Below are 115,343 nucleotides of genomic sequence, written 5' to 3' on the forward strand. Positions count from 1 at the left end.
GTGTAGAGCACATCGGCCAGGTCGCTGAGCTGGTTGATGGCGGTCAGAAATTGCGGGTTGAAGCGCAGCCCTTGGCTGTGGCGCGGATCGACGACCCAACGGCTGCCCTCCTTGCGCAATACGCCGCTCAATTGCCGCTGCAAAAATTGCTCGATGCGGCCGGAGTCTGCGCGGATCATCTGGCCCAGCATCGGTAAGGACGCATCGCTGGCAGTGGCTGTAAACGGGTAGCGGCTGGCGAAAGCGTCGTCCCAATGGCTGACGATCGAGCGTTGCCACTGGCTGTTGATCCCTGCCGCCGACGGTTGCAAAACGCGTTGCCAGGCGTGTTCCAGCGGCTGCACGAACAGCGTTTGCGCCGCCCCGCCCCACTCGGCCCCCAGGCTGGCGGCCATCAGGCTGCCGTAGGATTGAGTGTCGGTCAGGTCAATGCTTTTACCTTGAAACACGGTTTGCGCCAGTGCCTGGGTCATTTCCAGGGGATCGGACGCCGTGCTGACTTGCTGCAACTTGAGGCGTACCCGTGTTACCCGTGTGAGGAAGGCCTGAAGGCTCAAGCTATCAGGGCTGTTCTTGCCCTCCGGGCCTTTGCCCAGCAGAGCCAGCAACGGGCCAAAGGTTGCGTCCAATGGACTGCTGGGTAGGTGGGCCAGTTGGTCGATCAGCGGCGCCTTGTCCTGCCCGATCAGTTTTTGCGCGGACTTCATGAGCGAGTCGGCCAACGCCTGAGTTCGGGTGCCCGCCTGACCGTGATAGGCCACGGTGTTCATCAACGCAATCAGTGGGGATTGGCGTACGTCACTCATCAGCGTCAACTGGTCAATCACTTCGGCGAGGCTCTCGGCCTGCTGCCAGCGCAGGCTATTGAGCAGATCCAGCCAGGCACTGGCGTAGTCCTGGAAGTACCGTTCGGTGAGCCGCTCGCGGAGCTGGTCCGGGCTCAAGCGGGTGTCGATGTCGGCGGGCTTGTCGCTGAGCACCCAGTCGATTTCCTCGCGGCGGGCTTCGGCGATCTCGTCAATGGCTTGGCGCACCTGGCCCTCCCAGGCCTGGCGGGTGAATACGCCCGGCACGCTGGCCTCGGTGGAGAACAGGGCCAGGGCATCGGTGTCACCCACCAGTTGGTGAAGGCCCAGCTCCGGGTAGTGATTGGCGGCGTCATCGAGCAGTTGTTGGTACAGGCTGGCCTCGGCATTGCGTTGACCCAACTGGCCGAGCAGTACCTGCCGGACTTGCGCCACCAACCTGGGGTCGGCCTGGATGCGCCAGCCGGGATTCGCGGTCAGATGTTCGCCATAGAACCGCCACAGGTTGGGCGCCAAGCTTTGCCATAGCCCAGGTGATACGCCTATGCGTGTAGGCTCAACGTCGCTCAGGGTTGTGACCAAGAGACTGGCATCGGCTTTTTCCGGGCGCGCCATCATCAAATAGGCTTTGAGCTGGGCGTAGGCATCGCGGGCACGTTCAGCACGCTCGGGGCTGTCCGGGGCCAGCCTGACCAGCGCGTTGAGCTGTTGGCGCAACGTAGCGGCGGCCGGGTCGCGGATCAGGCGGTTGTTGGCCTCGACATAACGTGGCCACAGCGTTTCAAGCAGTGCTTGATTTTGGTTCAAGCCAAAGCGTTGATACCACGGAGCGCCGCCCTGGACGCGATCATCCAGGCGCGCCAGCTCGCGGACCAATTCATTGAGGGCCTGGAGTTGTTCGTCACCTTGCGAAGAGTGTTGCAGGGCTGCAAGTGAGGTATGTATCTGGGCGATCTGCGCGCGGTTGCTGACGAAAGACAGCAACAGTCCTACTCCCCAGAGCATGACCAATCCCAAGGCCAGCGCATAGGTGATTCGGTGTGCGCCCCAGCCCAATCGACGGCCACTGGCCGCTTTATCGTTGAGAACGCCTTGCCAGGCCGTATTCACCGGCCAAAAGTGTTCAAGCGTGCTCTCAACAGGCGGCACCGGCAAACTGAACCACAGGCCGCGTAACGGTACACCGCGGGAAAACTCGCCCAATAGCGGCGTCAATACCTGGCGCCAGCGGGCAATGCCCTCGGCCTGCAAATCGCGGGACAGCCGCAGGAGGAAGTCATGGGTCACGGCATCATGCATTTGCGCCAGGCCTGCGCGGCGCAAGGGGTCGAGCAAGCTATCCAGACTGTTTTCTAGAGCCAAGGGGGTCACACGTGATGGCAGCAGGCAGCCCACGGGTTGGCTATCACGATCGTCCTGAGACCATGCGCTGTCGCCCACCTGCCATAGGTGCAGCGGCAGTTGCCAACGCAACGCACGGGCCAGGTTTTGCAAGCGACGGGCACCGGCACTCATGGCGGCGGCATCGGTGCATTGGTCTTTGCTCAATGCCCAAACCACCCCATTGAGCGCACGCCTGCGGCACAGACCACGCCACTGCAAAAGCAACGACTCTTGCGGTTCACCTTGGACGCTGCCGGCCCACAGCAGCACGGTGCTCTGTCCTTCCAGCCAACGCTGCTCGCTCAACCCTGGGGCAATCGCCTCGATCTGCTCAGGCTCACCGGCCACCAACAAGAGTCGAATTCTTCGCCGCCAAAAGAAGCCATGGTGTTCGCGCAGATCCGTGAGCAGCTTTTCCCATGGAAGGACGTTTCCCTTCGAAGGCGTTAAAGCAGGAGTGTTCAGATCGTCGCCAATGGCTTGCTGATACGACGAGCCAACAACCCTGCGTACCAGCAATTGAAAACCACCTAGTATTGCCAGTAATAAAAGAGTCACCCCTACGGTTACTGACCACCAAGTAGTTTGCTCATCTCGCCCAAGACGCATACCTAACAGTTCGGGCGACCACCACACTAGCAGGCATACAGATATAGCTACCACCAACACCAAACCAACAAGACCCCACCACCATCTCGAACGACGACTGTTCATCAGATTTCCCTAGCTCATAGAGGGTGGCATGACCACCGAGCACCAAAGCCGCGATCCGGCGGTGCTATCTCCGCTGAAGATGAAGTGCGGCTTGTCTTCTCCGCGAATTAATTCCACCGCAGCAGCTATCGCTACCCAGGGCGCCGCACACTGCGGATTACCCAAGCAGGCATCCAGGTCATGTAAGCCTTGTTTGTGTTCTGCGAGCAAAGGCGCTGCACCAATTGCCATCGTGATCGCCGCCCTGCGAGCAGGAGCGGCTCCCACAACCCAAGCATGCCCAATCGACAATGCCTGAACCGGAACCCAATCAAGAGCTTGGCTGGTTGCGTAGAGCAAACTCTCAGAGGTTGGTTCACGCTCCTGTTCAGGACGATGCAGATAAGCCATCGGCTCCAGCAGGGTTTGAGTTCTACGATTACCAAGTAACAACCCCACCACTGCTTCAGCAGTACCTTGCGCTACAGCAGGAGCAACCTGAAACGCCACCACCAGCAATAACGCCTGATCATTAACGCGTGCATCCAGCCAAGCATCGACTACTGATAAACCGGTGCCCTCAAGTCGAGTGACTGCCTGGCGAATGCCAGACTCAGACCAGGCCTCCTGCCACAGCTCGCTCAAATTTCTTTCGGGAATACTGCTGTTCATATCCAACAACAACGCCAGCGGCTTATCCTCTGGCAGTTGCTTCAACACCTTGGCGATATCAATCAGCACCTGCTGCAAGACTCGACGCAGTAGTATTTCAGGTGACTCACCTTGCTCAGGTGGCAGGCGACTGTGGCGAATTCTTTCTTTACTGACCAGCCAATCAGGCTGGACATTCAACACCTTCGTACCCTTGTGCAACCCATCCCGCTGCACCTCGCGGCTTTCTGCTCCCTGCTCACGCAGTGCGGTATACAGGCTAACCGCCAACACTTGTTGCGATCGGCGTCCCCTACACACTTTCTGCTTATGATCCGTTTCGCGCTCGTCATTCCAAGCATCAACCACAGAACACTTACCGAGATATAGCGCAGCACGTACTACGCTCAACACACACCAAATTCCAAACGGCACACCCAGTGCTATCAACCAAAATCCATTTGGCTGATGAGTAAAAATGTCACCTGCCAACCACACTGTCAGCGCCAGTCCCAATAGCAACAATAGGCCCAGCAAAAGCAGCCAACGCCACACACGCGGCGCTGCGGGTGCGAACATAATAGGAGGGATTTTATCCAGTTTGACCGGCACGATTCAGCTCGCTGCCGCATTGGGCAAAGACGACATTAAGGCGCAGCCACAGACACATAAATGCCCGTGAAAAGCTACCGAGACACCGTTATCCCGAAAGGTCGGATGCCCCTCGGCAACCACTGTGCGACCGTGACCAGGTACTGGACAACTCACCGGATCACCAACCCGTGCGACACCGATACCGCCAAATCTCATCCCTGAGGAACCGGATAGCACCGTACCACCGCCGGTGTTTGTATCGCCGATCCTGATAACTCCCTTCATTGGTGAAACTCCATGCACGACCCACCATCGGTCCGTGAAATCAGTGTCCACGTCACTAACTGTTCGTCCTTGTGTGGCAGATGTTGACCTTGTTGCAGATCGATATATTCAAACCCTTGGCGGCCGAACATTGACCATTTACCCGTGTATGGCGCAGGTTCACCTGACAGCCTGGTGATAAAAGCGCCATCCCGGCAAATAAACTGCGCTTCGCGCTCGGGCCAGGAATACAACTCCTCCGGTTCCCCGCGAGTAAAGAAGCCTCGCTCTGGCACTTCGATAAATTCACCTTCCACACGGCGGATAAGCGTCCAGCCGGTTTCGACCCAACGAGTTTCCTTCCAATCATAGGCACGTTTGCCTGTATCACTCACAAAATCGCTGCGCCTAACGCCTTGCCTCGCTTCAATACCGCCTTCGAAACTGTTTGGGTACAACAGACAAGCTGCCGCAAACTCCACATCGGGCAAATAAATACCTATTTGCGCTGCAGGTTGATCTATTTCTAAGCGAACGCTTGGGTCAAGTTCGTAACGAGGAATGCGGCGCGGTAACTCCTCAACCTGATACAGGCAACCTTGACCGTTATACGTTAATGCACCTTCACTCCAATCTCCCCTGGCAGTGGACCCAAGTCGCTCATCAAGTTTGGTCGCCCTCTTTTCCGTCAGTGAAATGATCCTTTCCTCCTCCTGGGTCATCCAGTCGGACCAGCATTCACGAATGCCTCGAATATTGGACCTCATTGCACGCCCGGCATTGAAGGCCAAGGGGTCGTTATGGGTGCGCTGGATATAGGCATTGATATAAAAGTCACGATCAGGACGGATGTTAGGCAGCACACGGCTACCCCAGACCACATCACCTTGTTGCCATTGCGGCTTGCTACGCTGGCGGGGGTCAAGGTTGCTTTGTAAACGAGCATAGGCAGCTTCGTGCGCATCAATCCATTCGATGATTGCGTCACGGGTAGCTGCGAAGTGTTCGGCAGAGCTGAAGGTTTCCAGCAGGTAGCATTCGAGGGGGTGTAGAACGGCCATTTCAAGATCTCCGCTTGGGTTCAATGCACGAACCACCATCGGCCCTTGAAATCAGGGTCCACTTCACAGGCTGTTCGTCTATGTGTGGCAAGCGTTGACCTTGTTGCAGCTCGATATATTCAAACCCTTGGCGGCCGAACATTGACCATTTACCCGTGTATGGCGCAGGTTCACCTGACAACCTGGTGATAAAAGCACCATCCCGGCAAATAAACTGGGCTTCGCGCTCGGGCCAGGAATACAACTCCTCCGGTTCCCCGCGAGGAAAAAAGCCTCGCTCTGGCACTTCGATAAATTCACCTTCCACACGGCGGATAAGCGTCCAGCCGGTTTCGACTCGTTCATCCTCTTTCCAATCGTAATCACGCTTACCCGTATCAGGGTTAACCCAAGTACCACGCGTGACTCCACGTCGCACTTGTTCGCCGCCCTCAACCCACTCAGAAGGGTATAGAAGGTGTGCCGGTGCAAAATCTACATCGGGCAAATAGATACCGATCTGTTTAGGACGCTCATCTTTTTCTATACGTACATTTGGATCTAAAACGTAGCGTGGAATACGCCTTGGCAACTCGGCGACTCGGTACACCCTATCTTGTCCGTTATAAGTTAGATCCCCTTCTTCCCAACTTCCTCCAGTTGTATTTCCCAGCCGACCATCCAGCAGTGTCGCCCGCTCTCGCGATCGTGATATAAGCCGCTGCTCTTGCTCCAGCATCCAGCCATCCCAGAACTCGTCAACCCCACGATTCCAGTTATTCAATGTATTCCCCACCCCTTGAAAGGCTAGCGGGTCGTTATGCGTTCGCAATATATAGGCCTTGATGTAACGATCCCGAGCTGGCCGAATATTGACCAAGACCCGTGTGCCCCAGATCATATCGCCCTGCTGCCATAACGGCTTGTTGCGATTACGCGGATCAAGCTCTCCCTGAAGCCGAGCATAAGCCGCCTCATGGGCGTCGATCAGTTCTATTACAGCATCACGGGTCGAGGCTATATACTCAGCGGAACTGAAGCTCTCCAGCAGATAGCATTCCAACGGGTGCAGTACAGCCATAGTCAAGCTCCTCCTATTCAAACCAGTTATGAGTCAGATCAGGCAAGCCCAAAAATGGCTTGACCGGATCAAGGTCAGGATGGTCTGAACCGTCGTCGTATCCCCAACCTGTTTTCTGTCTAGGGCTGGCAAACTCTGGCTTAAGATCATTCGGATTCAGTACAATCTGTTCCCGACCTCCTTCTAACTTATATGCTCCATCTGACTCAAATTTTTGCGTAGCCGCACGCCCCTCCCATACTTTGAGCGGTTGCCCCGGGGGCACTGTGTAAGCCAAGAACTCTCCGTTCTCATTCCAACTTTTCCAAACCGCAAAATTTCGTCGCCATTCGCTCTTTGATGTAATTTTTTCGAATTCAACCTCACGCATCCAAAAACAGCCATTGTCGTAAGATTCAGAGCCGGGTTCCAATACTCGATATAATCGCTCACCAGGAGCGATGCTAACCGCTCGAAGTGAATTATCGAAGGTTTTAAACGCACCGTTGAGGGGTCTAATATTAGATTCAACGCTAATATCCGGCCAACCATCGGCGATATCAGCCAAAGAATTGTCTGACAACTTATTTAGTCCGGGATATTTAGTAGCTTCAACTTTATCCACCCAATCCGGCTGTTCCCGCCTCATCAGCTCAAGCTCAGCATTCGCACGATCCCCCAACACATGTGCATTGTTTCCAGTTCGGGCGCGATAGACGTTATCGCCTTCTACGCGTAAACGGTTGATGATCTGATCCACATAATTCTGCGCTGGCTTTAATGCCTTTGTTATACCATCAGAGGCCTTCCCCCGAACGTCAACGAGCATTGCCCACATTCTTTCTACTGACACCTTTAACGAGTCTGGCCCCCACTTCACAACTGAATCAAACATTTCGCGTGTGACTCGCATGATTTCATCCAATCGCACCAGCAGCTCTTCCACTGTCAGACTGGCCTTAACCTCATCCAGCTTTCCAGCCAAATAGTGATAAGGATTATTAATCTTCATCCACGCTAGAGTTTTCCGAACTACAGGACTGCCCAAATGCTGCCTCAGCAATACCATCGCCTGGTCGAGCACAACATCCAGGCGCCCTCCCGGTTTTGGTTTTATCTTTATTTTTAAAAGATACTTGCGCAGGTACAGAAATAGAACCTTAAAGCACCCTTTCAGCAAAGAGCCCAATGACGGAATCAAACCAATCAGCGTAAGTACCAAAGCCACCCATGCCCAAGTATCATCACTTTCCTTGCTTACCTTTCGACAATTCGCAATCAAATCACGTACGTCACCTATCTGATCCACGAATGGAATCATAAAAATCAAGGTACCAGTAACCACCTGTGCAGTACTTGGGTCCTCGTGAAAATCGCCTTGCAAGGTCTCCCAAAACCAGAGCCACATTCCTTTAAGCCCAGAAGGCGCATCCTGCGGAGGAGCCTGATAGAACGCCAAGGCATTTTGCATATCTTGATTCATGCACTTACCACTATCACAATAAACATAGAACACACTGACGTCACCATTCACTTTGAGTGACGTCAAATTAATGTACATCAGGCTCGTTTCCACAAACTCCAGGCTTTAAGCACTTCAGACCCAACCACAAAAGCAACTACCAACAGGCTGGGCAAGTAGCCTGCCACCACTAATAACAACGAAACTGACGGATAGAGAAAGAGAACGCGAAACGGAATTTGTGCAAATCCGAGATATCGTGCAGGCCTATAGCCGCAGACAAATAACACCCCGCTTAGTGCAATTGATATTTGCAGCCCCCAAGAAAGAAGCCCCATCCCCACCAGAAAACTACCAAGTTGATCACCCAGCCCCATTACACTAGATAGATCTGCCAGATACGGGACACGCCCTTCTTTCCAACTACTCAAGCTGTACCAGAGCACATAGAAAATGTCCAAACCACCCCATACCCGCAATACATTTGCTCGCGAGACACTCACAATTGATCTCCATTTTTCTCGTATACCGTATCAGCTGTCGGTGGCTGCCAATACCAAGACTTACCTGATACCTGCCAACTGTCATTACCTTCCAGATATGTTTGTTCGATGCGACGCTGATCCCCGTACTGGCGTATCGCAGACGTCTCGGCAAGGTGCTGTTCTTCTTCTCCCAGTGGCTGCCAGGCTTGAATCATAGTGCGCTTAGTGCGCTCATAGTCCTTACCGTCCGAACCAAATACCCGGCCTGAATCCCCCATAGAGGTCAAGCGATTAAGGAACATCTGCCCGACATTACGCCCACCGTGATAATCGACTTCTTGAGTCACCCATTTGCCTGCCCCACGTGGGCTTACATTTGTGCCTTCCGGCACTAGTGCCGCCTGAAGCAACGTATAGGAAGGCCAAGGCTGATCGGGCTGGGGCTCAGGAAACTGGTATTGCACGCTCGCTGGACTATCCGGTACAGGACTGTGTATCGCATGACCTTGCTCATCCAACTTTCCTTGCAAGACCTGGCCATTCTCGAAAGTCACAATGTAAGGCACGCCTGCTATCGGTTTTGCCACTGTATCGTACAAGTTTAAAATCAGCGTGTTCGGCTCATCACCTAAAGGTCCAGCCAGAAAAGGGAGCGCCGCATCCAACTGCCCTACTGTTTGGATGTAGTCAAAGTTAGGAGACTTGATCTCAACTTCACCAGGCGAGCCTATTTCAATACGATACGGGTCGATGGTGATGTAGTTACCACCCGAGCTAATAGTTATTTTCTTTTTAGCAGTAATTCTTATTTCGTCTTCGGTGCTGCTGATGTTCAGCCCTTGGCGAGACAACAGCTCCATTCGATCATTCTGCGCCTGGATTGAAACAGCCCCCTGGTTAGCAACGAAATTCAGCCCCAGCTTTTTGGCGAATAAGCCAATAGCTTGGCCTGCTGTTATCGTAAAACGTTTAACCACACTAAAGTCGGTGTTGTTATTCACTGCACTAAAGGTCTGTCCCGCAGCCAACTGCAAATGTTCTGGAGTCACCAAGGCTATGCCAGCAGGAGCGGAGACGAGAAGCCCGGACTCCTTCAGTTGCCCTAATACATCCTTGAGTTGCTCCGGCACCATACCGTCAGCCTCGAGAGCTCCGGCAGCTGCGGCATTGCTCGCCAATCCCCGCACGCGCTGGAGTGCCTCCTCCAATTGCGCCAAGGCCTCACGCATACTGAGCATTTCCCCCTGTGCCTTCGACTGCTTATCAGCACTTATGAAAATTCCTTTCCCTGCACGAATGGCCGCATGCCCATCGGTGCGTAGTTCCGCACCCTCGCCGCGAGGCTGGCGCTCAGCATCGACCAGATGGCCGAGGTTGAGTTGGCTCTTGCCGCTGTGTTCGGTGCTGAGCTTGAGGTGTTCCTGCCCGCGGGTGTCGTCCATGCGCAGTTTGTTGTTGGCCGGGGTGCGCAGCACGTTGCGCTTGTCGTTGCGTAGAGTAACGTGGTCGATGTGCCGGCTGTCGTGAAGGGCATGGGCGATGTAGGGGCGATCCGGGTCGCCCTGTTCGAAGGCGATGGCTACTTCGGTGCCGGCAATCAGCGGTAAATGCAGGCCATGGGTGTCGCCGGCGTAGGGCCGGGCCAGGCGGAGCCAGACGCTTTCTTCACCGGCCTTCCAGCTGTCGCGATCGAACAGGAAGTTCACCCGGTAGCGCCCTTCCAGGTCGATATGGGCGTAGGGGTCGTTGGCCTGTGGACTGGTGACACGGGCTGGGACGGTGCCGGCGATTTGCGGTTTGCCCTTCAGTTCTGGACGGAAACATACGGTTTCTGAATAGGGCATGGCCTGGAAGGTCGCCTCGAAACTTTGGTCACGGGCGGCCGTGGTGGTCAGGCCGGTGATTACCGCGCCCGGCGTAAAGGCCTGGGGGGCACCGCCGGAGACCTTGAGCACCTGGCCCGGCGCCAGGGTGGCGCTGCTGCTGATGCCGCTGAGCTGGGTCTGCCCATTCAGGTAGCGTTCGTGGCGCAGGCGGGCGTAGAAGTAGCCGCTTTCGCTTTGCAGATCCTCGTCTTGATCCAGCCTATCGCCGAGGGCCGTGTAAGGTTCGGCGTAGTGATAGGCCTCGCCGTAGGTGGTGGTCGCGCCCCGACTCTGGTCGATTTCACCGCTCAGGTGGGCGCTGGCATCGCGATGGTGGTAGGCACGGATATGCACCTGCTGTTCGACCACGGCGTGGCTCGATTGCAGTTGCCACACCGCATCCTGGCCACTGCTGCCCAGCCCGGATTGCGGGCGAAGGGGTAGTTCGATGTCGAATTGGTAGAGGCGTTGATCGTCGCAAAACTCCACCACATCAATGCCCAGGCGTTCGTCGCTGGTGAAGCGGTACCAGATGCCGACTTCGGCCAGCAGACGGGCAATAAAGGCCAGGTCGCTTTCGCCGTATTGCATGACCTGTTCGCGCTTGGGATAGTCGCGTTTGAGGCTGAACAGAAAATCCTGGCCTTCCAGGCCGTGGCGACCGCGCAGGATGCTTTCGACGATCTCCGGCACTGATTGGTGCTGGTAGATGCGAAACTGCTGGCCGCGACCGAACAGGGCCAGGCGCGGCTGCAGGGTGATCGCATAGGTGGCCTGGTCGTTGGAGCCGGACTGGCGTTTGAAGCCGGTGACCACGCCATGCAGGGTGCGCAGCGGTTTGACCTCCGGTGCGCTGAGCCCGGTGACCGGCAGCTTTTGCGGCGCGGCGTGCAGGCTGAAGCTGGCGTCCTGGCCGAGCATACTTTCCGCAGCCAGATCACGCTCGGTGCTGGTGAATTCCACGCGATAGCTGAAGGGTTGGCTCAGGTGTTCTTGGCCTTCAAAGGCCAGAACATCGAGCCGGGCCTCGACATCGCGCACACTCAAGGTATGCCGGCTGTGGTCGAAGAAGTTTTGCAATTCGCTGGACATGCTCACACCTCCAGGGCGACGGGCTGAGCCGTGTCTTGAACACCGGTGAAATGCAGGCTGATGCCTTCATCGTCGCTGTAGCCGAGCCTCACGCCGTGGGTACGTTGCTGCGCCGCGCGGCGCTCCAACAGTTGCTGACTGAGTACGGGCAGGATCTGCTCGTTGAGCAGGCTGTCGATATTGCGTGCGCCTGAATCGGGCAGCAGGCAGGCGGCAACCAGCGCGTCATTCAGGGCATCGTCAATTTGGCACTCCAGGCCGTAATGACGTTGCAGGCGCTTGGCGACCTGGGCCAGCTTGATCGCCACGATGCGCTTGAGTGCATCGGCTTGCAGCGGGCGATAGATCAGGGTCTGAAAACGTGCAAGCAATGCGGGCTGGAAGTGCTCGCGCAGGATGGGACGCAGCAGTTCATGCAGCACGCTGTCCGGTGCATCCGGTTGTTCCTGCATGCAGGTTTGCAGCAGGTCGCTGCCGAGGTTGGAGGTCATGAGAATGACGGTGTTGCGAAAGTCGATCTCGCGCCCTTCGCCATCGCGCATAAAACCGCGATCGAAGACCTGGTAGAACACATTCAGTACGTCGCGATGGGCCTTTTCCACCTCGTCGAGCAGCACAACGCTGTAGGGCCGTTTGCGCACGGCTTCGGTGAGCACACCGCCCTGGCCGTAACCGACATAGCCGGGTGGTGAGCCTTTGAGTTGGCTGACGGTGTGGGCTTCCTGGTACTCGGAAAAGTTGAGGGTGATCAGCGATTTTTCGCCGCCGAACAGGCTGTCGGCCAGGGCCAGGGCGGTTTCGGTTTTGCCCACGCCGCTGGTGCCGACCAGCAGGAACACGCCCAGCGGCGCCTTGTCATCGGTGAGGCCGGTTTTGGCCGCCCGCAGGCGCTGGGCCATGGCGCTCAGGGCCGGCGCCTGCCCGATGACACGCTCGCCCAATTGCTGCTCCAGCATCAGCAAGCTGGCCTGTTCGTCCTTGAGCAAACTGCTCAGTGGCACCCCGGTCCAATCGGCAATGACTTCGGCCACGCTACGCGCGTCGACATCCAGCGACAGCAGCGGCTGGTTGCCTTGGACATTGCTCAACTGCCGCTGTAACTGCGCGCAGGTCTCACGCTGCGGCGGCTGCGCCTGACGCGCGTCAATCAGTTGCTGGGTCAGGTCAAGCTCTTGCCGGTATTGACGCTCCAGATCGACGTATTGACGTTGCAGCTCGGCGTGTTGTGCGGCAATCACCGTTAGGCGCTCATCGGCACCATGCCCGCCAAGGCGCTGATCCTGCTCCAGTGCTTGGCCTTCCAGCTCCAGGGCCACTTGTCGGGCACTCAGGCGGATCAACGCCTGCGGCTCGCAGTCCAGGCTCATGCGCACGCGGGCGCTGGCGGTGTCCAGCAGGTCGACTGCTTTGTCCGGCAGCTGCCGACCGGTCAGGTAGCGCCGCGACAGGCTGACTGCTGCCTGCACGGCCGCATCCTGAATGTGCACGCCGTGATGGGTGGCGTAGCGTCCTTTGAGGCCGCGCAACATCAGGCTGGCATTGGCATCATCCGGCTCATCGACCTTGACCATCTGAAAGCGCCGTTCCAAGGCCGCGTCGCGCTCAAAATACTGCTTGTACTCGCTCCAGGTGGTCGCGGCGATGGTGCGCAACTCGCCACGGGCCAAGGCGGGCTTGAGCAAGTTGGCCGCGTCGGCACCACCAGCCTGGTTGCCGGCGCCGATCAGGGTGTGGGCTTCGTCAATGAACAACAGCACCGGCTGTTCGGACTGTTGCACGGCGTCGATCACATTTTTCAGTCGTTGCTCGAACTCGCCTTTGATGCCCGCACCTGCTTGCAGCAACCCCAGATCAAGAGTGCGTACACTGACCGATTTGAGACTGTCCGGCACCGTGCCGTGGGCGATGCTCAGCGCCAAGCCTTCAACCAATGCCGTTTTGCCAACGCCCGGCTCGCCCACCAGGAGTGGATTGTTCTTGCGCCGACGACTGAGGATATCAACGACCTGGCGAATTTCGTCGTCACGACCAAACACCGGGTCGATCTGCCCTTGTGCTGCTTTGGCAGTGAGGTCGTGGGTGAACCTGTCCAGCACCGCCTGCAACGCCTCAACTTTTTTCGTCGCGCTGGGTGGGAGTATGACGGGTTCACCTGAAGGCGCTGCAGGGCTGTCCGACGCGGCTGAAGCCTGCACCTCGGGGCGCTCCTCGGACGATTGATCCAACAACACCAAGAGGCGCTGCAACTGAGCCTCACTGAGGCTGAGCAAAGGCCATGCGGCTTCACACACCAGCAAGCTGGGCGTTTCCATCAACGCGCTCAGCAGGTGGACAGAGCGCAGGCTGTCGTTGTTATCGTCCAGCGAGGCCTTCAACCAGGCGTTCTTGATCAGTTGCTGCAATGGCTCCGACAGCTGCGGCTTGCTCTGTACGCTGCGTGGCAGACCATCGATATGCTCCAGCAGCCCGTACCACAGCGTCTCCATATCCCACTCGTAACGACGTGCGATTACGGTCAAATCACCGTCTCCCTGCCCCAGCAACTTGAGCAGCCAGTGCTCAATGGTGATTTGCGCGTGCGCACGGTTCTGGCACAGCGAGGCCGCCGCACTCAACGCCTGGGCGCAGTAAGGGTTGAGACGGCGAAGCAAGCGGGTGGAATTCGGTGCCATACGGTTACATCCTTGTTCGGGGATCTGGGTGTGTCGTCAATAAGACCGGCCGTGGAATTGCAATTCGATGTGTTTGGCTGAACGCCCGCGAACGGACGCTCAACCCAGCACACCGGGAGCCGAAGGCAAGAGACCACCTGCGGCTCCACACGCATCAGGCGCTCTGACGTTCATTCCACGAGTCGGAGTGGATGATGTTGCCGTCCTTGTAGGTCCAGGTGACCTTCTCGTAGCGCAACTCAATCTGCTCAAGGTGGTTGTGCTTCTCTTTGCCTGGGTCTTTGACGTCGTGCATTTTCGGCGCGACTTTCACCACCTTGACGTTTTCCAGCTTGGTGACGAAGTACTCGACTTCCTGCCCGGCGTCGTCGATGCGGTACCACTTGAATTCAGCACTTTTGAGGGTTTGCCCGGTGGTCACGGCCTTGTAAAGGTAAGGGCTGGACGCATCGATTTCCTTGGAAAACAGAAACGGCGTGTGTACGCGAGTACCGGTCAACTTGCCGGTGTTGTTGTCGGTGGGGATGTACAGGCTGTGGTCCTGGGCCACCACTTCGATGCTGCCTTCGCGCTTTTGCACATCCACCGAACCCTTGATGTTTGCGCCGCCGTCGTCTTGCAGCCAGAGGTAAACGGGAATTGCCATGTGAAGCTCCTTTTCTCGGAAATTTAACTGTCGCGGGATGCGACTGGGGGTTGCCTGTCCGGCCCGGCGGTAGAGAGCGCGCACGCCCCTGCCTCTGGTACCAGACGGATATCGACGCGGCGATTGGCTGCACGCCCCGCCTCGGTGTCGTTACGGGCGATCGGTTGGCTCGCGCCGAAGCCCTGCACGGCAAAACAGCTGTCGGGGATACCGCCCATCTGCTGCATCCAGGCATGCACTGCAGCGGCGCGGGCGTGGGATAGGCGAAGGTTGTTCTGCGGATCGCCGGTGGCGTCGGTATGCCCGGCGATCACAATCAGCCAGCCGGGCTGTGCCTTGATGTCGACCAGCGCATTGATCAGGATTTTTGTCGAACCCGGCTTGAGTTGGGCGCTGCCGGTGGCGAACAGCGACAGACTGTCCAGCCGCACCGGCTTGGCAATTCGTACAGGGGCCGCAGTCGGTGCAGGTTCAACATGAGCGGCCAGTACTGCCAGCAGCGGCGCGCGCAGGCGTTCGCCACGGTACAGGCCCAGGCCGAATGCCAAGGGCACACCGTGGCGGTAGTAGGCGTCCAGGCGTTGAGCGTCCTGGCGAAGAACAGTCACGGCGTCTTCACGCCAAAGGAATTCGCGCTGCTCACGCTGGGTCGGCTGTGGAATGGCCGTATAGCGCCGTAGATCGTCACTGACCTGGCGCACTAATAAGGTGTTTTGCCACGCCGAGCTGGCGAGTGCGATGACACTTGCGACGGCGAATAACCACAATGCTGCGATGCTTGCGCGGTGTACCGGGGAACGCGACGAGCCGCACGGGAGCAGGCTGAGCAAAGCGTCCGGGAACGGTAAGACCGCATCCGTCACTGCCGACCTGTTGTCAGCCAGAGCCACTCTGCTGCGCAACCATTGCTGCCACAGATTGCCCTCCGCTGCGGCGGGCAAAGCCGGTACCAACCTGACCGCACAAACCGTCGCCAACCCTGGGGAGCGGCGCGTGGCAAGGTACGGCAGCACCGCGTCTTGCAACCACGCAACGACACTGTTCAGTTGTACACCGGCATGCGTCCGCGCCGATTGTACGGACGAGTCGGCGGTATGCTGTTGCCACTCATCCAACCTGACGCAAGCACCCGCATCACGCACGAGGGCGTCGGCTTGATCATTGTCCCAACTGAACCAAGGCTCCTCGCCGTGCAACGTTTGCAGGTAGCTCACCAGCAATAACGGCAGGGCAATGCCGCGTTTACGTACCAGAGACAATTGGTGGCTGAAGGTCCGCACCTGACCGGCGAGTACAGCACCATCACTGTGCACACCGGGATTAACGGTGAACATCACACTAAGTTGCCCGCGCCAGCTTGGGCGTAGTACCAGGATCCCATCAGTGACAGCCACCAGCTGTTCCAGGCTTGGAACACGGACATAGCAACCATGTTCGGTTATGCGCAGGCCCATCTGTTCGGCGGGAACCCGGCCGAACAAGCCATCCAGACCGTCACCGCAGACCAGAACGACAGGATGACGAAATGCTGCCGCAGGCAGGAGTCTGTTATCAGCCAATGAAACCAATCCATGGTGTTGAACTGCACAACGCCCCAACAGCACCCAGGCCCACGCTACACAACCCACTGTGATCAATACACCCAATGCTCGCGCCCACAGGCCGAGAGGAATGATGACCAGCAGAGCGAAGGTCAGAGCGCCCGCCCATAGGCAAAGGACTCGATGCAGGTTCAAGGTCATCTAGCCCTCACCTCTGATCCGGCAGGAGCGAGGCCACAGCGTCGCTCAACAGATGATCCAATCCCCACCATGTGGCGGTAAGCACCATCCCCACGGCCACTACATGGACCAGAGGTGATCGCAGCCAAGCAAAACCTGCGATCAGCTCACTGCCGCCCGCCTGCGTTATCAGGCTTTGGCTGAGCCGAAGTGGCGTGATCCGTGCACTGAGGTCAACCAGTAACTGCTCCCGCTCGGGATCACTCAGATCACGGTAGCGCCCACGAAAACCCAACATCAGTACCCGTTGAAAAGCCGTCAGCACATGCCGATCGGGCGCAGGCTCGCGTAAGACTTCACGCATGTCCTCGTACAGAAACTCACCCGCCTGATGGCGATTGAAAAATCTGGTCTGCAACGGTTCGCTGGCCCAAGAGGCGTGCGCGTCACCTTCGGCGCAAGTGAGTACGGTTTCATCGAGCAACGCGCATTGCGCATGACTGATGTGATCGATGCTGCGCTGGCTCAGGCCCACGAGTTTGAGTCGCTGACGCACCTGTTCGACTTGTGCTACGCAAAGCTGCGACAACGCATCTCCACTCGGCACGGCTGCCCCCTGGCGTAACTCGACCACCAGCAGGTAGGTATCCTGCAGCAGCGCATCGATGTCCACTGCCGCTGCTGTGTGTTCTTTGGAAGCAGCCAGGTTCATGAGCGCAGCACCGCAAACAGTTCAAGCTTCACGTCGACCAAGGTGCTTGGCACATAGAACGCACAGACCCCTTCGTCCAGCACCGCCTGCCCCTTGGAATGATCCAGGTCCAGCGCGAAATACTGGTTTTCCAGACGCAATGGAATCGCCGCCGGCACATGGCTGAGAGATTGCAGTGGAACGCCGTCGAGTGCGGCGTTGACCAGGTAATTGACCTCGTCGGGCGTGCCGATCTTGCACAGGCGTGGGAACTGGTCCTGCAACTGCGCGGCGGGCAACCGGCAACGCACCGACAGATAGAAATCAGCACCGTCCCGCTCGCGCAGACGCGGGTCATTCAGCGTGACCTGCCAGCGATTGGCGCCCTGTTCTTCCAGCTCCAAGGCAATCACCCGCGACGGCAGACTGGCTTCCAGCAACAGGGAAATGGTGTGCATCAATGGTGGGAACACCGCCTCCAAAGATTCGTGCCGGTAGGCTGGAATCTTGTCGATATCGTGTTCCAATGAGAACGTCAGCAGGCTGCCGGCCAGCTTTATCAACTGCTGGTAGACCTGCTCGGGGTGCCGTGCAGGAAACGCCTGAAGGTCCGCCAATACCGGCTGATAGGTGTTCAAGGCATTGAGCAACCAGAACAGCGATACATCGGCCACGGCAAAATCCGCCATGCGCTGATTGCTTTCGCGGCGCATGCCCATCAGCCGTTGCCGCTTGGCCGATAATTGCGTCAACAGGTTGTCCAACTGGCTCACCAACCCCGCATGCGCAGCGAAGCTCAGAAGCGGAGGTACATAGGCCGGGTCGAGGCTCCAGGCGCCCTGCCCGTCACGCACCAGACGCGCAATCGGGCAGGTCAGGTAATCGGCATTGTCATCGCGATGCAGGCGCAGGCTCAGTGCGTGCTCCATCACACCGATTGACTGAACCTCATCCGCATAGATGTCTTGAACCTCGCGCCACGCCTGGCGATAGCGCATCGGTCGATCAGCCCTGCCCCCTTCAAACAGACAGTTGTTGCCGTTGGCCTGCTCCAGCGGCAAGGCCAAGTGCAGCAACACTTGCTGATCGTCGTCAGCCAACAACTGCGCCAGCTCCAAGGCGGGAGGCAGGCGGTCCACCTGCTCGGTGTCGATCCACGTGCCATCCGGCATTCGCGCACGCAGTTGGGTTGCCTTGAGTTTGCCCAGTCGCAAAGCCTCCAGGTCAAAGCCTACGGCCTGAACCCCCCAAGGGTGGGCCAAGGTCAGACGGGCGAGCTGCTCGTTGGCCCAGGCCTCCCAGCGGGCCTGCTGTTGGAATTGCTGCGGGCACAGCAACGCCCCTGCAGCCCATAGAGGACGATCGATCTTCATGGCATCGTTTCCCTACGACTGAGTCAGGCTTTGGCCTTGGGCATCTGCGAAACCAGCGACAGGTTCACGTCCATACCCTCGACCTGGAAGTGCGGCACGGCGTACAACTTGATGCGGAAGAAGCCGGGGTTGTCCTCGATATCTTCAACCGTCACCTTCGCATCGCGCAGCGGATGTGACGCCTGTAGGTCATCGCCAGGGTCAGTCATTTCGGTCACCAGCCCGCCAATCCACTTGTTGAGTTCCAACTCCAGCAAACGGCGATCCTTGGTGGTGCCGATGTTTTCGCGCTGGATCACCTTCAAATAATGGGCGATACGCGACAGCAGAAAAATGTATGGCAAGCGCGCGTTGATGCGGCTGTTGGCGGTGGCGTCAGCGGTGTCATACAACGCAGGTTTCTGGACCGAATTGGCCGAGAAGAAGCACGCGTAGTCACGGTTCTTGTAGTACGAAAGCGGAATGAAGCCGTGGTTGGCGAATTCGAACTCGCGAGTTTCCGGAATCATCACCTCGGATGGAATCTTGACCTGATTACCGGTGCCCAGATCGTACAAATGAATCGGCAGGTCCGTCACCGCGCCACCGGACTGAGGTCCGCGAATCTGTACACACCAACCATTGGCGATAAAGCTCTTGACCATATTTGCAGCAAAGGAGAAGGCTGCGCTGACCCACAGGTACTTTTCATGGTCAGGCCCTTTAACACTCTCAACATGGTTGAAAATGCGCACTGGAGCAGTGTCCGGCCCGTAAGGCAAACGGCCCAGCACCCGTGGCGTAAGCAGGCCGAGATAGCGCGCATCATCGCTCGCGGTCAAGCTGTGCCACTTGATATATTCGGCACGATCCAGGTAGTTTCCGATGTCTTTGATGGCGGCAACTTCCTCCATGGTTTTCTTGCCGAAAAATGCCGGCCCGACGGAACCAATGAACGGCATATGCGCAGCGGCGGCCACCTTGGAAATATTGCGCAACAGGGTGATGTCCTGCGGCTGGTTATCGAACTCGTAGTTGGAGATGGCCGCGGCAATGGGTTCACCACCGGGCGTGTCGTATTCCTGGGTGTACGTATGCGCATAGAGACCGCTCTGGGCAATCTCCGGCGCATCGTCGAAGTCCTGCACCAAGTGATCTTTACTGACGTCCAACAACTCAATCTTCACGTTCTGGCGAAAATCCGTCTGATCAACCAGCGACTTTGTGCCACGCCAGATCGACTCAACGCGTTGAAAGTCAGGGTGATGCATCACCGCATCCAGTTGGCGACTAATTTGTGCATCCAAGGATGCAATGTGCTCATCCAGTAGCGTCTTGTCCAAACGCTCAACCTTTTGCGACGACTCTTTGAGCACTTTCAAGAACACACTGACTGCAGCAGTGACCCGCTCATCGGCAGAAGCCTCCGACAACGCTTCCGCACACTGAAACATGTCAATATCCCCCAATTCTGAAACCGGGCTCAAGTTGATCTTACTGAACAGTGAACTGTAGACACCGCAACGTTCTTCAGACAACACAACAGCGTCGCGCGATTGCACGTTAGAGCTTTCAACAGACATGTGATAACTTCCTTATTAAGCGAACCGAGTTAGATTAACGATCGTGGCTCGGAGCGAGCGCAGCCAGTTCAGCGCGCAGCTCATCGCTCAATGCGTCATCCTTCAAAATGCTCTCCAACTCGTGACGGAAGGTTGCGTTATCCAGCAGGTTGGACTTGAGATCGCGCAGCAGGTTGCGCATGGCCAACAGGGCACGCAACTGCGGGATCTGCCGCACTACTTGCTCCGGCTCGAAATCCTTCATGCGCTGAAACTTCAGCTCGACAGAGGCTTCTGAATCGTCATTGGCCAGCGTATTCGCCACCGCAAACTTCAGGCCAGGAGAGAACTCAGCCATGACACTGTCGAAGTTGTTTTTATTGATATTAACCTTGTTTCTTTCGGACAGCGAGCGTTGTTCTTTGCCGTTGCTGTAATCACCCAGCACCATCAGCTTAAGTGGCAGCTCAACCTTTCTTTGCGCCCCACCCGTGTGCAGATCAAGTTTGATGTTGACCCGTGCTTTAGGCACTTCATTTTGAAAGCTATTTGAAGCCATGACCCCACCCCTCCAGTTGCTGCTGCAAATAAAGCAAGACTGGAACCAGTACCTAACCGGCTCGCTAGCAAAGCCACCGGCCACAGTACATAAATTCCATTTCATGAGGTCAAAGTGCTACGTGCCGCGCACTTATTTCCTTCTCCACTACAATGAAGTATCTCAATCAATCTTGACCAGCCCCCAAAGCACGAGAGGGAGTTTTCGACAACGCATTAGAGAGATTTCCTACATATGCCCCGGATTCGCTTGATTCCGCCTATCATCTCAATGAGCATGCCGTTGATCATTCCCGGCTGCGCCCCGCTGCCAGCCAGCTGGCATTGACGCTCAACAGCCATGCAAGCTGGCGGTCTCAAGAAGCAAGCGCAACACGTGATCTGAATTCGGCGATCTCTTTGTCCATCACTTCTGCGGGCGTTTTCCAGCCCAGCGTCTGACGCGGGCGTGTGTTCATGAGCATCGCAACGTGATTGAGATACTCCTGGCTCGCGCTCGACAGATCAACTCCCTTGGGCAGGAACTGCCGAAGCAATCCGTTGGTGTTTTCGTTGCTGCCGCGGTGCCACGGCGCGTGTGGATCAGCAAACCACACGTCGATAGCCAGGCGGTCCATCAGCTCTGGGTAGCACGTCAGCTCCGTGCCTCGGTCGTAGGTCAAACTGGTGCGCATGGATTCGGGCAGCTTCTTCAGTTGGCGACTGAAACCCTCCAGTGCCGCTTCAGCTGTGCAGCCGTCCATCTTGCAGAGGATCACAAAGCGCGTCTTTCGTTCGACCAGCGTCCCTACGCAGGAGCGGTTGAAAGCACCCTTGATCAGCCGGCGGTGCCGAACGGAGCGTAGTCGGCGGGCACGATAGTTTTTGCCGGCCTCGGTGGCGCTGTACGCTCCAGCGCCTTGCCGGGCCACCTTGCGGCTCAGGGTCGAAGGGCTGCGCCCCAACCGCCTGGCGATGGATCGCATGCTCTTACCATCCTGGATCTCGATCTGGACAACGGCGCGTTCTTCAGCGCTCAAATGGTTGTAATGCCTGGGCATGCTGACACCCTACTGGCTAGAGGGTGTTGCACTTGGAGATTGAGTCTAAGGCTCCTTCGTTCGCGGCTGTGGGCTGACATTCAAAAACCCTCGCAGTTCATTGCCGTGATCTTGTATGTCAGTCACGTGCGCAGACACACACCGAAATATCCCCCCTGACAGCTCGAATGGAGCTTGACCGCCGTCCTACACGCGGCTCGCGCCTTCCCACCGTCAATCTAAAGATGAAGGTCAGATTGGCCGAACCTTGAAAGATTGCTTCTCACATCTCTGCCGACCATGTCCGACAGCCACTTCCGAAAAACCTCCCAGTCACGAAAAAGTACGAGCCTATTTCGACATTAAACGCTATGTATGAAGTTGTTTAAGGGCCAGACGCCCATGCCAAGTTATAAAGGACTAGGATCATGTCAAACACCGCGTTTTCTCCCCCGCTGCGCAGCGCCCCGGATGCCTCCCTGCGGTCCCGCCAGCTCGACCGAGAGGAAGAGCGATTGGTCCGCTACTACCGTTCATTGGCGGACCAGGATCGCGAAGCGATACGCTGCCTGCTCTATGCGCTCAAGGCGACCAGCGGCCTGGACACAGGTCCCGCCAGGAAATGACGAAGCTGTCTATGCAGCCGAGCGTGATTGTGACCACCGCCTCGTCACCGGAATGATCTCCCTTGCTAGAGTACGAAGCCCCATCGCCGTGGAGGATCTGCGTCTCCCTATGCCCGCCTTCGCTCCCCTCCAGCCACGGTTCCCCTGCGGCGGCCTGACCATTTCCAGCCGTGTCGACGCCCTGATCCGCCAGGACCTACTCGACCCGCTGCCCTATGTGGGCCGACACCTCTGCGGCGACTGGGGCGATGTGCGCGAAGCGCATCGGCACTACAACGATGTGGCCGTAGAACGCGGCGGCTATCTGCTGTCGTCCTACGCCATCAGTGACAGCTCGGCCCTGTGCATCTTCACCGAAGCAGACCGACGCCTGACCGCGGTGTTCCTGTCTGATGAGGACTGACTAGCCAATGTCAGCGATGGCGCCCATGGATAAACCAGCCCGCCAGGGTTTCAATCGGTCCCGAGCGGAACCGCCGCAACCACAGGTGACTGAACGCCCACTGCAAGGCAAGCGTGAACACCACGACGATCGGCACTTGGCTGTAGGCCAGCGGCGCCAGGCCCAGGCACAGGATCACCAACAGACCTAAGCTGTCCTGGCTGAGGTAGGTAGTCAGCGACATCCGCCCAAGTGTCGTCAGCCCCTGGCCGATGCGGCTGTCACGTATCGCCATCGTCAGCCTCACCACGCACAGGCCGTAACACAGTGCCAGTGGATAGCTGGTGAGGCGCAGATAGCGTTCAATCGCAACCGCATCCGGCAGCATCAACACCAACCAGACATAGCCAGCCATCAACAGCGCTATCGTCCCGATCACAATGAAAAAACGCCCCGCAAGGTCGGACGTGTGCCCCTCCCCCATCAGCCTGCCAGCGCCGGCCATATAGATACCGCACACAAAGGGCAACAACCGAAAACACAGGCCGGCCGGGAACGACAACACCGACCCTTCAGGCAGCAGCGGCGCGCACAGGGCGCCTGAAAAAGTCAGGACCAGCACCCAGCGTTGCCAACGGCTGGACAGGGCAAGCAGAGGCAGCAGCACCACCGCAAAGCCCGCGTATGCACGCAGGATGTCGCTGGGCCATACCCAACTGTGCAGCACACCCAGGGCATACAGAGCCGCTGCCCGGCGCAGATGGCGGCCAATCCAAGGCGCTTGCCGCGCCCGGGACCGCATCACGCACAGTTGCAGGCTGGCACCGAACAGAAATGAGAAGATCGCCACAAATTTGCCGGCGAACAGCACCTGCCAGAGGTGGTAGCTCCACGCCTCCAACCCAGCCACCTCGCCGGAAACGACAACCGGCCCCTGCGTGTCGTCCGCGAAATAGGTAGCGTTGATAAACAACATGCCGCACAGGGCGACTCCACGCAGTTGGTCGAGCACCGCAATGCGCTCATTGCCGTCGGACATGTACCGCTCCCGTTGTTTGATAACCCGGCGCTGAGGCCAGCGGTACGTCCACCTTCAGGCTACGTCGTGACCGAGGGTGATTGATCCACGGGGACGCTGTCTTCGATATGCCTCAACGCTCTATGGCCTATGCGCAGTAGCGCACAACAGACTAAAAGACTGTCAGGTATCACAGTAGACGCCTCCGACTCCCGGCCAAAAAATGAGCGCTACGCGGCGAGAATCACTGGCATCTCTACTGGGCCAGCCCGTTTGCCGCCAGCAATCGATGAGGGACTCAGTCATGGAAATCACTGAATGCCGCGCCGCCGACAAAGTCATCTTGACGCTAAAGCAGCCGATGAAAGCGCGACGCACGCGCCTACTTTGCGGCCAGCTGCGCCAGATCAATCCGCCTGCCGAGTATTTGATCCTGATCGAGGAGTGGACGTCGCAAGCGCATTACGTACGATTCGAGCAGATTGCAGGTTGCGAGCGCATGACGAAAAATCTGCGAGTACACCCTGCCTGAGGGAATCCTCACCGTTGCGTGACGCTGTCAGAGGCTGTTGGGCCACAATCGGTTCAGCGTTTGACACAACGCTCAAGAAAACCAATCGCAATACAAAGATAACCCTTGGGTCAATGTCATGCCCCTTATCGTTGCTGGATTAACCACCCAAGTGGCGACCAGCCCGGTAGCCCGCATCGGTACGAGTACATAGCATGGACAGCGACGATCTCCCCTATTTTTTTACCGAGATCCTTCCCGAACGCAGCGAACAGACAGAACGACAAAAGTCCCGAAACTTCACACTTACGGATCTGGACTGGTTGGAGGCCATTCACCTGGACACCGCCACGCAACGCGCCGCACATGAACCGGCGATGTATGTCGACACGTTGATGGTGACGCCCTCTACGCAGTCGGCGTTCGAGCTAGCGGGGGCGTTCATGATGAGCGGCGCTCAGGATCAACCGGCCTTTCTCTATACGCCCAGCCATGGCCTGGAAAAATTCAACGATGTTCAAACGCTCACGGCTGCACTGACCACAAGGCTCAACGCCCCCGAACAGCGCAAAGCGCTGCTATCGCTGGTCGGCATCGCACAGCGCGCTGCGCTGGCTGATTCAACCCCGTTGTCGATCAGCACACGCCCGATTCCCGGCAAGGTATTCGAGGCGCAACAACACACGCTGTCGAGCAACCTCGCTGACAACGCGCAACTGATGCTGGACGAACTTCTGCGCCTTGGCAGTTTTACCGATATCGTCGATGCCTACATCGCCGCAACGCTCGCTGCGCAGTTCCCTGGGCTGGATCAGCGTAAAACCCGCGTGGACAGCTTCGCAGAGGGGGGCGCCAACGCCTTGCCGGTAAAATCCCGCTCGCTCAGCGCCACGGTTGTGCACTATCTCATCGACAACGCATGGCCTGCCGGGGAAGTCAGGCGTTACCATCACCCCGACCGGACAAGTGATACCACAGCCCAGGATCATCTGCTCTGGGAGCGTGCCGTGCAAACCCTGGCGCAAGGTCTATTAGCCCATGTAAAACAGCAACTCAGCGAATTCTGGTCTGGCGCCAGCACCCTTGGCACTACGCGCTTCGCCTTGTTTGCCTTGGCCATGCACGACCGGTTCTGCGCCCACCTGTTTGATCAACAACAGCGAAAGCGGCTGGCTCCGGTACAACGCTTACAACTGTTGGCATTGCCTCTGCTCCATGGAACTTCATCACCCGATTCTTCCCACCCTATGCTGGAAACAGCGCAGATAGGCCCAGCGACGCCGCCGATCGAGCTAGGCAGCATGCTTGTCATCAGTCAAACCCCCAACGCTGCAGTCACGCAGGTACTGCTTTATTCTGTGCAGAAAGGCTTGGAGTTGTTTTTCGACAAATCCGCACTTGAGGCTCACTTGCTGCACCTGTTTAACTCGCCGCAGACACGCGAAAGCTGGAAGCACCATCTGTCTCGCCCCGGCTACTACAAAAGAACCGGACTGACAAATGCCCAGATAACCACCCGACCTGTGTCCGGCATCATTTTCAACCAGTTATTGCAAGGCATCCTGAACGTACAGGAACAGAACCTGGAGTATGCCTTTGACCTCTATCGCCAAAGCCAAGGCGGGTTGAACATCGAGGCGGCAATTGACCACTTGCTGGATATCCGCGGCATGCTTGATCCTCACTTGTCGAGGCTTGAAACTCATGGTCGCTGGAGTACGCAACTGGCCCCCTCTTGGCACGCCTCGCCTAAGCCCGCAACGCCAGGTAACCAGACCGTTCTGAACGCCGCTCGCGAACAGTTGAAAACGCTGGAACAAACCCGTGACGATATTGAAAAAGACTTGGCGGCGCGCCCTACTTTATCGAGTTCGGCGGCCACATTACTCAACAACACATTAGCGACCGCTGACCATAAGGTAGATGTACGCGATGTGTGGGTTAATCAGTACCCAACGCCCCCCACTCTCACGGAAAAGCGCCAACCGACTTCATCGCTCAGCATGGTCGAGCACTTCCTACGACGTTTCTGCGCACAAACGCAACCACTGGCCAGCACCTCCAACGTCGGCTTGTTCTTCGCCCCCGTGGCCCAGACTTCGACTCAACTCACCAGCATGACCGTTACGCAGGTCGATGCGAGCATTGATACGGCCATTAAAACCTTCTCGACTTTTTTGCATCAAACCATCGCTTTTACACCATCGCCCGCACTGTTAGCCGGCGCCATGGAAACCGCCTTGAAGAGCGAGGTTCAACTCAGGGCGTTGAACCAATCACTGGACCTTGACGATCAAGCCATCGTCTTGACGGTGCTGGACAGTTATCAACGCATGACTCGACGCTACCTCAATGGTTTTCGACCTGACGCCTTTTCAGTGGTACTCAAGGTGGTGGGGCACAGTATCGACCTCACACTTAACAGTGTTTTTATCCTTACAGAACGAGGAGGACTTGACTCCCGCCGCTCTGGGCGGGCACTGCTCTGGACTCCGGCGCTGGGCCTTGAGGCATTCAGCTCATTGGGCGAATTGCGCACTGAATTGAATGAGCGGCTACTTGATCCCCATGAACGCCTCACGCTGCTGGACAATCTGCTACCCGACAACCGCTACCCACATCACAGCTTCGAGCTGAGTGAACTCCGGCTCATCAATGACAACCTGACCAATCATCTGCAACAGGCCTATACACAACGCCAACACGAAGAACGCTCCAGGATTCTAGCGCCAAGGCCGTCCGTGGAACGCCTGCAGTCGCGGTGGCAGAATCAGATCATTCAGCACGTTGCACCCACTAATCTGGCGCGAGCCATTGCTCTCGCCCGCAACCAGATCCTTCAACATTCGCTTCCGGCCTGGCTGGGCATGGCGTCGCCCCAGGACCAGCACTTACATGCGGAGATTGTGGAGCAGTATCGGCACAATGCCTCCGACAGCCAAGACTACCTGCACGGACTCAAATCCCTCCCGGAATTTGCCAAGAGTCAGTTATCGGCGCTTTTACAGGACCTGGATAAGCAGAACACAGTGGCGTGCGACGACATTCAAGTCACCTTGTCAACGGTGCCTGCGCGCGCACAGTCTTTGGTTCAGTACGCGTTGAATCACCAGGATCAACGTTCGGCAACCGATCAATTCGCCTCCACGACGGCCGTGCCACTGTCCTCCCGGCTGAATAATCAAACGCTGCAGAGCCGAATTCAAACACTGAACCTCGGCACCGATTACCATCAGTACCTGGTTACCCAGTTGACAGTCGGCAAACCTGAGGCACTGGAACGTCAGCAACGTTTTGGCAAACAGCTACGCTGGCAGTTGATGCAGTATGCCCACGCCAAAACCCTGCAAAAACTATTATCCCCAACCGCATTTGGTTATTTGCAGCAAATCCTCGACATGCCTGACGCTCTCGCCCGAGCCACGGTGTTAAATGCCAAAGCCATGGTCCGCCCGCTGGCATTGCTTATGCCGAACACTACCATCGCCGTTAACGTACAAGGCATGTACCTGATCAACTCGAGTGAACGTCAGCTGGGGCCATACGTGCTGTACGCACCGTATAGTCCGACCCACGATCTGAAGGAATACCGTGATGAAGCGAGTTTGATCAGCGACCTGGCGTCCTCTACCGCATTGCAGGATTGGGTACTCGAACTGGCACCCACAATAAAACGAACCGACCTCACAGAGTCGGCACGCCCGAGCTTAGCGTCCACAGCCATCGAAGAGCAGCTGTTCAAACGGTTTTTCATCGACAACACCTACTTGCTGGGCAAACTTCTGGATAGCCAACTCGTTGAAAAAGCGCAGGCCATCTGGGATCTGACCAAAAGGCTCTTTATCGCTGAGATACCGCAAGTCTTACAATTTCTCGCCGGTAAACTGGCCTATCCATGGATCGTTTGGCAAAGCTACAAGCTATTCAAGGCCTCTGCCGACAACCTGCAAAGCCACCACTGGGGCGCAGCACTGGAAGATTTCGCCAAAGGTGTCGCTGAAATGGCTTTATTGCGCGAATCGATGCCAAGCGTGACCGCCCCAGGCAATTCCACCACAGCAGCACCTGCCACCACACCGCCTGCCCAGGCTGAAATCGCCTGGCCAAGTATTGATGTCACTGCACCGGAACGCACTCAACTGCAGCACTATGAAGTCGACCAACCGGCCCTCAAAGAGCTGGTCAAAGACAGTGAACGAGCCCTCTATCGTTCTGTCGAAAAACACCATTACGCCGCAGTCGAAGGCAAGGTGATGCGGGTGATCGAGCGTGGTACGCACTGGCGAATCATCCATAAAAACGCGGGCCCCTTCATTCAGCAAAATTCGCGTCTGCAATGGATGCTGACCGCCAAGAGCCCGTTACTGGCCGGGCGTCGAGCCCTTTCCCGGGCGGTCAATAATTTCTACTCCGATCCGTTAGCACGCCAGGCCATGAACATTCAGGCCATAGGGATGCGCGCCATACAAACGCTTTACCCCGAAAGGCATTTGATGATCAACGAAGCACTGACACTGGCGACCCGTTACGCGCAAAATGCCCAGGCCAATCTCCTGCTACTGGGCGCAACCAAACAAGCCGCCACTCGCTCGGCAGCCTTGATCAAAGCATTCTTTGGCCTGCAGACGCTGGAGCCGGAACAGCTCAAATCGATACAGTTCAGCGTCGACACAATTCTCGACGCACTGCTCAAACCGTCGTTGAACTCAGCAAGCTCGGAACGCTTTGTGGTGGGTTCCTCACATACCGTTTTTGGCGCGGGCATTAAAGAGCTCATGGCTTTCACTGTCGTGCCGGATCCAAAGCAGCTGTTGTACCTGAACAAACGTTTCTTCCAGCGTGATACGGAGTACGACGGTAACCTGAACAAAGTATTCGACACCGGAGCTCATGCCCGTGCAGTCACGCTGATACATGAGATTTCGCATCATGTTTATGACACAGAAAATTTTGCCTACGTGGATGCATCCCACCCCTTTCCCGACTTGATTGACAACACGACATTCAAAGGGAGTGAGCTCTGGGCCCAGCTCTTGAGCAACCAAAAAACCAAGCTGTCGCTGACCACGCCATTATCACAACTGTTTCGGGTCTTCGACGGGGTGACCGGCCAGGACACTGACCCCATGATAGGGACGAATACCGAAGCGATTTTGTACAGGCTTCAAGCGCTGACGGGAGGGCTGACACTCGATGATGCACGCCGTATATTTCAGACCACCCCCACCAAACGCGTAGCCTGCATGCTGAAAAATGCCGATTCGCTCGCCTTGCTGATCAGCCAACTGGGGCGCGAGCTCGACTCACTGGAACGGGCAGGCCCCTGACCGTTTCGGGCCAAGGCCCGGCCGAGGGCCTTACTGAACGGTCGCCCTGCGTGGCGCCTGAAAATAAAAACCAACGGTATCCGCAATCGTCAACAGTTGCCGACATCCCGGCGTGTTTCCCAGCACCTGGCGCAACCGCTGCACCGGTCCGAGGGGTTGGTGCAGACGGTGCAGCAGTTGGGTGGTTGCGAGACCGGCCTCACCGCCGTCGGGGCGAGCATAACGAAAGCCCATGGATGGCGGCGTTGCGGGCGAAGGTGACGCCGATGCTTGGTACGTGTTGGAAGAAGTTGAAATTTGAGGTGCAGGCGGTGAGTTATTGAACGCCGCCAGCGCCGCGAAGGCCCCCAACAGCGCGACCAGAACGATATTCATCGATGCCGGGCCGAGGCGCTCTGCTCAACAACAAAAAAGACGCCAAAGCGTTTATTCCCCAAATCACAGGCAAAAAAAAGCCACTCGATTGAGTGGCTTTTTCTTAATGCTTGGAGCGGGAAACGAGACTCGAACTCGCGACCCCGACCTTGGCAAGGTCGTGCTCTACCAACTGAGCTATTCCCGCTTGGTGATGCGCATTCTATAGAATCCTCAGCACCCGTCAACCCCTTGATTCAAAAAAGTTTTATTTCTTTTCAACGGTGGTTCGCAGATGGGGCCAGGCCGCACGCAGATATTGCAGCATGGACCACAGAGTCAGGCCGGCGGCGATGAGCAGCAAGGCGTAGCCCGTGAGGACCCAGAACGAGAAGTCCGACGGGTTGGCCAGCAGGATGACCAGTGCAAGCATCTGCGCGGCGGTTTTCCATTTGCCCATGTTCGATACGGCAACGTGGGCACGGGCGCCGATTTCGGCCATCCATTCGCGCAAGGCCGAGACGACGATCTCGCGGCCGATGATGACGGCGGCCGGCAGGGTCAGCCACAGGTTGCCGTGTTCCTGCACCAGCAGCACCAGGGCGACGGCCACCATGAGTTTGTCGGCCACCGGGTCAAGAAACGCGCCGAAGGGCGTGCTCTGCTCCAGGCGACGCGCCAGGTAGCCGTCGAGCCAGTCGGTGGCGGCTGCGAAGGCAAATACCGAACTGGACGCGACGTAGCTCCATTCATACGGCAAATAGAACAACAAAATGAAAATCGGGATAAGCAGGACGCGTAGTACGGTGATCAGATTAGGGATATTCATCGGCACAACTGGCTACGAGGTGAGAAGGCATTCTACTCGCTGTGCAGGTTTGCATAAATCAGCTCAGCGAGCTTTTTACTGATACCGGGTGCTTTGGCTATCTCGTCAATGCTGGCACGGGACAGCTCCTGCAAGCCACCAAAATGTTTAAGCAAGTCGCGACGTCGCGTCGGGCCTACCCCCGCTACCCCTTCCAGGGTTGAGGTTCGCCGGGTTTTGCCACGGCGGGCGCGGTGGCCGGTAATAGCGAAACGGTGCGCTTCGTCGCGGATTTGTTGAATCAGGTGCAGTGCGGGTGAGTCGCCCTTCAAAGTGAACTCATGGGCGGCATCATTCAAGTACAACGTCTCGAAACCGGCCTTGCGCGTGGTGCCCTTGGCCACACCGAGCAGAATCAGGTCGGGCACCGCCAGTTCGTTGAGCACGTCACGGGCCATTGACAACTGGCCCTTGCCGCCGTCTACCAGCAGGATATCGGGCAACTTGCCCTCCCCGTCCTTCAACTTGCTGAAACGCCGCGTGAGCGCCTGGTGCATGGCGGCGTAGTCATCGCCTGCGGTAACGCCTTCGATGTTGTAGCGCCGATAGTCGGCCTTGATCGGCCCTTCCGGCCCGAACACTACGCAGGAGGCCACCGTGGCCTCACCGCTGGAGTGGCTGATGTCGTAGCACTCCAGGCGCTGGGGCGGCTCGTCCAGGTTGAGGACCTCAGCCAGGGCGTCGAAACGGGCAGCGACGTGCTGTCGGTTCGCCAGCCGCGCGCCCAGGGCCTGTTCGGCGTTGGTCACGGCCAGTTGCTGCCAGCGAGCACGGGTGCCGCGTACGCGGTGGCTGATGTCCAGCTCGCGGCCGCGCAGCTCGTGGATCGCTTCGATCAAGGTGGGGAAGTCTTCATGCACCACGTTGACGATCAGCTCCGACGGCAGGTCCCGCTCGGGGCTGCTGACGTAGTAGTGACCAAGAAACGCAGCCATGACCTCTGCCACGTCTTCGTCGATACCGGTCTGCGGGAAGAAGTTCTTGCTGCCCAGCACCCGCCCGCCACGCACGCTGATCAGGTGCACACAGGCGCCACCCGGGTTGACGAACGCGGCGATCACGTCGACGTCACCGGTGCCACCTTCCATGCTTTGCTGGTCCTGAACACGGCGCAGCAGGGAGATCTGGTCGCGCAGTTCGGCAGCCTTTTCGAAATCCAGGGTGCTGGCGGCCTGCTCCATGGCTCCGGACAGCTCATCGGTGAGTGCGTTGCTGCGCCCTTCGAGGAACATCACCGAATGGCGCACATCCTCGGCGTACTCCGAAGGTTCCACCAGGCCCACGCAGGGCGCCTTGCAGCGCTTGATCTGGTATTGCAGGCACGGCCGGGTGCGGTTCTTGTAGAAGCTGTCTTCGCACTGACGCACAAAAAAGGTTTTTTGCAGCAGGCTCAGGCTTTCACGAATCGCTCCGGCGCTGGGGTAAGGCCCGAAATATTTGCCCTTTTGCTTTTTTGCCCCGCGGTGAATGCTCAGGCGGGGAAAGTTGCCGTCCGATAAAAACACGTAAGGGTAGGATTTATCATCACGCAGCAGGATGTTGTAAGGCGGCCGCCATTCCTTGATCAGCGTCTGCTCAAGCAGCAGCGCCTCGGTTTCATTGGCGGTGATGGTGGTTTCGACCTGGGCGATACGCGCTACCAGGGCGGCGGTTTTCGGCGCAAGGCCGGTCTTGCGAAAGTAGCTCGCCAGACGGTTCTTCAAGTTCTTGGCTTTGCCCACGTACAGCAGGCGCGCCTCGCTGTCGAACATGCGGTACACGCCGGGGCGGCCACTGCAGGTGGAGAGAAAGGCACTCGGATCAAACGGTGTGGTCATGTCAGGCGCTGGCGTCCACCATGCCGTGGCGCACCGCGAGCAGGGTCAATTCAACATCACTGCTGATGGCAAGCTTCTCGAAGATACGATAACGGTAGGTATTGACGGTCTTGGGCGACAGGCACAGCTTGTCGGAGATGGTCTGCACCTTCTGGCAACCGACGATCATCAGGGCGATCTGGATTTCCCGCTCCGACAACGCATCAAACGGCGAATCGCTGGTGGGTTGGAACGATTTGATCGCCAATTGCTGGGCAATCTGCGGGCTGATGTAACGCTGGCCGGCAAATACCAGGCGAATGGCTTGCACCATCTCGGCCAGGCCCGCGCCCTTGGTGAGGTAGCCGGCGGCACCGGCTTGCAGCAAACGGGTAGGGAACGGGTCTTCCTCGCACACCGTGACCACCACGACCTTGATGTCCGGGTGGCTGCGCAATAGCTTGGTCGTGGCACCAAGACCGCCAATCCCAGGCATCTTGACGTCCATCAGTACCACATCGGGCTTCAACTCCCGGGCCTTGATCAGGGATTCCTCCCCCAACTCCGCCTGGCCGACTACTTGCAGGCCGTCGATGTCAGCCAGCATTCGTGTAATGCCTGTACGAACGAGATCATGGTCATCGACTACTAGCACCCTAATCAAGCAGACACCTCGCGATATGGTCTTATAGGTTGCTGAACACCTTAGCAAAAAACCAAGGCGCAGACCTAGTTGCACGTGTCATATATATAGAGATTCAACGCGCTGTGGCTGTTTGCGGGTTGGCCAACAGCGCTGTTTCCTGGGCTAAAGGTCAGGAATCCTGGGGGTGCGGCTTGGCTTTTCCGTTCACGACGGATGAATGCTCAGCCAAGGTACTGGTCAGGCGACGGATTGCGTCCTGGTCTTCCTTGAACATCGCTCGATAATTGCCCAGCACTTTTTCTTCGATCTTGCTCAGGTTGTCCAGCTGGATCGGCGTTGGACTGCCGGTCAGCACGTAGAGGATATCCACACCTCGTTCGGCGACGCGGGACAGGTAGTCGGCCTTGGGTGCACGACCACCGCTTTCATATTTGCCTTGAGCGTTCGCTTCAACGCCTCCAATTTCACCAAAAACTTTCTGCGACAGGCCAAGCCGCTCTCTTTCTTGCCTTAAGCGCGAACCGATTCCACTCATTTGGATGTATGATCCTAAATTGGAACACCCCAAGAGGTGTCTCACCATCACTTCGTTAAACAAACTTGAACGGTTTTGAACTATGCCCGGAATCCGTACTGCTGCACAAGCCAAGGCCTGGCTGGAACATCAAGGCAAGTCAGTTCAAGCGTTCGCCCGGGAGCATGGCGTAGACCCGGCAACCACCTATCAAGTGCTCGCAGGGCGAAAAAAAGGACGACGTGGAGAAGCCCATAAAGTGGCGGTATTGTTGGGCATGAAAGAGGGCGTTATCGTGGATGAGCCTGACGCTCAAGCCCACGATGAACAAAGCACTGACTGATAGCAGTATGCGCTTATTTGTAGGACGTGCCTGTTTTAGTCCGAGGTGAGTGCATGACACTCACGCTCCATGCGCCAGAAGCAATCCTCTTCACCGACGATGCTCAAACCCTGGCGCTGATACAGCCTTCTTGCCGGATTGGTCTTGAACACCGTCAAACGTAGAAAACTCAGGCCCTCGGCGTGTGCCTTGAGCGCCATCTGCTCTAGCACCCAACTGCCCGCGCCCTGTTTGCGACTGCGCTCCAGCAGGTGCAGCTCGCGGATATACAGGGCCTTGCCATCGCGGCTCAGGCTGATAAACCCCATTACCCCGTCATCGTTGCAGATCAGCCAGTTCTCGCGGCCCGCCCAGGCGGAGTCGAAGCCGTCGTTGGACCACAACAGACCGTTCTGAAGGTAGTAGTGGTTCATGGCTTCATAGGTCAGGGTGCGGGCAAAGGGCAGGTCCTGCTCGGTCGCCCGGCGCAAATAAAAGGTCATTCAGAGGGCTACCACGTGGCCAGCCCACTGCCCGTTCTCGCGACGGGCGATCACCAACGCGTCGCCGACACCGGGGGCGGCAACCAGCAAGCTGCCATCGGCGGTCCAGATCGCACTGCGACCGGCACAAGCCCAGCCTCCAGACGGGCCACCATGGTTAGCCATCAGTACCAACAGGCCATGCTCGGCCGCATAGCCTTCAAGCAAAGCACTGTCCGCCGCGTAGCCTCCCTCGCTGATCAGCACGCCGGCGGCGTATACCGTGGCGCCCGCTGCAGCCGCTTGACGTGGATGACTGGCCTGGGAAAAGTCCGCACACACCGCCAACGCGATGCGGTCGTCTGCGAATTCCAGAGGCTCACCGCCCTGCCCCGCGGCAAATGCCAGCTCTTCGCCGGGGTGCAGATGCTGCTTGGTGTAGACGCCTACTGAACCGTCCGCCCCAAGCACCAGCGCGCCGATCAGCACACCTGTTTGTGGCGCCATACGCACCGGCATGCCCACCACAGCCGTCAACCGCAGCTTCCGTGCCAGCTCACGCAGGGGCGCCAACACGGCGTCTTGCGGGTCGATGGCCAAGTCGGCCGCCAGGAACGGCTCGTAGCCCGTCAGTGACAGTTCTGGAAACACCACGCATTGCACGCCCTGTTCAGCCGCGGCCCGCATCAACGCCAGGTGCAGCTGGATATTGGCAGCGATATCGCCCGGGATGGAAACGATTTGCGCCGCAGCAAGGGTCAAGGCAGTCATGGTCGCGTCCTGGCAATCATTGTTTGAGAGTCGTCAGCATATCCACACTTACCCCATAGCGGTAAGTACTGCCACGCAATAGAAATTACTGATTGAATCCACCCGCACGCCTCTAGTAAGCTCCCCCCATCATTTGGAGAGCCCCATGTTGCCACTCACCCACACTCAGGTTTGCCCTGCTGCCAGCGCCTTGCGCTCGGTGTCGGCTACCCGTGTGAACGGTTCGAGCACAATGGCCGGCTTTTATTTTGGGTATTGGTTTAGCCACTGGCGCGCCTGATACCTGAAATCGGCGCCCACTACTCAAGGGGTCGCCTACCAGAGAAATCTAAACCCCCGGTCGGCTCCCCGACCGGGGGTTTTGTTTTTTCAGCGCCTGATTACTTGTTTGTTCACGATCACTTATAGGAATCACACCATGAACTACGCCACCTATTACCGCTACGACACTTGCACTGCATGGCGATTTAGCCAGCTCCGTTCGGGACAGCCTGCCGCCTCCGACCGGTCACCCCGTGGTGGCAAGCCAACACACGTAGCCGATACGGCCAATTGTCGAACACCCCAGTAGGCCAAGCGTGCGGGAATCGCCCGCCGCTTGCCCAGGAAACCTTGAATATGAACTCCTCCGTCGCCGCTTTGCCCGTCTCTACCCTCAACAGTGCCAATGAAGCCCTGACCCAGCGTTTGCCCAGCGCTCTTGAACTCAAGCACCAACTCCCGCTCAGCCCGTTCCTCAACGAACAAGTCCACGCCCATCGCCAAGCCGTGCGCGCCATCCTCAATGGCGAAGATTCACGCTTGCTGGTGATTGTCGGCCCGTGCTCGATCCACGACCCGGAATCGGCCATGGAATACGCGCGCAATCTGAAGAAGCTCGCGCTTGAAGTCAGCGACCAGATGCTGCTGGTGATCCGTGCCTACGTCGAGAAACCGCGCACCACTGTGGGTTGGAAAGGCCTGGCCTACGATCCGCATTTGGACGGCAGCGATGACATGGCCGCCGGCCTGACCCTGTCGCGCGAACTGATGCGTGAAATGCTGCGCCTGGGCCTGCCGGTCGCCACCGAGTTGCTGCAACCCATGGCTGCCGGCTACTTCGATGACCTGCTCAGTTGGGTCGCCATTGGCGCACGCACTACCGAATCGCAGATTCACCGCGAAATGGCCAGCGGCCTGGGCATGCCCGTGGGCTTCAAGAACGGCACCGACGGTAGCGTTGCCATTGCCTGCGATGCGATGCGTTCAGCGTCTCACCCGCATCGTCATTTCGGCGTGGACAGCCAGGGCCACCCGGCGATCATCCAGACTCCGGGCAACCCCGACACCCACCTGGTGTTGCGCGGCGGCCACCGTGGGCCGAACTACGATGCGCAAAGCGTGGCCGACGTAAAGCATGATCTGGCCAAGTCCAAGGTGGCGGCGCGAATCATGGTCGATTGCAGCCATGCCAACAGCGGCAAGAACCCGCTGCGCCAACCGGCGGTATTCAATGACGTGCTGGAACAGCGCTTGCTGGGCGATGCCACGCTGGTGGGCATGATGCTTGAGAGTCACCTGTTCGAAGGCTGCCAGCCGCTGGGCGCGTCGATGAAATACGGCGTTTCGGTGACCGATGGATGCCTGGGTTGGGACGCAACCGAGCAGTTGTTACGCAGTGCCGCCGAACGGTTGCGGGAACACAGCAAGGCCGACTGACGGGTGAAAATAAAAATCCGGGAGGGGGCTTGCTGCGCTGGACTGGGTAGCGGCTCCCGTCTTTTTAGACAAAAAGCGGGGCCGCTTCGAGCCCCAGCGGGGGCAAGCTCCCTCAGGGTCGCGGCTAGGCCCTGGCCACCGGCATGCGGGATAACTCCCGCAGCCACGGCAACACTCGCAGGCCGTGGGAGACCTCCGAGGGGTCGACGATGTCCATGAAATGTTCAAGATTGACGTTGTCCGGCACGCCCGGCAGGCGCACCTGTATTACCGGCGTTACACCGCAAGGCGCACCCAGATCCAGATGATCGTAGACCAGCACATGACGCACCTGAGGCTGAGCTTCATAAGCCTGGGCCATCAGCGCCGCATTGATAATCAGCACATCGAAGGGGTCGGCAGGAATAGCGGTGAGAATCCGTAACTCCTCGAACGTTTGCACCGGCACGATCCGGTAATAGCCCAACTGATTGAGCATTTTCTCGATGTACAGGCGTTGCAGATGCTGTTCATCGGCAATCAGGATGGTCAATGCTTTGTTCGGCATGGCAAACCCCTGGGCAGGCAGTGCTCGACAGTGAGCGTCGCACATTTTCCAGACATATGCCGACGAAAAAATCAGGCATGTTCCCCGTTCATGTAAGAACTTTCCCAAATCCCCCGAAAGGCGATCAACCACAGTCAGGGCTGATTGCAATAAGCGCTTAAGCCATGATGCAGAACATCGATCGCTTCACCCACGCTCTCAACCGCTGGCCCCAATGCCTGACGATCTCGCTGTTCACACGCCGCCTCCAATGCCTCACATACACTGATCAATGGGTTTGCCTTGACCATCCGCGCGCCTCCCTTGGCACGATGAGCCAGGTCATGCAGCTTGGCGAAGTCTGCCTGGCTTGCCAGCCGCGGCAGCAAGGCACGATCAGCCTCCAGGCTTTCGAGTAACGGTGCCAGCAATTCGACAAGCGCGGCATGATCATCCCCGGTCAGTGCGATCAGGGTGCTCAAGTTGAAGGCAGCCAAGGGTCGCGGGCTCGCGCCAACCGAACGCGACGCCAAGGCCGCCCGCAAGTCGTCAAGCCCGGTTGGCTTGAACAGGCAGCCATCCATGCCCGCCTGCCGACAGCGCTCGGCTTCCTCCGGCTGGGCGTTGGCGGTGAACCCGAGTAACAGGCAGGGCTCCAGACCCCGCTCACGCTCTTGCGCGCGAATCTCCTGTGCCAGCTGATAGCCGTTCTTGAACGGCATGTTGCAATCGGTAATGACGCCGTCGAACTGCCCCGCTCGCCACTGTTCAAGCCCTTGGACACCGTCTTCGGCGGTGACGATACGATGGCCCAGAAAGCTCAACTGTCGAGCCAGCAGCAAGCGGTTGGCCGGGTAATCGTCCACCACCAGAATACTCAGCGCGCGCGCCTCAGGCGCCGCCTCTTGCACAGGCTCAATCGGGGCCGGCAGCGTGGCGGTCATGGCCAGGGTCAACGTCACGTCCACCCGAGTGCCGTGCCCCAACACACTACTCAAGTGCAATTGGCCGCCCATCATTTCGCACAGGCTGCGGCTGATCACCAACCCCAGCCCAGACCCACTGCGTGCCGATTGCTGGTTATTGCTGCCCTGAATGAACACACTGAACAACCGCTGCTGGTCGGTGACGCTGATTCCGATGCCGGTGTCTTGCACCCATAACTGCACGGCCAAGCGATCGTCCTCGACCACCGCCCGCGCGACCAAACTGACCTGCCCATGGGGAGTGAACTTGATGGCATTGCTCAGCAGGTTCGAGACCACCTGCTTGAATCGCAGCGGGTCGACCAGCACCGCCTGGTCAACCAGCGGGTCCAGTTCAACCTGCAGTGCCAGCCCCTTGGCTCGGGCCAGCCCCTCGAACACGCGTGCGACCGACGCCAACAACTCATGCAGGTTGGCGGGCTCCAGGGTCAGTGACAAATGCCCGGACTCGATCCGCGCTATATCGAGAATATCGCCGATCAACTCCAGCATACCCCGTGAAGCCACCGAGGCCACCTCCAGAGCATCGCGGTCGACCCGCCCCTGTTCGGCATTTTTCAAGGCCAGTTCGATCATGCCGATCACTGCGTTCATCGGCGTGCGGATCTCGTGGCTCATGGTCGCCAGGAAGGTAGTCTTGGCGCGATTGGCGGCGTCGGCATCGTCCTTGGCTTCCTGTAGCTGGCCGAGCAGCCGGTGCCGTTCGCTTACGTCTACCCAGCCGGCAATCATGCCCACCACCTTCTCGTCACCGTCACGGTACGGCAGCATCCATTGGTAGATGGTCAGCACGCCACCATTGGGCACCTTGAGGATTCGATCATGAATCTGCGGTTCTCCGCCGGCCATCAAGCGCAGGTAATCCTCATGAAACGACTGGGCCTGTGGCGGGTTTTCAATGTCGGTTTCCACCACCGTTCTGCCGATCACATCTTCAAGCTTGTAGCCAAACACGTCGAGGTAGGCGTTATTGCAGGCCATCAGCCGCCCTTGGCGATCACGCACGTAAATCGGGTGCGGCGTGCCGTCAATCAATACGCTCATGAACCGCATCTGATCGCTCAGCGCCCGCTCGGCCTGTAGGCGCTTACGAATCAGGCTGCGCAGGTAAATGGCCCAGCCCAGCGTGACGACCAACAACAGCGCCGCCAACCCAAAGCCCTGAAGAATCACGTTGCGATAACGCAACCAGTAACTGTCCTCGATGATGACCTCGCTGCGCCACTGGCCAATCAACTCGTCCATTTCCTGCGGGGTGATACTCAGCAGTGCCTTGTCGAGGATCGAATACAACTCCAACTGACTGCGGTTGACCCCAAAGGTCACGCGTGCAGGCTCTGTGCCGACCGTACTGGTGACACGCAAGCGGTCGCGGTAATGCCGGGCGATCAGATAGCGTGCACTGATCAACGTGTTCATCGCGCCATCGGCATCACCGTTGGCCACCAGCGCCATAGCTTGCTGGGGGTTCTCGACGTCGACAAACACCACGCCTGGAAAATTCTGCGCGATTTCATCATGCAGCCCATTGCCCACCACCAGGGCCAGGCGTTTTCCGACCATGTCCTCCAACGTGAGCGGGCTGTGTGGGCCGTCACGGGTAACCAGCACAAAGGGATTGGTCAGGTAGGGTCGGGTAAAGCGCACTTTTTCAGCACGCTCCGCACTGGGGGTAACGACCGCCAGCATGTCCGCTGTCCCCGCACTGACGATGTTGATCTGGCGTGGCAACGAACTGCCCGGGACCACATCGAACTTCAAGCCGGTGCGCAAGCTGATGCGCGACAACACCTCGGCACTCAACCCTTCGAATTGGCCTTGATCAGCGATAAATGATAACGGTAGGAAGTCATTGAGCACCGCGACTCTGACCCGTGGATTTTTCTCCACCCAGCGTTGTTCACTGGCACTCAGGTGCAGCCGGTCAACGCCGACTATTCCCAGGTTGCCCCCGCTCCAGCGGCGCAGAATTTCCATCTGTTCGCTCGCGGGAATCGCCTCCAGCGCGGTATTGAGGATTGGCAATAAACGCGTATTTTCCCGAGTGACGGCAAACGCAAACGGGTTGACTTCCAAGCCGGAAAAATCCGCCATCCGTACATTGTTGAGGTGGTTGCGATTGATCAGGTAGTTGCTGCTGATAGCATCCCCCAGATAGACGTCGGCGCGACCAAACGCTACGGCACCAATGGCTTCGAAAGTCGAGGCAAACAACTCCAATTGGGCCTGGGGGTAAAACGCCCGAACGGCGTCGGGCTGCATATAGTGATACAGCATCGCTACGCGCTTGCCTGCCAGGTCGTCATTCAACGCCTGGCTATCGCCGCTGCGAGTCACTAGGGTTGGTTGATCGTTGGCGTAGGAGCGAGACAAAAGCAGTTGCGGGTCGGCCGCTTCATAGCCATTGGCGGAACCGAGAAAATCAACGACCCCCTGCTTCAGGGCTTCGATCACTTCATCGCGGGTATCGTAACGTCGTACCTCTATGGAGATATGCAGGGCCTGACCCACCAGTGCGGCAAAATCGGCTGTGATACCTTCGAGCTCATCGTTGTTATTGGTCAGGTCAAAAGGCGCGTAATCGGGGGCAGAAACCCCCATCAGTAATGTGCGCCGCTCACGCAGCCAGCGCCAATCATCCTCGTCCAGTGCTACTTTCGGGGTGTCAATACGTGAGTGCCCCAACAGCCGCAAAGCATGGGGCTCATCCAGGGCCACCGCGATCTGAGGTAACAGGCTCATCCAGAAGATCGTGGCGAACCTTATAAGCGCGGTGGTGGTCATCTCGGTTCAGATCAGATGGTTGCGCTGGGCGAACTTGGATAAGTGCACTACCGAAGACATGCGTAACTTCTCCTTGAGTCGAGTCTTGTAGGTGCTGATGGTCTTGTGGCTCAGCAGCATTTGTTCGGCAATCTCCTTGTTGCCCAGCCCCAGGGCCAACATTTGCAACACGGTTAACTCGCGGTCCGATAAGCACTCGATCATCTGCCGTTCCGTTTCTTGCAGATCATCGCGGCGAACCGAACTGGTCGGCAAACTGGGGAAGCAACTGTAGCCTGACATGATCGCCTTGATGGCCTTTTGCAACTCATCCAACTCGCCCGTCTTGGCCACGAACCCCATGGCGCCGGCGCGCATGCAGCGAGTGGAAAAAAACACCGCGAGGTAGGAGGTCAATACGAGGATTTTGCACGGCAACCCCAGCGCCTTGATACGGCTGATGACTTCCAAACCACCCAACTTGGGCATCGCCAGGTCGAGGATAATCAGCTCGGGACGTTGCTCCCTCGCTAACTGCATGGCATCTGCGCCATCCCCCGCCTGGAAAATTTCAACAAACCCCTCCAACTGCAGGAGATGTTTAACCGTTGCCCGGATAAACGGATGGTCATCCACAATTAATGCTTTGCTCATGAAACTTCCTTATGTGGACAAAATACCCTTACACATCACGCCCGACCTGGGTACCTGTGAGAAATGACAGTTCCGACAGGCGGCACTGCTTCCTTAGAACGGTAACCAAGCGGTGTCTGGCCCCTTCAATTAACTCAACAGAGCGACGAACCTCTACGGCGCAACAGCCGCAAGTGCCCAACTTTAGCAATGCAATGATGTTTAAGCCGAAGGGATAATCCGGACAACATGTAGGACTTTTCCACACGCAAGCTTAGCCAATCCTGGCCAACCCATAAGGATCAGTCGGTGGTGCTCGGACTCCAGAAGGCCTGCACCACCAGGGTTGACGTTGAGAGGCGCGCCACGAGCGCGTCCAGTTCGTCGCCATCCACCGACGTGGCGGCCAGGATGGCCTCGATTTCCACTTCGTCACTGCCGAACGGTCGCACGTCGACGTCGCTGGCCGGGTAGTTGCAGCGTGCCAGCTCGGCTTCCAGTAACACCATCACGGCTTGTTGCTGACTGCGGCGCGCAATGACATAGAGAATATTGGTAACCTCTGCCGACACCACGTCCAAGGGTTGGCGGTTGATGTTATTGACGATCGGCCGCAGCAAGGTGTTGGCCGCCAGCACAAACAGCGTGCCCAGCAACGCCTCGAGGATCAGGTCGGCGCCGGCGCAGGCGCCCACCGCCGCCGAAGCCCAGAGGGTGGCGGCCGTATTGAGCCCGCGCACATTGCCCTCTTCACGCATGATCACCCCGGCCCCCAGGAAGCCGATGCCCGACACCACGTAAGCGACCACCCGCACCGCGCCTTCCGCACCGCCCAGGCGGTTGGCCATGTCGACAAAAATCGCCGCGCCCACCGCCACCAGTACATTGGTGCGTAAACCGGCGGTGCGCTGGCGGTACTGGCGCTCGAACCCGATCAGGCCACCGAGAATAAACGCAGCGCTGAGGCTGACCACGGTGTCGACCAGGGAGTTGAGGTTGATATTGTTGATGGCCTGCATAAGAAATCTCCATGAATGCAGCGACAAATTGGAAAACACCGCAGGTTCCTGTGGGAGCTGGCTTGCCTGCGATAGCGGTACACCGACCAATGAATCTGGCGACTGATACACCGCCATCGCGGGCAAGCCCGGCTCCCACAAGGTTTGCGGTGTTGCATGGCACTCACTACTGCCAGCCAAACTTGCGGATGTAGTAGCCCTTCACCGCTTGGGTCAGCGCCATGTAAGCCAGCAAAATCACCGGCAGGAATACAAAGTACAGCGACGGTAGCGCCTGCAATTTGAAGTAATGCGCCAGTGGCCCCATCGGCAGGAATATCCCCACGGCCATGATCACACCGGTCATCAACATCAATGGCAGCGCTGCGCGGCTTTGCAGAAACGGGATTTTCGGGGTACGGATCATGTGCACGATCAGGGTCTGGGTCAGCAGCCCCACCACAAACCAGCCGGATTGAAATAGCGTTTGGTGGTCTGGGGTGTTGGCATCAAACACATACCACATGAGTGCGAACGTGGTGATGTCGAAGATCGAACTGATCGGCCCGAAAAACAACATGAAGCGCCCCACTTCCCCCGGCTGCCAGCGTTGCGGCGTGGCAAGCATCTCGTCATCGACGTTGTCGAAAGGAATGGCGATCTGAGAGATGTCATACAGCAGGTTTTGCACCAGCAGGTGCATCGGCAGCATCGGCAAAAACGGGATAAAGGCACTGGCCACCAACACCGAGAACACGTTGCCGAAGTTGGAACTGGCGGTCATCTTGATGTACTTGAGCATGTTGGCGAAGGTGCGCCGGCCTTCCAGCACGCCCTCCTCCAGGATCATCAGGCTCTTCTCCAGCAGGATGATGTCAGCCGCTTCCTTGGCGATGTCCACCGCACTGTCCACCGAAATACCGATATCCGCCGTGCGCAACGCCGGAGCGTCGTTGATGCCATCGCCCATAAAGCCCACCACATGCCCGTTGGCCTTGAGCAGACGCACGATGCGTTCCTTGTGGCTGGGGGTGAGCTTGGCAAACACATTGGTGGTTTCCACGGCCAGGGCCAGCTCGGCGTCGCTCATCACCTCGATGTCGTTGCCCATCAGCAAGCCTTGTTGCTCCAGGCCCACTTCGCGGCAGATCTTCGCCGTGACCAGTTCGTTGTCGCCGGTCAACACTTTCACCGCCACGCCGTGGGCCTCCAGCGCCTTGAGGGCGGGCGCGGTGCTTTCCTTGGGCGGGTCGAGAAACGCCACGTAGCCGATCAGCGTCAGGTTGTTTTCATCGGCCAGGGTGTAGGTGTCACGTCCTGCCGGCATCGGCTGCGCCGCTACCGCCACCACCCGAAGCCCTTCTTCGTTAAAGGCCGCCGTCACCTGGCGAATGCGCGCCAGCAGTTCGTCGGTCAGTGCCTCATCGACGTCACCATGACGCACGCGATTGCACACCGATAAAATTTCCTCCACCGCCCCTTTGCAGATCAACAAGTGCGGTTGGTGCTCCTCGGCCACCACCACCGACATGCGGCGGCGGTTGAAGTCGAAGGGAATTTCGTCAACCTTGTGGAACGCGGTACCGACTTTCAGCTCGCGATGGATGTCCACATGCTCGAGCACGGCCACATCCAACAGGTTTTTCAAGCCGGTCTGGTAGTAGCTGTTGAGATAGGCCATTTCCAGCACATCGTCCGACTCCTGGCCCCACACGTCCACATGGCGCGCCAGGAAAATCTTGTCCTGGGTGAGCGTGCCGGTCTTGTCGGTGCACAGTACGTCCATGGCGCCGAAGTTCTGGATCGCGTCCAGGCGCTTGACGATCACCTTCTTGCGCGACAGAAACACCGCGCCCTTGGCCAGGGTCGAGGTGACGATCATGGGCAGCATTTCCGGGGTCAGGCCTACCGCAATCGACAGCGCGAACAGCAACGCCTCGGTCCAGTCGCCCTTGGTGAAACCGTTGATGAACAGCACCAGCGGCGCCATCACGAACATAAAGCGAATCAGCAACCAACTGACCTTGTTGACCCCCTGCTGGAACGAGGTGGTCGCCCGGTCCGTCGCCGTGACGCGTTGCGCCAAAGCACCAAAATACGTGCTGTTGCCGGTGGCGAGGATTACCGCCGTGGCGGCGCCGGATACCACGTTGGTGCCCATGAACAGGATATTCTCCAGCTCCAGCGGGTTGCGCGTGTGGGCGTCCTGCTGGTGGGCGAACTTTTCCACCGGCATGGATTCACCGGTCATCGCCGCCTGGCTGACGAACAAATCCTTGGCGCTGAGCACGCGGCAGTCCGCGGGGATCATGTCGCCGGCCGACAATACAATCAGATCGCCTGGCACCAGTTGCTTGATCGGCAGTTCAATGCGCTTGGCAGCATCGCGGCGCAGCACCGTCGCGGTATTGCTCACCATGGCCTTCAAGGCGTCGGCGGCCTTGTTCGACTTGGCCTCCTGCCAGAAGCGCAACAAGGTCGAGAGCACCACCATGGAAAAAATCACCGTGGCGGCCTTCATGTCTTCGGTCAGCCAAGAGATCACCGCCAACAAGGTCAGCAGCAGGTTGAAAGGGTTCTTGTAGCAATGCCACAGGTGCACCCACCACGGCAGCGGCTGCTCGTGCTCGACTTCATTGAGGCCGTACTGCACGCGCAGGGCGTCGGCTTCCTGGGTGTTCAGGCCCTCGGCGTGGCTGCCGAGCACGCCCAGCAATTGCACCGCGCTGCGGTTGGCAGAAGCCACCAGTGTTTGCGCCAGGCTGGGCGGTACTTCGCGGCTGACGCTGGCATCGGTCACGGTCTCCAGCATCGCCAGGCGGCGAAAATGCCGGGCGATATGCCGGGTCCGCAGGAAACCGGCGAAGAACTCTTTGAGCAAAGTGAGGTTCATGGTGTAACTCCTGCGCGAGGAAAAACCGTCGTGCAGGTACTGCCCGTCCACACCGCGCCCGTCACACAGGCACAGCCGAACCTGGCCCGCCCGCCGTAACAGGCAGGCGCGTCCGTAGCATCCAGGCGTTACCCAGGTGCTGGTCAGCGTCGATGAGAGGGATTCAGGCAGGTGCCAGGACTGGCCACTGCCGGGATGCCGCTTCTCGCTTTATGAGGCGAGACAACGGCATCAGGAAAATGCGCGTTACCTTGCCAAGTAGAGGCCGGTTACCGAAACCGGCCGACGACTGTCACTCGAACAAGTACCCACTGAGGGTCTCCGCTATTGATGAAAACGCGCGAAGCTTACGCCCCGATGTTGGCGGAGTAAACCGCAGGAAAGTGGCAGCCTGGTGAATAAGAAGATTCTTCAGGATGGGTTCAGGTAATACCTGTAGGAGCGAGCTTGCTCGCGAAAAACTCACAGGCGCCGCGTTCATTCAGCAAGCACGCGTTATCGTTGACGTTTTTCGCGAGCAAGCTCGCTCCTACAGAAGGCGGAGTGCTGCTTTCACTCATGAGCCTGCCTGCTATCGGTCGGCGCTTGAACACGATCCTCGAGACTGTAATCGCGCACTACCTGGGCAATGCGCAGGTGGTAGTCAGCGAAAACCTGCCGACGGCCTGTTGATTGAGCGGCTCGATGTAGCTCAAGGCTGCGCCACTGCTGGATGGCTTCCTCGTCACGCCAGAATGATAGGGAGAGCAGCTTTCCAGGTTCACTCAGGCTCTGGAAACGCTCAACTGAAATGAAGCCATCGATTTGAGCGAGCAAGGGCTTGAGTTCGGCAGCCAGGTCGAGATAACGCTGGTAGTGTTCCTCATGTGGCCAGGCTTCAAAAATAACAGCGATCATTGTTGAGTCTCCTCATCACGGTAGAACCGCGGGATGCGGCCATTAAGGGAAGGCAAATAATCCCAGCGATAAGCCAGGGCGGATAAGCCTGGCCGTCGATGCAAGAATGCCGAAATCACCTCTGAGGCAATAGCCAATGCCAAGGGCTGGCCTGGGCATTGATGCCTGCCTGCGCCGAAGCTGAAGGTTCGTCGTTGAGTTCGTTTGGGCAAGAAACTGTCGGGGTCGGGATTGGCGCCGGGATCTCGGTTGGCAGCAGCAAGCAATAGTAAAACGGTATCGCCCGCCTCTAGAACGCTGCCGCCAATCGTGCAGCGCTGTGCAACGAAGCGCCGCGTGTTTTGTACCGGTGAGTCGTGGCGCGCCACCTCTGCCACCCACTCAGCGACGCGCATGGGTGTGGCTTGCATGCCTTCAAACAGATCAGGGTTTCGTTGGAGCGCTATGAGGGCGTTGCCGATCAGGCCAGCAGTGGCTTCGCAGGTCTGTGACAACAGGCCAATCAGATTCGCTATCAGCGCATCATCGTCTTTCCAGGCTGAGGCTTGGTATTCGCCATAAAGACGGTCCAACAAGCCGCTACGCTTATCATCGTTACTCAACAGCGCTTGGAACATCTGCCTCAACCGAGCCGCCCCGCAATGGGCTTCACTGAGTTGAGCTTCGTCGCTCAATGGCGATAGACAGGCGACAAAATCCCGTGTCAGTTGCGCGACTTCCTGCAACTGGCTGGGTGCGAAACCTATCAAAGTCGCAATGACCGAAACCGGTAACCTGAACATCCACTCGTTCGGGTTACCGACCGGGTCATCCAGTGTCTCGACAACCCGCGCCACAATGCCTGCGATATTTTCGGTTCCCAACGAGCCCAAGGCGGGTTCGATAACCATCCGGGGACACCGGTGTTGCACGCCCTCGTTCATACGCATCAAACGACCAAAGATATCGCCTGCCGCGCCTTGTGCAATGGCCGCTGGAATCGGCTCGTGCGGTGGACGTACAAGGCAGTCGGGATGTTCCAGAATGGCCTCGACAACACTGGCGCCACTGGCAATCCATAAACCAAGATCTGCATCGAAGACCAGTTCACTTTGTCGCCTGAGGCGTGCGTAATAATCGTAGGGGTCGGCGTGAGTGGCGGCTTCAAACGGCGTCATGGTGGCAGTCCTTTTCGCTAAGAACCGCTACTATCGAACAATCGTCACTCCGACAATTCGCTCAGGAACGAAATATGGATTCCCAAAGCAATGACACCGCCATTTCGCGTGTCGCCGGCGCCATTGCCGAACCCGCAAGGACGAAAATGCTATGTTCGCTGATGGACGGCCACGCCCGCACCAGTACTGAACTGGCCGTCATCGCCGACGTCAGTGCTTCTACGGCGAGCGCACACTTGGCAAGGCTTAAAGAGGACGGCTTGGTAAAACTGCACACTCAGGGCAGGCACCGCTACTTCAGCCTGGCAGACGCTCACGTGGCCAAAGCCATCGAAGCCCTCATGGTGATCAGCCGAAACGCACAGACCGGGTTTGTTTCGACGACCCCCAGTCGGTTGCAGCTAGCGCGAACCTGTTATGACCACATGGCGGGGTCCTTGGCGGTACAACTGCACGACTATTTCCTCGACTCCGGCTGGTTGACCCTGCCGGACTCGGGTGACGGTGCGTATCAGCTCAGCGTGGAGGGTGAAAAAGCGATGACAGGGCTCGGTGTCGAGGTAGATACCGTAAGGGCACAGCGGCGTCGTTTCGCTTGCTCATGCCTGGACTGGAGCATGCGCCGCCCTCACCTCGCTGGCGCACTGGGGGCCGCCGTTCTACAGGCCGTCATAAGCCGCAAATGGGTTGTCCAGGACCTTGATAGTCGGGCGCTGGCCGTGACGCCCAAGGGGCGAAAGGAGCTGTCGGGCAGGTTTGGGATCAGGATTGATGCACCAGAACTGAAGCGCTCAGGCAGCGCCTGCGCATGAGGCCAAAACCCATTCACACTACGGTGCGCCGGGTCGATCCCGCACAACCAACGCCAGGTAGCCGTCGATAGTTCTCTGACCGACGGGCTTGACCTGTATCGACACCCTATTCACTTGCCGGCCCATCGTGATGCCCTCGCGGGTACGCACCTGTACATAGCCAAGCCTGGGCCAAAAACGCTCGGCCCTGGTATTGCCCACCACTACCGTCAACCGCAGCCACTGAGCGCCCTTCGCCACCGCCCAGGCCTCAAGGTCCGCGTGCAAGCGCTGCGCCAGCCCGCTGCCGTGCCAGCGCGCATGCACCAGCAGCAACCCGATGTGCCACACCCCGGTGGCGAGCAAATCCGCGGCGATATTCACCACGGCGACCAGTTGGCCCTGCGCATCGCGGTAACCCAGCCAGTACATGCGGCTGCAATGCCAGCCAGCGGGTAATTGGCCGCGTAATTCGTCCCGTGCTTCGGTCGGGGTAGCCGGTTCGCCATTCACCGCGATGAAGTAAGCAGGCGCCTGTTCAAAAAACTGCTGCAGCTGCGCCTCATCGCAGCCAAGCAGCTCAACCACCCGAATGCCTTCGAGGGAGCAGCCAGGCAACACATATGGATCGACGTCCATGTTCAACCTCTTCAATCATCCCGCGTCAGCACTTCCAGCAATTCAATCTCAAAACGCAGGTTACTGTTGGGCTTGATATGCGCGCCCATCGAGCGCTCGCCATAAGCCAGGTGCGCCGGTACGTACAAGGTGCGCACACCACCAACCTGCATGCCCATCAATCCCTGGTCCCAGCCCTTGATCACGCGGCCGGTGCCGATCACGCACTGGAACGGTTTACCCCGCGCCCAGGAGGAATCGAACACCGTGCCATCTTCCAGGGTGCCGGTGTATTGGGTGGTGATCAACGCGCCCTTGACCACGGCTTTGCCGTCGCCCAGGCGGATGTCGGTGACCTGCAGTTCATTGTTGCTCATGGGGTTCTCATTGAAGGGGTGAAAGGCTGGGTTTTTCCCAGAATCGGAGGGGTCTGGCAAGTGCAGGGGAATGACCAGGGTGATGGTGGACCGCTCGCTGGAATGCATACAGCCACATTGGATCTGTATGCGTCCAGAAGCCTTTTACAACCAATGCCAGAACCGGCTCCAGAACCCGCGCCCCAACTCGTCCTTGCACCCGGCATATTGGCGCGCATACATCTGCGAACGCGCCTGCACCTTGCTCGCCACCGGCGGCAGCCAGGCTTTGCTGGCGTAGGTGCGCTGGCGGTAGCCGCCCCAGCCTTCGTGGTAGTTCAGGTACTGGCCGTAGGCATCGTATTTGTAGACGCCGTTGATGGTGTAGGTCTTGTCCATGTACCAGCCGATAAAGTCGATCGCGTCGTCAAAGTCTTCGCGATCAGCGCCGCTGCGGCCGGTGGCTTTGCGGTAGTCGTTCCATACTTCATTCTTGGCCTGGGCATAGCCGGAAGCGGTGGAGACGCGGCCCCATGGGATGATCCACAGCAGATATTTACGCGGGGTCTTGGCGTCGTGGCGAAAGCCCGACTCCTGATACATGATCGCGAACGGCACCTGGATCGGCACGCCCCAGCGCTTTTGCGTGACCTTGGCGGCGTCGTACCAGTCGTCTTTTTCGCGCAAGATACCGCAGAGGTCGTTGGGCGTGCGTGGCGGCGAGGTGCCGCACGCCGCCAACAGGGAAGTGAGTAATAACAGTCCGACGGCTTTGCCTGCGCTCAAGGGTCACCTTTGTGGGATAAGGGTAAAATGCCAGCATTTTACCCCTTCACACAGGCGGCGTCCTTGCCGCAGACATCTTTAAGCCAAAGGCACGCGACGGGTAGTCAGCGCGATACGACCAATAAAGAAACTCAAGGCCGCACCCAACAGCAGCATGGCCAAGGTGCTCCAGGCCGCGCGGGACAGTTGCTTGGCAGCGACTTCACCGGCTTCACGGGCTTTCTGTTCAGCCTGTTTTTTCAGCTCATCGACCTTTTGCATGGCTTGCTGATAAGCCTGGGCATAGTTGTCGACAATCTGGGTGGCTTCTTCTTTGCTCTTGCCAGTGCGGGCCGCGACGATGTTGACCAGCGCCTCTTTATCCGCTGCGTTCAGGGCTGGCTCGCCGGACGCTTTCACACGTTCGAACCATTGCTTGAGCTCATCACCGGCCTGGGCAGGATTGGTCGCTGCATCGGTGGCCGATTGTTTGCCATCGGCTGCGGCCTGGTCGGTTTTTTGCTCGACATTCGCCGGATTCAATTCAGGCTTGCCGCTTTGCTTGAGCAAGGTATCCAGTTGGCCTTGCAGGCTGTTCCAGTCCAGTTCGATACCCTGCTCGTTCAACTGCTGCTTGATGCTATTGCCGATCCCCGGCGCGGCGGCAGCAATGCCACTGCCCGCGGCGGACAGACCTTTACCCACCACGTTGCCGGCAGTACCGACCACGCTGGAAGCCAGGCCCGCCAGCAGCCAAGTGGTGAGCAAGGTGGTCAGGGTCCAGGTCAGCACCCCATGCAGGCCGCCGCGATCCGGCGCCGTGCGACCGGCGACGAATGCGCCCAACGCGATGGCAACCAGTGTCGATACAAACAGCCAGATGCCTGCACCCGTGCCAAAACCACTCAATGGGTTGCCCGCTTCCATCGGGTCAACGGCACTGGCGCCAATGGCGGTACCCAACACACTCAACACCAGGTAGGTGACCAGTGCGATTGCACTACCGGCCAATACCGAGCTCCACGACACACGAAACAGCGATCGATTGGTTTCATAGACAGTGGTCATACAAAGGTCCTTTTCAAATTGAGGAGCAAGGCAATGCGCCTTGATGGGTGTGAGTGTGGCGAAACGACATACGTTCAGTCATGGGCCATATGCACCAGGCGCCCTGGTGCATTCGTACTGCTACCTGGGCAACAACTCTGCACTATCCTGAAGCCAGGGTGTCGTAACCCAATGTGCCTTGCCCTGTCCTCTCGGAGACGTTATGACCCAGGATGTTCTCGCCAAAGAAACCAACCGCCGCCAACTGCAAACCATCATCTCCGGGCTGTCCGACGGTGTGATTCTGGCCGAGGTCGACCAGACCATTCTCTGGGCCAATGAAGCGGCGTTGACCATGCATGGGGTCAGCGAGGTCAAGGAACTGGGCGCCAATACCGAGGCGTATGCCAAGCGCTTTGCGCTGCGCTATCGCAACAATCATCCCTTATCGCTGGACAGCTACCCCCTCAGCCGCGTGGCCGCCGGAGAAGAGTTCAGCGATGTGGTGGTGGAAGTCACTCCCGCCGCCGACGACGAACACCGCAGTTGGGTGCATCGCCTGCGCAGCCTGGTGCTGACGGACGCACAGGGTGAACCTGAGTTGCTGGTACTGATCCTCAGCGACGCCACCGAATGGGCCAGCGCCGAGCAACGCTTTGAGAAAACCTTCAACGCCAACCCGGCGCCCGCGGTGATCTGTCGTCTTAGCGACCTGCGCTACATCAAGGTCAACCAGGGTTTTTTGGAGATGACCGGCTACAACCGCGACCAGGTCATCGGCAAATCCGTGTATGAACTGGATGTGCTGGAACAGGCCGAGCGCAAGGACCTGGCGATCCAGCGCCTGGGCGAAGGCGCGACCATCCCGCAAATGCAGGCCGAACTGAGACTGCCAGAAGGTGGCAGCAAACTGGTGATCGTCGCCGGCCAACCGTTGGACATGAACGAGGAAGACTGCATGCTGTTTTCCTTCACCGACCTGGAGCCACGGCGCAAAGCCGAGATCGCCCTGCGCCAGAGCGAAGAGCGCTTCGCCAAATCCTTCCGCCTGACGCCCGTGCCGACCCTGGTATGCAGTGCCGACAACCGCCAGGTGGTGGACATCAACGAAGCCTTCATGAGCATCACCGGCTATATCAGCGAGGAACTGATCGGCAAATCCATCGAAGAAATCAACTTCATCGACAGCCCCCAGGCCGGCGCGCAGTTGTTCGCCACCCTGGAAAAAGCCGGCAACCTTGAAGGCCAGGACCTCAAGGTGCGCAAGAAAGGCAACGAGGTGATCGACTGCGTGGTGTCCGCCGACACCGTGATTATCCAGGACATACCCTGCTACCTGCTGGTGCTGATGAACATCACCGAGCGCAAACGCTCGGAGCTGGAACTGGTGGCGGCCATCGAGGAAGTCATGCAGGACGCGTCCTGGTTCAGCCAGACCCTGATCGAGAAGCTGGCCAACGCCAAGAGCGTCAACAGCCCCAACCTGCCGAATGTTTCCTTCACCGACCTCACCGCCCGCGAGCGCGATGTATTGGGCCTGATCTGCGAGGGCCTGGCGGACAAAGAGATCGCCTCGCGCCTGAAACTGGCGCCCAACACCGTGCGTAACCATGTGGCCACGGTGTATTCGAAGTTGGGAGTGCACAGCCGCAGTGCGGCCATCGTCTGGGCCCGTGAACGCGGGCTGTTTGCCGGTGATCTGCGTCTGAAAAACAAGCCCTGACCCATACAAATGCACTAGTGCGACTAGTGCGAATTCGCCTTATTGCGCGAGGGTGCAAGCAATAACCTTCAAGGGATCGTATCTATGCCTTGAAGGAACCCGCATGTTTACCCTCTCTCAACTGCGCAACTGCATCGAAGAAGGCCTGTCACCGCTGACGTGCGAATTCACCCTGTGCCGGGATGCGTCCTTGACCCTCAAGGTCTACGACGCCGAGACCGGCCGCGTCGACCTGGTGGTCACCGGCATCAGCACCAACCGCCTGCAGACCCCACAGGAAGTGGAGAAAATGGTGGATGAGTTGCGCTACGAACTGCAAAGCAACAACGTCGGCAAGCTCACGCTGGATGATTTGCCTTTATCGCCGCTCCCATGAAATAAAACACCCCGCCGGCAACGATAAACGCCCCCAGCATGTAGAACATGTAATGGGCCGGCAGGCTGGCCAACACTAGCCCACACAGCACCGGCCCCAGCGCGGCGCCGAGATTGGACAGGTTCTGCGCCCCGTAATACATGCCCCGCAGGTGGTCCGGGGCAATTCGGTCGATAAACATGTATTCGGCCGGGAACACGATGATTTCCCCGACGGTGAACACCGCCATCGCCAGCACCCAGCCCACCACGCTGGTGGACAGCCCGAAGCCGATCAACCCCAGCATGAACATGCTCAAGCCAGCGATCAGCCACTGGCTCAGGTAACGGTGCGAGATGCGCCGGCCAATCAAGTACTGCAAGGCAATCACTAGCACGGCGTTGGTGGTCAGCACCGCGCTGATCACCGTGTAGGTGTATTCGGCGGTCGTGGTGGTCACCAAGTACTGCGACAGGTAGGCCGTGAACTGGCCGAACACCACCGCGCTGAGCAAACCGCCGAGGGTGAAGCACACCAGGCGACGGTCCTGCAGCAAAACGCGGGCGACGGCAAGGAACGGCACCGGCTTTTGCGTGGTGTCCACAGTGGCCAAGTTACGGTCACCCCAGCGCCCATACAGCAGAAAAAACCCCAGCCCTAACAGCGCCGACAGAATAAACGGCAGGCTGATATCCAGCTTGGCCGCCATCGCGCCAAAGAACGGCCCTACGGCATAGCCGATATTGGTAAGGGTGTACTTGATGGAAAACACTTCGCTGCGCGCGTGTTCGGGCAACAGGCTGGCGAAGCCGGCTTTCACCGCAATATCAATGACGGCGTAGGCCAGGTTGATCAGGATCAGGCAGCCATAGAACGCCCAGATATTGTGCGCCAGCACCGTGCCGATAAACCCCAGCACAAACACCAGGCTCAAGCCGAGCAACAGGCGATAGCTATTGATGCGGTCGACCAGGAAACCGCCGTAGACACTGAGTAGCGAACCGACGATCAGCGAACTGCCGATCACCAGGCCGACCTGGGTAATGTCCAAGGAGAAATGGCTAGTGAGGTAGATCACGAGATAAGGAAAGGTGATGGCCTTGGCCAGCGTCAGCAGCAACGTGGCGCACAGCAACAGGTTCACAGTGCGGGGGTAGGTTCTTATGGTGGCAAGCATCCTGCTCTCGTTCTTCAAAGGTAACGCGACCATTGCGGTCGGTTACCTTAACGCAAGAACCATGAAACGAGCAGGTGCCCCGGCGGGATTATTTCTTGACCGGCGTAATTTCGAGGATGGTGCCGTTGGTGGTCTTGAGCAGGACGTACTTGTCGCCTACGCGCGCCCATTGGCTCTCATCTTCGGGCTGTTTGAGGCCGCGCTTTTTCCAATCGCTGATGGCCGATTCCTTGCGCATCAGGATATCCGGCGCGCGGTCGCCTTCTTTCAAGTCACGGGCGTTGATGTTTGAAGGTTGCACGGTTTCCTGAGGGGTATCGCCGGCCTGCACGGCAGCGCTGGCAGTGGAAAAGCTGGCAGCAACCAGCAGGCAAGCGGCTATGGTTTTCGACTTCATGGGTGCTCCTTCAATTAATGGTGCGTACCCAGGTTCCGACCGCGGCGGCGCGCAATCATTCAGCTTGCTAAGTTTTTCCTCTGTGGGTCACTGAGTGGGAGTACCTTGATGAAAGACCATGCGCCACTGCCCTGCCTCTTCACGCCACACGGAACTGCGCAAGGAATCCCCTACACCCTCTCGATGACCGCGATAGGTCACCAGCGCCACGCCGTCGCTCAGCATTTTCACGCCAAACCCGGACATGCTTCGCGCTGAAAACACCTCATCCTCCAACCCGGTAATCACCTCGGCCTTGCTGCCCCATACAGTCCCGCTGGCACCAAATTCAACGAAATCATCGGCCAACAATTGTCCCAGCCGATCCGCATCCGAGCGCGTCGTACAACCCTGCAGCTCCTGTTCCAGGGAGAATAAATACGCGTGAAGTTCCATCCCGATTGCCTCCATGAAATTAATCCTGTAATTTTTCATGAAATTATTCGAATTAAATTTCATGAACCAGCAACAAGAACTTGCCACCCTCGCGACCCTGATCCACGACTTGCGCAAGCACAAGAAACTCACCCTGGCGCAATTGGCGCAAAAAATCGAGCGCTCGGTGGGCTTTCTGTCTCAAGTGGAACGTGGGTTGTCGCAACCCACCGTAGCCGACCTGACCGCCATCAGCCACGCCCTCGACGTGCCCACCACCTATTTCTACAGCCTGCCCAAACCCAAGGCGGTGGACTGGGTCACCCGCCCCAACGAGCGGCGCACGGTGTATTACGCCAATGGCATCACCGACATCCTGGTGTCGCCGAGCATGAACGGCGCGTTCTCGATGCTCGACAGCCTGTTGGCCCCCGGTGCCAACAGCGGCAAGCAAAGCATGAGCGACCGCGCCGAACAGGCCGGTTTTGTGCTGGAGGGCGAGCTGACGCTGTGGGTGGAAGGTGAGCCCGATGCAGTCACCCTCTACGAAGGCGACAGTTTCCACCTCGCCAGTTTCGCTCACTGCCGCTACGCCAACCTGACCGACCTGCCCGCCCGCGTCTTGTGGGTTTACAACTAGGAGCTGCACCCGTGAAAAGCCATTCCTCCACGTTGCTGGCCGAAGTACGGAGCTTTCGCCAGAACCACCCCGACGTGCGCTATGTCGACCTGATCGCCCTGGATATCCCCGGGCATTTCTACGGCAAGCGCTACCCAGTGGAGATGCTTGAAAAAGTCGCCGCTGGCAGCCCGCTGAAGCTGCCGCAGAATGCGGTATTGCTGGGGGCCCAGGGGGGGCTGTTCAAGATTGGCGACTACTGCTTCAACGATGGCGACCCGGACGCCAATCGCCGATTGGTGCCCGGCACGCTCAAACCGGTGAACTGGGAGTCGCAGCCATTGGGGCAAATGCTCATCACCTCGGACGGCACCGAGGCACCGATCGAGTTCGAGCCCCGCGAAGTCCTGGCCAAGGTACTTGAACGCCTGCAACACAAAGGCATTCACCCGGTGGTGGCGTTTGAGCTGGAGTTCTACCTGTTCGATAAACAGCTGGAAAACGGCCTGCCGCAATTTGCCCGCGACCCGCTCAGTGGGGATGCCGACGACCAGCCCAACCTGCATATCGAACGGCTGTCGCGTTTTAGCAACGTGCTCGACGACATGGCGCAAACCGCCAAGGACCAAGGCATCGACATCACGGTGATCACCGCCGAGATCGGCCCCGGCCAGTTCGAGATCAACTTCGGCCACTGCGATGACGGCCTGCGCGCCGCCGACTGGGCTGCCCTGTTCTGCCGCAGCACCCGTGGCGTCGCGCTCAAGCATGGTTATCGCGCCAGCTTCATGGCCAAGCCCTACCTGCAGTTTCCCGGCAGCGGCATGCACGTGCATGTCAGCCTTTACGATGCAGCGGGCAATAACCTGCTCGCGACCCATCAGCAGCAGCCATTACGCCACGCCGTAGCCGGTTGCCTGGAATTGCTGCCCCACTGCATGCCGATCTTCTCGCCCAACCACAACGCCTTCCGCCGCCTGGGCGGCACGGTCAACGCTGCGACGCGTGCAAGCTGGGGCTTTGAAGACCGCGATGCCTGTGTGCGCATCCCCGAGTCCGACCCGCGCAACCTGCGGATCGAGCATCGCCTGGCCAGCGCCGATGCCAACCCTTACCTGGTGCTGGCGGCAATCCTGGTGGGCCTGGAGCACGGGCTTGAGGCCAAGCGCGAACCCATCGCGCCATTGAACGAAGACCGCAACAGCGGCACCGATTTCCCGGTGGAAATGCTCGACGCCGTGCGTGCCATGCAGCAGCAACCAATACTGCGCGACAAGCTGGGCGCGGAATTTGTCGAGGTGTATTGCGAGAACAAACGCCAGGATCACCTGGCTTTCCAGCAAGAGATTCACGCGCGCGAATATCGCTGGTTTCTCTGACCTAACCAAGGAAGCACAGATGAGCGACCAAGCCGCCCCGGCCCTCAAGGAAATCTTCAACATCGAACGCCTGCAACACATCGCCAGCGAGATGACGGTGGTGTACCCGGCGTTCGACGCCAAGGGTTTTCTCCGGCACGCTTGCATCGGGCTGGCCGAGTTATCGGTGATGCAACGCATGGCCCGGGTCAGCGAAAGCCTGCACGCAGTGATCCCGCTGGATTACGCGCAAACCCTCAAGCTGCTTTACGCTCTGGCACCGCGCATCAACAGCGGCTTTGTCAGCCTGTTCCTGGCGCATTACGTGGCGAGTTATGGCCTGGGTGATTTCAAACGGTCAATGGCCGCGCTGAAGTTTTTCACCACCTTTGGTTCGGCCGAGTTCGCCATTCGCCACTTCTTGCTGCACGACTTCGAGCGCACCTTGGCCGTGATGCAGCAATGGTCGCTGGATGGCAACGAACACGTACGCCGCCTGGCCAGTGAAGGCTCACGCCCTCGCCTGCCCTGGTCGTTTCGCCTCGCCAACGTGCAGGCCAACCCGGAGTTATGCGCGTCAATCCTGGATACCCTCAAGGCCGACAGCAGCCTCTATGTGCGCAAGTCGGTGGCCAACCACCTCAATGACATCACCAAGGACCACCCCGACTGGGTGCTCAACGTGATCGAAGGCTGGAACCTGGACAACGCCCACACCGCCTGGATCGCTCGCCATGCGTTGCGCAGCTTGATCAAGCAAGGCAACATCCGCGCGCTGACGATCATGGGTGCCGGAGCCAAGGCTGAGGTGACGATCAATCGACTGAGCGTCACCCCCGCCGTGATCCGATTGGGCGAGCGGATCAATCTGTCATTCAACCTGGAGTCCACCGCCACCCACGCGCAAAAACTGGTGGTGGACTACGCCATCGACTACGTAAAAAGCGCTGGCCACAGCGCAGCCAAAGTGTTCAAGCTCAAGGCTTTTACCTTGGGCGCCGGCGAACGGCAGACCATCAACCGCGAGCAGCACATCCGCGAATTGACCACGCGCAAGCACTACCCCGGCACGCATCGGGTACATGTATTGATCAACGGCGAACGCCTGGCCAGCGCAGAATTCGAACTGCTCAAGTCTTGATCCAGACCACTGAAAGGCTCTAGCACGGGCCTTTCAGCCCGATTAATTGTCGAACAATCCTGGTCTTTGCCGTTGAGATCCATTATCATCCGGCGCCTTCTCGCTACCCGCCGGGTAGCTGTTTCAATGTGTCACCCGAGGCGCCCATGTACCGTTTTTCGTTTCACCGCCCTTTGATTGCTATCAGCCTGGGGCTGGTTTCCCATTCCGTCAGCGCAGCCCTGCAACCCATAGCCGAAGCACCACTGGCCAGTGACACCGAGCTGCACTGCCACTTCAACCGCGACGCCAGCACCGACTGCACCACCACCTACCGCTACACGATCCTCAAGTCCAACGGCCGCGAAATGCTCTCGCGCATCGACTTCGACTACTCCGAAGCCGACACCTTTGAAGTGATCAGCGCACAGTCCACTCAGCTTGGCGCTAAGCCGGTCGCCCTGGCCGCCACGCAAATCGATACCCGCAGCGCACCCAACCCGGACCAAGGCTTCAGCCGCGACAAGCAAACCTCCTTGGCCTTCCCCAACCTGCGCGTGGGCACACAGATTCGCTATACGGTGCGCCAGCACTACCCGGCGAAACCGCTGATGACCCAGTTCCACTATGTGCTCAAGTTCGGGCCCAGCTCAGCCCGTCGCGATCGCTTCAAGGCACGCTTTACCGCCGAACGGCCAATCCAGTGGCGCAGCGAATGGTTCGACGGTTTCAAGGTAACGCCTTCGAGCAACGGCAAGACCCTGGACGTGGCGCTTAAAGCGCCGATCTACCTCAACTACATCAATGAATCCTCCGCTGCCGCCCTGCTGCGCGTCCCACGCTTGGAAGTGGGCAGCGCCGTGGACCGCCAGGCGTACTTCGGTGATTTCGCCCAGCGTTACAACCAGATCCTCGGCGCCACGCTGCCAGCGCAAGCCGCTGCCGCAGTCGTCGCCGCACGCAGCTTGGCGCCGGCGGAGCAAGTCGCTGCGCTGATGCAGCACATCAATGATCACTACCGCTACCTGGGTGACTGGCGTGCGACCGAGCGGGGCTATGTGCCCTTCAGCCTCGCGGAAATCGAGCAGCACGGCTACGGCGACTGCAAGGACCTGGCGACCCTGCTGACGGCCATGCTCAAGGCCAGTGGCATCAAGGCTGAGACCGCATGGGTCAGCCGTGGCGACGTAGCCGATGCCTTGCTGATTCCCGGCACCCAGGCGCCGAACCACGCCATCGTGCGTGCCGAAGTGAATGGCCAGGTGTGGTGGCTTGACCCGACCAACCCGGTCTTCGCCCCTGGCCAGACCATGCCCGATATTCAGGACCGCTGGGTGCTGGTCAGCGATGCCCAGGGCCAGGTGCGTGAAGAACACATCCCACTGGAGCGCCCCGAAGTCTCGATACGCCTGGACAAACAGGTGCAGTTCGGCGCGCAGGGCGATGGCGCCGTCGAGGCCACCGTCACCTTCAGCCGCCTGCCGCTGATGCAACTGAGCGTCGCTGACCGCCAGCAAGGCACCACCGCCACCGACCAGAACATCTGCGCCAACTTCGGCAACGACATCAGCGACTGCCAGATCACCCGCGAACCCAGCGGATTTGTGGTGCACGACGGCTATAACGTCACCGCCCGCATGAACGATCAACGCGCCCTGGAAAAACTGGCCAACGACTATGTCTACACCGACCCGTCCTTGAAAGACCGTTGGGAAGGCTACATCAACTATCGCCGCCAAGGGCAACAGGCCGACCTCTACCTGGGCAACCCAGAGACCTACGACTACACCTACACCCTGGCAGGCGGGAAGATGGAGAAAGCTATCCCCGGCTGCAAGGTGCGCTCGCCCTGGTACGACCTTGACCTGGACGGAAAGCTGGAGGAGGGCTCGCTGCGCTATCACTATCGCCTGAGCCAGAAAAAGCGCTGGCTGACCCATGCCGAGGTCACCAGCGATGCGTTCGGCAAGATGATTGAAGAGGCTCGTGCCTGTGCCGAGCAGGTGCATCAGGTAGTAAAGCTCTAGACTGTCCCTGACACACCACGGTCAAAATGTGGGAGCTGGCTTGCCTGCGATGACGGCCGGTCAGCTTGCACATCAGTGACTGACACAACGCCATCGCAGGCAAGCCAGTTCCCACCTGTTAATCCGTGTTCGTCAGTGGGATTCGCCGAGCAACAAGCCCTGCTCCCGCGCGCACAACTCCACCACATAATCCCACAACACCCGCAACCGCACCGACTTGTGCAGCTCCCGGCGCGAGCTGATCCAATAGCTGCGCTGGATACCCTCCGCCGGCAGCAACGGCACCAACTCTCCATCCCCAGCCGCCATGAAACATGGCAACACCGCAATGCCCAACCCCGAACGCGCCGCCTGGTGCTGGGCGATCACGCTGGTGCTGTGGAACACCACCTTGGGGTTACGGCAGAAGCTGTTGAGGAGCTTCAGTTCCTGGCTGAACAGCAGGTCATCGACATAATCGATCCAGGCATGGGCAGCGAGGTCTTCACGTTTTTCGATCGGTGGGTTGCGTGCCAGGTAGGCACGGCTGGCGTACAGCGCCAGGCGGTAGTCGGTAAGTTTGCGCGTCACCAGTTGATCGGCGCTGGGGCGTTCCAGGTGAATACTGATCTCCGCTTCGCGATTGAGGATGCTGACAAAGCGCGGCACCGCAACCAGCTCCACCTCCAATCCTGGATAGCGTTCAAACAACCCGCCCATGCGCGCGGCCAGAAACATCACGCCCAGCCCTTCGGCTACGCCAAGGCGAATCTTGCCCAGGGGCGCCGCAGAGTGGGTGAGCTCGTCTTCGGCCAGCAGTGCCACATTTTCCATAGCCTCGGCATGTTTGAGCAATGCTTCGCCGGCAGGCGTCAGTTCATAGCCCTGGGCGTGCTGCACAAACAGCGCCGTGCCGAGGCTTTTCTCGATGGCGTCGATATGCCGCGCCACGGTGGCATGCGTGGTTTTCAGGCGTTGGGCGGCGGTGAGCAGGCGGCCACTGCGCTGCAACTCGAGAAAAAACCGCAGGTCATTCCAGTCGAACATATCGCCTCCAGAGCCTGGGCCAGCCGGCGTTGTTTAAAAACGCACAGCGGGTGGGTAAAAACTAACATTTTTAAGACGAAAACTAACAACTAGGATGGGCCCAATAAGAAAAACAAGCGAGACCCCAGATGCCCAATGCAACTGCTGAATACGATTACATCGTCGTCGGCGCCGGCCCTGCCGGATGCCTGCTGGCCAATCGTCTGTCCGCCAACCCGGCTCACCGTGTCCTGCTGCTGGAAGCCGGTGGCCGCGACAACTACCCCTGGATCCATATCCCCGTCGGCTACCTGTTCTGCATCGGCAACCCACGCACCGACTGGTGCTTCAAGACCCAATCCCAAGCCGGCCTGCAGGGGCGCGCCTTGAGTTACCCGCGGGGCAAAGTGCTGGGCGGCTGCTCGTCCATCAACGGCATGATCTATATGCGCGGCCAGGCTCAGGACTACGATGGCTGGGCAGCGGCGGGCAACGCGGGCTGGGCCTGGAAAGACGTGCTGCCACTGTTCAAACAGAGCGAAAACCATTTTGCCGGCGGCTCTGAATTCCACAGCGAGGGCGGCGAATGGCGCGTCGAGCAACAGCGGCTGTCGTGGCCGATCCTCGATGCGTTTCGTGAGGCGGCGGCCCAGAGCGGCATCGCTAATATCAATGACTTCAACCAGGGCGATAACGAGGGCTGCGGCTACTTCCAGGTCAACCAGAAAGCCGGTGTGCGCTGGAATGCGGCGAAGGCGTTTCTCAAACCGATCCGCCAGCGGCCTAACCTCACCGTGCTGACCGATGTCGAGGTGAACCGTGTGCTGTTGGAAAACGGCCGCGCCTCGCAGGTGCTCGGGCGTCAACACGGCCAGTCAATGAGCTGGAAGGCGCGCAAGGAGATCGTATTGTGCGCTGGCTCCGTGGGTTCGCCGGGCATTCTGCAACGCTCGGGGATCGGCCCTTCCCACGTGCTCAAGCCATTGGGTATTGACGTGGTGCATGAACTGCCAGGCGTTGGCGGCAACCTGCAAGACCACCTGCAACTGCGCCTGATCTACAAGCTGGAAAATGCCCGCACCCTGAACCAGATCGCCGGCACATTGTGGGGCAAGATGGGCATGGGCCTGCGCTACCTGTACGATCGCAGCGGCCCGCTGTCGATGGCGCCCAGCCAGCTCGGCGCATTTGCCCGCTCCGGCCCGGAGCAGACCTCGGCCAACCTGCAATACCATGTGCAGCCACTGTCCCTGGAGCGCTTTGGCGAACCGTTGCACGGCTTCCCGGCATTTACCGCGTCGGTCTGCGACCTGCGCCCGCAAAGTCGCGGCCGGGTGGATATTGGTTCGGCCAACCCGGCGGATGCACCGCTGATACAACCCAATTACCTCAGCCACCCCGAAGACTTGCGTGTGGCCGCCGACGCTATTCGCCTGACCCGGCGCATCGTCGCCGCTCCGGCCCTGAGCCAGTTCAAACCGGTGGAATACCTGCCCGGCGAAGCCCTGCAAACTGAAGAACAACTGCACGAGGCAGCCGCACGGATCGGCACCACGATTTTCCATCCGGTGGGCACCTGCCGCATGGGCGATGACAAAGATGCCGTGGTCGACAGCCAGCTGCGCGTACACGGCATTCCCGGCCTGCGCATTGCCGATGCGTCGATCATGCCGCGCATCACCTCCGGCAATACCTGCTCACCCACGCTGATGATCGCGGAGAAGGCCGCCCAACTGATCCTTTCACCGACTACTGTAGGAGCGAGCTTGCTCGCGAAAACCCCACCAGCACCGCGCACTACAGGGCACCCCGCGTAACACTTGACGATTTTCGCGAGCAAGCTCGCTCCTACATGAAGTTGAAAAACACCGGCGCCGAGATTGGCGCCGACAGTGGAACAACAATAAATAATCACTGTGAGGGACACCCGATGTCAGAACATGCTCAACCCCTGGGCTCGGCGGCCAGTGCAAGTACCGCCAACGAATCAAGAAAGGTCATCTTCGCCTCCTCCCTGGGGACGGTGTTCGAGTGGTATGACTTTTTCCTCTACGGCGCCCTGGCGGCGGTGATCAGCAAGCAGTTCTTTGCCGGGGTCAACGACACCACGGCGTTTATCTTTGCCTTGATGGCCTTCGCCGCCGGTTTTGTAGTGCGGCCATTCGGTGCTCTGGTGTTCGGCCGCCTGGGCGATATGATCGGGCGCAAGTACACCTTCCTCGTGACCATCATCCTGATGGGTGTGGCAACCTTCTGCGTCGGGTTACTGCCAACCTACGCCAGCATCGGCATTGCCGCGCCGATCATCCTCATTGTGCTGCGCATGCTGCAGGGCCTGGCGCTGGGCGGTGAGTACGGTGGCGCCGCCACCTACGTGGCCGAGCATGCGCCACCGGGCAAGCGCGGCCTGCACACCAGCTGGATTCAATCCACCGCCACCCTTGGCCTGCTCTTGTCGTTGCTGGTGGTGCTGGCCTGCCGTTACTTCACCGGCGACCAATTCGAAGTGTGGGGCTGGCGCATTCCGTTCCTGTTTTCCATCGTGCTGCTGGGCATCTCGACCTGGATCCGCATGAGCCTGCACGAATCGCCCGCCTTCTTGAAAATGAAAGAGGAAGGCAAGGCCTGCAAGGCGCCGATTCGCGAGTCCTTCGGCAAGTGGGAAAACCTCAAGGTGGTGCTGATCGCCCTGTTCAGCATCAACGGCGGGCAGGCGGTGACCTTCTACGCGGCGCAGTTTTATGTGCTGTTCTTCCTCACCCAGTTCCTGCGCATGGACCCGGCCCTGGCCAATATGCTGTTGATCATCAGCGTGGTGATCGGCGCGCCGTTCTTTATCCTGTTTGGCTGGCTGTCGGACAAGGTCGGGCGCAAGCCGGTGCTGATGCTCGGCCTGCTGCTGGCGACCGCGCTGTACTTCCCGATCTTCAAGGGCCTGGCGCACTACACCAACCCCGCAATGGACCAGGCCAGCCAACAGGCACCGATCACCGTGCTGGCCGACCCGGCCACCTGCACCTTCCAGTTCGACCCAGTGGGCAAGGCTCGTTTTGACAGCCCCTGCGACAAGGTCAAGACCTTCCTGGTCAAACAAGGCCTGCCCTACAGCAGCGCCGCCGCCCCTGCAGGCAGCCCGGTGCAAGTGAGCGTCGGCGATGTGCGTATCGACGGTTTTGATGAAGCGGCCCTGCGTGGCGCCGTGGCCCTGGCCGGCTATCCATCATCGGCGGACGTGGCCCAGGTCAACAAGTTGATGGTGGTGGTGCTGATCGTGGTGCTGATCTTCATCGCCGCCATGTGCTACGGGCCTTTGGCGGCGCTGATGGTGGAGCTGTTTCCGACGCGCATCCGCTACACCTCGATGTCCCTGCCCTACCATATCGGTAACGGCTGGTTTGGCGGGTTCCTGCCGACGGTGTCGTTTGCCTTGGTGGTGTACACCGGCGATATCTTTTATGGGTTGTGGTACCCGGTGGTGGTGACGGGCGTGAGCCTGATCGTCGGGTTGTTCTGCCTCAAGGAAACCCGGCATGTGGATATCGAAAACAACTGATACCTCTTCCCTGTAGGAGCGAGCTTGCTCGCGAAGGTCGTTAACGATGACGCGGGGAGCCTGGTGCCCCGCGTCGCTCTCAGGTTCTTCGCGAGCAAGCTCGCTCCTACAGGAATATCTGGCGCTCACACAAATTGCTGTACATCCATACAGACAACAGTTGCTCAAATCCTTTCAAATAAGCATCCTGCAAGGCATCAACCCGATCTGATGTGATGACCATGCGGCTGTACCTCTGTGAAAAACCCTCCCAGGCCAAGGATATCGCGGCCGTGCTCGGCGCCAGCCGCCGCGGCGATGGGTGCTGGCTGGGTAATGGAGTCACGGTCACCTGGTGTATCGGCCACCTGCTGGAAACCGCACCGCCCGACGCCTACGACGCCAAATATAAACGCTGGGTGCTGGCCGACCTGCCGATCGTCCCGGAAAAATGGAAGATGCTGGTCAAGCCCAAGACAGCCAGCCAATACAAGGCCGTCAAGCGCTTGCTGGGGGAAGCCCAGGAACTGGTGATCGCCACCGACGCCGACCGCGAAGGCGAGATGATCGCCCGTGAACTGGTGGAGCACTGCCGCTACCGCGGGCCGATCCAGCGGCTGTGGCTGTCGGCACTCGACGACGCCTCCATTCGCAAGGCCCTGGCGGCGCTCAAACCCGGTGCAGAAACCTTCAGCCTGTATCACTCGGCCCTGGGGCGCTCGCGCGCCGACTGGCTGATAGGCATGAACATGAGCCGCCTGTTTACCCTGCTGGGGCGCCAATCCGGTTACCAGGGCGTTCTCCCGGTAGGCCGGGTGCAAACCCCGACCCTGCGCCTGGTGGTGGACCGTGATCGCAGCATCGCCGACTTTGTGCCGGTGGCCTATTGGGCCATTGATGTCGACCTGCGCCACGAGCACATGACCTTCACCGCCCAATGGCGCGCCCCTGAGGATGCCTGTGACGACCAGGGCCGCTGCCTCAATCCACAACTGGCGCGGGACGCCGCCGACGCCATGCTCAACGCCGCCACGGCGCGGCTGGTGAAGCTGCGTACCGAACGCATGCGCGAGGTGGCGCCCCTGCCCTTCGACCTCGGCACCTTGCAGGAGATCTGTTCGAAGAAGCTCGGCCTGGGCGCCCAGGAAACCCTGGACATCGCCCAATCCCTGTACGAAACCCACAAGGCCATCACCTATCCGCGCAGCGATTGCGGCTACCTGCCGTTGAGCCAGCACACTGAAGCACCGAAGATTCTTGCGGCGCTGGGCCGTGCGGACACAGCGGTCAACGAGCTGATGTCGCACATCGACCCCCAGCGCCGCTCACGGGCCTGGAACGACGCCAAGGTCAGTGCCCACCACGGCATCATCCCCACCGGGGCCGGCAAGGATGTCAGCCAACTGACCGGCAAGCACCGTGCGGTCTATACGCTGATTCGTGCGCGCTACCTGGCGCAGTTCCTGCCCAACCATGAATACGACCGCACCCAGGCCGATTTCGACTGTGCCGGCCAGGCATTGCGCGCGGTGGGCAAAGTGGTCATCGAACCGGGCTGGAAACGCGCCTTGCCCGAAGCGCTGGCACCCGCCAAAGGTCGCGAAGCCCCTGCGCCCCAAGCTTTGCCGACGCTGGTGCAGGGCCACGACTACGCCGTGGCCAAGGTCAACCTCAAGGACCTGTGGACCCAGCCGCCCAAGCCCTTTACCGAAGGCGACCTGATCAAGGCCATGAAAAACGTCGCCAAGCTGGTGGAGGACCCGTTGCTCAAGCAAAAACTCAAGGACACCACTGGCATCGGCACCGAGGCCACCCGCGCCGGAATCATCCAGGGCTTGCTGGATCGCGGTTATCTGGTGAAAAACGGCAAGGCCCTGTCGGCAACCCCGGCCGCGTTCAGCCTGATTGACGCCGTCCCCCGTGCCATCGCCGACCCCGGCACCACCGCCATCTGGGAACAGGCACTGGACATGGTGCAAAGCGGCGAAATGAGCCTGGAAGAATTCGTCGCCAAGCAAGCGGCGTGGATGAGCAAGCAGGTGGCACGCTGTAACGGCATGCGCATGACTATCACTGGCCCCGCCAGCCCCACAGGCCGAGGTGCAGCGCCGTGGAAAAAGAAGCGCAATGCCGCCCCACGTAAGGCTGCTGCCAGCCCCAAACGAGGAAAAAAACCGGCAAATGCGGGATAAATACCGAAAAAAACCGGCACATGACGTTTTTCGACAGGTTTAACGCCGCATTGGCCCTTGCTCCGGCGGGTTCGGTCTAGGATTCTGTAGGGGATCTGGACTACCAACAACAACACCGGAGTGGCCGCCATGAAGACCGTTGCACAACTGCTGAAAGCCAAGGACCAGAAAAACCAGGACGTCCACACGATCAAATGGGACCACACCGTATTTGAAGCGCTGGTGCGGATGTCCGAGAAAAACGTCGGTGCCTTGCCAGTGGTCAGGGATGACGTGGTGGTCGGCATCATCAGTGAACGGGATTACGCACGTAAAATCATGCTCAAGGGCCTCTCGTCAGTTACCACCAAGGTCCATGAGGTGATGAGCTCGCCGGTGATCACGGTGGATACTCACAAGAGTGTCGAGGAATGCATGAACATCATGACCGACAGTCACCTGCGCCACCTGCCGGTGGTCGAAGACGGCAAACTGCTGGGCCTGCTGTCTATCGGTGACCTGGTCAAGGAAGCAATTGCCGAACAAGCGGCCTTGATCCAGCAACTGGAACAGTACATCCGCGGCGAATAGGGGGAACCCATGCTCGACACGCTGGACCATCAGGAAGACCACCTCGACACCCTGCACCGGGCCATGTCCGGCCGACGTTTCCTGGTGCTGACCGGCGCAGGGATCAGTACACCTTCGGGTATCCCGGATTACCGTGACGGGGAAGGTGTACGCCGGGGCAAGCCACCGATGATGTACCAGGAATTCCTCGCCACTGCCGAGGCGCGGCGCCGCTACTGGGCGCGGGCGATGCTGGGGTGGCCACGGGTGCGCATTGCCCAGCCGAACAAGGCCCACCTGGCGCTCGCGACGCTGCAGCACCGTGGCCACATCAGCGGGCTGATCACGCAGAACGTCGACACCCTGCATGACCAGGCCGGCAGCCAGGATGTGATCGAGCTGCATGGCAGCTTGCATCGGGTGCAGTGCCTGGATTGCCAATTGCGTAGCGAGCGCGACGTGATCCAGCGGCAGATGGAAGTCGATAACCCGCACATGGCACAGGTTCATGCGGTGCAAGCGCCAGATGGCGACACCTTGCTCGATCCGGCGTTTGAACAGCGCTTCCAGGTACCCCGCTGCCCGCACTGCAACGGCGAACGGCTGAAACCGGATGTGGTGTTCTTTGGCGAGAACGTCGCGCCGGCGACGGCGCTCAAGGCAATGACGGCGATAGAGCATGCCGAAGGGCTGTTGGTGGTGGGGTCGTCGCTGATGGCCTATTCGGCGTTTCGCCTGTGCAAGGCTATGGTTGAACAGGATAAGCCTGTGATTGCCATCAACCTGGGCAAGACTCGGGGTGATGAGCTGTTGCAGGTGAAGATCCAGGCCTCATGCGAGCAGTTGTTGCCGTTGCTGGCTGCTCAACTCGGATAGAACAGCGATACAGATCAACTGTGGGAGCGGGCTTGCTCGCGAATGCGGAGTGTCAGCCAATACATAGTTGTCTGCCCCACCGCTTTCGCGAGCAAGCCCGCTCCCACATGGATCCTGCGGCGAATTGACCACCGTAGCTGTGCGACCCACCGCACGAAAAATGACGCCCAAGTCACGTTTTCCCGCATTCCCCCGTCCCCACGGCAATTTATGTAGTGAGCAAAAATAATCACTACATAACCGTTGACGTAACCTTTTTGTCCTTGCATGATCTAGACGTCTCTCGGATCGGGAGCGTTGGTAACAAGCGTTTTGAACAGGCTCGTCTGACCGCCGAGCTGTTTTTCCGGATGTGCACTGCCCACAAGGCAGATTGATGAAGCTGACCGGCCCCGAAAGGGACAGGTACAAGGCGCTAAAACGCGGCTTGTCTTCGTAATCAGAGCATTGCGTAGCAGTCCATCAGCAAGACTACATGCATCAGCTTCAAGACCCTGCCCGTATTCGGCAGCCCGTCGCTGACGCCCGGTTTAGTGACCGGAGACAACTTACTGGTATTAACGAATCAACTAATAGATCGCCAACTGGTCAAGGGGCTTACACATGAATCTGAACAACCAACCAACTATCGATGAATTGGCTGAGATGTTCGCAGCGCAGAAAGACACACTCGACGACCATATCCTGTGGATTGGCAAATCGGGCGAAGTGCAAATTGACTGCCTGGCGCCCCATACCGAAGAAGCCGAGTTTGACCGTAACAACCGTGAGCTGGCGGCGCGCCTGAAGATGTACCGTCGTGGCCAGGGTTATGTCGGCAAGAAGGCCGCCGCTGATCGCAACTTTATCGAGCAAGTGTTCGACACGCTTAACAATGCCTGGGCGTCTTTCAAAGACAGCTCGCAAGTTAAAGTGATCGACCGTTACTACTAAGTAGTACTCCAATCAATGTGGGAGTTGGCTTGCCAGCTCCCACATTTGTATTTACTGGTTTAGAAAGTTGGAAACCTGCCCTTCCCCGCCTCATCTCGAAAGATATCAAACAACACCTGCGCCGCCGCTGACAGCTCATGCCCCGGTTTAGTCAGCACCCCAATCGGCCGCTCGATCACCGGGCCGGTCAAGGTAATGCAATGGGCCCCCGCCTCCTCCATCTGCCTGGCGCATAACGCTGGCACCGCGCTGACCCCCAAACCGCTGGCAACCATTTTGCCCACCGTCGCCAGTTGATGGCTTTCCAAGGCAACGGGCAATTTCATCTGCAAGGCGCCGAGGTGTTCTTCCAGCATCACTCGCACGGTGGAAGGCCGCTGCAGGGTGATGAACGGCTGTTCCAACAGGGCTTTCCAGTCGATTTCAGCACGCTGTACCAAGGCTGAATCTCCCGGGACCACTGCGACAAAGCGATCCAGGTACAACGGCGTGAACGCCAATGACGAACCATCAGACGGCTCGAACGCCACCCCCAGCTCCACCTGACGGTCGCGCACCATTTCCAGCACCTGCTCATTGATCAGGTCATGCACCGTCACGTTCACCTGGGGGTAACGGGCGCGGAATATCTTCAGGATCGGCGGCAACAGGTTGCCGGCGAACGACGGCATAGCGGCCACCGTGACGCGGCCGCGTTGCAAGGTAAAACGCTGGCGCAGTTCGTCTTCGGCGTTGTCCCAATCGGCAATCAACCGGCGGGCCAGGGGCAGCAGGGATTCACCTTCAGGGGTCAACGCGACGTTACGGGTATTACGGCTGAACAAGCGCCCGCCCAAGCCTTCTTCCAGGCCCTTGATGGTCAAGCTCAACGCCGATTGGGAGAGGTGCAAACGCTCGCAGGCCGCGGCAAAACTAAGGCTTTGCGCGACGGCGAGAAAGGCACGCATCTGTTTGACGGTCATGACGCAGCTCCGGACGACGATTGGACTATGCTGTTTTCTAAATCAATCAACCTTAAAAAACAACTTAACAAATCAATTCGCTGGCGCAACACTCAACTCACTGGCTGGACCACAAACAATAAAAGAGGTGCATATGGCAGGTTTCGATAAACGCGTGGCGTCCTATGAAGAAGCGCTGGCAGGCCTGGAGGACGGCATGACCGTACTCTCCGGTGGTTTTGGCCTGTGTGGCATTCCAGAAAACCTCATTGCCGAAATCAAGCGCAAAGGCACCCGCGACCTGACGGTGGTTTCCAACAACTGCGGCGTCGACGGCTTCGGCCTGGGCGTGCTGCTGGAACAGAAGCAGATCAGCAAAGTGATCGCTTCCTACGTGGGTGAAAACGCCCTCTTCGAGAAACAACTGCTCAGCGGCGAGATTGAGGTGGTGCTTACCCCCCAAGGCACCTTGGCGGAAAAAATGCGCGCAGGCGGTGCCGGCATCCCGGCCTTCTTCACCGCCACCGGCGTTGGCACACCAGTGGCCGAAGGCAAGGAAACCCGCGAATTCAAGGGTCGCCCGTATCTGATGGAAGAATCCATCACCGGCGACTTTGCCATCGTCAAAGGTTGGAAAGCCGACCACTTCGGCAACGTCATCTACCGTCACACCGCCCAGAACTTCAACCCGCTGGCCGCCACCGCCGGCAAGATCACCGTGGTCGAAGTCGAGGAAATCGTCGAACCAGGCGAGCTGGACCCGGCGCAGATCCACACCCCTGGCATCTACGTCGACCGGATCATCTGCGGCACCTTCGAAAAGCGCATTGAACAGCGCACCGTCCGCAAATAATCCCCGTCCAGAACAATAAGAGGAAACAATCATGGCGCTTACCCGCGAACAAATGGCTCAACGCGTTGCCCGCGAGATGCAGGACGGTTACTACGTGAACCTCGGTATCGGCATTCCGACCCTGGTGGCCAACTACATCCCCGACGGCATGGAAGTGATGCTGCAATCGGAAAACGGCCTGCTTGGCATGGGCCCGTTCCCGACCGAAGAAACCATCGACGCCGACATGATCAACGCCGGCAAGCAGACCGTCACCGCACGCATCGGCGCCTCGATCTTCTCTTCCGCCGAGTCCTTCGCGATGATTCGCGGTGGGCATGTCGACCTCACCGTACTGGGCGCATTCGAAGTGGACGTACAGGGCAACATCGCCTCCTGGATGATCCCCGGCAAGCTGGTCAAGGGCATGGGCGGTGCCATGGACCTGGTGGCCGGCGCAGAAAACATCATTGTGATCATGACTCACGCATCCAAAGACGGTGAGTCCAAGTTGCTCAGCCAATGCAGCCTGCCGCTGACCGGTGCCAACTGCATCAAGCGTGTACTCACGGACCTGGCGTACCTGGAAATCGAAAATGGCGCTTTTGTCCTCAAGGAACGCGCACCTGGCGTCAGCGTTGAAGAGATTGTGAGCAAGACCGCCGGTAAACTGATCGTCCCGGACCACGTTCCAGAAATGCACTTCCAGTGAGGACAGATTCCATGCAAGACGTCGTGATTGTTGCTGCCACCCGCACCGCCGTGGGCAGCTTCCAAGGTTCGCTGGCGAACATTCCGGCCCCGGAGCTGGGCGCTGCCGTGATCCGTCGCCTGCTGGAGCAGACCGGCCTGGACCCGGCGCAAGTGGATGAAGTCATCCTCGGTCAGGTGCTCACGGCAGGCTCAGGCCAGAACCCGGCGCGCCAGGCCTCGATCCTCGCCGGCCTGCCCCACGCCGTGCCGAGCCTGACCCTGAACAAGGTTTGCGGTTCGGGCCTCAAAGCCCTGCACCTGGGTGCCCAGGCCATCCGTTGCGGCGACGCCGAGGTGATCATTGCCGGCGGCATGGAAAACATGAGCCTGGCACCATACGTGTTGCCTGCCGCACGCACCGGGCTGCGCATGGGCCACGCGAAGATGATCGACAGCATGATCACCGACGGCCTGTGGGATGCGTTCAACGATTACCACATGGGCATCACCGCCGAGAACCTGGTAGACAAGTACGGCATCAGTCGCGAAGCCCAGGACGCCTTTGCCGCCGCCTCCCAGCAAAAAGCCGTCGCCGCTATCGAAGCCGGGCGCTTTGCCGATGAGATCACGCCGATCCTGATTCCTCAGCGCAAAGGCGACCCGGTTGCCTTCGCGGTGGACGAACAACCGCGCGCCGGCACCACCGCCGAATCCCTGGCCAAGCTCAAGCCCGCGTTCAAGAAAGACGGCAGCGTCACCGCGGGCAACGCCTCCAGCCTGAACGATGGCGCTGCGGCCGTGCTGCTGATGAGCGCCGACAAAGCCAAGACTCTCGGCCTGCCCGTACTGGCGCGTATCGCCAGCTACGCCAACGCGGGGGTAGACCCGGCCATCATGGGCATCGGCCCGGTCTCGGCCACCCGCCGCTGCCTGGACAAGGCCGGTTGGCAGCTGGCTGACCTGGACCTGATCGAAGCCAACGAAGCCTTCGCCGCGCAATCCCTGGCAGTGGGCAAAGAGCTGGAGTGGGACGCGCAGAAGGTCAACGTCAACGGCGGCGCCATCGCCATCGGCCACCCGATCGGTGCGTCAGGCTGCCGCGTACTGGTGACCCTGCTGCACGAAATGATCAAGCGCGATGCCAAGAAAGGTTTGGCAACGCTGTGCATCGGTGGCGGCCAAGGTGTCGCCCTGGCGCTCGAACGCAGCTGACCTGTAGGAGCGAGCTTGCTCGAGAAAAACGTCAACGATAACGCAGCACTCCTGGTAGAACGTGTTGCCTGTGAGTTCTTCGCGAGCAAGCTCGCTCCTACATGTGAGACATAACGAGCAACATAGAAGAGGCCTGGCTCCACGAAAAGCCAGGCCTTTTCTTTTTCTCGATCCCCCTGAAACAACTCCCACATTTAATCTCATTACCTGTCAGCTTGTGGCACCGCGAACACCGCACTCGCCCGCAGCACCACCCGCTCCTCCACCTGCAAACTCAACGTGGCGAACGCCATCTGCCGTCCGCGCTTGTGGCTTTCCAGACGCACCACCATCCACTCCCCTACCTGCACGGCGCCCAGGTAATCCACGGTCATGCTGGCGGTAATCAACGGCAACGGCGGCTCACTGGAAAACGCCATGGCGTATCCCATGCCGATATCGGCCAGCGTCGCCAGCACCCCGCCGTGCACCGTACCGCGCCCATTGGCGTGACGATGATCGGCGCGCAGGCCGACTTCCAGTTGCAGACCTTCGCCGCGGCAATACGCCGGGCCGAGCAGTTCAAGCAACGGGCTGCTGCGTGGCAATGGGACAAATCCTTGGGGGACAGTCTGAGCGTTCATGGCGGATGCTTCCCTGGTGTGAGGCTTGAGGTGTACGCCAGCCCCGACCCGGCAGCCACCATCATCAGCCGGGAAAATCCCGGGCAATGCTTTGCGTTAATGGGCCAGACCCGCTTTAATCTCGGCCAATTTCTCCTGCACATTTCAAGGAAACGCCATGCGCCACCTGGACGGCAACTCCCACCCGCTTCGCGCGCCGCTGTTGATCTTGTTGGCCGGCCTGGCCTTGGCCGGTTGTTCCCCCAAGGACCACTCTCGCGCCACCGTCATCAATGGCGAACAGGGCAAGGCCGGGGCGCAACTGGCCTATGAGCATGAATTGACCCTGGCCCTGCCCGGCGCCCTGCTTGCGCCGCGTATGCAGGCCACTCGCGAGGCGTGTGAAACGGCGCGCTTTGGTGCCTGCAATATCCTGGGCATTACCGAAGACGGCCAGGGAGGCCAGATCATCCTGCGGATCGCACCCACCGGTGTGGAGCCCATGGTCGCCCTGGCTGCCGAAGGCGGTAAGCTCGGCCAGCGCATCACCACGGCCGAAGACCTGGCCGATGCCGTGGCGGATGTGCGCCGTCGCCAGGACCGCCTACAAGCCCAGCAACAACGCCTCGATGTACTGGCCAAGCGCAAGGACATCACCGTCAGCGACCTGATCGTCCTGAGCAAAGAGCAAGCCGGCATTGAAAACGAGCTGCAGGAACTGGCTCAGGTTGCCGCCGGCCAGCAACGCCGCCTCGACACCAACCGCATGACCTTGAACTTCCGTTCTTCCGACGGCGCCAACCAGGTGTCAAGGTTCACTCGGATGTTCAGTAACCTGGGAGACAACCTGGTGACCGGCACCGCAGACGCCCTGGAACGTGCCAGCTATGTGCTGCCCTTCGTGATTCTGGCGTTCCCGGTGGTGTGGTTGTGGGTGGGCTTGTGGCGCCGGTTCGTCAAACGCCGCAGTTGATCAGCGCTTCATGCAGCGCTGGTAGCGCTCATCCACGCGCTTGGCAAACCAGGCCGTGGTCAGGTTGCGCGTGATCTTCGGGCTCTTGAGCACAATACCCGGCAGGATCGCCCGTGGCAGCGGCTTGCCGGCCGCCTGGTCAGCCAAGGCGAAGACGCGCTTGTACAAAGTGGTGTCCTCGAAATCCAACTGCTCGCCCTGCTCCAGTTGGCGGCGAATGCTCGGGTTGCGCATGTCCAACTTCGATCCCAGTGAACGCACCGCCAACTCGGTGGTGCCGGGCAGCAAAGAGCCATAGCGGATCAAATCCCCATCCAGCGCCAGCTCTTTGCCTGAAACACGGCTGACCGCGGCCTGGAACGCGGCATTGCGGCTGGCGTACCAACCGGCGTTGAAATCGGCAAAGCGGTACAGCGGCTGGTCGTAGCTCACCGGGTAACCGAGCAAATGGGCGATGCCGAAGTACATACCGCCACGACGGGTGAACACTTCACGACGAATCGTGCCATCCACCGTGTAGGGATAACCCCGCGCCTGTTTTTGCGCAAAGTCGATACTGACCTGCATGGGCCCTGCGGTGTGCACCGGGTTGAACCCGCCAAACAGCGTATTACCCAGGGGCACCATGCTGATGAAGTCGTCGAAGATACCGCTCAAATCCCTCTCCGTACGGGCGGCATTCAAGCGGTCGGCGTAGGTTTTGCCGGTGGGCGAGCGCAGTTGCAAGGCGCTGCGCACCACGAATGCAGGCACATGCACCTTGCCGGCGCGGCGCAGGATCTCATCCTGGGCGATCTTGCCCATGCCCGGCACCGGTGGGTCGACCTGATAGGTAGACTCCTGCTCGGTCACCGCCAGTACCGCACAGATGTTTTCGGTGCTGGGGTAGATTTTCTGGGTGTCGAAGGCGGTGTAGATGTCCTGGGCCCAACCGTTGCGGTCCGCGACCTTGGCCGGCAGCAGGCGCACGATCTGCGCCTTCACCTCGGCTTCACTGCGCTCGGGCTGCTGAGGGCCACGGGAGGTGGAGCAACCGGCCAGTACCAGCAATGGAATAAGGCAGAGCAGCAGACGGGTTGAATACATGAGGCTTCCTTGGTTAACGACGGGCCGGGCAGTGCTGATATCGACAGGTAAGTCTAACCGGGGTTCGTTGGCATGCCGAACCCAGTGCCTGGCAGTAACTGAAACATCCCACACAACCGCCGGATAAGCTCTACTCCTCGCCCCGGCAAACCGCTGCAAAGTCCCTCGCCTGATCAAACAGTGCGAGGGATTGCAGATGGTTTTTTTCGTAACGCGTGCGGTTGACGGGGCCAGCACTTGAACCCGGCCATTGGCAGGCTGGCGCTGACGCCAATGAGCGTGAAAACAGTCGACGTTGAAGGCGTCTTCCGTGACTTTCGCGATTGCTTGAACACCTTTGACGAGTGGGCCGAACGCTTCTGGAGTTTCTCGGCGCTGGAGGTCGAGCAGGTGTTCAAGGTCGGGGATGACGTCGCGCTCATTGCCCCGATCAATCGTTCCCTGTTTCCCAGCAGTACGGTCGCCACGTGCCAGGCCACGGGTACGTTGACCCTGGTGCATATGTTCCAGAGCACCCGGTTCGTACCGATCGGCAACACCCCGGTGGTGGTGCAACGCGTTGATCCAAACGGCGGTCCGCTGGGCGAGCCCCTCCATAAGACCATCGGCCCGAGTGGCATCCTCGAAATCACCGAGTGTGATCGTAACCAGCAATACCGGGTGAGCTTTTACCCCAACGTTTCCCGGGATCACGTCAAGGCGCTGTATGCGTCCTACCAGTCAGTGATCGCCGCGTTGGAAGCCCGGCTGCGCAAAGAGTGGACCGACACCTTCCAGGCCCAGTGGAAAAATTACACAGATGCCCGCCCGCTTGACCGGCGCCGCCTGCTGGAAGCGGCCTTTGTCAGTGGGCTGGGCAAGGCGCTTTACAGCCTGTGGGACAACATCACCGAACTGTCTGCGCTACTGGCAGACCTCAAGCCCAACAGCGAAAAGCTACTGCAATACCTTTCTCAAACTGAGCTCGACGAACTGCTGACACTGGGTAGTGACACGATCGCCCAGGGCTTGTTGGTGCTCAGTGATGAGCCGCTGCTGTTTATCTACCTGTCGGCGCTGGTCAGTTGGATGCGCATGCTGCCGCCGCCGCAGATGGCTGAACTGTGGGGTGAGATTACCGGTGAGGTGCTGATCAATCTGCTGCTGATTCGCGTCTTGGGTGCGATGGGCGTGGCGGTGCGATTGGGGGCTCGTGTGCTCAGTCACGTCAAATCCGGGCGGGCGCGGGCGTTGTTGGAGCTGCTGGCCAAGCAGGTGGCGGGGCCTCGACTGGAACCCCATGTCGAGGCCGCCAAGCCGGTGTTGCTAAGCAGTGCGGCGACGCCGGTCAAGGCGGTGCCGGTGGTGCCGTTGAAGGCGGGCGACACGCTAGTTTCGAACCCGGTGCCGATGGTGCGCGACAAGACCCAGCGCACGACGTTGGTCCGTCAGGAACCTGTCGATGATGTGCCGGCCGTGGCGTCGAACCCGAAGGGGGATGCGGCGGCGCCTGCGGACAAGACGGCCACCAACGGTTGTCCGGTGTCGATGGTCACCGGGGAGGAATTGCTCACCCTCACCGATGGCGTGCTGGATGGGATCTTGCCGTTTGAGTGGACGCGGCTGTACCGCACCAGTGCGGTGGAAGTCGATTGTGGGTTGGGGTTTGGCTGGAGCCATGCGCTGGCCCACAGGCTTTGTGTGTCGGGCGATTCGGTGGTGTGGACCGATCATGAGAACCGCTCGACTACCCTGCCCTTGCCCACTGATTCTCGACCGGCAATCACCAACAGCCTGGCGGAAGCGGCGATCTACTTGGGCTCGGCTCCTGATGAACTGGTGCTGGCCCAAGCCTCGCGGTTCTATCACTTTCGCGACGGTGTGTTGGTTTCGATCAGCGATGCGTATGACAACCGCCTGCGCCTTTGCCGTGATCATTATGGGCGGATTGAGCGGCTGGATAACGGCGCGGGTCGTTCGTTGCTGTTGCGTTATGAGCTGGATCGCATCGTGGCGGTGGACTACCAGGCGCATCGTGCCAAAGGACGCGAGCCCTACGTCTGGGAAACCGAGCAGAACCTTGTTTCCTACGCCTATGACGAAGACGGACAACTGGTTTGCGCGACCAACGCCGTCGGGGAAAGCGAGCGTTATCGGTACGACGATCAGCACGTCATTCTTGAACGCCAACTGGCCGGTGGCGCGAGTTTCTTTTGGGAATGGGAACACGCTGGCAAGGCGGCGCGTTGCGTCCGGCATTGGGCAAGTTTTTCGCAGATGGACACGCGTTATGCCTGGGGCGATGACGGGCGTGTCACCGTGCATAACGCCGATGATAGCCAGGAGGTGTATGTCCATGACCAGCGGGCGCGGCTGGTGCAGAGGATTGATCCGGACGGCGCCACGCATTTTAAATCCTACGACGACCAAGGCCGGCTGACCGTCGAGCAAGACCCAATGGGCGCGGTGACGGCCTATCAGTACGACGATGCTGGACGCTTGGTGGCGCTGTTTCCGGGGGATGATGAACCCACGTCCTACGAGCATGACAATGGTTTCGTACGGGTGGTACGGCGTGGTGAAGCGGTCTGGAAATATGAGCGTAATGATCAGGGCGATGTCATCCGCAAGATTGATCCGGATGGCAGCGCGATCGACTACAGCTACAACAAACATGGGCAACTGACGGGGGTTTGGTACCCCGATCACAGCTGTCATCGGTTGGTGTGGAATGAACGTGGGCAGTTGCTTGAGGAGCAATTGCCCAATGGTGGGATCAAGCGTTATCGCTATGACGACTTGGGGCGGCAAGTTACCCGTGAGGATGAGCATGGGGCGCAAACCCAATATAAATGGGATGCCGTAGGGCGCCTGCTGAAACTGACCCAGCCAGGCGGCGCTTGCCGGGAATTCAGCTACAATCCCTACGGCAAAATCATCGCCGAACGCGACGAACTCGGCCACGTCACCCGCTACGAATACGAAGGTGGCCTGCACCTGATCAGCCGCCGCCTCAACGCCGACGGCACCCAAGTCAAGTACCGCTACGACAACGCCCGGCTGCTGCTCACCGAGATCGAAAACGAAGCCGGCGAAACCTACCAACTCGACTACAACCCCAACGGCCTGATCCGCCAGGAAACCGGCTTCGACGGCCAACGCACCGCCTACGCCTACGACCTCAACGGCAACCTGCTGGAGAAAATTGAATACGGCGACGATGACAGTCAGCTAATCACCCGCTACGAGCGCGACCACGCCGGGCGCCTCGTACGAAAAACCCTGCCCGATGACAGCGTTGTCGACTATGCCTACGACCGCCAAGGCAACCTCCTCAGCGTCGAAGACGGTCACTGGGCCCTGGCCTACGAGTACGACCGCCAAAACCGCCTCACCGCCGAGCACCAAGGCTGGGGCACCCTGCGTTACGGCTACGACGCTTGCGGCCAGCTGAAAAACCTGTGCCTGCCGGACAACAACCGCGTCACTTTCAACCACGACAAAGGCGGCCACCTCGCCACCGTCGAGCTCAACGGTGAAGTACTCACCTCACATCTGTTCAAGAGCGGCCGCGAACACCAGCGCCAGCAAGGCCAACTGCTCAGCCACTACCACTACGACGACCAACACCGCCTGCACGCCCACGCGGTAACCCAGCAACAAAGCCACCTCTACCAACGCCAATACGACTACGACAGAACCGGCAACCTCACCCGCCTGCTCGACACCCGCAAAGGCGAACACCTTTACCGCTACGACCCCCTCGCCCGTCTGACCCGCGCCGACCACTCCCAAGACGTCCAGGAACGCTTCGCCCACAACCCAGCGGGCAACCTGCTGATGCAAGACCGCCCCGGCCCGGACATCGTTGCGGCGAATCGTCTGATGATCCAGGGCGACCGGCACTATGACTACGACGCCTTCGGCAACCTCATCCGCGAACGGCGCGGCAAAGGCCAGCAACTCGTTACTGAGTACCGCTACGACTGCCAGCATCGGTTGGTCGGGGTTACAGCGCCCAACGGCCAAACCGCCAGCTATCGCTATGACCCGTTTGGGCGGCGTATCAGCAAGACCGTGGATGGGAAGACCACCGAGTTTTTCTGGCAAGGCGACAAGCTGATTGCCGAACACCATGCAGAGCGCCATCGCAGCTACCTCTACGAACCCGACAGCTTCCGCCCATTGGCACTGTTGGAAGGCTTCGGCCCACAAGCCACAACGCCCTACCACTACCAACTCGATCACCTCGGCACACCGCAGGAGCTAACCAGCCCCGAGGGCGAAATCGTCTGGTCCGCGCACTACCGCGCCTACGGCCAGATCGCCCGGCTCGACGTGGGCAACATCGACAATCCACTGCGTTTTCAGGGTCAGTATTTCGATGCGGAAAGCGGGCTGCACTACAACCGCCATCGCTACTACAATCCGGATATTGGTCGCTACCTGACGCCGGACCCGGTGAAACTGGCGGGTGGGATCAATGGGTACCGGTATGTGCCCAATCCCACAGGGTGGGTAGATCCGCTTGGACTGAACAGATGCCCAGGTACGGTAGGATGCGAACCATCCTTAGGCGCTGAAGATCCTTCAACTCCAGCATCAAGTAAGAAATCAGAACCCAACCTTCCGACTCCTCATAATGACGAAGAGTATCTTTTTCGCGGAGACAAAACCCCTCCAAACGAGGTATTCAAAAATGGCTTTAAAAGCAAAGGCGATAGCGAAGATTTGTACCTACACGCAATTGACAGTAATGACCCTCCCAGCAACTTCATAAGCACATCGCCATCACGGGCAGTCGGGATCACTTTTGCTACCAGCTACGGAGATAAAAAAGGCTATTTGTACACACTTAAGAGTATTGAGGGGCATGATATAAATACAGAACTAGGCAAGCAGGCGCCGTACCCTAAAGAGCTAGAATTCGCTATCCATAACAAAATCGACCCAGAGGATATATTAGGCGCCACCCCAGTAAAATCTGATGGAACTTACGTTGGATATTCCATACCAAACCCCAACAGGAAATAAAATGAAAACTAAAAATATAAAGGTAATAATCAAAAACGAGCACAAGGAGGTCACCGTCAAATATGACCCAAGGAAGCTCACCATGACATTTTCAGAGGCCGACAACTTTAAAAAAGTTTATGAAGGGCATGACCTATATATTTGCCTCGCAAAAATCAGAGCAGACTTCCCGCATATAACTTTTTTATGCAAAGGGGCAAAAATAAATGTTAAACCATCAAGAATGGCTTCTCAGATGAGCGCAGGGCTCGTCGCATACGAAATGACTTTAGGTCAGCAAGCTACCAACGATGACATAGTCCATTTGTTTGACTACGAAGAGGAGAACCTAACAAACGACCCCCAGGAACAAATTGATTTCTTCAGGAAATGGTTGGTGTCACTAGGTGCGCAAGATTACGAAAAATTCAACTAAGTTATGAGTGCCCCTCCCCCTGTGATTAGCCAGCTCACCACAGGGGAGAAACGATATCCTTAAATCCCCGCCACCGCCAAATCCATCGCAAAATACGTAAATATCAAATCCGCCCCCGCCCGCTTGATCGACCCTAACGTCTCGCGCACCACTCGATCCTCATCAATCGCCCCGGCCTGTGCGCCGAACTTGATCATTGCGTACTCACCGCTCACCTGGTACGCCGCCACTGGTAAGCGTGATGCCTCGCGGATATCACGGATGATGTCAAGGTAGGCACCGGCTGGCTTGACCATCAGCGCATCGGCGCCTTCCTGTTCGTCCAGCAGCGATTCGCGCACGGCTTCGCGGCGGTTCATCGGGTTCATTTGGTAGCTTTTACGGTCGCCCTTGAGGGCGCTGCCGCCGGCTTCGCGGAAAGGGCCGTAGAGGGCCGAGGCGAATTTGGTGGAGTAGGCCATGATCGGGATGTGGGTGAAGCCGGCGTCATCCAGGGCGCGGCGGATGGCCTGGACCTGGCCGTCCATCGCGGCTGACGGGGCGATCACGTCGGCGCCGGCGCGGGCGGCGGCCACGGCTTGTTTGCCGAGGTTGACCAGGGTCGCGTCGTTGTCGACATGGGCACCGTGCATCACGCCGCAGTGGCCGTGGTCGGTGTATTCGCAGAAGCAGGTATCGGACATCACGATCATTTCCGGCACGGCGTCCTTGATGATCGAGGACATGCGCGAAACCAGGCCGCGTTCTTTCCATGTGTCGCTGCCGCTGGCGTCGAGGTGGTGGGACACACCGAAGGTCATGACCGACTTGATGCCGGCGCGGGCGTAACGCTCGATCTCACCGGCCAGTTTTTTCTCGGGGATGCGCAACACACCCGGCATGCTGGTGATAGGCACGAAGTCGTCGATTTCTTCTTCGACGAAAATCGGCAGTACCAGGTCGTTGAGGGTGAATTCGCTTTCCTGGAACAGGCCACGCAGCTCCGGGGAGCGGCGCAGGCGACGTGGGCGGGCTTGGGGGAACTGGCTGGTCATGGCAATCCTGAAAAATGGCTGAACACTTTGGGGCGAAAGCTTATGCCCCCAAGTCCCGGCAACACAAATGCCGAGGGGCCAATAGTGTATTGCCGGGTGCGTAACAATTCATTGATCTAAAGCTGCAGACGCCCTTCGATGCACAACGCTACGGCGCCTCCCACCCAGATTTGATCGCCCTGGCGCTCGATATGAATACGCCCCGCTCGCCCAATCGCCGTGCCCTGGCTGACCACGTAACGGCTGGGAGCCAGGCCCTCGACGAGCAGCCATTGGGCCACGCCGGCATTCAAGCTGCCGGTGGCCGGGTCTTCAGCGACGCCATCGCCAGCGACAAAAGCGCGCACTTCAAATTGCGCGTCCACCGCATCACGCGTCGGATCACAGGGAGCGATCACCCCTACGGCCAGACCCAGCAGTTGCGAATAGTCCGGTTGCAACGCAAGCACCGCATCACGATCAGCCAGCATCACCGCCAGCCAGCCCGCACCATTGTCGACCCACTGGCTGCGCACAATGGCCTCGGGCGGCAGGCCCAATGCCAGGCGCACACGCTCCAGCAACGGAGCCTCCACCGGGCCGGCGCGCAACAACGGCGGCGCGATAAACGCCAGTTCATGGCCTTGGCGGCGAATACGCACCAGGCCGATTTCGCACTCCTGGATGATCTCCTCCCCACGTGGCACACCGCCGGCTTGCAACCAGGCGTGGCAACTGCCCAGCGTCGGATGCCCGGCGAACGGCAGCTCCTTGAGGGTGGTGAAGATTCTCACCCGGTAGTCGGCGCGCGGGTCGCGAGGTGTGAGTAAAAACGTGGTTTCGCTAAGGTTGGTCCAATTGGCGAAGTCCGCCATCTGCTGGTCGGTGAGGCTATCGGCCCCCAGCACCACAGCCAACGGGTTGCCTTTAAGCGGCACGCTACTGAATACATCCAGTTGTTGAAAATCGAAAATCGGCATGCTTCAGCTCGGAATGTTCAGGCCACGGATCACCGCCGGACGTGCGACAAAGCCGTCCAACGCGCGCAGTACATTAGGGAAATCGGCGATGCCCACCAGGTCACCGGACTCGTAGAAACCAATCAGGTTGCGAACCCATGGAAAGGTCGCAATGTCGGCGATGCTGTACTCATCGCCCATGATCCAGGTGCGGCCCAGCAGGCGCTTTTCCAGCACGCCCAGCAAGCGCCGCGATTCGGCGGCGTAGCGGTCACGCGGGCGCTTGTCTTCATACGCCTTGCCGGCGAATTTGTTGAAGAACCCGAGTTGGCCAAACATCGGGCCAATGCCGCCCATCTGGAACATCAACCATTGCAGGGTTTCATAGCGCGTGGCCGGGTCTTCGGAGAGCAACTGGCTGGTCTTTTCCGCCAGGTAAATGAGGATCGCACCGGATTCAAACAGCGCCAGCGGCTGCCCGCTCGGGCCGTTGGGGTCGATGATCGCAGGGATCTTGTTGTTGGGGTTCAGAGACAGAAACTCGGGAGACAACTGGTCCTGGGTGTCGAAGCTGACCTTGTGCGCCTCATAGGGCAGGCCCAGCTCTTCGAGCATGATCGACACCTTGACGCCGTTGGGCGTGGGCAACGAATACAACTGCAGGCGTTCCGGGTGCTGGGCGGGCCATTTGCTGTTGATCGGGAAAGCGGCAAGTGCGTTCATCGAGAACCCCCTGGACGGAAAAGCCCCCATCATAGTCATCTGCCTGCCGCCGTGCATGGGTCATCGTTGCGAAACATTTGCCGGCTAGTATCCCGCGTGGGCGAACCAAAGCGCCCGAATGCACTCTTAAGAGCGCCCGAAGCATGAATGGAGGCACCTTGCTATATCGACAGGGAACACCGCAGGACGCTGATGCGTCACTGGGGCCGGGCTTGTCCGCCTTAACCCGACGCACGAAGACTCGAACCTATCATGAAGATCAAGCCTCTGCGCCTTGTGCAACGCTGCAAACAATATTCCTACATGATGTTGCCGCTGCTGCTGGTCAGCGCCGCCATCGTCACCGCCCTGGACGCCCGTGAAAGCCGTGCGCAACCGGTCGATGGCGTGCAAACCCTGGTATTCCTGCGCCACGGCGAAAAACCGGCCGGAGGCCTGGGCCAACTCAATTGCCAGGGCCTGAACCGCGCCATGAACTTGGCGACCCTGTTGCCGGAAAAGTTCGGCAAAGCCAACTATGTGTTCGCTGCCAACCCGACGCGCAACGTCGAGGAAGGCGAACTGGATAACTCCTACAGCTACATTCGCCCACTGATCACCATCAGCCCCAGCGCGATCAAGCTAGGCCTGCCGGTGAATATCGAGTTCTCGGCGAATGACACCAGTGCCCTGGCCGAAGAACTGGTCGAGGACAAGTACCGCAACGCCACGATCTATACGGCCTGGTCCCATGGGTACTTGCCGGAACTGATCAACAAAGTCGCCAGCGAAGCGGCCGGTGAAAAACACACCATTACCGATGATTGGTCTGGAAATGACTACGACTCCCTGTACGTGCTGACATTGACCTGGCACAACGGCAAGGCTTCGCTGCTCAGCCGCAACTACAAGCAAGGGCTGAATAACGGAGGGGAAAACTGTCCGGACCCGACCCAGGTCAGCGCAGATATCTGAAGCTTGGGCCGCAGGGGCGTATGATGCCGGGCTAACGACTCACCTGCGGATCATCTCCATGCCCAACCTCGCTTCCACCCAGCCCAACCGCGGCTGGGCGTTCTGGTGCAAACCTGCGCTGTTTCTCCTGGTGGCCTGCATCGGCCTCTACTATGTGAAGTGGTCGCCCTACTACCTCAAGGCGTTTGTAGCGGCCGACAACCACAGCATTGGCGCCTCGATTCTCAATGACCAGCAAAGCTCGCCTCTGGCGGCGGCGCTGGCCTATGCCCAGGTGTATTTCCTGGCCATCTGGAAAGCTGCCGTACTGGCAGTGATCCTCGGTTCATTGCTGCAGGTATTGATCCCCCGCGACTGGCTGCTGCGCCTGTTTGGCCGCGCCGGGCTGGGCTCGACCCTGCGCGGTGGGCTGTTCGCCCTGCCGGGGATGATGTGCAGCTGCTGCGCGGCCCCGGTAGCGGCGGGCATGCGCCGCCAGCAGGTGTCGGTCGGCGCGGCGCTGGCGTTCTGGATTGCCAACCCGGTATTGAACCCTGCCACATTGGTGTTCATGGGCTTTGTGCTGGGCTGGGGTTTCACCGCGCTGCGGCTGGTGGCGGGGATTGTGCTGGTGGTGGGCGTGTCCCTGGTGGCACAGCGCATTGCGCGCCCGGACCACGTGCCGGAAGCAGCACTGGAAGCCGTTGCCGACGTCAGCACGGTGGAGTCGCAGCCGTTCCTGAGCCGCTGGTTACGCACGCTGTGGCAGCTGTTCTGGAGCACTATCCCGGTGTATATCCTGGCGGTGCTGATCCTCGGCGCGGCGCGGGTGTGGCTGTTCCCCCATGTAGACGAGGCAATGGCCGACAGCCTGGTGTGGCTGGTGCCGCTGGCGATTGTGGGCACGCTGTTTGTGATTCCGACAGCGGCAGAGATTCCCATCGTACAAACCATGATGGCCCTGGGCATGGGCACCGGCCCAGCCGTGGCCTTGCTGATGACCCTGCCGAGCGTGAGCCTGCCGTCGCTGTTGATGTTGCGCAAGGATTTCGATGCGCGGGTGCTGGTGACGGTGGCCGGGTTGACCATGCTGGTGGGGGTGGTGTGTGGGTTGATTGGCGCAGTGATTCTTTAGATTTTCAGTGGGGCTGATGGCCCCATCGCAGCATAGGTATCTACACAACTTCGAGGCGACGCTGGACCTGTGGCGAGGGAGCTTGCTCCCGTGATGGCCTGACATCCGACGCTGATCTAACTGATGCGCCGCGATCCAAATGTGGGAGCTGGCTTGCCTGCGAAGACGGTCTTACAGCCAACTGGGATGTTGGATCAGAGCGCGTACATATCCGTTATTTAGGTAACGGCCACTTAGGGTTCCGCCCTGACGGCGGCTCACTTTTGAAAAGCGCAAAAGTAAGCAAAACGCTCTTGCCCCACCACTCGGCACCTCGCCCAGGCTCGGTGTGCCCGTAATCCGCCAGTGATTTGGGGGGCCGCCGCCACGCGCCATCCATGGCGCGGGGCGGCTAAACCGGCATCCCTGCCGGTTTACCCCCCAAATCACTGTCGAATTCCGGCCAGCGTGGTTTAACGGGGCGCCTAAGATCAAGATCAAAAGCAGATCAAGATCAAGAGCGCCTCGCTTCGCATCGTGGTTACCGTTGAGCGCTACAGAGTTGTGTAGATATCTATGCCCATCGCAGGCAAGCCAGCTCCCACCCTTTGAAGTGTAAATACATACAAAGGTGGGAGTTGGCTTGCGATGGCGTCCTAAAAGTCACCCCACCCGGGCCGCCCGCTCACGCAAATACTCCACCACCGCACCCTGCTCCCCGGCAAACTCGATACGCGCGCCCTTGCTCTCGCGCTGGAACGCATACATCGGGTCGTAATACTCACGCAGCAAACCTTCAATCCATACCCGATGCAGCTCCACTGCGCCGCTGCGTGCCTGTTCAGCCAGGGCATCCTGCAACACCGCCTGCAACCGCTGGAAACGCTCGCCCCCTAGTCGCTTGTGAATATTGGCCAGGCTCTGGGTCAGGCGCTCGGCAAATAATCGCTGGCCGGTTTCCCCAAACACATCAATGAACTCGGCGCACAGGTCTACTACGTAATCCTTCAGGATGCGCTCGACACGGCCCTCAACGCTGTCTTCCAGCCACACCATAGGAAACGTCTGCATGCCCTTGTGCAATGGCAACGGCAGCGCACAACTGCCGATCATGCGGCTCTCGTCCTCGACCACAAACTGCTCGAGACCGCCCGCGCGTTTCTTCAGCAAATCCACCGCCAGGCGATTTTCGAAGTCGATATTGGAGGGTTGCGCCGTGGCGCGCTTGCCGAAGCTGGAACCGCGATGGTTGGCGTGCCCTTCCAAATCCAGGGCATTGCGCAGTTGGCCGAGCACTTCGGTCTTGCCGGTGCCGGTCATGCCGCCCAGCAGTACGAAATCACACTGGGCAGTCGCCTGCTCCAGGGTCTCCAGCAGGAAGGTGCGCATGGCCTTGTAGCCACCGCCGACGCGGGGGTATTCGATGCCCGCTTCGGTTTTCAACCATTGCTGCACGATCTGCGAACGCAGGCCGCCCCGAAAGCAGTACAGGTAGCCATTGGGGTTAGCCTGGGCAAACTGCGCCCACTGTTCGATGCGCTCGGCCTTGATTGCCCCCGACACCAGTTCATGCCCCAGCACGATTGCCGCTTGCTGGCCTTGCTGCTTGTAACAGGTGCCGACCCGCTGGCGCTCATCGTCGGTCATCAGCGGCAGGTTGATCACCCCGGGGAACGCGCCCTTGGTGAATTCGACCGGCGCGCGGGTATCCATCATCGGGCGGTCGTTGAGGAAAATGTCGCGGTAATCGGTGATGTCCGTCGCCATCAAATCACCTCAACCGCGTTGGTCTGTCGCTCCAGCAGTTCACCGATAGGCTCAAGGGCCAGGCCCAGCTCGGCGGCCACGGCGTGGAACTCGGCATCACCTGCCGGGGTAACGGCGATCAGCAGGCCACCGCTGGTCTGGGGGTCGCACAGCACGCGCTTGTGCAGCTCCTGCACACGCCCCAGCTTGCTGGCGTAGCTTTCAAAGTTGCGCAAGGTGCCACCCGGCACACAGCCCTGGTCCAGGTAATACTCCACCCCTGGCAGACGCGGAACCTTTGCATAGTCGATACGGGCAGTCAGGCCACTGCCATCAGCCATTTCCACCAGGTGGCCGAGCAGGCCGAAACCGGTGACATCGGTCATGGCCGTCACACCGGCCAACTTACCGAAACGGCTGCCCGGCTTGTTGAGGGTGCACATCCAGTCACGCGCCAGGCCGATATCCGCCTCGCGCAGCTTGCCCTTCTTCTCGGCGGTGGTGAGGATGCCGATGCCCAGGGGCTTGGTCAGGTACAGGCGGCAACCGGCGGTGGCCGTGTCGTTACGCTTCATATGGCGCTTTTGCACGATGCCGGTCACGGCCAGGCCGAAGATCGGCTCCGGCGCGTCGATGGAATGCCCGCCCGCAAGTGGAATGCCAGCTGCGTCGCACACTGCCCGACCGCCGCGAATCACTTCGCGTGCAATCTCCGGGGCCAGCACGTTGACTGGCCAGCCGAGAATGGCGATGGCCATCAAGGGATCGCCGCCCATGGCGTAGATGTCGCTGATGGCGTTGGTGGCAGCAATGCGGCCGAAGTCGAACGGGTCGTCGACTATCGGCATGAAAAAGTCCGTGGTGGACACCACGCCGCGCTCGTCGTCGATGGCGTATACCGCCGCATCGTCGCGGGAGGCATTGCCCACCCACAGGTTGGGGTCGAGGTTCTGTGCACCGCTGCCCGCAAGGATCACTTCCAGGACCTGGGGCGAAATCTTGCAACCGCAACCCGCACCGTGGCTGTACTGGGTAAGGCGAATCGGCTCGTTCATGGGGGACCTCAAGCTATCAAGTGGGCCGATTCTAGCAGACAGCAAAAGGCCGGCTGGGCTCTTGTGAGCACAGCCGGCCTGTTTGTTCAGCGGTTACTGGCGCGCAGCGAGCAAACGTGCGTGCCGGTTACGCCGGGCGATGTTCAAGCATTCGATCGCCGCCGAGAACGCCATGGCCGCGTACACGTAGCCTTTTGGTACGTGGGCGCCGAAGCCTTCGGCGATCAGCGTCATGCCGATCATGATCAAGAAGCCCAGGGCCAGCATCACCACGGTCGGGTTGTCGTTGATGAACTTGGCCAACGGTTCAGCGGCCACCAGCATCACGATCACCGAGACCACCACGGCAATGATCATGATCGGCAAGTGCTCGGTCATGCCCACGGCGGTGATGATGCTATCGATGGAGAACACCAGGTCGAGCATCAGGATCTGGCCGATGGCGGCGGCAAAGCCGATGGTCACCGTGTTGCTGACGGTTGCCTTCTCTTCAGGCTCCGGGTCCATGCTGTGATGGATCTCGGTGGTCGCCTTCCACACCAGGAACAGGCCACCGGCGATCAGGATCATGTCCTTCCACGAGAACGCCTGGCCGAACACTTCGAACACCGGCGTCGTCAATTGCACGATGAATGCGATGGTGCTCAGCAGGCCCAGGCGCAATATCAACGCCATGCTGATACCAATGCGCCGCGCCTTGGCCCGGTGCTTCTCCGGCAGTTTGTTGGTGAGGATCGAGATAAAGATCAGGTTATCGATGCCCAGCACGATTTCCATGACGATCAAGGTAGCCAATGCGACCCAGGCGGTGGGGCTGGCGGCCAGTTGTAAAAGGTAATCCATAGGTCAGTCCTGACGTGGTAGTGCTGGGGAATTAGGTTTCTTTGGTGCCGGATTCAGCGGCGTTTTCGGCGTCTTTTTCCTGCTTCTCAGGGCTGATCAAGCCCTGGGTTGCTTCACTCAATGCCTGCTCGGCGGCCTTGTGGGTGTCGTCGATGGCCTGCTTGGCCGACTCGGTGGCTTTGCCCAACACCTGTTGCGCGCTCTTCTCGACTTGATCGCAGCCGCTGACCCCTATCAATGAAAGCGCAAGCAACGACGCCGCGCCCAGGGAATTGAGTTTCATGATGTATTCCTCGTTAGAACCATTGGGTCCAAGTAGTGGCCCCTCGATAGCGTGGCATTCTATGCAGGCGAACAGTTCAGTAAAATTCGTATTTTTCTCGCGTATACTTCGGTTTTTACGAAGTGTAGACCGCCATGCTCAATTATCGACAACTGCATTACTTCTGGGTGGTGGCCAAGACCGGCAGCATCGTACGCGCCTGTGAGCAGTTGAACCTCACACCGCAGACCATCAGCGGGCAGATCAGCCTGTTGGAGCAGACCTTCGGTATTGCCCTGTTTCAGCGGGTCGGGCGCCAGCTTGAACTGACCGAAGCCGGGCGCCAGGCGCTTCCCTACGCCGAGCAGATGTTCCAGACCGGCAATGAACTGGAGGCGATGCTGCGCGCCCAGCCTGACGAGCAGCAAATCCCGTTCAGGGTCGGGGTGGCGGATGTGGTGCCCAAATCCATTGTGTACCGGTTGATCGCGCCGACCATGGAATTGAGCGAACCGATCCGCATCACCTGCCGTGAAGACAAACTCGAACGTTTACTGGCCGACCTGGCGATCCAGCGCCTGGACCTGGTGATTTCCGACAGTCCCATGCCCACGCACTTGGACATCAAGGGCTACAGCCAGAAGCTGGGAGAATGCGGTATCAGTTTTTTCGCCACCCAGGCGTTGGCTGACCAGCATGGGGGGGATTTCCCACAGTGTTTGCAGGGCGCACCGCTGCTGATCCCGGGCGCTGAGACCGTGGTGCGCAGCCGTTTGCAGCGCTGGTTTGCCGAACAGCAGATTCAACCCCGCATCATCGGCGAGTTCGACGACAGCGCCTTGATGCAGGCCTTCGGGCAATCCGGCAGCGGGATTTTTATCGCGCCCAGCGTGATCGCCGACGAGGTGGTGCGCCAATACGGCGTGGCGCTGATCGGCCAGACCGATGCAGTGACCGAGTCGTTTTATGCGATCTCGGTAGAGCGCAAGGTCAAGCACCCCGGCATTGTGGCAATTACCGAGGGTGCCCGGCGGGAGTTGTTTACCGCCCTGCCCTGATCGCTCAGGCATTGAGCGCCGTGGGTTTGGCGGTCATCAGCCACAGTGCGAGCAGGATCGACACCAGGATAAAACCCGAAGCGGCAAACCCCAGGCTGCCCAGGCCCAGGGTGTCGATGACATGCCCACCCACCATCGCACCCACGCCGATGCCGAGGTTGGCGCCGGCAATGTTCAGCGACGCCGCAAACGCTGGCGCATGGGGCGCGGCCTTCATCAAGCGCACATGGCTGACCAGGAACATCGCCGCCTGGGTCACGCCCCACACTGCCATCGCCGCCGCCAGGCCGATGGTGGAGTGAATTGCCGGCACCACCGCCACCATGCCCGCAATCATGAACCCGCAGAACACCATGGACGCGATCAATGGGTGACGATCCACGGCACGTCCGCCCAGGGAGTTGCCGATCAGCCCGACCGCGCCAAAGCCCATCAGGCACCAGCCCACCAACGTACCGTCGAACCCGGCCAGGCGCTCAAGCATGTCCGCCAGGTACGTATAGGCGGTGAACATGCCACTGAACACCAGGATCGACAGCAGGATATGCCCCTGCATCACCGGGCTGCGCAGGATCTTGAATTGTGAGCGCAAGCTGGCCTGCTGGTGCTTGGCCTGCGTAGCCGGCAGGTAGAGATACAGCAGCAACGCCTTGGCCAGGGCAATCACCGCGAGCACGGCAAACGCGGTGCGCCAGCCGAACATATCGGAAATCAGCGTGCCCACCGGAATACCAAACACGGTGGCGCAAACTATGCCAAAACCGATTTTTTCAATCGCACGCCCGGCGAACTCAGGGCCGACAATGTCTACCGCCGTTTCGCTGGCCAGGGCCCAGAACACGGGCAAGCCCAGGGCGGGGATCAAACGGGCCACGGCCATCACCCAGATATTCGGCGCCAATGCCGCCACCGTATTGGCCGCTGCAAACATGATCAGGATGCTGATAAACAGACGCTTGCGTGGGAACCGCGCGCAGTACGCGGTGAGGAACGGGCCGAACGCGGCCACGGTGAACGCGAACAATGTCACCAGCAGCCCGGCCTGGGACACACTGACGTTCAGGTCCCGAGCAATCGACGGCAACAGGCCGACGATGACGAATTCTGTGGTCAGCACGGTAAAACCGGCGGCTGACAGCAGCAAGATAGGAAACAACATGAAAACTCCAGAAACGACGACATCAACGACAGCCCGAAGGGCCCGCTGACGGGAGGAAAGATGAGAGGGGTAAATCTTAACAGAACATGTCCGGATTTGACCAAGTCCGACTGAAACGGGTGACGGAATGCCGCAGCAAACGAGACGTGTCCTACAGCATGCTAGACTTCGCGCCTGCTTCCTACAGTACTTTCTGCCTGCAATGCTGTGCCCTACTAAAAAAACTAGAGACAACTCTTTATGACTGCTGCCCCTTCCCTGTTGCAACGTTTAATGCGCGTCAGCCTGGTCACCCAAATTGTCATCGGCCTGATTGCCGGGATCGTGTTGGCCTTGCTGTTCCCCGAGGCCGCGCGCGCCACCGGTTTTATCGGCAAGGTGTTTGTCACGGCGCTGAAGGCTGTCGCGCCGATCCTGGTGTTTGTGCTGGTCATGGCCTCGATTGCCAACCATAAGCATGGCCAGGAAACCCATATCCGGCCGATCCTGTTCCTGTATCTGCTCGGCACCTTTGCCGCCGCCGTGGTGGCGGTGGTTGCCAGCACGATGTTTCCGTCGTTCCTGGTACTGGCTACCCATGACGCCACGGTGAGTGCTCCCGGTGGCATCGGCGAAGTGTTGCAAAGCCTGCTGCTCAGTGTGGTGGATAACCCGGTCAGCGCACTGATGAACGCCAACTTCATCGGTATCCTCGCCTGGGCCATTGGCATGGGCATCGCCATTCGCCATGCGGGTGAAACCACCCGCACGGTATTGGACGACCTGTCCAACGGCGTCACCCTGATCGTGCGCGTGGTCATCCGCTTCGCCCCGCTGGGTATCTTTGGCCTGGTGGCCTCCACCCTGGCCACCTCGGGTTTCGGCGCCCTGCTCGGCTATGCCCACCTGCTGGCCGTGCTGATCGGCTGCATGTTGTTCGTGGCGCTGGTGATCAACCCGGCCATCGTGTTCTGGAAACTGCGCCGCAACCCCTATCCGCTGGTGCTGATGTGCCTGCGCGAAAGCGGCATCACCGCGTTTTTCACCCGCAGCTCGGCGGCGAACATTCCGGTCAACCTGGCACTGAGCAAACGCCTGGGGCTGCATGAGGACACCTATTCGGTGTCGATCCCACTCGGAGCCACCATCAACATGGCCGGCGCCGCCATCACTATCACCGTGCTGACCCTGGCGGCCGTGCACACCCTCGGCATCGCCGTGGACCTGCCGACCGCAGTGCTGCTCAGCGTAGTCGCTGCGGTGTGTGCCTGCGGTGCGTCGGGGGTGGCGGGTGGTTCGCTGCTGTTGATTCCCCTGGCGTGCAGCCTGTTTGGCATCCCCAGTGAAATCGCCATGCAGGTAGTGGCCGTCGGTTTCATCATCGGCGTGCTGCAGGATTCGGCAGAAACCGCACTCAACTCGTCTACCGATGTGCTGTTTACGGCGGCGGCGTGTCTGGGCAAGGAAGAACAGGCCGCTTAAAACAGCCCCATAAAAAAGCCCGGTGCCGTTCGTAGAGAACAGCACCGGGCTTTTTTGTGCCTGCCGGTTTAGAACGCGCCCATGTAATCGCGCTTGCCCACTTCCACACCGTTATGACGCAGCAGCGCATAAGCGGTGGTGACGTGGAAGAAGAATTGCGGCAGGCCGTAGGTCAGCAGGTAGGACTGGCCGCTGAAGCGCTTCTCTTTCGGGGTGCCGGGGCGGGTGACGATCTCGATGCCTTCCTTGCCGTCGATCTGCTCGGGCTTGATGGTGTCGACAAAGGCCAGGACCTTGGCGATCAGCGCTTGCAGGTCGGCAAAAGTGACTTCGCTGTCTTCGTACTTCGGTACTTCGATCTCGGCCAGGCGTGCCGACACTCCTTTGGCGAAGTCCACGGCGATCTGCACCTGGCGCACCAACGGGAACATGTCCGGGAACAGGCGCGCTTGCAGCAAGGCGCTGGGCTCGATGTTCTTGGCGCTGGCGTGGGCTTCAGCTTTGTTCAGCACATCGCTGAGGGCGTTGAGCATTTGCTTGAAGACCGGGATGGAAGCGGCGTACAGGGAAATAGTCATGACAGTCTCACGGTAATGGCGGGGTTGGAACCAGCCGCGATTATAGCCATGCCTGGCGCTTGTCTTTTATTTTTTCAAGCTTAGGCTAAGGGGCTTCACTGCATAGGGAAAGCGCGATGACCGCCGAGCACGACACCGACACCCCTGAGCCGCGCCTGAACAGCACGAAAATCCGCATCCTGGGCTGCCTGATCGAAAAACAGGCGACCAACCCGGAAACCTACCCCCTCACCCTCAACGCCTTGGTGCTGGCCTGCAACCAGAAGACCAGCCGCGAGCCGGTGATGAACCTCAGCCAAGGCCAGGTCGGCCATAGCCTGCGCGCGCTCGAAGACCAAGGCTTCACGCGCCTGGTGATGGGCAGCCGCGCCGACCGCTGGGAGCACCGTGTGGACAAGGCCCTGGAACTGGTGCCGGCCCAGGTGATCCTGACCGGGCTGCTGTTCCTGCGGGGGCCGCAGACCGTCAACGAGTTGCTCACCCGCAGCGGGCGCATGCATGATTTCGAGGATGCCGAACAGGTCGTGCATCAGCTCGAACGCCTGATTGCTCGGGGGTTGGCGCTGCTGGTGCCGCGTCAGGCGGGGCAGCGTGAAGACCGATACACCCATGCGCTGGGGGACCCAGCGGATATTGAGGCGATTATGACCGCGAGGGGGAATCCGGTAGAGCGTAGCGCGGGGGCTGTTTCGATGGAGCGGATTGAAGAATTGGAAGCGCGAATTGCCGCACTGGAAGAACGGCTGACGCAGCTGGAACAGGGATAACGCAGATAAACATGTGGGAGCTGGCTTGCCTGCGATAGCCATAGGTATCTACACAACTTTGTAGGCTGTAGCAGCCGACGGTAACCACGATGCGAAGCGAGTCGCTCTTGATCTTGCTCTTGATCTGCTGTTGATCTTGATCTTAGGCGCCCCGTTAAACCACGCTGGCCGGAATTCGACAGGGATTTGGGGGGTAAACCGGCAGGGATGCCGGTTTAGCCGCCCCGCGCCATGGATGGCGCGTGGCGGCAGCCCCCCAAATCACTGGCGGATTACGGGCACACCGAGCCTGGGCGAGGTGCCGAGTGGTGGGGCAAGAGCGCTTTGGTTACTTTCGCGCTTTTCGAAAGTGACCCGCTGTAAAAGCGGAACCTTAAGTGGCCGTTACCGCAGGAATGGATGTACACACCGTCCAGCTGTGTTGACTGTCAGGCCGTCTTCGCAGGCAAGCCAGCTCCCACATTGGATTGGCGTAAGCCTTTAGCTTCGGGCAAAGGCCACGGCTGCCTGGAACTGCTCCTGGGTAGGCCGCACGCCGGTATAAAGTACAAACTGCTCCAACGCCTGGATAGCAATCACTTCAAGCCCGGTAATCACCCGCTTGCCCTGCGCGCGGCCACGCACGATCAACGGCGTTTCTGCCGGAATCGCCACCACATCGAAGACTGTCTCAGCCTGATCGATTGCCTCGGCGTCAAACGCCAACGCACCCGCATCAGCCCCGCCTGTCATGCCGATGGGCGCCACGTTGATCAGCATCTGTGGCCGCAGGCTGCCCAGCTCCGCCTGCCACGCGTACCCCAGGTTCCTGGCCAATGCCTGGCCCGCCACCTCATTACGCGCCACGATCACGCCATTGGCGTACCCCCCGTCACGCAAGGCACTGGCGACCGCCTTGGCCATGCCGCCGCTGCCGCGCAGGGCGAAGCTGGAGTCCTTGGGCACCGCGTGCTTTTTCAGCAGTTGCTCAACGGCGATGTAATCGGTGTTGTAAGCCTTGAGGTGGCCGTTGGTGTTGACGATGGTGTTCAGGGAGTCGATGGCTTGAACCGAGTCGTCGAGTTCGTCCACCAAGGCAATGGCGGCCTCCTTGAACGGCATGGACACACCGCAACCCCGCACCCCCAGGGCGCGGATACCGCCGATCGCGCCGGGCAAGTCCTGGCTACTGAAGGCTTTATAGTAAAAATTCAGCCCCAGCTGTTCATACAGGTGGTTATGAAAACGCAGGCCAAAGTTCCCAGGGCGCGCCGACAGTGACATGCACAGCTGGGTGTCCTTGTTGGGGTGCATCTGCATGGATAACTCCTTGAAGTAAGCAAATCGGTACAGACCTTACACAACCTTTACCCACTGGCGGTGCTGTTTTTCTGAAATACGTTGTCTTAAAAGTATCCCCGCGACAATCCTTGAGTCTATTGATTGCAGACCACAAGCGCAGGGGCTAATCGAGGAATGACCATCATGCGTAAACTCCCCAGGATCGCCTTGCTTATCGGCGCACTCGCGATGGCCGGCCAAGCCTCCGCCCACGGTGGTGGTTGGGGTGGCCCGGCCGTGTTCGGTGCGCTTGTCGGCGCAGCGGTAGTCGGCTCTGTGGTTGCCAGCCAGCCGCGTGAGGTGTATGTGCAGCAACCGGTGTATGTGCAGCCGCAGCCGGTGTATGCCGCGCCGCCGCCGGTCTACTACGCGCCACCGCCACCGGTGTATGTGCAGCAGCAGGTTTACTACCGCCCGGCGCCCGTCTACTACGGCCCACCGCGCGGTTATTATGGCCCGCCTCGTGGCTACTACGGCCCGCCCCACGGTTACTATCGCCGCGGTTGGTAAGTTTTAATCCCCGTTGACAGCCATAGGCCTCGCCCACACGCGGGGCCTTTTTTTGCTTGGTAAGTCCGGATTTACCCTGCCAGTGTCGCTGTGAGAACAACGCACGAGCGGCAATCCCACATCATAAGCGTCAAATATCCTCTTGATCGATGGCGGGCTGCGCTGTCATGTTTGCGTCACAAAACAGTCGCACTATCGACTCAGTCCAGCCAATAACAATTAAGGACGATTGACCATGCCCACACAAAACCCGCACCGCACCGCCGGCCTTTGCACCTCCAGCAAGGTCTACAGCGCCTTGACTGAACTCAAGCACCTTGAAGGCCATCGCAGCGCCAAGTTCCTGGCATTGCTGGCAGAAAACCTGGTGCGCAAGGGCCTGCTCAGTGAGCACGAAGTGGTGAACATGCTCGACCAGGTGGTGGATTAACGCCTGGCGTTGATGTCGACTATCGAGCCAGGTGATTTTTCCCATGCACCGGCAAACCGTAAGGTGACCTCCATAACGTTTGGAGGTACTTATGCCCACTGTTCAAATCATGTCCGTCATCGGCAGCGCCGTCCCCGCCCCTCTGCGCAAACTGGGCTTGCTCGCCTGCTGGTACGTTGTGCGCGATGGCGAGCCGATCAGCGGCCCGCTCACCTCGTTATCCGATGCCGAAACACAACGCCGAATGGCAACCGACTTCAGGCTCGAGGCCTGAAAGCTACGGCAATGGCAACTTGACCCGCGGCTTGGTTTCGACGAACAACGCCCAGCACGACATGAACAACGCCGCCACCAGCGGCCCGATGACAAAGCCGTTAAGGCCGAACACCGACAGGCCGCCCAAGGTCGAGATCAGGATCAGGTAGTCCGGCATCTTGGTGTCCTTGCCCACCAGGATCGGGCGTAGCACGTTGTCCACCAGGCCAATCACGAACACCCCGAACAGCGCCAGCACCACGCCCTGCCAGATCGCACCGCTCAACAGGAAGTAAACCGCCACCGGCCCCCAGACCAGCCCGGCACCCACCGCTGGCAACAGGGACAGGAACGCCATCAGCACGGCCCAGAGCAAGGCACTGGGGATGTCCAGGAACCAGAAGATCAAGCCCCCAAGCGCACCCTGGGTCACGGCCACCAGCACGTTGCCCTTGACCGTGGCGCGCACCACGCGGTTGAACTTGAGCTGCAGGCGACGCTTTTGCGGCTCGGCCAACGGTACTGCCGTGCGCACCTTCCGTACCAGTTCCGGGCCATCACGCAGCAGGAAAAACAGCAGGTACAGCATGATGAAAAAGCTCACCAGGAAATCAAACGTACCCTGGCCGAAGCTGAACGCCTGGGAGGCAAAGAACTGACTGCCCTGCATTGCGCCCTTGACCACTTTTTCCCGCAGCCCTTCGAGATTGCCCATGCCGAAACGGTCGAGCAACTGCTGGAAATACGGCGGTAGGACGTTCTTGAATTGCTCGATATAACCCGCTACGTCGAGTTTGCCGCTCTCGATGTTTTTGTAGAGCGTGGCCCCTTCTTGCACCAGCAGCGCACTGGTAATGATCACCGGCAGAATCGCGATCACCAGGCATACCATCAACGTGGTCAGGGAGGTCAGGTTGCGGTTCCAGCCGAAACGCTGCTGCAGGCGGCGCTGCATCGGCGCAAAAATAATGCCCAGGATCACCGCCCAGAACACCGCACCGTAGAACGGCAGCAATATCCAGATAAAAGCCACGGTGACCAAGGCCAGTAGCAGCAACAGGGTTTTGAATTGCAGGTTGGTTTGATTCATGTCCGGTCCATGTCAGAAAAACAGGGCCGATGGCGACCCTGTTGCTTAGTCCGCAGCCAAACGTGGGAGTGCCCTTGTTTATCGAACAGCATAGATCGCCCTGTTTAGACGTGGATCAATGAACGACGCCCGGCCCTGCACTACCCTCGCGCCTTTTGCGACCTACAGCCATGCCCTCCATAATTGCCCCCGAACTGCTCGCTCCCGCCGGCACCCTGAAAAACATGCGCTACGCCTTCGCCTACGGTGCCGACGCGGTCTATGCCGGCCAGCCGCGCTACAGCCTGCGGGTGCGCAATAACGAGTTCGACCACACCAACCTGGCCCTCGGCATCCAGGAAGCCCATGACCTGGGCAAGCGCTTCTACGTGGTGGTGAACATTGCGCCGCACAACGCCAAGCTCAAGACCTTCCTCAAGGACCTGGCGCCCGTGATCGCCATGGGCCCGGATGCGCTGATCATGTCCGATCCTGGGCTGATCATGCTGGTGCGCGAGCACTTCCCGCAGATGCCGATTCACCTGTCGGTACAGGCCAATACGGTGAACTGGGCCAGCGTGGCGTTCTGGCAGCAACAAGGTATTTGCAGGGTGATCCTGTCGCGAGAGCTGTCCCTGGAGGAGATCGGCGAAATCCGCCAGCACGTGCCGGCGATGGAGCTGGAGGTGTTTGTACATGGCGCCTTGTGCATGGCCTATTCCGGGCGGTGCCTGCTGTCGGGCTATATGAACAAGCGTGACGCCAACCAGGGCAGTTGCACCAATGCCTGCCGCTGGAAATACCAGGCCACGCCGGCAGTGGAGAACGCCACCGGCGATATCGTCCATGAATATCAACCCACATTGGGCATCGGCGCGCCCACCGATCAGGTGTTCCTGCTACAAGAGGCCAATCGCCCCGATGACCCCATGCCCGCTTTCGAAGACGAACATGGCACCTACATCATGAACGCCAAGGACCTGCGTGCCGTGCAGCATGTGGAGCGCCTGGCACAGATGGGCGTGCATTCGTTGAAGATCGAAGGCCGCACCAAGTCCCACTTCTACTGCGCACGCACCACCCAGGTGTACCGCCAGGCCATCGATGACGCAGTGGCCGGCCGGGCGTTTGACCGCGGCTTGATGACCAACCTCGAGTCCCTGGCCCAGCGTGGCTACACCGAAGGTTTCCTGCGCCGCCACGTGCACGATGAATACCAGAACTACCAGAACGGCAGCTCGGTTTCCGAGCGCCAGCAGTTTGTCGGGGAGCTGACCGGCGAGCGCCGTGGCGCGTTGGCCGAGGTGAAGGTGAAGAATCGCTTTGCGCTGGGCGACCACCTGGAGTTGATGACGCCCGCCGGCAATTTTCATTTTGACTTGCCGAGCCTGCATAACACCAAGGGCGAAAGCATTGAGGTGGCGCCGGGGGACGGGCATACGGTGTATGTGCCGATTCCGGCGCAGATGGACCTGCGTTTTGGCCTGCTGATGCGCGACGTTTAAACCCCGCCGCGGGTTGAATGGATCAGATCCTGAACTGGCCCACCAACTGCCCCAGGCGCTGGCCCAGGTCTGCCAGGCTGCGAGACGTCTGGGCGCCCAGTTGGGTTTCGTCCGCCACGCTGTCCACCGCTACGGCAATCTGATGCACGCTGCGGTTGATCTCTTCCGCCACGGCGGTCTGCTCCTCGGCGGCGCTGGCGATCTGGGCGTTCATTGAGTTAATGGTGCCAATCAGTTGCGCCATGGTGTCCAGGGACGCGCCGGCTTGGTTGGCCTGGGCCGAGGTGCCATCGCCGGCATCGCTGGAGCGGCGCATAGCGTCCACGGCCGCCTCGGTGCCTTTTTGCAGGCGATCGATCATGCCCTGGATTTCCTGGGTGCTGGTTTGGGTGCGACTGGCCAGGGCACGCACCTCATCGGCGACCACGGCAAAGCCACGCCCAGCCTCCCCGGCCCGTGCGGCTTCGATGGCAGCGTTGAGCGCCAGCAGGTTGGTTTGTTCGGCGATGGAGCGGATCACGCCGAGCACGCTGACGATTGACGACACATCCTGCTGCAGGCTGTCCAGGGACACGCCGCTGCTGCGGATGTCGTTCACCAGCGCATGGATCTGCGCGATGCTGCCGTCCACCACCCGCTTGGCGGCCTGGCCTTCGGCGTCGGTCTGCTGCGCAGCGACGGCGGCACCCTGGGCACTGCGTGCCACTTCGTGGGCAGCCGAGGACATCTGGTTGATCGCGGTGGCCACTTGGTCAGTCTCGTGGCGCTGGCGCTCCATGGCCTGCTCGGAGCGCTGGGCCTGGTCGGACACTTGGCTCACCAGCCCGGTGAGCTGGGCGGTCATGTCGGTGATCTGGCGCACCAGGCCGTGGATTTTATCGACAAAGCGGTTGAACGCACCGGCAAGGTCGCCGAGTTCATCCTGGCTGGTAATGGCCAGGCGGCGAGTCAGGTCGCCTTCACCCGCTGCGATATCATCGAGGTTGGCTTTCATCAGGTGCAGCGGGCGCAGGATGGTTTTGGCCAGCAGCATGCCCACGGCGGCGATCACCAGCAACACCACCACGGCCACGCCGAGGATGCTCAACAGCACGCCTTGCATGCGCTTCTCGACTTTTGCCTGCACCACCGCCACTTGGGCGTCGATGCCATCGAGGTTCACCGAGGTACCGATCACCATGTCCCACTTGGGCAGGTATTCGGTATAGCCGAGCTTGGGCACCAGCTCGGTCTGGCCGGGCTGGGTCGAGCTGTATTGCAGGTAGTGGGTGCCGTCCTTGCCGACCTTGACCAGGTCGCGGTTGACGTAGACGCCGTTGGGGTCGCGGTTGTCCTTGAAGCTTTTGCCCACGCCGTCCGGGCTGTTGCCCTTGAACAGGCGGATGGTCTCGGAGTCGTAGCCGAAGAAATAGCCGTCTTTGCCGTAGCTCGTGTTGGATAACAACTTGACCACCTGCGCCCGCGCCGCGCTGTCGCCGGGGGCTGCCGCGTCGTAGAGCGGCTGGATGGTGGTCATGGCCACCTCGACATAACTGTGCAGGGTGGCCTTGGCGTCGTTGAGCAGTCGCTGGCGGGTTTCATCCACTTCGTTGCGGGCCTGGCCCTGCAGAATCCACACGGTAGTCAAGCTAATGACCACGGCAAACAACAACACCGGCACGACAGCAAGGGCCAGGACTTTGGCCTTCAAACTCAGACGCATGGCTTTTCTCTCTTGTTAGTGGCGACTTGAGAGGTTAACGGCCATGTGAGCAATTACTGTAGGAGCGAGCTTGCTCGCGAAAAACCTGAGAGCACTGCAGGGTGCCAGGTTGCCCGCGTTATCGTTGACGCTTTTCGCGAGCAAGCTCGCTCCTACAGGAACCTCGTCAAAGCGTCATCGCAGCCAGCCAGCCGAACGCCAGCAGCGGCAGGTTGTAGTGCAGGAAGGTCGGCACCACGGTGTCCCAGATATGGTGGTGCTGGCCGTCGATGTTCAGGCCGGAGGTGGGGCCGAGGGTGGAGTCCGAGGCGGGCGAACCGGCGTCACCCAAGGCACCGGCGGTACCAACGATGCACACGATGGCCACCGGGCTGAAGCCCAACTGCACACACAGCGGCACGAAAATCGCCGCGAGGATCGGCACGGTGGAAAACGACGAGCCGATGCCCATGGTCACCAACAACCCCACCAGCAGCATCAACAACGCGCCGACGCCCCGGCTATGGCCAATGAACGCCGCCGAGGCTTGCACCAGCGAGTTCACGTCACCGGTGGCCTTGAGCACTTCGGCAAACCCTGAGGACGCGATCATGATGAAGCCGATCATCGCCATCATCTTCATGCCTTCGGTGAACAGGTCATCGGTGTCGCGCCAGCGCACGATGCCCGACACCGAGAAGATCAGGAACCCGGCCAGGGCGCCGATGATCATCGAGTCCAGCCACAACTGGATGATGAACGCCGAGGCAATCGCCAGGCCGGCCACCAGCAGGGTCAGCGGGTTGTACTGCACCGCCACTTGCTCGACACGCTCGATTTTCTTCAGGTCGTACACACGCTTTTTGCGGTAGCTGATCAACACCGCCACCAGCAGGCCGACCACCATGCCCAGCGCCGGCAAGCCCATGGCGTGGGTAACATTGACCCCGCTGATATCCACCCCGCTCTTGGCGACGTTGGCCAGCAGGATCTGATTAAGGAAGATATTGCCAAAGCCCACCGGCAGAAACATGTACGGGGTGATCAAGCCGAAGGTCATCACGCAGGCGATCAGGCGACGGTCCAGCTGTAGCTTGGTCAGTACATACAACAGCGGCGGTACCAGCAGCGGAATAAACGCAATGTGGATCGGCAAGATGTTCTGCGAGGCAATCGCCACCACCCATAACAAGCCGATCAGCAGCCATTTGACGTGGTTGCCACCGCTGGCGTCCTGGCGATCCACCAGCAGCAAGGCTTTGTCCGCCAAGGCATGGGCCAGCCCGGACTTGGCAATCGCCACGGCGAAAGCCCCGAGCAACGCGTAGGACAAAGCCACTGTTGCGCCGCCGCCCAGCCCGCCGTTGAAGGCCTTGAGCGTGGCCTCGATACCCAGGCCACCGGTCAAGCCGCCCACCAGAGCGCCGACGATAATGGCGATGACCACATGCACGCGGGACAGGCTGAGTACCAGCATGGTGCCGACAGCGGCGATGACTGCGTTAATCATGGTTACCTCAAGCAGAAACAAAAAAGACAGGCATGCCCGCGCGCGGCCCATGGGAACAGCTGCCGGCGTGCAGGATTGAAAGAGGTCTTATTAGAGGGCGCGCACTTTGCAGGAGCTGGGCTGTCATGTCAAAAACTGTGGTGAGGGAAAGCCTTCTGCACAGATAAAGAATTACAGGCACTGGCCGATACGCTGTCTCTATGTGCTTTCAGGTAAGGATGTCCCGATGTCGCTCAGGCAGCTCTCCATTCAATGGAAAATCACCCTGCTGGCGGGCCTCTGCCTGCTGGGGATCGTGACCCTGCTGGTGGGTCTGTCGCTGTATCGCATGGCGCAGAGCTCGCAGCAGGTCAAGGCGTCCAGCATGCAGATGCTCGACGAAGCCGCCCAGTCGCGCATCGAGGCCCAAGGCGAAGTGCAGGCGCTGGGCATTCGCCAGCAGTTCATGGATGCCTACCAGTACGGCCATGGCTTTTCCCGCCAGGTGCTGTTTTTGCGCGAGCAGGCCGAGAAGCGCTTTCTCGATGCCTTCGACACCCGTGAAGACCTGACCCGCCAGGTCAAGGCCGCCCTGCAGGCCAACCCAGACCTGCTCGGCCTGTCCCTGGTGTTCGAAGCCAATGCGCTGGACGGCAAGGACGAACTGTTCGCCAACCAGGCGGAACTGGGCAGCAATGACAAAGGCCGTTTCGCGCTGTACTGGTCGCAACCGACACCGGGGAAAATCACTTCGATGGCGCTGCCTGAGAGCGACATGGCCGACACCTCCATCGGCCCCAGCGGCGAAAAGGCCAACGCCTGGTTCACCTGCCCGCGCACGACTCTAAAGCCCTGCGTGATCGAACCTTACTTCTATGTGATCGACGGCCAGAACGTGCTGATGACCAGCATCGTGTTCCCGCTGATGGTCAATGGCAAAGTCATCGCCTCGCTGTCGGTGGATATCAACCTCAACAGCCTGCAGACGGTCAGCCAACAGGCCAGCCAGAAACTGTACGACGGCCAGACCCAGGTCAGCATCCTCAGCCCGACTGGCTTACTGGCCGGCTACAGCCCGGATGCCAGCAAACTCAGCCAACGCCTGGAGCAGGTCGACCCGGCCAGCGGCGCGCAGTTGATCAGTGCCTTGGCCAGCAGTACCCAGACCCGCAGCCTGCGCACCGACCATCAACTCAAGGTACTGGCGCCTTTTGCGCCGATTCCCGGCGGCAAGTCGTGGGGTGTGTTGCTGGATGTACCGGAAAAAGTCCTGGTCGCCCCCGCCGAAGCACTGAAAAACCAGCTGGATGCCGACAATGCCAAAGGCACCCTGCTGGAACTGGGCCTGGGCCTACTGGCTGCCGTGGTCGGCTTGATCCTGGTGTGGCTGATGGCACGCAGCGTGACCCGACCAATCCTCGGTGTGGCGCACATGCTTGAGGATATCGCCAGCGGCGAAGGCGACCTGACCCGACGCCTGGCCTATGCCAAACAGGACGAACTCGGCCAATTGGCCGGCTGGTTCAACCGTTTCCTCGACAAGCTGCAACCGATCATTGCCGAGGTCAAACGCTCGGTCCAGGACGCTCGCGGCACCGCCGACCAGTCCGCGGCCATTGCCACGCAAACCAGCGCCGGCATGGAGCAGCAGTACCGCCAGGTGGATCAGGTGGCCACCGCATCCCACGAAATGAGCGCCACCGCCCAGGACGTGGCCCGCAGCGCCGCACAAGCGGCCCAAGCCGCACGGGATGCCGACCAGGCGACTCGCCAAGGCTTGACGGTTATCGACCGCACCACCGTCAACATTGGCGAACTCGCCGCCGACATGAGCACTGCCATGGCCCAGGTGGAAGGCTTGGCCGCCAACAGCGAACAGATCGGCTCGGTACTCGAAGTGATTCGCGGCATCGCCGAGCAGACCAACCTGTTGGCGCTCAACGCCGCCATCGAAGCCGCTCGCGCCGGTGAAGCCGGCCGGGGTTTTGCCGTGGTCGCCGACGAAGTGCGCAACCTGGCACGGCGCACCCAGGAATCGGTGGAAGAAACCCGCCTGGTGATCGAACAATTGCAAACCGGTACCAGCGACGTGGTCGGTTCCATGGGCAACAGCTATCGCCAGGCCCAGGGCAGCGTCGAACAAGTCGGCCAGGCCGTCACCGCCTTGCGCCAGATTGGCGATGCGGTCACGGTGATCAGCGACATGAACCTGCAAATCGCCAGCGCCGCGGAAGAGCAAAGCGCCGTGGCCGAAGAGATCAACAGCAACGTGGCGACCATTCGCGATGTGACCGAGTCGTTGTCGGAGCAGGCCAATGAATCAGCGCGGGTCAGCCAGGCGTTGAACAGCCTGGCGAATCAGCAGCAGGGGTTGATGGATCAGTTTCGGGTCTGAATGTAGCAAGGCTTTTCTGTGGGAGCCGGGCTTGCCCCAATGCCAGTCAGTTAAGGGCTTTTTGTAGGAGCGAGCTTGCTCGCGAAAAACTCACAGGCGCCGCGTTCATTCAGCAAGCACGCGTTATCGTTGACGTTTTTCGCGAGCAAGCTCGCTCCTACAGTAGGCGATGCAGACACCTCGGTATTTCAGGTAAACCGAGTCGATGCTATCGCAGGCAAGCCAGCTCCCACATTTTGAACGGTGGTGTGTCAGCGCCGAGGTAGTTCGATCAATACCTTGAGCCCACCCAGCTCACTCTCCTGCAGTTGCAACACCCCACCCCACACCTCAACGATGTCCCGCACGATCCCCAAACCCAGGCCATGGCCAACCCTTTGCTCATCAAGGCGTGCGCCACGGCTGAACACTTGGTCGCGCTGAGCCTCAGGGATGCCGGGGCCGTCGTCTTCCACCGCCAGCCGATAGCCGTGGGGTGTCTCGCTGACGCTCAGGCGTACCTCGGCGTCCGCCCATTTACAGGCGTTGTCCAACAGGTTGCCCATCAACTCCAACAGGTCTTCACGGTCCCAGGGCAGTTGCAGGCCCGGCGCCATCTGATAGCTGAGGTCCAGGTGTTCGCCGTGGATCATGCGCAGGGTAGCCAGTAAACCGGGCAGTTCTTGTTCACAGTCAAACAACGCGCCCGGCAATGCATCGCCCGCCAGGCGAGCGCGGTTGAGTTCACGATTAAGGCGCTGCTGCACCTGCTCCAATTGCTCGCGTAGCAACTGGCTCAACTGCGGATGATCCTTGAGGGCTTCACTGGAAGCTGCGCTCAACAACACCGCCAGGGGAGTTTTCAGCGCATGGCCCAGGTTGCCGAGAGCGTTGCGGGAGCGCTTGAGGCTGTCTTCGGTGTGCGCCAGCAGGTGGTTGATCTGCGCCACCAGTGGCTCCAGCTCAAGCGGCACCTGGGTGTCGAGTTGCGAGCGCTGGCCTTGTTGCAGTTGGGCGATCTGGTTACGTGCGGTCTCCAGGGGGCGCAAGGCACGGCGCACGGTGACCCGTTGCAGGATCAGCACCAGCATCAGGGCCGCCAGCCCCATCACCAGGCCGACCTGGCGCATCAGGCGAAAGCTCTCGCGCACGGGCGTGTAGTCCTGGGCCACGCTGATGGAAATCGACTGGCCAAAGCGCTTGTAATCCGAGCGCAGCACCAACAGTTGCTGGCCTTCGGGCCCCAGTTGCAGGTTGCCCTTGAGCCCCGCCACGGGGAGCCGGGGCAGTTCCTGGTCCCACAGTGAACGGGAACGCCAATGCACATCGGCAAAGTCGATACGAAAGTAATGCCCGGAAAACGGCCGTTGGTACGCCGGCGACAGGCGTTGCTCATCCAATTGCACGCCGTTGGGCCCACGCACCAGCGCCACCAGCAGGTTTTCGCTGTCGTTGCGCAAGCCCGCTTCAAGGTAGCGCTGCAAACCCGCCTCGAACAACCACAGGCTGGTTTGCGCCAGCACCACGCCGACAATCACCATCACGCTGATCAACCCCAGGCTCAGGCGCCGCTGGATTGACCTCATGCCGGGGTAGCGCCGAATCGGTAGCCCTGGCCGCGCCGGGTCTCGATCACGCTGCGTCCCAATTTGCGCCGCAGGTGGTTGACGTGCACCTCCAGCACATTGGAGTCGCGCTCGGTCTCACCGTCATACAAGTGTTCGGCCAGGTGGCTTTTGGACAGGATCTGTTCGGGATGCAGCATGAAATAACGCAACAAGCGAAACTCGGCCGCCGTCAGCTGGATCTCGGCGCCGTCGCGTAGCACGCACTGGCGCCCTTCATCCAAATGCAGGCCGGCAGCTTGCAGGGTGGGCTGGTTCGTCTGGCCGTGGGAGCGACGCAACAGCGACTGGATGCGCAGGTACAGCTCTTCAGGGTGAAAGGGTTTGCTCAGGTAATCATCGGCGCCAGCCTTGAGCCCCTCGATACGCTCGGCCCAGGAATCGCGGGCGGTCAGGATCAGCACCGGGATGGCCAGCGCGGCGGCGCGCCATTGCGCCAGCACGTCAAGCCCGGGCAAACCGGGCAGGCCAAGGTCAAGGATGATCAGGTCATAGGGCTCGCTGCGCCCTTGATACACGGCGTCACGGCCATCAGCCAGCCAGTCGACCGCATAGCCCTGGCGTTGCAGGCCGGCCATCAACTCGTCGGCCAGGGGGACGTTGTCTTCCACCAGGAGCAGGCGCATCAATCTTCCTCATCTTTGATCAGGTCACCGTTGGTGGCGTCCAGCTTGATCTCGCGCACCACGCCCTCGGTGGTCACCAGTTCCACTTCATAGGCATATTGCCCGTGTTTTTTTTCCAGTTCGGCCTCCAGCAGCCGTGAGCCGGGGTATCGCGCCATGGCCTGCTGCAACAGCTGTTCCAATGGCAGGATCACGCCTTTTTGGCGCAGGGCCAGGGCTTCGTCCTGGTTGAGGTCGCGGGCTGCCAGGCTGGAACAGAACACCATGAGCACCAGCGCCACGCGACTGCCGACGCGTAAATTTACCTTCATTACGTATCCTGATGATTCTTGAGAACCTGCCCGGTGAGCGCGTTCAATTCAACATCCCATTCAATGCCGTCGGTATCTCGTAGCTCGACTTCATAGACGTACTTGCCGTATTCCTCATCCAAATCGGTGTCCAGCAGCGTCGAACCAGGGTGAAGGGCCAGGGCCGTAGCTTCCAATTGATCGAAAGCGACAATTGTAACAGTGGCCGGCACGATCAGTGGCTTGTCTGGGTCCACGGCGGCGGCCGGGGTCGCCGTAACGAGGATGATAGCGGCGGCGCCCAGGGCAGTGAGGCGCTTCATGATAAGTCTCCGTTACATGATGTTTTCCTACGCCGGCCACGGTACGCGCTGCAACTTAACTGAAACTGAATTGCCACCATGGCAATTCCAGGCAAGCCGTTTTTCCCACTGCCTGCGAGATTTCCTATACTGCCCCGCTCGCCTCAATAGAGACCGGTATGACAGCCATCCATATCAAGTTCCCGGCCTTGACCCTCAAGGCCGGCAAACGCGCCTTCACTCGCATCCGCGAGCAGGGCCTTGCGCCTGCCGACGTCGGTATCCTCCCCGGTGCGGCTGGCGGTCCCAAGGCCCTGGGTATCCAGGGGCTCGACCTGGCGCTGTTCGGTGACTGGTTGCCCCGTGCGCCGCGCGAGCGTGCGCTGATCGGCGCATCCATCGGTTCCTGGCGGTTTGCCAGCGCCTGCCTGCCGGACCCGGTGCAGGGTTTGCTCGACCTGGGCCGCCTGTACAACGAACAGCGCTTTGCCAAAGGTGTGACCATGGCGCAAGTCAGCCAGAGCTGCCAACGCATGCTCGACGACCTGCTGGCCGGACGCGATGCGCGGGTGCTGGACAACCCTGACTATCGGCTGAACATCATGGTGGTCAAGAGCCACGGCCTGCTCGCCGATGACCACCGTGGGCGGCTGGGACTGGGCCTGTCGTCGGTGATTGCCGATAACCTGCGGGGCCGCGCACGGCTGTCGCGGCATTTCGAGCGGCTGATCATCCACGACCCGCGCCAGGCGCCACCGGTACACCCCCTGAAGGATTTTCCCTCGCGCTTCCTCACCCTGGACGTGGGCAACCTGCGCCAGGCGTTGCTCGCGTCCGGTTCGATCCCCATGGTCATGCAAGGCGTGCGCGACCTGCCCGGGGCCGGAGCCGGTACCTACCGCGACGGCGGCCTGCTGGACTACCACCTCGACCTGCCCTACCACGGCGATGATATCGTGCTGTACCCGCATTTTACCGAGCGGGTCATCCCCGGCTGGTTCGACAAGGGCCTGCCATGGCGGCGCAGCAACCAGCAAGGTTTGCAGGATGTGTTACTGCTGGCGCCGTCCAGGGACTACCTGGCCCGCCTGCCCCACGGCAAGCTGCCAGACCGCAGCGACTTCAAGCGCTTTATGGGCGATGACCTTGGCCGCAACAAATATTGGCAAACTGCCATGAGCGAAAGCCAACGGCTGGGGGATGAGTTTTTGGCATTGGCGGATAACGGCAAGCTCGGCGATCGTTTGCTAGCCCTTTGACCGCATGGGTGCCTGCGGCCGAGGGGCGGTATGCGCAGAGGTTGATCAAGCTGTTAAACTCGCCGCCTGCCAGACACCTGACCGAGCTGAAAACACTGTGGAAATCTTCAAAGAGTTTACCTTCGAATCCGCCCACCGCCTGCCCCACGTACCGGAAGGCCACAAATGCGGGCGCCTGCATGGGCATTCGTTCAAGGTGGCCATCCACCTGAGCGGCGATCTGGATCCCCATACCGGCTGGATTCGCGACTTCTCGGAGATCAAGGCGATTTTCAAGCCGCTCTATGAACGCCTCGACCACAACTACCTCAATGACATTCCCGGCCTGGAAAACCCCACCAGCGAAGTACTGGCCAAGTGGATCTGGAATGAACTGAAACCCTTGCTGCCGGAACTCAGTGCGATCCGTATCCACGAGACCTGCACCAGTGGGTGCATTTATCGCGGCGAGTAAGTGAACCTCTGTTGAAAAAAACACCTGCAGGTGTTTTTTTTCGAAGCACCGCCGGGCTGATCCATTAGGGAAACCCGCACAGACGCCGATTGACTGAGCCAGCTTGGTTCACCCCTGCACTGCTTTTGCGCTGGATTGGGCAAGGGCGACTTTATAAAGGCTTGCTTGCGTCAGCGGTTACCTGCCTGCACCTGCGTTGGCACGCAGGATGCACACGACCTGGGTCACCACTCAGGGAGCAGCCCCCATGACGCAACAAGACTCCGGCAACGACTACCCTCTCAGCGAAGTCCCCTTGCACGCGCGCAAGGGGCTGGCCTCTACGGCCATGGTGTTGCTGGGGTTCACCTTTTTTACCGCGACCATGTTCGCCGGCGGCAAGCTGGGGGTAGCGTTCAGCTTCATCGACATGCTCGGCGTCGTGGCCCTGGGTAACCTGTTGTTGGGTATCTACGCCGCAGGCTTGGGTTACATCGCGTTCAAGAGCGGCTTGAACTCGGTGTTGATGGGGCGTTTCTGCTTTGGCGAAGTGGGCAGCAAGCTCAGTGACTTGATCTTAGGTTTTACCCAGATAGGCTGGTATGCCTGGGGCACGGCCACGGCAGCCGTGGTCTTGGGCAAATATTTCCAATTGAGCCAGGGCAGTGTGCTGGGGCTGATGGTGGTGTTTGGCTTATTGTTCTGCGCCACCGCCTACGTGGGGTATCGCGGCTTGGAAATCCTGTCCTACATCGCAGTGCCGGCCATGGGCATCCTGTTGATGCTGTCGATGTGGGTCGCCACCGTGAAGGTCGGCGGGCTGGAAGGGCTGCTGGCGGTGGTGCCCAGCGCTGAGCTGGACTTGTCCACCGCCATCACGCTAGTGTTCGGGACCTTTGTCAGCGGTGCGACCCAGGCCACCAACTGGACGCGGTTTTCGCGCTCGGCCAAGGTTGCGGTGCTGGCCAGCCTGATCGGCTTTTTTGTCGGCAACGGCTTGATGGTGCTGATCGGGGCCTATGGCGCCATCGTCTATCAGCAACCGGATGTGGTGGAAGTCTTGCTGCTGCAAGGTTTCGCCACGGCGGCGATGGCGATGTTGCTGCTCAATATCTGGAGCACCCAGGACAACACCATCTACAATTTCGCCGTCGCCGGTTGCAACCTGCTGCGCACCCAGCGTCGCAAGAGCGTGACCCTGGCCGGCGCGGTGATCGGCACCCTGCTCGCCTTGTTCGGCATGTACGACCTGTTGGTGCCGTACCTGATCCTGCTGGGCACGGTCATCCCGCCGATAGGAGGCGTAATCATGGCGGACTTCTTCTATCGCTATCGCGGCCAATATCCCCGCTTGGCAGAGGCTCGCTTACCGGCATTCAATTGGCCAGGTCTGATCGCGTATGGGGTGGGCACCGTGGTCGCGTTCAACTCGCCGTGGGTCGCACCGTTGGTGGGAATTTTTGCCGCATCGCTGACCTATGTGCTGCTCAGCGCCATACTACGCGCCATGACCGCAGGGACATCGGTATCGCCCTGAGGATCAGTGCGGCTGTCTGCCTGATTGTTTTTAGCCAAGAGGAACTTGCCCATGCACATCATCAATGCCCGCCTGCGCAACCGTGAAGGCCTGCATGATCTGCACCTGGAAAATGGCCGGATCGCCAGCATCACTGCGCAAACCGGAGCGCCCACGCTGATAGCCGGTGACTTGGACGCGGCCGGCAACCTGGTAATACCGCCCTTTGTCGAGCCCCACATCCACCTCGACGCCACCCTCACCGCCGGCGAGCCGCGCTGGAACATGAGCGGTACGCTGTTTGAAGGCATCGAGTGCTGGGGCGAACGCAAGGCCACCATTACTCTGGAAGACACCAAGGCCCGGGCCAAAAAAACCATTCAGGCCCTCGCCGCCCATGGCATCCAGCATGTGCGCACCCATGTGGACGTCACCGACCCGGACCTCACCGCACTCAAGGCCCTGCTGGAGCTACGTGAAGAGAGCACCCACCTGATTGACCTGCAAATCGTCGCCTTCCCCCAGGAAGGCATCGAGTCATTTCGCAATGGTCGCGAGTTGATGGAAGAAGCCATTCGCCTGGGTGCCGATGTGATCGGTGGCATCCCCCACTTCGAATACACCCGCGACCAAGGCGTGAGTTCGGTGAAGTTCCTCATGGACCTGGCCGAACGCACGGGCTGCCTGGTGGACGTGCACTGTGACGAAACCGACGACCCCCACTCACGCTTTCTCGAAGTCCTCGCGGAAGAAGCCCGCAGCCGCGACATGGGTGCCCGCGTGACCGCCAGCCATACCACCGCCATGGGTTCCTACGACAATGCTTACTGCGCCAAGCTGTTTCGCCTGCTAGGACATTCCGGCATCAGCTTTGTCTCGTGCCCCACCGAAAGCATCCACCTGCAGGGCCGCTTCGACAACTTCCCGAAACGCCGCGGTGTCACCCGTGTGAACGAACTGCTTGAGGCCGGCATGAACGTGTGTTTCGGCCAGGATTCCATCGTCGATCCCTGGTACCCGCTGGGTAACGGCAACATTCTGCGAGTACTGGAGGCCGGTCTGCACATCTGTCACATGCTCGGTTACCGCAATTTGCAAAACGCCCTGGACCTGGTCACCGACAACAGTGCCAAGGCCATGGCCCTGGGCGATCGTTATGGGTTGCAAGCAGGTCGCCCGGCCAACCTGCTGATCCTGTCGGCCGACAGCGACTACGAAGTCATACGTAGCCAGGGCCTGCCGTTGTACTCGATTCGCAACGGCAAGGTACTGATGAAACGGCAACCGGCACAGATAGAGTTTATGTAACCGCGTGGGTTAGACGACTGAGTCGATGTCCAGCGTTTGCACCCGTGCCTGTTCATCGGGGGAAGGCGGCGGGACGCTGGTGAATTGGGCCGGCTCACGATTCTCGCGATGGCTGAACCAACGCTTGAGGCTCGCTTGCAGATGTGCAGAAGGGGCATGGCTGCCGTAGACATCGCGGGCTTGCAGGCGACGCCAGCGCAGGCTTGCCAAGCGCTCGCGGCTGGTGTGCAAACGGTCGATCTCTGCGTTCAAGGCATCGGTGGGCTCATGGCTACGATCATTGGCAGGACGCCGTAGAGCAAGTTCACGCCGCTTGGCCCGCAGTTGCTCGCGCATGTCTTCAAAGGCCCGGTCGAGCAGCTCGAACTCCCTCTGGGTCACCAGCGGGCCCTCACTCTCCAGGGTTTGTTGCCAACGTCGCAATGTCGCCCACGCCGCGGGGATGTAGCTGGTGGTCATGAAGTGCTGGTCGGCTTGGAACAGCTGCCTCAGCAAATTATCGCGGTCGGGCATGTCGCCCTGCAGTTGCAATGCGCGGTTGCAACCCGCCTCTTGGAGGGATTCACAGCCAGGCTTCCATAACACCGAGGAATGGCTGCCATCCGGGAGCGTGATCGGCATGAAGTGATATTGTTCACCATGATGTCGATAGGGGTTGCCGCCCACGCGCACCAGCCCTGCGGCGAACAACAGGCCACCGGGCACGGGGTTGCTAAATAGCGTGATGGCCCCGGGAATCCAGAGCTTGGCGGTGGTATTCATCCAGGGCGCCGGGACGCTGGGGACAGGGTCGTTGTGGTTGACGATGCGGTGGTGGACCAGGGAAGAGGCACCGGCGGTAAATTCAGAGTCGGCGGCGCGGGGGGCGCCGTAGGTATAGAGGAGCGGGTCGTAATCTCGATCTGGTGTGCGGCATAGGGCCTCGGCCAATAAGAGTGCTATAGCCCCCCCAAGACTATGGCCACAAATGATAATCCGTTGGCTGCTGTGATATCGAAAAAGGTAATTCGATACAAAGTTATGCATGGCCTGAAATGCCTGATAAAAACCTTGGTGAGCTTTTCCAACGCCCTCGGTGAATGGGACTTGATGGGCATTTGCATCGCGCAAAACATCGTCACCACTAGCGGTGCCGCGTACAGCAATAAGCACCACCTCATCGTGATGACAAATGAATGCTTGGGTATCTGTTCCAAATTCTACATCGTTAAAAAAGTGTATCCGCTCCGGATGCTCGAGATCATGCATGGTGGCATTCTGCTCATACAACTCTGGATCAAAAGGCAAAATCTCGAAACGACGGGAATAAGCTACGTCTTCATACAATGGATAAAATCGTTGCACTTGCTCTGAGTCAAACCTCCAGGCCTCCCGATAACACGACAAACGCTCGGCAAACAAATTCCCGACACTTGGATGCCAAGGAAAACTGACTTTATCTTTCGGTTCTGCTGGAGGATCCTGGCCAAACTCGCAATAGCTTAATGTTGCCATTAACGCCAGTTGGTACAGGTTCAATGCGCAAAATTGATCCTGTGTAGAAAGTATTGGCCGTAATGCTCGTAGAGGTCGCACCTGTAACATCGTAAATTTTTTCGGAAAGAGCGCTAGTCCCTTGAAGGATGACTCTGGAGGTCCAAAACCGAGGTCTGCCATCATCTTGAGTGTATGCCGCATTGGGCGGTGAGCCTTTGACGACAGGGGTGGCAAGTGAGCGCTATGCCGAACCAGGTCACTCACTTCAACCTGATAAAAATGATCTGCATTTGGCCGTTCGGGATTCCTTTCGACGGCCTGATCGTAGTTATCAAGAAAATGAGTTTGCTCAGCACGCACTTGCAACTCGGTTATAGGCAATGCATAGAATGACCGCGTCATGAGCGATTGATAGAGGATTTCCCGGCCTGAATAACGCTCCTCCATCATCAGAATTACGGGGCCGCAGAAAAAACCCTCCACTCGGGCAAAACCCTCTCCGTTCAACCGACCGTTGTATCGCTGGCCAGTAATGTCTTGCAGAGTGTAAGACAGTCCCCCATAACTCTTTCCATTTCCCGTTTCATCGACTAAACAGAAGGTCAACCAATCTCCACTTAATGAGCAAGCAGGCATCCTGTCGTTGAAAAACTGTTGCTTCCATGCAGCTTGTCCCATGAACTTTCTCCTAATTAATCACAAGTCGGATAAATATTGCATAAACGCCCATCTGGCATTTTGAAAGCCTTGAAGTCCGAGACATTTCCGCGACAAAACGCAAATATGTCTTCCTGACTTT

At 59.4% G+C, this 115,343-nt stretch carries 99 protein-coding genes, 1 tRNA gene and 2 pseudogenes (2 of these 102 running past the window's edge); 39 read left to right on the forward strand and 63 right to left on the reverse strand.

What is annotated here, in order from left to right:
- From BUE92_RS18755 to BUE92_RS18825, 16 genes and pseudogenes are all read right to left on the reverse strand, one after another.
- Positions 1-2,903: the 5' portion of an ImcF-related family protein gene (locus BUE92_RS18755; protein WP_073525652.1), read on the reverse strand. 460 nt of this gene lie to the left of the window's left edge; the window shows 2,903 of its 3,363 coding nt (coding positions 1-2,903); the start codon lies at positions 2,901-2,903; its stop codon lies beyond the left edge, outside the window.
- Positions 2,904-2,912: 9 nt separating this feature from the next.
- Positions 2,913-4,145, reverse strand: coding sequence for a hypothetical protein (locus tag BUE92_RS18760; protein WP_073525653.1), 1,233 nt, complete (start codon positions 4,143-4,145; stop codon positions 2,913-2,915).
- A gap of 3 nt (positions 4,146-4,148) precedes the next feature.
- Complete coding sequence (locus BUE92_RS18765; protein ID WP_073525654.1) at positions 4,149-4,412, reverse strand: PAAR domain-containing protein; 264 nt, start codon at positions 4,410-4,412, stop codon at positions 4,149-4,151.
- Positions 4,409-5,452, reverse strand: coding sequence for a hypothetical protein (locus BUE92_RS18770; RefSeq protein WP_073525656.1), 1,044 nt, complete (start codon positions 5,450-5,452; stop codon positions 4,409-4,411). The genes BUE92_RS18765 and BUE92_RS18770 overlap by 4 nt, the downstream gene beginning before the upstream one ends.
- Before the next feature lies 1 nt (position 5,453).
- Positions 5,454-6,512 (reverse strand): hypothetical protein, encoded by a 1,059-nt coding sequence (locus BUE92_RS18775; protein ID WP_073525659.1) that lies wholly within the window; start codon positions 6,510-6,512, stop codon positions 5,454-5,456.
- Positions 6,513-6,525: 13 nt separating this feature from the next.
- Positions 6,526-7,974 (reverse strand): hypothetical protein, encoded by a 1,449-nt coding sequence (locus BUE92_RS18780; protein WP_073525788.1) that lies wholly within the window; start codon positions 7,972-7,974, stop codon positions 6,526-6,528.
- A gap of 77 nt (positions 7,975-8,051) precedes the next feature.
- The gene (locus BUE92_RS28130) at positions 8,052-8,456 is read right to left on the reverse strand and encodes a hypothetical protein (protein WP_143170004.1); all 405 of its coding nucleotides are present in this window, start codon (positions 8,454-8,456) and stop codon (positions 8,052-8,054) included.
- A 665-nt stretch (positions 8,457-9,121) separates the two neighbouring features.
- Positions 9,122-11,395 (reverse strand): annotated as a pseudogene (locus tag BUE92_RS18785) (type VI secretion system Vgr family protein); the annotation flags it as partial.
- Between the two features lie 2 nt (positions 11,396-11,397).
- Positions 11,398-14,067, reverse strand: coding sequence for a type VI secretion system ATPase TssH (gene tssH / locus BUE92_RS18790; protein ID WP_073525662.1), 2,670 nt, complete (start codon positions 14,065-14,067; stop codon positions 11,398-11,400).
- Positions 14,068-14,221: 154 nt separating this feature from the next.
- Complete coding sequence (locus tag BUE92_RS18795) at positions 14,222-14,713, reverse strand: Hcp family type VI secretion system effector (protein ID WP_073525664.1); 492 nt, start codon at positions 14,711-14,713, stop codon at positions 14,222-14,224.
- A 23-nt stretch (positions 14,714-14,736) separates the two neighbouring features.
- Positions 14,737-16,272, reverse strand: a complete 1,536-nt coding sequence (locus BUE92_RS18800) for an OmpA family protein (RefSeq protein WP_256673984.1) — start codon at positions 16,270-16,272, stop codon at positions 14,737-14,739.
- Positions 16,273-16,462: 190 nt separating this feature from the next.
- Positions 16,463-17,146, reverse strand: coding sequence for a type VI secretion system protein TssL, short form (gene tssL, locus BUE92_RS18805; protein ID WP_073525667.1), 684 nt, complete (start codon positions 17,144-17,146; stop codon positions 16,463-16,465).
- On the reverse strand, positions 17,143-18,498 hold the full coding sequence (gene tssK / locus BUE92_RS18810; RefSeq protein ID WP_073525668.1) for a type VI secretion system baseplate subunit TssK: 1,356 nt from the start codon (positions 18,496-18,498) through the stop codon (positions 17,143-17,145). The genes tssL and tssK overlap by 4 nt, the downstream gene beginning before the upstream one ends.
- 23 nt (positions 18,499-18,521) lie before the next feature.
- Positions 18,522-20,060, reverse strand: a complete 1,539-nt coding sequence (tssC, locus tag BUE92_RS18815; RefSeq protein ID WP_073525669.1) for a type VI secretion system contractile sheath large subunit — start codon at positions 20,058-20,060, stop codon at positions 18,522-18,524.
- Positions 20,061-20,094: 34 nt separating this feature from the next.
- Positions 20,095-20,598: a type VI secretion system contractile sheath small subunit gene (gene tssB / locus BUE92_RS18820; RefSeq protein ID WP_073525670.1), complete on the reverse strand. Its 504-nt coding sequence runs from the start codon at positions 20,596-20,598 to the stop codon at positions 20,095-20,097.
- A 355-nt stretch (positions 20,599-20,953) separates the two neighbouring features.
- Complete coding sequence (locus BUE92_RS18825; protein WP_073525671.1) at positions 20,954-21,637, reverse strand: IS30 family transposase; 684 nt, start codon at positions 21,635-21,637, stop codon at positions 20,954-20,956.
- A 407-nt stretch (positions 21,638-22,044) separates the two neighbouring features.
- Between BUE92_RS18825 and BUE92_RS18830 the strand changes: the two genes are divergently transcribed.
- Positions 22,045-22,242, forward strand: a complete 198-nt coding sequence (locus tag BUE92_RS18830; protein WP_073525674.1) for a hypothetical protein — start codon at positions 22,045-22,047, stop codon at positions 22,240-22,242.
- 109 nt (positions 22,243-22,351) lie between these two features.
- Positions 22,352-22,645: a hypothetical protein gene (locus tag BUE92_RS18835; RefSeq protein WP_073525676.1), complete on the forward strand. Its 294-nt coding sequence runs from the start codon at positions 22,352-22,354 to the stop codon at positions 22,643-22,645.
- 10 nt (positions 22,646-22,655) lie between these two features.
- On the opposite strand, the gene BUE92_RS18840 is transcribed toward BUE92_RS18835, so the two are convergent.
- Positions 22,656-23,663, reverse strand: coding sequence for a DUF418 domain-containing protein (locus BUE92_RS18840; RefSeq protein WP_073525677.1), 1,008 nt, complete (start codon positions 23,661-23,663; stop codon positions 22,656-22,658).
- A 283-nt stretch (positions 23,664-23,946) separates the two neighbouring features.
- On the opposite strand from BUE92_RS18840, the gene BUE92_RS18845 reads away from it, so the two are divergent.
- Positions 23,947-24,174 (forward strand): hypothetical protein, encoded by a 228-nt coding sequence (locus tag BUE92_RS18845; protein ID WP_073525678.1) that lies wholly within the window; start codon positions 23,947-23,949, stop codon positions 24,172-24,174.
- A gap of 194 nt (positions 24,175-24,368) precedes the next feature.
- Positions 24,369-29,480: a DUF6543 domain-containing protein gene (locus tag BUE92_RS18850; RefSeq protein WP_073525679.1), complete on the forward strand. Its 5,112-nt coding sequence runs from the start codon at positions 24,369-24,371 to the stop codon at positions 29,478-29,480.
- 30 nt (positions 29,481-29,510) lie between these two features.
- On the opposite strand, the gene BUE92_RS28135 is transcribed toward BUE92_RS18850, so the two are convergent.
- The 6 genes from BUE92_RS28135 to BUE92_RS18875 form a co-directional block, all read right to left on the reverse strand.
- Complete coding sequence (locus tag BUE92_RS28135; RefSeq protein WP_143170005.1) at positions 29,511-29,855, reverse strand: hypothetical protein; 345 nt, start codon at positions 29,853-29,855, stop codon at positions 29,511-29,513.
- Between the two features lie 111 nt (positions 29,856-29,966).
- Positions 29,967-30,042, reverse strand: a tRNA-Gly gene (locus tag BUE92_RS18855).
- Positions 30,043-30,102: 60 nt separating this feature from the next.
- A complete protein-coding gene (gene pgsA, locus BUE92_RS18860; RefSeq protein ID WP_034119069.1) occupies positions 30,103-30,663 on the reverse strand; it encodes a CDP-diacylglycerol--glycerol-3-phosphate 3-phosphatidyltransferase in 561 nt (186 codons plus the stop codon).
- Positions 30,664-30,695: 32 nt separating this feature from the next.
- Entirely contained in the window at positions 30,696-32,519 is a 1,824-nt protein-coding gene (gene uvrC, locus BUE92_RS18865) for an excinuclease ABC subunit UvrC (protein WP_003190389.1), read from the reverse strand.
- A 1-nt stretch (position 32,520) separates the two neighbouring features.
- Positions 32,521-33,162, reverse strand: coding sequence for a response regulator transcription factor GacA (gacA, locus tag BUE92_RS18870; protein WP_073525680.1), 642 nt, complete (start codon positions 33,160-33,162; stop codon positions 32,521-32,523).
- 151 nt (positions 33,163-33,313) lie between these two features.
- Positions 33,314-33,679, reverse strand: coding sequence for a helix-turn-helix domain-containing protein (locus tag BUE92_RS18875; protein WP_073525681.1), 366 nt, complete (start codon positions 33,677-33,679; stop codon positions 33,314-33,316).
- An 82-nt stretch (positions 33,680-33,761) separates the two neighbouring features.
- Between BUE92_RS18875 and BUE92_RS18880 the strand changes: the two genes are divergently transcribed.
- Positions 33,762-34,001: a DNA-binding protein gene (locus BUE92_RS18880; RefSeq protein ID WP_073525682.1), complete on the forward strand. Its 240-nt coding sequence runs from the start codon at positions 33,762-33,764 to the stop codon at positions 33,999-34,001.
- Between the two features lie 35 nt (positions 34,002-34,036).
- Here BUE92_RS18880 and BUE92_RS18885 read toward each other — a convergent pair whose 3' ends face one another.
- Together BUE92_RS18885 and BUE92_RS18890 are read right to left on the reverse strand one after the other, a co-directional pair.
- Positions 34,037-34,483 carry a GNAT family N-acetyltransferase gene (locus BUE92_RS18885; protein WP_073525683.1) on the reverse strand — a complete coding sequence of 149 codons (447 nt, stop codon included), beginning with the start codon at positions 34,481-34,483 and terminating at the stop codon, positions 34,037-34,039.
- A complete protein-coding gene (locus BUE92_RS18890; protein WP_073525684.1) occupies positions 34,484-35,233 on the reverse strand; it encodes a carbon-nitrogen hydrolase family protein in 750 nt (249 codons plus the stop codon). It lies immediately after the preceding gene.
- 618 nt (positions 35,234-35,851) lie between these two features.
- Between BUE92_RS18890 and BUE92_RS18895 the strand changes: the two genes are divergently transcribed.
- Entirely contained in the window at positions 35,852-36,931 is a 1,080-nt protein-coding gene (locus BUE92_RS18895) for a 3-deoxy-7-phosphoheptulonate synthase (RefSeq protein ID WP_073525685.1), read from the forward strand.
- Positions 36,932-37,055: 124 nt separating this feature from the next.
- On the opposite strand, the gene BUE92_RS18900 is transcribed toward BUE92_RS18895, so the two are convergent.
- From BUE92_RS18900 to BUE92_RS18935, 7 genes are all read right to left on the reverse strand, one after another.
- On the reverse strand, positions 37,056-37,478 hold the full coding sequence (locus BUE92_RS18900) for a chemotaxis protein CheY (protein ID WP_073525686.1): 423 nt from the start codon (positions 37,476-37,478) through the stop codon (positions 37,056-37,058).
- 134 nt (positions 37,479-37,612) lie between these two features.
- Positions 37,613-41,227, reverse strand: coding sequence for a transporter substrate-binding domain-containing protein (locus tag BUE92_RS18905; RefSeq protein WP_073525687.1), 3,615 nt, complete (start codon positions 41,225-41,227; stop codon positions 37,613-37,615).
- A 6-nt stretch (positions 41,228-41,233) separates the two neighbouring features.
- Positions 41,234-41,860, reverse strand: a complete 627-nt coding sequence (locus BUE92_RS18910) for a response regulator transcription factor (protein WP_003190370.1) — start codon at positions 41,858-41,860, stop codon at positions 41,234-41,236.
- Positions 41,861-42,141: 281 nt separating this feature from the next.
- Positions 42,142-42,858 carry an MgtC/SapB family protein gene (locus tag BUE92_RS18915; protein WP_003190369.1) on the reverse strand — a complete coding sequence of 239 codons (717 nt, stop codon included), beginning with the start codon at positions 42,856-42,858 and terminating at the stop codon, positions 42,142-42,144.
- Positions 42,859-43,024: 166 nt separating this feature from the next.
- Entirely contained in the window at positions 43,025-45,730 is a 2,706-nt protein-coding gene (mgtA, locus tag BUE92_RS18920) for a magnesium-translocating P-type ATPase (protein WP_073525688.1), read from the reverse strand.
- Positions 45,731-46,282: 552 nt separating this feature from the next.
- Complete coding sequence (locus BUE92_RS18930) at positions 46,283-46,627, reverse strand: antibiotic biosynthesis monooxygenase family protein (protein WP_014717987.1); 345 nt, start codon at positions 46,625-46,627, stop codon at positions 46,283-46,285.
- Positions 46,624-47,784 carry a cytochrome P450 gene (locus BUE92_RS18935; protein ID WP_073525689.1) on the reverse strand — a complete coding sequence of 387 codons (1,161 nt, stop codon included), beginning with the start codon at positions 47,782-47,784 and terminating at the stop codon, positions 46,624-46,626. Before BUE92_RS18935 ends, BUE92_RS18930 begins: the two co-directional genes overlap by 4 nt.
- A gap of 74 nt (positions 47,785-47,858) precedes the next feature.
- Between BUE92_RS18935 and BUE92_RS18940 the strand changes: the two genes are divergently transcribed.
- Positions 47,859-48,596: an ArsR/SmtB family transcription factor gene (locus BUE92_RS18940; RefSeq protein WP_073525690.1), complete on the forward strand. Its 738-nt coding sequence runs from the start codon at positions 47,859-47,861 to the stop codon at positions 48,594-48,596.
- Between the two features lie 18 nt (positions 48,597-48,614).
- On the opposite strand, the gene BUE92_RS18945 is transcribed toward BUE92_RS18940, so the two are convergent.
- The 4 genes from BUE92_RS18945 to BUE92_RS18960 all read right to left on the reverse strand — a co-directional run bounded on the left by BUE92_RS18945 (position 48,615) and on the right by BUE92_RS18960 (position 51,382).
- Complete coding sequence (locus BUE92_RS18945) at positions 48,615-49,214, reverse strand: GNAT family N-acetyltransferase (RefSeq protein WP_073525691.1); 600 nt, start codon at positions 49,212-49,214, stop codon at positions 48,615-48,617.
- Positions 49,215-49,225: 11 nt separating this feature from the next.
- Entirely contained in the window at positions 49,226-49,570 is a 345-nt protein-coding gene (locus tag BUE92_RS18950; protein WP_073525692.1) for an FKBP-type peptidyl-prolyl cis-trans isomerase, read from the reverse strand.
- A 144-nt stretch (positions 49,571-49,714) separates the two neighbouring features.
- Positions 49,715-50,335, reverse strand: coding sequence for a transglycosylase SLT domain-containing protein (locus tag BUE92_RS18955; protein WP_073525693.1), 621 nt, complete (start codon positions 50,333-50,335; stop codon positions 49,715-49,717).
- Positions 50,336-50,413: 78 nt separating this feature from the next.
- Positions 50,414-51,382 (reverse strand): hypothetical protein, encoded by a 969-nt coding sequence (locus BUE92_RS18960; RefSeq protein ID WP_073525694.1) that lies wholly within the window; start codon positions 51,380-51,382, stop codon positions 50,414-50,416.
- Between the two features lie 202 nt (positions 51,383-51,584).
- Between BUE92_RS18960 and BUE92_RS18965 the strand changes: the two genes are divergently transcribed.
- Positions 51,585-53,084 carry a PAS domain S-box protein gene (locus BUE92_RS18965; protein WP_073525695.1) on the forward strand — a complete coding sequence of 500 codons (1,500 nt, stop codon included), beginning with the start codon at positions 51,585-51,587 and terminating at the stop codon, positions 53,082-53,084.
- 103 nt (positions 53,085-53,187) lie between these two features.
- A complete protein-coding gene (locus tag BUE92_RS18970) occupies positions 53,188-53,460 on the forward strand; it encodes a DUF1652 domain-containing protein (RefSeq protein ID WP_073525696.1) in 273 nt (90 codons plus the stop codon).
- Here the strand turns inward: BUE92_RS18970 and BUE92_RS18975 are convergent.
- The 3 genes from BUE92_RS18975 to BUE92_RS18985 form a co-directional block, all read right to left on the reverse strand.
- Positions 53,423-54,616: an MFS transporter gene (locus tag BUE92_RS18975; protein ID WP_073525697.1), complete on the reverse strand. Its 1,194-nt coding sequence runs from the start codon at positions 54,614-54,616 to the stop codon at positions 53,423-53,425. The two genes, BUE92_RS18970 and BUE92_RS18975, sit on opposite strands and share 38 nt — an antisense overlap.
- An 88-nt stretch (positions 54,617-54,704) precedes the next feature.
- The gene (locus BUE92_RS18980; RefSeq protein WP_073525698.1) at positions 54,705-55,013 is read right to left on the reverse strand and encodes an RcnB family protein; all 309 of its coding nucleotides are present in this window, start codon (positions 55,011-55,013) and stop codon (positions 54,705-54,707) included.
- A gap of 87 nt (positions 55,014-55,100) precedes the next feature.
- Positions 55,101-55,511 carry a nuclear transport factor 2 family protein gene (locus BUE92_RS18985; RefSeq protein WP_256673985.1) on the reverse strand — a complete coding sequence of 137 codons (411 nt, stop codon included), beginning with the start codon at positions 55,509-55,511 and terminating at the stop codon, positions 55,101-55,103.
- On the opposite strand from BUE92_RS18985, the gene BUE92_RS18990 reads away from it, so the two are divergent.
- The 4 genes from BUE92_RS18990 (at position 55,510) to BUE92_RS19005 (ending at position 60,551) form a co-directional block, all read left to right on the forward strand.
- Positions 55,510-56,067 (forward strand): helix-turn-helix domain-containing protein, encoded by a 558-nt coding sequence (locus BUE92_RS18990; protein ID WP_073525790.1) that lies wholly within the window; start codon positions 55,510-55,512, stop codon positions 56,065-56,067. The genes BUE92_RS18985 and BUE92_RS18990 overlap by 2 nt on opposite strands.
- An 11-nt stretch (positions 56,068-56,078) precedes the next feature.
- On the forward strand, positions 56,079-57,425 hold the full coding sequence (locus tag BUE92_RS18995) for a glutamine synthetase family protein (RefSeq protein ID WP_073525699.1): 1,347 nt from the start codon (positions 56,079-56,081) through the stop codon (positions 57,423-57,425).
- A gap of 19 nt (positions 57,426-57,444) precedes the next feature.
- Positions 57,445-58,545: a DNA alkylation repair protein gene (locus BUE92_RS19000; RefSeq protein ID WP_073525700.1), complete on the forward strand. Its 1,101-nt coding sequence runs from the start codon at positions 57,445-57,447 to the stop codon at positions 58,543-58,545.
- A gap of 146 nt (positions 58,546-58,691) precedes the next feature.
- Positions 58,692-60,551 carry a DUF3857 domain-containing transglutaminase family protein gene (locus BUE92_RS19005; protein ID WP_073525701.1) on the forward strand — a complete coding sequence of 620 codons (1,860 nt, stop codon included), beginning with the start codon at positions 58,692-58,694 and terminating at the stop codon, positions 60,549-60,551.
- 132 nt (positions 60,552-60,683) lie between these two features.
- On the opposite strand, the gene BUE92_RS19010 is transcribed toward BUE92_RS19005, so the two are convergent.
- Positions 60,684-61,577: a LysR family transcriptional regulator gene (locus tag BUE92_RS19010; protein ID WP_073525702.1), complete on the reverse strand. Its 894-nt coding sequence runs from the start codon at positions 61,575-61,577 to the stop codon at positions 60,684-60,686.
- 128 nt (positions 61,578-61,705) lie between these two features.
- On the opposite strand from BUE92_RS19010, the gene BUE92_RS19015 reads away from it, so the two are divergent.
- From BUE92_RS19015 to BUE92_RS19045, 6 genes are all read left to right on the forward strand, one after another.
- A complete protein-coding gene (locus BUE92_RS19015; protein ID WP_073525703.1) occupies positions 61,706-63,373 on the forward strand; it encodes a GMC family oxidoreductase in 1,668 nt (555 codons plus the stop codon).
- Between the two features lie 113 nt (positions 63,374-63,486).
- Positions 63,487-65,109 (forward strand): MFS transporter, encoded by a 1,623-nt coding sequence (locus BUE92_RS19020; protein ID WP_032892452.1) that lies wholly within the window; start codon positions 63,487-63,489, stop codon positions 65,107-65,109.
- Between the two features lie 221 nt (positions 65,110-65,330).
- The gene (locus tag BUE92_RS19030; RefSeq protein WP_073525791.1) at positions 65,331-67,280 is read left to right on the forward strand and encodes a DNA topoisomerase III; all 1,950 of its coding nucleotides are present in this window, start codon (positions 65,331-65,333) and stop codon (positions 67,278-67,280) included.
- A 129-nt stretch (positions 67,281-67,409) separates the two neighbouring features.
- Entirely contained in the window at positions 67,410-67,850 is a 441-nt protein-coding gene (locus tag BUE92_RS19035) for a CBS domain-containing protein (RefSeq protein WP_034127063.1), read from the forward strand.
- A 9-nt stretch (positions 67,851-67,859) separates the two neighbouring features.
- The gene (locus tag BUE92_RS19040; RefSeq protein ID WP_073525705.1) at positions 67,860-68,705 is read left to right on the forward strand and encodes an NAD-dependent protein deacetylase; all 846 of its coding nucleotides are present in this window, start codon (positions 67,860-67,862) and stop codon (positions 68,703-68,705) included.
- 603 nt (positions 68,706-69,308) lie between these two features.
- Complete coding sequence (locus BUE92_RS19045; protein WP_003190335.1) at positions 69,309-69,638, forward strand: hypothetical protein; 330 nt, start codon at positions 69,309-69,311, stop codon at positions 69,636-69,638.
- Positions 69,639-69,697: 59 nt separating this feature from the next.
- Here the strand turns inward: BUE92_RS19045 and BUE92_RS19050 are convergent, their stop codons facing one another.
- Positions 69,698-70,600, reverse strand: coding sequence for a LysR family transcriptional regulator (locus tag BUE92_RS19050; RefSeq protein ID WP_073525706.1), 903 nt, complete (start codon positions 70,598-70,600; stop codon positions 69,698-69,700).
- Between the two features lie 133 nt (positions 70,601-70,733).
- Here BUE92_RS19050 and BUE92_RS19055 point away from each other — a divergent pair, with 133 nt between their 5' ends.
- Genes BUE92_RS19055 through BUE92_RS19065 form a run of 3 tightly spaced genes read left to right on the forward strand, consistent with a single transcriptional unit; the run spans position 70,734 to position 73,316 of the window.
- Positions 70,734-71,432, forward strand: coding sequence for a CoA transferase subunit A (locus BUE92_RS19055; protein ID WP_003190329.1), 699 nt, complete (start codon positions 70,734-70,736; stop codon positions 71,430-71,432).
- Between the two features lie 31 nt (positions 71,433-71,463).
- Positions 71,464-72,123 (forward strand): CoA transferase subunit B, encoded by a 660-nt coding sequence (locus tag BUE92_RS19060; protein WP_005786928.1) that lies wholly within the window; start codon positions 71,464-71,466, stop codon positions 72,121-72,123.
- 11 nt (positions 72,124-72,134) lie between these two features.
- The gene (locus BUE92_RS19065) at positions 72,135-73,316 is read left to right on the forward strand and encodes an acetyl-CoA C-acetyltransferase (protein ID WP_073525707.1); all 1,182 of its coding nucleotides are present in this window, start codon (positions 72,135-72,137) and stop codon (positions 73,314-73,316) included.
- Between the two features lie 203 nt (positions 73,317-73,519).
- Here BUE92_RS19065 and BUE92_RS19070 read toward each other — a convergent pair whose 3' ends face one another.
- Complete coding sequence (locus BUE92_RS19070; RefSeq protein ID WP_073525709.1) at positions 73,520-73,939, reverse strand: PaaI family thioesterase; 420 nt, start codon at positions 73,937-73,939, stop codon at positions 73,520-73,522.
- Between the two features lie 157 nt (positions 73,940-74,096).
- Between BUE92_RS19070 and BUE92_RS19075 the strand changes: the two genes are divergently transcribed.
- Positions 74,097-74,891, forward strand: coding sequence for a DUF4349 domain-containing protein (locus BUE92_RS19075; protein ID WP_073525711.1), 795 nt, complete (start codon positions 74,097-74,099; stop codon positions 74,889-74,891).
- Here the strand turns inward: BUE92_RS19075 and BUE92_RS19080 are convergent, their stop codons facing one another.
- Positions 74,892-75,977: a DUF1615 domain-containing protein gene (locus tag BUE92_RS19080; protein WP_073525712.1), complete on the reverse strand. Its 1,086-nt coding sequence runs from the start codon at positions 75,975-75,977 to the stop codon at positions 74,892-74,894. It lies immediately after the preceding gene.
- Positions 75,978-76,250: 273 nt separating this feature from the next.
- Here BUE92_RS19080 and BUE92_RS19085 point away from each other — a divergent pair, with 273 nt between their 5' ends.
- The gene (locus BUE92_RS19085) at positions 76,251-80,990 is read left to right on the forward strand and encodes an RHS repeat-associated core domain-containing protein (RefSeq protein WP_081372197.1); all 4,740 of its coding nucleotides are present in this window, start codon (positions 76,251-76,253) and stop codon (positions 80,988-80,990) included.
- Between the two features lies 1 nt (position 80,991).
- Positions 80,992-81,405 carry a hypothetical protein gene (locus BUE92_RS19095; RefSeq protein ID WP_073525713.1) on the forward strand — a complete coding sequence of 138 codons (414 nt, stop codon included), beginning with the start codon at positions 80,992-80,994 and terminating at the stop codon, positions 81,403-81,405.
- A gap of 59 nt (positions 81,406-81,464) precedes the next feature.
- Here the strand turns inward: BUE92_RS19095 and hemB are convergent, their stop codons facing one another.
- The 3 genes from hemB to BUE92_RS19110 all read right to left on the reverse strand — a co-directional run bounded on the left by hemB (position 81,465) and on the right by BUE92_RS19110 (position 84,100).
- Positions 81,465-82,439 (reverse strand): porphobilinogen synthase, encoded by a 975-nt coding sequence (gene hemB / locus BUE92_RS19100; protein WP_019817510.1) that lies wholly within the window; start codon positions 82,437-82,439, stop codon positions 81,465-81,467.
- A 116-nt stretch (positions 82,440-82,555) separates the two neighbouring features.
- Positions 82,556-83,398 (reverse strand): PhzF family phenazine biosynthesis protein, encoded by an 843-nt coding sequence (locus tag BUE92_RS19105; protein ID WP_073525714.1) that lies wholly within the window; start codon positions 83,396-83,398, stop codon positions 82,556-82,558.
- Positions 83,399-83,401: 3 nt separating this feature from the next.
- Entirely contained in the window at positions 83,402-84,100 is a 699-nt protein-coding gene (locus BUE92_RS19110; RefSeq protein ID WP_073525715.1) for a glutathione S-transferase N-terminal domain-containing protein, read from the reverse strand.
- 252 nt (positions 84,101-84,352) lie between these two features.
- Here BUE92_RS19110 and BUE92_RS19115 point away from each other — a divergent pair, with 252 nt between their 5' ends.
- Together BUE92_RS19115 and BUE92_RS19120 are read left to right on the forward strand one after the other, a co-directional pair.
- Entirely contained in the window at positions 84,353-85,054 is a 702-nt protein-coding gene (locus BUE92_RS19115; RefSeq protein ID WP_073525716.1) for a histidine phosphatase family protein, read from the forward strand.
- A 58-nt stretch (positions 85,055-85,112) separates the two neighbouring features.
- Complete coding sequence (locus BUE92_RS19120; protein ID WP_073525717.1) at positions 85,113-86,168, forward strand: permease; 1,056 nt, start codon at positions 85,113-85,115, stop codon at positions 86,166-86,168.
- A 642-nt stretch (positions 86,169-86,810) separates the two neighbouring features.
- Here the strand turns inward: BUE92_RS19120 and mnmH are convergent.
- The 4 genes from mnmH to BUE92_RS19145 all read right to left on the reverse strand — a co-directional run bounded on the left by mnmH (position 86,811) and on the right by BUE92_RS19145 (position 90,074).
- Positions 86,811-87,914 carry a tRNA 2-selenouridine(34) synthase MnmH gene (gene mnmH, locus BUE92_RS19130; protein ID WP_073525719.1) on the reverse strand — a complete coding sequence of 368 codons (1,104 nt, stop codon included), beginning with the start codon at positions 87,912-87,914 and terminating at the stop codon, positions 86,811-86,813.
- Positions 87,914-88,948 carry a selenide, water dikinase SelD gene (selD, locus tag BUE92_RS19135; protein WP_073525720.1) on the reverse strand — a complete coding sequence of 345 codons (1,035 nt, stop codon included), beginning with the start codon at positions 88,946-88,948 and terminating at the stop codon, positions 87,914-87,916. Before selD ends, mnmH begins: the two co-directional genes overlap by 1 nt.
- A gap of 93 nt (positions 88,949-89,041) precedes the next feature.
- Positions 89,042-89,791 carry a TerC family protein gene (locus BUE92_RS19140; RefSeq protein ID WP_014717958.1) on the reverse strand — a complete coding sequence of 250 codons (750 nt, stop codon included), beginning with the start codon at positions 89,789-89,791 and terminating at the stop codon, positions 89,042-89,044.
- A gap of 31 nt (positions 89,792-89,822) precedes the next feature.
- Positions 89,823-90,074 (reverse strand): hypothetical protein, encoded by a 252-nt coding sequence (locus tag BUE92_RS19145; RefSeq protein ID WP_073525721.1) that lies wholly within the window; start codon positions 90,072-90,074, stop codon positions 89,823-89,825.
- A gap of 134 nt (positions 90,075-90,208) precedes the next feature.
- Here BUE92_RS19145 and nhaR point away from each other — a divergent pair, with 134 nt between their 5' ends.
- Positions 90,209-91,111: a transcriptional activator NhaR gene (gene nhaR / locus BUE92_RS19150; RefSeq protein WP_034125797.1), complete on the forward strand. Its 903-nt coding sequence runs from the start codon at positions 90,209-90,211 to the stop codon at positions 91,109-91,111.
- 4 nt (positions 91,112-91,115) lie between these two features.
- Here nhaR and BUE92_RS19155 read toward each other — a convergent pair whose 3' ends face one another.
- Complete coding sequence (locus tag BUE92_RS19155; RefSeq protein WP_073525722.1) at positions 91,116-92,270, reverse strand: MFS transporter; 1,155 nt, start codon at positions 92,268-92,270, stop codon at positions 91,116-91,118.
- A gap of 240 nt (positions 92,271-92,510) precedes the next feature.
- Here BUE92_RS19155 and sstT point away from each other — a divergent pair, with 240 nt between their 5' ends.
- Positions 92,511-93,731, forward strand: a complete 1,221-nt coding sequence (gene sstT, locus BUE92_RS19160; protein ID WP_073525723.1) for a serine/threonine transporter SstT — start codon at positions 92,511-92,513, stop codon at positions 93,729-93,731.
- 68 nt (positions 93,732-93,799) lie between these two features.
- Here sstT and BUE92_RS19165 read toward each other — a convergent pair whose 3' ends face one another.
- Complete coding sequence (locus BUE92_RS19165; RefSeq protein WP_073525724.1) at positions 93,800-94,309, reverse strand: DUF1993 domain-containing protein; 510 nt, start codon at positions 94,307-94,309, stop codon at positions 93,800-93,802.
- A gap of 116 nt (positions 94,310-94,425) precedes the next feature.
- Between BUE92_RS19165 and BUE92_RS19170 the strand changes: the two genes are divergently transcribed.
- Positions 94,426-95,076, forward strand: coding sequence for a YceH family protein (locus tag BUE92_RS19170; RefSeq protein ID WP_073525725.1), 651 nt, complete (start codon positions 94,426-94,428; stop codon positions 95,074-95,076).
- A 480-nt stretch (positions 95,077-95,556) separates the two neighbouring features.
- Here BUE92_RS19170 and BUE92_RS19175 read toward each other — a convergent pair whose 3' ends face one another.
- Positions 95,557-96,375: a shikimate 5-dehydrogenase gene (locus BUE92_RS19175; RefSeq protein WP_073525726.1), complete on the reverse strand. Its 819-nt coding sequence runs from the start codon at positions 96,373-96,375 to the stop codon at positions 95,557-95,559.
- A gap of 156 nt (positions 96,376-96,531) precedes the next feature.
- Between BUE92_RS19175 and BUE92_RS19180 the strand changes: the two genes are divergently transcribed.
- The 3 genes from BUE92_RS19180 (at position 96,532) to BUE92_RS19190 (ending at position 97,610) form a co-directional block, all read left to right on the forward strand.
- Complete coding sequence (locus tag BUE92_RS19180) at positions 96,532-96,906, forward strand: hypothetical protein (RefSeq protein ID WP_073525728.1); 375 nt, start codon at positions 96,532-96,534, stop codon at positions 96,904-96,906.
- 235 nt (positions 96,907-97,141) lie between these two features.
- Entirely contained in the window at positions 97,142-97,336 is a 195-nt protein-coding gene (locus BUE92_RS19185) for a hypothetical protein (RefSeq protein ID WP_003190284.1), read from the forward strand.
- 91 nt (positions 97,337-97,427) lie between these two features.
- Positions 97,428-97,610: a hypothetical protein gene (locus BUE92_RS19190; RefSeq protein ID WP_003190283.1), complete on the forward strand. Its 183-nt coding sequence runs from the start codon at positions 97,428-97,430 to the stop codon at positions 97,608-97,610.
- 3 nt (positions 97,611-97,613) lie between these two features.
- Here BUE92_RS19190 and BUE92_RS19195 read toward each other — a convergent pair whose 3' ends face one another.
- Positions 97,614-98,681: an AI-2E family transporter gene (locus BUE92_RS19195; RefSeq protein WP_073525729.1), complete on the reverse strand. Its 1,068-nt coding sequence runs from the start codon at positions 98,679-98,681 to the stop codon at positions 97,614-97,616.
- A gap of 170 nt (positions 98,682-98,851) precedes the next feature.
- On the opposite strand from BUE92_RS19195, the gene trhP reads away from it, so the two are divergent.
- Complete coding sequence (trhP, locus tag BUE92_RS19200) at positions 98,852-100,165, forward strand: prephenate-dependent tRNA uridine(34) hydroxylase TrhP (RefSeq protein ID WP_073525730.1); 1,314 nt, start codon at positions 98,852-98,854, stop codon at positions 100,163-100,165.
- A 22-nt stretch (positions 100,166-100,187) separates the two neighbouring features.
- On the opposite strand, the gene BUE92_RS29335 is transcribed toward trhP, so the two are convergent.
- The 3 genes and pseudogenes from BUE92_RS29335 to BUE92_RS19210 form a co-directional block, all read right to left on the reverse strand.
- On the reverse strand, positions 100,188-101,009 hold the full coding sequence (locus BUE92_RS29335; RefSeq protein ID WP_370874666.1) for a methyl-accepting chemotaxis protein: 822 nt from the start codon (positions 101,007-101,009) through the stop codon (positions 100,188-100,190).
- 36 nt (positions 101,010-101,045) lie between these two features.
- Positions 101,046-101,867 (reverse strand): annotated as a pseudogene (locus BUE92_RS29340) (cache domain-containing protein); the annotation flags it as partial.
- 166 nt (positions 101,868-102,033) lie between these two features.
- On the reverse strand, positions 102,034-103,353 hold the full coding sequence (locus tag BUE92_RS19210; protein ID WP_161793214.1) for a Na+/H+ antiporter family protein: 1,320 nt from the start codon (positions 103,351-103,353) through the stop codon (positions 102,034-102,036).
- Positions 103,354-103,582: 229 nt separating this feature from the next.
- On the opposite strand from BUE92_RS19210, the gene BUE92_RS29375 reads away from it, so the two are divergent.
- Positions 103,583-105,730, forward strand: a complete 2,148-nt coding sequence (locus BUE92_RS29375) for a methyl-accepting chemotaxis protein (protein WP_073525732.1) — start codon at positions 103,583-103,585, stop codon at positions 105,728-105,730.
- A 251-nt stretch (positions 105,731-105,981) separates the two neighbouring features.
- Here the strand turns inward: BUE92_RS29375 and BUE92_RS19220 are convergent, their stop codons facing one another.
- The 4 genes from BUE92_RS19220 to BUE92_RS19235 are packed head-to-tail and all read right to left on the reverse strand — an operon-like array spanning position 105,982 to position 108,573.
- A complete protein-coding gene (locus tag BUE92_RS19220; protein WP_073525733.1) occupies positions 105,982-107,295 on the reverse strand; it encodes an ATP-binding protein in 1,314 nt (437 codons plus the stop codon).
- Positions 107,292-107,960 carry a response regulator transcription factor gene (locus tag BUE92_RS19225; RefSeq protein WP_003190268.1) on the reverse strand — a complete coding sequence of 223 codons (669 nt, stop codon included), beginning with the start codon at positions 107,958-107,960 and terminating at the stop codon, positions 107,292-107,294. The genes BUE92_RS19220 and BUE92_RS19225 overlap by 4 nt, the downstream gene beginning before the upstream one ends.
- Positions 107,960-108,271: a PepSY domain-containing protein gene (locus tag BUE92_RS19230; RefSeq protein ID WP_073525734.1), complete on the reverse strand. Its 312-nt coding sequence runs from the start codon at positions 108,269-108,271 to the stop codon at positions 107,960-107,962. The genes BUE92_RS19225 and BUE92_RS19230 overlap by 1 nt, the downstream gene beginning before the upstream one ends.
- A complete protein-coding gene (locus BUE92_RS19235; RefSeq protein WP_054898803.1) occupies positions 108,271-108,573 on the reverse strand; it encodes a PepSY domain-containing protein in 303 nt (100 codons plus the stop codon). Before BUE92_RS19235 ends, BUE92_RS19230 begins: the two co-directional genes overlap by 1 nt.
- A 158-nt stretch (positions 108,574-108,731) precedes the next feature.
- Between BUE92_RS19235 and BUE92_RS19240 the strand changes: the two genes are divergently transcribed.
- From BUE92_RS19240 to codA, 4 genes are all read left to right on the forward strand, one after another.
- Positions 108,732-109,811 (forward strand): hypothetical protein, encoded by a 1,080-nt coding sequence (locus BUE92_RS19240; RefSeq protein WP_073525735.1) that lies wholly within the window; start codon positions 108,732-108,734, stop codon positions 109,809-109,811.
- Between the two features lie 97 nt (positions 109,812-109,908).
- Positions 109,909-110,265, forward strand: a complete 357-nt coding sequence (gene queD, locus BUE92_RS19245; RefSeq protein WP_003190259.1) for a 6-carboxytetrahydropterin synthase QueD — start codon at positions 109,909-109,911, stop codon at positions 110,263-110,265.
- A 247-nt stretch (positions 110,266-110,512) separates the two neighbouring features.
- On the forward strand, positions 110,513-111,781 hold the full coding sequence (gene codB, locus BUE92_RS19250) for a cytosine permease (RefSeq protein ID WP_073525736.1): 1,269 nt from the start codon (positions 110,513-110,515) through the stop codon (positions 111,779-111,781).
- Between the two features lie 51 nt (positions 111,782-111,832).
- On the forward strand, positions 111,833-113,068 hold the full coding sequence (gene codA / locus BUE92_RS19255; protein ID WP_073525737.1) for a cytosine deaminase: 1,236 nt from the start codon (positions 111,833-111,835) through the stop codon (positions 113,066-113,068).
- A gap of 9 nt (positions 113,069-113,077) precedes the next feature.
- Here the strand turns inward: codA and BUE92_RS19260 are convergent, their stop codons facing one another.
- A complete protein-coding gene (locus BUE92_RS19260; protein WP_073525738.1) occupies positions 113,078-115,222 on the reverse strand; it encodes a lipase family protein in 2,145 nt (714 codons plus the stop codon).
- Positions 115,223-115,236: 14 nt separating this feature from the next.
- Positions 115,237-115,343, reverse strand: the 3' portion of a protein-coding gene (locus BUE92_RS19265) for a hypothetical protein (RefSeq protein WP_256673986.1). It continues 637 nt past the right edge of the window; only the last 107 of its 744 coding nucleotides appear in the window; its start codon lies off the right edge, out of view — the gene reads right to left on this strand; its stop codon occupies positions 115,237-115,239.

Source organism: Pseudomonas fluorescens, assembly GCF_001902145.1.
In the GTDB taxonomy this organism is placed as follows: Bacteria; Pseudomonadota; Gammaproteobacteria; order Pseudomonadales; family Pseudomonadaceae; genus Aquipseudomonas; species Aquipseudomonas fluorescens_BV.

What these genes read in the sequence shown, in the direction of transcription:
- BUE92_RS19165 (WP_073525724.1), bottom strand. Translation starts at nt 94,309, where the DNA reads ATGACTATTTCCCTGTACGCCGCTTCCATCCCGGTCTTCAAGCAAATG.
- BUE92_RS18930 (WP_014717987.1), bottom strand. Translation starts at nt 46,627, where the DNA reads ATGATCGCTGTTATTTTTGAAGCCTGGCCACATGAGGAACACTACCAG.
- BUE92_RS18880 (WP_073525682.1), top strand. Translation starts at nt 33,762, where the DNA reads ATGCCCGGAATCCGTACTGCTGCACAAGCCAAGGCCTGGCTGGAACAT.
- BUE92_RS29375 (WP_073525732.1), top strand. Translation starts at nt 103,583, where the DNA reads ATGTCGCTCAGGCAGCTCTCCATTCAATGGAAAATCACCCTGCTGGCG.
- pgsA (WP_034119069.1), bottom strand. Translation starts at nt 30,663, where the DNA reads ATGAATATCCCTAATCTGATCACCGTACTACGCGTCCTGCTTATCCCG.
- BUE92_RS18950 (WP_073525692.1), bottom strand. Translation starts at nt 49,570, where the DNA reads ATGAGCAACAATGAACTGCAGGTCACCGACATCCGCCTGGGCGACGGC.
- BUE92_RS19240 (WP_073525735.1), top strand. Translation starts at nt 108,732, where the DNA reads ATGACAGCCATCCATATCAAGTTCCCGGCCTTGACCCTCAAGGCCGGC.
- BUE92_RS19080 (WP_073525712.1), bottom strand. Translation starts at nt 75,977, where the DNA reads ATGTATTCAACCCGTCTGCTGCTCTGCCTTATTCCATTGCTGGTACTG.
- BUE92_RS19230 (WP_073525734.1), bottom strand. Translation starts at nt 108,271, where the DNA reads ATGAAGGTAAATTTACGCGTCGGCAGTCGCGTGGCGCTGGTGCTCATG.
- tssH (WP_073525662.1), bottom strand. Translation starts at nt 14,067, where the DNA reads ATGGCACCGAATTCCACCCGCTTGCTTCGCCGTCTCAACCCTTACTGC.
- BUE92_RS19105 (WP_073525714.1), bottom strand. Translation starts at nt 83,398, where the DNA reads ATGCCGATTTTCGATTTTCAACAACTGGATGTATTCAGTAGCGTGCCG.
- mnmH (WP_073525719.1), bottom strand. Translation starts at nt 87,914, where the DNA reads ATGGCGACGGACATCACCGATTACCGCGACATTTTCCTCAACGACCGC.
- BUE92_RS19040 (WP_073525705.1), top strand. Translation starts at nt 67,860, where the DNA reads ATGCTCGACACGCTGGACCATCAGGAAGACCACCTCGACACCCTGCAC.
- trhP (WP_073525730.1), top strand. Translation starts at nt 98,852, where the DNA reads ATGCCCTCCATAATTGCCCCCGAACTGCTCGCTCCCGCCGGCACCCTG.
- BUE92_RS28135 (WP_143170005.1), bottom strand. Translation starts at nt 29,855, where the DNA reads ATGAATATCGTTCTGGTCGCGCTGTTGGGGGCCTTCGCGGCGCTGGCG.
- BUE92_RS18850 (WP_073525679.1), top strand. Translation starts at nt 24,369, where the DNA reads ATGGACAGCGACGATCTCCCCTATTTTTTTACCGAGATCCTTCCCGAA.
- hemB (WP_019817510.1), bottom strand. Translation starts at nt 82,439, where the DNA reads ATGACCAGCCAGTTCCCCCAAGCCCGCCCACGTCGCCTGCGCCGCTCC.
- BUE92_RS18885 (WP_073525683.1), bottom strand. Translation starts at nt 34,483, where the DNA reads ATGACCTTTTATTTGCGCCGGGCGACCGAGCAGGACCTGCCCTTTGCC.
- BUE92_RS19115 (WP_073525716.1), top strand. Translation starts at nt 84,353, where the DNA reads ATGAAGATCAAGCCTCTGCGCCTTGTGCAACGCTGCAAACAATATTCC.
- BUE92_RS19195 (WP_073525729.1), bottom strand. Translation starts at nt 98,681, where the DNA reads ATGAATCAAACCAACCTGCAATTCAAAACCCTGTTGCTGCTACTGGCC.
- BUE92_RS18910 (WP_003190370.1), bottom strand. Translation starts at nt 41,860, where the DNA reads ATGAGCAAAGCATTAATTGTGGATGACCATCCGTTTATCCGGGCAACG.
- BUE92_RS18840 (WP_073525677.1), bottom strand. Translation starts at nt 23,663, where the DNA reads ATGTCCGACGGCAATGAGCGCATTGCGGTGCTCGACCAACTGCGTGGA.
- codB (WP_073525736.1), top strand. Translation starts at nt 110,513, where the DNA reads ATGACGCAACAAGACTCCGGCAACGACTACCCTCTCAGCGAAGTCCCC.
- BUE92_RS18935 (WP_073525689.1), bottom strand. Translation starts at nt 47,784, where the DNA reads ATGACGCCGTTTGAAGCCGCCACTCACGCCGACCCCTACGATTATTAC.
- BUE92_RS19070 (WP_073525709.1), bottom strand. Translation starts at nt 73,939, where the DNA reads ATGAACGCTCAGACTGTCCCCCAAGGATTTGTCCCATTGCCACGCAGC.
- BUE92_RS18795 (WP_073525664.1), bottom strand. Translation starts at nt 14,713, where the DNA reads ATGGCAATTCCCGTTTACCTCTGGCTGCAAGACGACGGCGGCGCAAAC.
- BUE92_RS19045 (WP_003190335.1), top strand. Translation starts at nt 69,309, where the DNA reads ATGAATCTGAACAACCAACCAACTATCGATGAATTGGCTGAGATGTTC.
- BUE92_RS18990 (WP_073525790.1), top strand. Translation starts at nt 55,510, where the DNA reads ATGAACCAGCAACAAGAACTTGCCACCCTCGCGACCCTGATCCACGAC.
- BUE92_RS18970 (WP_073525696.1), top strand. Translation starts at nt 53,188, where the DNA reads ATGTTTACCCTCTCTCAACTGCGCAACTGCATCGAAGAAGGCCTGTCA.
- tssK (WP_073525668.1), bottom strand. Translation starts at nt 18,498, where the DNA reads ATGAAGATCGATCGTCCTCTATGGGCTGCAGGGGCGTTGCTGTGCCCG.
- BUE92_RS18940 (WP_073525690.1), top strand. Translation starts at nt 47,859, where the DNA reads ATGGATTCCCAAAGCAATGACACCGCCATTTCGCGTGTCGCCGGCGCC.
- BUE92_RS19140 (WP_014717958.1), bottom strand. Translation starts at nt 89,791, where the DNA reads ATGGATTACCTTTTACAACTGGCCGCCAGCCCCACCGCCTGGGTCGCA.
- BUE92_RS18905 (WP_073525687.1), bottom strand. Translation starts at nt 41,227, where the DNA reads ATGACCACCACCGCGCTTATAAGGTTCGCCACGATCTTCTGGATGAGC.
- BUE92_RS29335 (WP_370874666.1), bottom strand. Translation starts at nt 101,009, where the DNA reads ATGACCGCCCAGCTCACCGGGCTGGTGAGCCAAGTGTCCGACCAGGCC.
- BUE92_RS19060 (WP_005786928.1), top strand. Translation starts at nt 71,464, where the DNA reads ATGGCGCTTACCCGCGAACAAATGGCTCAACGCGTTGCCCGCGAGATG.
- BUE92_RS19065 (WP_073525707.1), top strand. Translation starts at nt 72,135, where the DNA reads ATGCAAGACGTCGTGATTGTTGCTGCCACCCGCACCGCCGTGGGCAGC.
- BUE92_RS19000 (WP_073525700.1), top strand. Translation starts at nt 57,445, where the DNA reads ATGAGCGACCAAGCCGCCCCGGCCCTCAAGGAAATCTTCAACATCGAA.
- selD (WP_073525720.1), bottom strand. Translation starts at nt 88,948, where the DNA reads ATGAACGAGCCGATTCGCCTTACCCAGTACAGCCACGGTGCGGGTTGC.
- codA (WP_073525737.1), top strand. Translation starts at nt 111,833, where the DNA reads ATGCACATCATCAATGCCCGCCTGCGCAACCGTGAAGGCCTGCATGAT.
- sstT (WP_073525723.1), top strand. Translation starts at nt 92,511, where the DNA reads ATGACTGCTGCCCCTTCCCTGTTGCAACGTTTAATGCGCGTCAGCCTG.
- BUE92_RS19170 (WP_073525725.1), top strand. Translation starts at nt 94,426, where the DNA reads ATGACCGCCGAGCACGACACCGACACCCCTGAGCCGCGCCTGAACAGC.
- BUE92_RS19085 (WP_081372197.1), top strand. Translation starts at nt 76,251, where the DNA reads ATGAGCGTGAAAACAGTCGACGTTGAAGGCGTCTTCCGTGACTTTCGC.
- tssC (WP_073525669.1), bottom strand. Translation starts at nt 20,060, where the DNA reads ATGTCTGTTGAAAGCTCTAACGTGCAATCGCGCGACGCTGTTGTGTTG.
- BUE92_RS19220 (WP_073525733.1), bottom strand. Translation starts at nt 107,295, where the DNA reads ATGAGGTCAATCCAGCGGCGCCTGAGCCTGGGGTTGATCAGCGTGATG.
- BUE92_RS19075 (WP_073525711.1), top strand. Translation starts at nt 74,097, where the DNA reads ATGCGCCACCTGGACGGCAACTCCCACCCGCTTCGCGCGCCGCTGTTG.
- mgtA (WP_073525688.1), bottom strand. Translation starts at nt 45,730, where the DNA reads ATGAACCTCACTTTGCTCAAAGAGTTCTTCGCCGGTTTCCTGCGGACC.
- BUE92_RS19015 (WP_073525703.1), top strand. Translation starts at nt 61,706, where the DNA reads ATGCCCAATGCAACTGCTGAATACGATTACATCGTCGTCGGCGCCGGC.
- BUE92_RS19035 (WP_034127063.1), top strand. Translation starts at nt 67,410, where the DNA reads ATGAAGACCGTTGCACAACTGCTGAAAGCCAAGGACCAGAAAAACCAG.
- BUE92_RS18780 (WP_073525788.1), bottom strand. Translation starts at nt 7,974, where the DNA reads ATGAATCAAGATATGCAAAATGCCTTGGCGTTCTATCAGGCTCCTCCG.
- BUE92_RS18985 (WP_256673985.1), bottom strand. Translation starts at nt 55,511, where the DNA reads ATGAAATTTAATTCGAATAATTTCATGAAAAATTACAGGATTAATTTC.
- BUE92_RS19055 (WP_003190329.1), top strand. Translation starts at nt 70,734, where the DNA reads ATGGCAGGTTTCGATAAACGCGTGGCGTCCTATGAAGAAGCGCTGGCA.
- BUE92_RS19005 (WP_073525701.1), top strand. Translation starts at nt 58,692, where the DNA reads ATGTACCGTTTTTCGTTTCACCGCCCTTTGATTGCTATCAGCCTGGGG.
- BUE92_RS18895 (WP_073525685.1), top strand. Translation starts at nt 35,852, where the DNA reads ATGAACTCCTCCGTCGCCGCTTTGCCCGTCTCTACCCTCAACAGTGCC.
- BUE92_RS19050 (WP_073525706.1), bottom strand. Translation starts at nt 70,600, where the DNA reads ATGACCGTCAAACAGATGCGTGCCTTTCTCGCCGTCGCGCAAAGCCTT.
- tssL (WP_073525667.1), bottom strand. Translation starts at nt 17,146, where the DNA reads ATGAACCTGGCTGCTTCCAAAGAACACACAGCAGCGGCAGTGGACATC.
- BUE92_RS18960 (WP_073525694.1), bottom strand. Translation starts at nt 51,382, where the DNA reads ATGACCACTGTCTATGAAACCAATCGATCGCTGTTTCGTGTGTCGTGG.
- BUE92_RS19020 (WP_032892452.1), top strand. Translation starts at nt 63,487, where the DNA reads ATGTCAGAACATGCTCAACCCCTGGGCTCGGCGGCCAGTGCAAGTACC.
- BUE92_RS18975 (WP_073525697.1), bottom strand. Translation starts at nt 54,616, where the DNA reads ATGCTTGCCACCATAAGAACCTACCCCCGCACTGTGAACCTGTTGCTG.
- BUE92_RS18825 (WP_073525671.1), bottom strand. Translation starts at nt 21,637, where the DNA reads ATGCCCAGGCATTACAACCATTTGAGCGCTGAAGAACGCGCCGTTGTC.
- BUE92_RS19030 (WP_073525791.1), top strand. Translation starts at nt 65,331, where the DNA reads ATGCGGCTGTACCTCTGTGAAAAACCCTCCCAGGCCAAGGATATCGCG.
- BUE92_RS18980 (WP_073525698.1), bottom strand. Translation starts at nt 55,013, where the DNA reads ATGAAGTCGAAAACCATAGCCGCTTGCCTGCTGGTTGCTGCCAGCTTT.
- BUE92_RS18845 (WP_073525678.1), top strand. Translation starts at nt 23,947, where the DNA reads ATGGAAATCACTGAATGCCGCGCCGCCGACAAAGTCATCTTGACGCTA.
- BUE92_RS18770 (WP_073525656.1), bottom strand. Translation starts at nt 5,452, where the DNA reads ATGGCCGTTCTACACCCCCTCGAATGCTACCTGCTGGAAACCTTCAGC.
- BUE92_RS19260 (WP_073525738.1), bottom strand. Translation starts at nt 115,222, where the DNA reads ATGGGACAAGCTGCATGGAAGCAACAGTTTTTCAACGACAGGATGCCT.
- BUE92_RS19010 (WP_073525702.1), bottom strand. Translation starts at nt 61,577, where the DNA reads ATGTTCGACTGGAATGACCTGCGGTTTTTTCTCGAGTTGCAGCGCAGT.
- tssB (WP_073525670.1), bottom strand. Translation starts at nt 20,598, where the DNA reads ATGGCTTCAAATAGCTTTCAAAATGAAGTGCCTAAAGCACGGGTCAAC.
- BUE92_RS19145 (WP_073525721.1), bottom strand. Translation starts at nt 90,074, where the DNA reads ATGAAACTCAATTCCCTGGGCGCGGCGTCGTTGCTTGCGCTTTCATTG.
- BUE92_RS19095 (WP_073525713.1), top strand. Translation starts at nt 80,992, where the DNA reads ATGAAAACTAAAAATATAAAGGTAATAATCAAAAACGAGCACAAGGAG.
- BUE92_RS18915 (WP_003190369.1), bottom strand. Translation starts at nt 42,858, where the DNA reads ATGCAGGCCATCAACAATATCAACCTCAACTCCCTGGTCGACACCGTG.
- BUE92_RS19155 (WP_073525722.1), bottom strand. Translation starts at nt 92,270, where the DNA reads ATGTTGTTTCCTATCTTGCTGCTGTCAGCCGCCGGTTTTACCGTGCTG.
- BUE92_RS19185 (WP_003190284.1), top strand. Translation starts at nt 97,142, where the DNA reads ATGCCCACACAAAACCCGCACCGCACCGCCGGCCTTTGCACCTCCAGC.
- BUE92_RS19225 (WP_003190268.1), bottom strand. Translation starts at nt 107,960, where the DNA reads ATGCGCCTGCTCCTGGTGGAAGACAACGTCCCCCTGGCCGACGAGTTG.
- BUE92_RS18890 (WP_073525684.1), bottom strand. Translation starts at nt 35,233, where the DNA reads ATGACTGCCTTGACCCTTGCTGCGGCGCAAATCGTTTCCATCCCGGGC.
- BUE92_RS19110 (WP_073525715.1), bottom strand. Translation starts at nt 84,100, where the DNA reads ATGAACGCACTTGCCGCTTTCCCGATCAACAGCAAATGGCCCGCCCAG.
- BUE92_RS19235 (WP_054898803.1), bottom strand. Translation starts at nt 108,573, where the DNA reads ATGAAGCGCCTCACTGCCCTGGGCGCCGCCGCTATCATCCTCGTTACG.
- BUE92_RS19175 (WP_073525726.1), bottom strand. Translation starts at nt 96,375, where the DNA reads ATGCAGATGCACCCCAACAAGGACACCCAGCTGTGCATGTCACTGTCG.
- BUE92_RS18775 (WP_073525659.1), bottom strand. Translation starts at nt 6,512, where the DNA reads ATGGCTGTACTGCACCCGTTGGAATGCTATCTGCTGGAGAGCTTCAGT.
- BUE92_RS18765 (WP_073525654.1), bottom strand. Translation starts at nt 4,412, where the DNA reads ATGAAGGGAGTTATCAGGATCGGCGATACAAACACCGGCGGTGGTACG.
- uvrC (WP_003190389.1), bottom strand. Translation starts at nt 32,519, where the DNA reads ATGACCACACCGTTTGATCCGAGTGCCTTTCTCTCCACCTGCAGTGGC.
- BUE92_RS19180 (WP_073525728.1), top strand. Translation starts at nt 96,532, where the DNA reads ATGACCATCATGCGTAAACTCCCCAGGATCGCCTTGCTTATCGGCGCA.
- BUE92_RS18945 (WP_073525691.1), bottom strand. Translation starts at nt 49,214, where the DNA reads ATGGACGTCGATCCATATGTGTTGCCTGGCTGCTCCCTCGAAGGCATT.
- BUE92_RS18900 (WP_073525686.1), bottom strand. Translation starts at nt 37,478, where the DNA reads ATGCCGAACAAAGCATTGACCATCCTGATTGCCGATGAACAGCATCTG.
- BUE92_RS19120 (WP_073525717.1), top strand. Translation starts at nt 85,113, where the DNA reads ATGCCCAACCTCGCTTCCACCCAGCCCAACCGCGGCTGGGCGTTCTGG.
- BUE92_RS18830 (WP_073525674.1), top strand. Translation starts at nt 22,045, where the DNA reads ATGTCAAACACCGCGTTTTCTCCCCCGCTGCGCAGCGCCCCGGATGCC.
- nhaR (WP_034125797.1), top strand. Translation starts at nt 90,209, where the DNA reads ATGCTCAATTATCGACAACTGCATTACTTCTGGGTGGTGGCCAAGACC.
- BUE92_RS18965 (WP_073525695.1), top strand. Translation starts at nt 51,585, where the DNA reads ATGACCCAGGATGTTCTCGCCAAAGAAACCAACCGCCGCCAACTGCAA.
- BUE92_RS19190 (WP_003190283.1), top strand. Translation starts at nt 97,428, where the DNA reads ATGCCCACTGTTCAAATCATGTCCGTCATCGGCAGCGCCGTCCCCGCC.
- BUE92_RS18875 (WP_073525681.1), bottom strand. Translation starts at nt 33,679, where the DNA reads ATGAGTGGAATCGGTTCGCGCTTAAGGCAAGAAAGAGAGCGGCTTGGC.
- BUE92_RS18835 (WP_073525676.1), top strand. Translation starts at nt 22,352, where the DNA reads ATGCCCGCCTTCGCTCCCCTCCAGCCACGGTTCCCCTGCGGCGGCCTG.